The organism is Rhizobium sp. RCC_161_2, assembly GCF_041355235.1.
Classification (GTDB): domain Bacteria; phylum Pseudomonadota; class Alphaproteobacteria; order Rhizobiales; family Rhizobiaceae; genus Rhizobium.
Map to the genome: position 1 here is coordinate 1 of NZ_JBFUPL010000016.1, position 92,230 is coordinate 92,230.

The 92,230-nt window shown below is 59.2% G+C and carries 75 protein-coding genes and 10 pseudogenes; 39 read left to right on the top strand and 46 right to left on the bottom strand.

The features are described from left to right. Nucleotides 1–370: 370 nt before the first annotated feature. The 4 genes and pseudogenes from AB6803_RS28675 to AB6803_RS28690 all read right to left on the bottom strand — a co-directional run bounded on the left by AB6803_RS28675 (nucleotide 371) and on the right by AB6803_RS28690 (nucleotide 2,673). Nucleotides 371–697: a hypothetical protein gene (locus tag AB6803_RS28675; RefSeq protein ID WP_007689629.1), complete on the bottom strand. Its 327-nt coding sequence runs from the start codon at nucleotides 695–697 to the stop codon at nucleotides 371–373. Nucleotides 698–970: 273 nt separating this feature from the next. After that, the gene (locus AB6803_RS28680) at nucleotides 971–1,279 is read right to left on the bottom strand and encodes an SDR family oxidoreductase (RefSeq protein ID WP_371112139.1); all 309 of its coding nucleotides are present in this window, start codon (nucleotides 1,277–1,279) and stop codon (nucleotides 971–973) included. Between the two features lie 46 nt (nucleotides 1,280–1,325). Continuing rightward, nucleotides 1,326–1,586, bottom strand: a pseudogene (locus AB6803_RS28685) (SDR family NAD(P)-dependent oxidoreductase); the annotation flags it as partial. A 131-nt stretch (nucleotides 1,587–1,717) separates the two neighbouring features. Continuing rightward, nucleotides 1,718–2,673, bottom strand: a pseudogene (locus tag AB6803_RS28690) (Fic family protein). Nucleotides 2,674–2,931: 258 nt separating this feature from the next. Between AB6803_RS28690 and AB6803_RS28695 the strand changes: the two are divergent. From AB6803_RS28695 to AB6803_RS28710, 4 genes and pseudogenes are all read left to right on the top strand, one after another. Beyond that, nucleotides 2,932–4,113, top strand: a pseudogene (locus tag AB6803_RS28695) (hypothetical protein); the annotation flags it as partial. A gap of 173 nt (nucleotides 4,114–4,286) precedes the next feature. After that, on the top strand, nucleotides 4,287–5,798 hold the full coding sequence (istA, locus tag AB6803_RS28700; protein ID WP_371112140.1) for an IS21 family transposase: 1,512 nt from the start codon (nucleotides 4,287–4,289) through the stop codon (nucleotides 5,796–5,798). A gap of 14 nt (nucleotides 5,799–5,812) precedes the next feature. Then, a complete protein-coding gene (gene istB, locus AB6803_RS28705; RefSeq protein ID WP_371112094.1) occupies nucleotides 5,813–6,568 on the top strand; it encodes an IS21-like element helper ATPase IstB in 756 nt (251 codons plus the stop codon). Between the two features lie 146 nt (nucleotides 6,569–6,714). Further along, nucleotides 6,715–7,923 (top strand): annotated as a pseudogene (locus AB6803_RS28710) (hypothetical protein); the annotation flags it as partial. Nucleotides 7,924–8,051: 128 nt separating this feature from the next. On the opposite strand, the pseudogene dnaE2 reads toward AB6803_RS28710, so the two are convergent. After that, nucleotides 8,052–8,784, bottom strand: a pseudogene (gene dnaE2, locus AB6803_RS28715) (error-prone DNA polymerase); the annotation flags it as partial. 298 nt (nucleotides 8,785–9,082) lie between these two features. Here dnaE2 and AB6803_RS28720 point away from each other — a divergent pair. Genes AB6803_RS28720 through AB6803_RS28740 form a run of 5 tightly spaced genes read left to right on the top strand, consistent with a single transcriptional unit; the run spans nucleotide 9,083 to nucleotide 18,316 of the window. Continuing rightward, a complete protein-coding gene (locus AB6803_RS28720) occupies nucleotides 9,083–14,377 on the top strand; it encodes an SDR family NAD(P)-dependent oxidoreductase (protein WP_371112095.1) in 5,295 nt (1,764 codons plus the stop codon). Nucleotides 14,378–14,393: 16 nt separating this feature from the next. After that, nucleotides 14,394–14,960 (top strand): cupin domain-containing protein, encoded by a 567-nt coding sequence (locus AB6803_RS28725; protein ID WP_371112096.1) that lies wholly within the window; start codon nucleotides 14,394–14,396, stop codon nucleotides 14,958–14,960. 37 nt (nucleotides 14,961–14,997) lie between these two features. Then, the gene (locus tag AB6803_RS28730; protein WP_371112097.1) at nucleotides 14,998–16,686 is read left to right on the top strand and encodes an AMP-binding protein; all 1,689 of its coding nucleotides are present in this window, start codon (nucleotides 14,998–15,000) and stop codon (nucleotides 16,684–16,686) included. Continuing rightward, nucleotides 16,683–17,834: an FAD-dependent monooxygenase gene (locus tag AB6803_RS28735; protein WP_371112098.1), complete on the top strand. Its 1,152-nt coding sequence runs from the start codon at nucleotides 16,683–16,685 to the stop codon at nucleotides 17,832–17,834. The genes AB6803_RS28730 and AB6803_RS28735 overlap by 4 nt, the downstream gene beginning before the upstream one ends. Then, a complete protein-coding gene (locus AB6803_RS28740; protein WP_371112099.1) occupies nucleotides 17,831–18,316 on the top strand; it encodes a MaoC family dehydratase in 486 nt (161 codons plus the stop codon). The genes AB6803_RS28735 and AB6803_RS28740 overlap by 4 nt, the downstream gene beginning before the upstream one ends. Here AB6803_RS28740 and AB6803_RS28745 read toward each other — a convergent pair. Further along, nucleotides 18,276–19,043 carry a 4'-phosphopantetheinyl transferase superfamily protein gene (locus AB6803_RS28745; protein WP_371112100.1) on the bottom strand — a complete coding sequence of 256 codons (768 nt, stop codon included), beginning with the start codon at nucleotides 19,041–19,043 and terminating at the stop codon, nucleotides 18,276–18,278. The genes AB6803_RS28740 and AB6803_RS28745 overlap by 41 nt on opposite strands. A 1-nt stretch (nucleotide 19,044) precedes the next feature. Then, nucleotides 19,045–19,521 (bottom strand): cupin domain-containing protein, encoded by a 477-nt coding sequence (locus tag AB6803_RS28750; protein WP_371112101.1) that lies wholly within the window; start codon nucleotides 19,519–19,521, stop codon nucleotides 19,045–19,047. Between the two features lie 103 nt (nucleotides 19,522–19,624). Here AB6803_RS28750 and AB6803_RS28755 point away from each other — a divergent pair, with 103 nt between their 5' ends. Then, nucleotides 19,625–20,659 carry a LysR substrate-binding domain-containing protein gene (locus AB6803_RS28755; protein WP_371112102.1) on the top strand — a complete coding sequence of 345 codons (1,035 nt, stop codon included), beginning with the start codon at nucleotides 19,625–19,627 and terminating at the stop codon, nucleotides 20,657–20,659. A gap of 66 nt (nucleotides 20,660–20,725) precedes the next feature. On the opposite strand, the gene AB6803_RS28760 is transcribed toward AB6803_RS28755, so the two are convergent. Further along, nucleotides 20,726–21,469, bottom strand: coding sequence for a L,D-transpeptidase (locus tag AB6803_RS28760; RefSeq protein WP_371112103.1), 744 nt, complete (start codon nucleotides 21,467–21,469; stop codon nucleotides 20,726–20,728). 509 nt (nucleotides 21,470–21,978) lie between these two features. On the opposite strand from AB6803_RS28760, the gene AB6803_RS28765 reads away from it, so the two are divergent. Further along, nucleotides 21,979–22,956, top strand: coding sequence for a VOC family protein (locus AB6803_RS28765; RefSeq protein ID WP_371112104.1), 978 nt, complete (start codon nucleotides 21,979–21,981; stop codon nucleotides 22,954–22,956). Nucleotides 22,957–23,516: 560 nt separating this feature from the next. Here the strand turns inward: AB6803_RS28765 and AB6803_RS28770 are convergent. Then, on the bottom strand, nucleotides 23,517–23,747 hold the full coding sequence (locus tag AB6803_RS28770) for a multiprotein-bridging factor 1 family protein (protein ID WP_371112141.1): 231 nt from the start codon (nucleotides 23,745–23,747) through the stop codon (nucleotides 23,517–23,519). A gap of 150 nt (nucleotides 23,748–23,897) precedes the next feature. Between AB6803_RS28770 and AB6803_RS28775 the strand changes: the two genes are divergently transcribed. The 8 genes from AB6803_RS28775 to AB6803_RS28810 all read left to right on the top strand — a co-directional run bounded on the left by AB6803_RS28775 (nucleotide 23,898) and on the right by AB6803_RS28810 (nucleotide 30,598). Beyond that, on the top strand, nucleotides 23,898–25,031 hold the full coding sequence (locus tag AB6803_RS28775; RefSeq protein ID WP_371112105.1) for a hypothetical protein: 1,134 nt from the start codon (nucleotides 23,898–23,900) through the stop codon (nucleotides 25,029–25,031). 140 nt (nucleotides 25,032–25,171) lie between these two features. Next, on the top strand, nucleotides 25,172–25,633 hold the full coding sequence (locus tag AB6803_RS28780) for a mobile mystery protein A (protein WP_371112106.1): 462 nt from the start codon (nucleotides 25,172–25,174) through the stop codon (nucleotides 25,631–25,633). Then, nucleotides 25,630–26,220, top strand: coding sequence for a mobile mystery protein B (locus tag AB6803_RS28785; protein WP_371112107.1), 591 nt, complete (start codon nucleotides 25,630–25,632; stop codon nucleotides 26,218–26,220). Before AB6803_RS28780 ends, AB6803_RS28785 begins: the two co-directional genes overlap by 4 nt. Before the next feature lie 342 nt (nucleotides 26,221–26,562). Continuing rightward, nucleotides 26,563–27,534: an alpha/beta fold hydrolase gene (locus tag AB6803_RS28790; protein WP_371112108.1), complete on the top strand. Its 972-nt coding sequence runs from the start codon at nucleotides 26,563–26,565 to the stop codon at nucleotides 27,532–27,534. Nucleotides 27,535–27,598: 64 nt separating this feature from the next. Next, nucleotides 27,599–28,345, top strand: coding sequence for an alpha/beta hydrolase (locus tag AB6803_RS28795; RefSeq protein WP_371112109.1), 747 nt, complete (start codon nucleotides 27,599–27,601; stop codon nucleotides 28,343–28,345). After that, nucleotides 28,342–29,211 (top strand): alpha/beta fold hydrolase, encoded by an 870-nt coding sequence (locus AB6803_RS28800; RefSeq protein WP_371112110.1) that lies wholly within the window; start codon nucleotides 28,342–28,344, stop codon nucleotides 29,209–29,211. The genes AB6803_RS28795 and AB6803_RS28800 overlap by 4 nt, the downstream gene beginning before the upstream one ends. A gap of 26 nt (nucleotides 29,212–29,237) precedes the next feature. Further along, a complete protein-coding gene (locus tag AB6803_RS28805; protein WP_371112111.1) occupies nucleotides 29,238–29,915 on the top strand; it encodes an isochorismatase family protein in 678 nt (225 codons plus the stop codon). 53 nt (nucleotides 29,916–29,968) lie between these two features. Further along, entirely contained in the window at nucleotides 29,969–30,598 is a 630-nt protein-coding gene (locus AB6803_RS28810) for a pyridoxamine 5'-phosphate oxidase family protein (RefSeq protein WP_371112112.1), read from the top strand. Nucleotides 30,599–30,626: 28 nt separating this feature from the next. On the opposite strand, the gene AB6803_RS28815 is transcribed toward AB6803_RS28810, so the two are convergent. Beyond that, a complete protein-coding gene (locus tag AB6803_RS28815) occupies nucleotides 30,627–33,365 on the bottom strand; it encodes a winged helix-turn-helix domain-containing protein (RefSeq protein WP_371112113.1) in 2,739 nt (912 codons plus the stop codon). Between the two features lie 1,051 nt (nucleotides 33,366–34,416). Here AB6803_RS28815 and AB6803_RS28820 point away from each other — a divergent pair. The 4 genes and pseudogenes from AB6803_RS28820 (at nucleotide 34,417) to AB6803_RS28835 (ending at nucleotide 36,684) form a co-directional block, all read left to right on the top strand. Continuing rightward, a pseudogene (locus AB6803_RS28820) lies at nucleotides 34,417–34,614 on the top strand (hypothetical protein). Between the two features lie 13 nt (nucleotides 34,615–34,627). Beyond that, nucleotides 34,628–34,819 carry a hypothetical protein gene (locus tag AB6803_RS28825; RefSeq protein WP_371112114.1) on the top strand — a complete coding sequence of 64 codons (192 nt, stop codon included), beginning with the start codon at nucleotides 34,628–34,630 and terminating at the stop codon, nucleotides 34,817–34,819. A 63-nt stretch (nucleotides 34,820–34,882) separates the two neighbouring features. Continuing rightward, entirely contained in the window at nucleotides 34,883–35,758 is an 876-nt protein-coding gene (locus AB6803_RS28830) for a hypothetical protein (protein ID WP_371112115.1), read from the top strand. 83 nt (nucleotides 35,759–35,841) lie between these two features. Further along, on the top strand, nucleotides 35,842–36,684 hold the full coding sequence (locus AB6803_RS28835) for a VOC family protein (RefSeq protein ID WP_371112116.1): 843 nt from the start codon (nucleotides 35,842–35,844) through the stop codon (nucleotides 36,682–36,684). Nucleotides 36,685–36,752: 68 nt separating this feature from the next. Here the strand turns inward: AB6803_RS28835 and AB6803_RS28840 are convergent, their stop codons facing one another. Genes AB6803_RS28840 through AB6803_RS28860 form a run of 5 tightly spaced genes read right to left on the bottom strand, consistent with a single transcriptional unit; the run spans nucleotide 36,753 to nucleotide 41,256 of the window. Next, a complete protein-coding gene (locus AB6803_RS28840) occupies nucleotides 36,753–37,703 on the bottom strand; it encodes an aliphatic sulfonate ABC transporter substrate-binding protein (RefSeq protein ID WP_371112117.1) in 951 nt (316 codons plus the stop codon). Further along, nucleotides 37,700–38,446 (bottom strand): ABC transporter ATP-binding protein, encoded by a 747-nt coding sequence (locus AB6803_RS28845; RefSeq protein ID WP_371112118.1) that lies wholly within the window; start codon nucleotides 38,444–38,446, stop codon nucleotides 37,700–37,702. The genes AB6803_RS28840 and AB6803_RS28845 overlap by 4 nt, the downstream gene beginning before the upstream one ends. Continuing rightward, a complete protein-coding gene (locus AB6803_RS28850) occupies nucleotides 38,443–39,276 on the bottom strand; it encodes an ABC transporter permease (RefSeq protein ID WP_371112119.1) in 834 nt (277 codons plus the stop codon). Before AB6803_RS28850 ends, AB6803_RS28845 begins: the two co-directional genes overlap by 4 nt. After that, a complete protein-coding gene (locus AB6803_RS28855; protein ID WP_371112120.1) occupies nucleotides 39,269–40,402 on the bottom strand; it encodes an LLM class flavin-dependent oxidoreductase in 1,134 nt (377 codons plus the stop codon). Before AB6803_RS28855 ends, AB6803_RS28850 begins: the two co-directional genes overlap by 8 nt. Before the next feature lie 2 nt (nucleotides 40,403–40,404). After that, the gene (locus tag AB6803_RS28860; protein WP_371112121.1) at nucleotides 40,405–41,256 is read right to left on the bottom strand and encodes an ABC transporter substrate-binding protein; all 852 of its coding nucleotides are present in this window, start codon (nucleotides 41,254–41,256) and stop codon (nucleotides 40,405–40,407) included. Nucleotides 41,257–41,314: 58 nt separating this feature from the next. Here AB6803_RS28860 and AB6803_RS28865 point away from each other — a divergent pair, with 58 nt between their 5' ends. Both AB6803_RS28865 and AB6803_RS28870 read left to right on the top strand, forming a co-directional pair. After that, nucleotides 41,315–41,791 (top strand): metalloregulator ArsR/SmtB family transcription factor, encoded by a 477-nt coding sequence (locus AB6803_RS28865; RefSeq protein WP_371112122.1) that lies wholly within the window; start codon nucleotides 41,315–41,317, stop codon nucleotides 41,789–41,791. Nucleotides 41,792–42,077: 286 nt separating this feature from the next. Continuing rightward, the gene (locus AB6803_RS28870; protein WP_371112143.1) at nucleotides 42,078–42,350 is read left to right on the top strand and encodes a hypothetical protein; all 273 of its coding nucleotides are present in this window, start codon (nucleotides 42,078–42,080) and stop codon (nucleotides 42,348–42,350) included. Here AB6803_RS28870 and AB6803_RS28875 read toward each other — a convergent pair. The 14 genes and pseudogenes from AB6803_RS28875 to AB6803_RS28940 all read right to left on the bottom strand — a co-directional run bounded on the left by AB6803_RS28875 (nucleotide 42,296) and on the right by AB6803_RS28940 (nucleotide 58,157). Continuing rightward, nucleotides 42,296–42,983 (bottom strand): annotated as a pseudogene (locus AB6803_RS28875) (IS6 family transposase). The gene AB6803_RS28870 and the pseudogene AB6803_RS28875 overlap by 55 nt on opposite strands. Nucleotides 42,984–42,993: 10 nt before the next feature. Then, the gene (locus AB6803_RS28880; RefSeq protein ID WP_371112123.1) at nucleotides 42,994–44,328 is read right to left on the bottom strand and encodes an NtaA/DmoA family FMN-dependent monooxygenase; all 1,335 of its coding nucleotides are present in this window, start codon (nucleotides 44,326–44,328) and stop codon (nucleotides 42,994–42,996) included. 46 nt (nucleotides 44,329–44,374) lie between these two features. Further along, a complete protein-coding gene (locus tag AB6803_RS28885) occupies nucleotides 44,375–45,727 on the bottom strand; it encodes an LLM class flavin-dependent oxidoreductase (RefSeq protein WP_371112124.1) in 1,353 nt (450 codons plus the stop codon). A gap of 64 nt (nucleotides 45,728–45,791) precedes the next feature. Beyond that, on the bottom strand, nucleotides 45,792–47,474 hold the full coding sequence (locus AB6803_RS28890; protein WP_371112125.1) for a dipeptide ABC transporter ATP-binding protein: 1,683 nt from the start codon (nucleotides 47,472–47,474) through the stop codon (nucleotides 45,792–45,794). Continuing rightward, on the bottom strand, nucleotides 47,471–48,343 hold the full coding sequence (locus AB6803_RS28895; RefSeq protein ID WP_371112126.1) for an ABC transporter permease: 873 nt from the start codon (nucleotides 48,341–48,343) through the stop codon (nucleotides 47,471–47,473). Before AB6803_RS28895 ends, AB6803_RS28890 begins: the two co-directional genes overlap by 4 nt. A 10-nt stretch (nucleotides 48,344–48,353) precedes the next feature. Next, on the bottom strand, nucleotides 48,354–49,355 hold the full coding sequence (locus AB6803_RS28900) for an ABC transporter permease (protein WP_371112127.1): 1,002 nt from the start codon (nucleotides 49,353–49,355) through the stop codon (nucleotides 48,354–48,356). A gap of 56 nt (nucleotides 49,356–49,411) precedes the next feature. Next, nucleotides 49,412–51,034, bottom strand: coding sequence for an ABC transporter substrate-binding protein (locus tag AB6803_RS28905; RefSeq protein ID WP_371112142.1), 1,623 nt, complete (start codon nucleotides 51,032–51,034; stop codon nucleotides 49,412–49,414). A gap of 70 nt (nucleotides 51,035–51,104) precedes the next feature. Beyond that, nucleotides 51,105–52,739: an ABC transporter substrate-binding protein gene (locus tag AB6803_RS28910; RefSeq protein WP_047525073.1), complete on the bottom strand. Its 1,635-nt coding sequence runs from the start codon at nucleotides 52,737–52,739 to the stop codon at nucleotides 51,105–51,107. A 41-nt stretch (nucleotides 52,740–52,780) separates the two neighbouring features. Further along, nucleotides 52,781–53,338: a GNAT family N-acetyltransferase gene (locus AB6803_RS28915; protein ID WP_012649486.1), complete on the bottom strand. Its 558-nt coding sequence runs from the start codon at nucleotides 53,336–53,338 to the stop codon at nucleotides 52,781–52,783. Nucleotides 53,339–53,450: 112 nt separating this feature from the next. Continuing rightward, entirely contained in the window at nucleotides 53,451–54,455 is a 1,005-nt protein-coding gene (locus AB6803_RS28920) for an MsnO8 family LLM class oxidoreductase (protein WP_371112128.1), read from the bottom strand. A 128-nt stretch (nucleotides 54,456–54,583) separates the two neighbouring features. Next, complete coding sequence (locus AB6803_RS28925) at nucleotides 54,584–55,360, bottom strand: ABC transporter permease (protein ID WP_034522245.1); 777 nt, start codon at nucleotides 55,358–55,360, stop codon at nucleotides 54,584–54,586. A gap of 2 nt (nucleotides 55,361–55,362) precedes the next feature. Further along, the gene (locus tag AB6803_RS28930; RefSeq protein ID WP_034522247.1) at nucleotides 55,363–56,181 is read right to left on the bottom strand and encodes an ABC transporter permease; all 819 of its coding nucleotides are present in this window, start codon (nucleotides 56,179–56,181) and stop codon (nucleotides 55,363–55,365) included. A gap of 35 nt (nucleotides 56,182–56,216) precedes the next feature. Next, nucleotides 56,217–57,293, bottom strand: a complete 1,077-nt coding sequence (locus AB6803_RS28935) for an ABC transporter substrate-binding protein (protein ID WP_042471068.1) — start codon at nucleotides 57,291–57,293, stop codon at nucleotides 56,217–56,219. A gap of 21 nt (nucleotides 57,294–57,314) precedes the next feature. Then, on the bottom strand, nucleotides 57,315–58,157 hold the full coding sequence (locus AB6803_RS28940) for an ABC transporter ATP-binding protein (RefSeq protein WP_034522250.1): 843 nt from the start codon (nucleotides 58,155–58,157) through the stop codon (nucleotides 57,315–57,317). A gap of 387 nt (nucleotides 58,158–58,544) precedes the next feature. Here AB6803_RS28940 and AB6803_RS28945 point away from each other — a divergent pair, with 387 nt between their 5' ends. From AB6803_RS28945 to AB6803_RS28970, 6 genes are read left to right on the top strand one after another with little or no spacing between them, the layout of a single operon-like run. Then, on the top strand, nucleotides 58,545–59,723 hold the full coding sequence (locus AB6803_RS28945) for an acyl-CoA dehydrogenase family protein (RefSeq protein WP_371112129.1): 1,179 nt from the start codon (nucleotides 58,545–58,547) through the stop codon (nucleotides 59,721–59,723). A gap of 11 nt (nucleotides 59,724–59,734) precedes the next feature. Next, the gene (locus AB6803_RS28950) at nucleotides 59,735–61,090 is read left to right on the top strand and encodes an LLM class flavin-dependent oxidoreductase (protein WP_371112130.1); all 1,356 of its coding nucleotides are present in this window, start codon (nucleotides 59,735–59,737) and stop codon (nucleotides 61,088–61,090) included. Nucleotides 61,091–61,100: 10 nt separating this feature from the next. Next, a complete protein-coding gene (locus AB6803_RS28955) occupies nucleotides 61,101–61,442 on the top strand; it encodes a DUF3088 domain-containing protein (protein WP_371112131.1) in 342 nt (113 codons plus the stop codon). Between the two features lie 13 nt (nucleotides 61,443–61,455). Then, a complete protein-coding gene (locus AB6803_RS28960) occupies nucleotides 61,456–62,679 on the top strand; it encodes an acyl-CoA dehydrogenase family protein (RefSeq protein ID WP_371112132.1) in 1,224 nt (407 codons plus the stop codon). Then, nucleotides 62,676–64,007, top strand: coding sequence for an LLM class flavin-dependent oxidoreductase (locus AB6803_RS28965; RefSeq protein WP_034522256.1), 1,332 nt, complete (start codon nucleotides 62,676–62,678; stop codon nucleotides 64,005–64,007). Before AB6803_RS28960 ends, AB6803_RS28965 begins: the two co-directional genes overlap by 4 nt. A 13-nt stretch (nucleotides 64,008–64,020) precedes the next feature. Further along, nucleotides 64,021–64,869, top strand: a complete 849-nt coding sequence (locus AB6803_RS28970) for an NADPH-dependent oxidoreductase (protein WP_065707418.1) — start codon at nucleotides 64,021–64,023, stop codon at nucleotides 64,867–64,869. 9 nt (nucleotides 64,870–64,878) lie between these two features. Here AB6803_RS28970 and AB6803_RS28975 read toward each other — a convergent pair whose 3' ends face one another. Further along, complete coding sequence (locus AB6803_RS28975) at nucleotides 64,879–65,889, bottom strand: LysR substrate-binding domain-containing protein (protein WP_034522259.1); 1,011 nt, start codon at nucleotides 65,887–65,889, stop codon at nucleotides 64,879–64,881. Nucleotides 65,890–66,171: 282 nt separating this feature from the next. On the opposite strand from AB6803_RS28975, the gene AB6803_RS28980 reads away from it, so the two are divergent. The 3 genes and pseudogenes from AB6803_RS28980 to AB6803_RS28990 all read left to right on the top strand — a co-directional run bounded on the left by AB6803_RS28980 (nucleotide 66,172) and on the right by AB6803_RS28990 (nucleotide 69,375). Further along, the gene (locus AB6803_RS28980; RefSeq protein ID WP_371112133.1) at nucleotides 66,172–67,782 is read left to right on the top strand and encodes an ABC transporter substrate-binding protein; all 1,611 of its coding nucleotides are present in this window, start codon (nucleotides 66,172–66,174) and stop codon (nucleotides 67,780–67,782) included. 797 nt (nucleotides 67,783–68,579) lie between these two features. Then, a pseudogene (locus tag AB6803_RS28985) lies at nucleotides 68,580–68,931 on the top strand (DUF1515 family protein). 321 nt (nucleotides 68,932–69,252) lie between these two features. Next, on the top strand, nucleotides 69,253–69,375 hold the full coding sequence (locus AB6803_RS28990) for a hypothetical protein (RefSeq protein WP_267900828.1): 123 nt from the start codon (nucleotides 69,253–69,255) through the stop codon (nucleotides 69,373–69,375). 241 nt (nucleotides 69,376–69,616) lie between these two features. Here the strand turns inward: AB6803_RS28990 and AB6803_RS28995 are convergent, their stop codons facing one another. From AB6803_RS28995 to AB6803_RS29020, 6 genes are all read right to left on the bottom strand, one after another. After that, nucleotides 69,617–70,858, bottom strand: coding sequence for an acyl-CoA dehydrogenase family protein (locus AB6803_RS28995; protein ID WP_371112134.1), 1,242 nt, complete (start codon nucleotides 70,856–70,858; stop codon nucleotides 69,617–69,619). Between the two features lie 69 nt (nucleotides 70,859–70,927). Further along, complete coding sequence (locus AB6803_RS29000; RefSeq protein ID WP_371112135.1) at nucleotides 70,928–71,986, bottom strand: aldo/keto reductase; 1,059 nt, start codon at nucleotides 71,984–71,986, stop codon at nucleotides 70,928–70,930. Between the two features lie 13 nt (nucleotides 71,987–71,999). Next, entirely contained in the window at nucleotides 72,000–72,935 is a 936-nt protein-coding gene (locus tag AB6803_RS29005; protein ID WP_007690468.1) for an ABC transporter ATP-binding protein, read from the bottom strand. Further along, a complete protein-coding gene (locus tag AB6803_RS29010; protein WP_065707417.1) occupies nucleotides 72,913–73,908 on the bottom strand; it encodes an ABC transporter ATP-binding protein in 996 nt (331 codons plus the stop codon). Before AB6803_RS29010 ends, AB6803_RS29005 begins: the two co-directional genes overlap by 23 nt. A gap of 1 nt (nucleotide 73,909) precedes the next feature. After that, nucleotides 73,910–74,911, bottom strand: a complete 1,002-nt coding sequence (locus tag AB6803_RS29015) for an ABC transporter permease (protein ID WP_371112136.1) — start codon at nucleotides 74,909–74,911, stop codon at nucleotides 73,910–73,912. Continuing rightward, nucleotides 74,908–75,897, bottom strand: coding sequence for an ABC transporter permease (locus tag AB6803_RS29020; protein WP_007690471.1), 990 nt, complete (start codon nucleotides 75,895–75,897; stop codon nucleotides 74,908–74,910). Before AB6803_RS29020 ends, AB6803_RS29015 begins: the two co-directional genes overlap by 4 nt. Before the next feature lie 289 nt (nucleotides 75,898–76,186). On the opposite strand from AB6803_RS29020, the gene AB6803_RS29025 reads away from it, so the two are divergent. From AB6803_RS29025 to AB6803_RS29040, 4 genes and pseudogenes are all read left to right on the top strand, one after another. Then, nucleotides 76,187–76,336, top strand: a complete 150-nt coding sequence (locus AB6803_RS29025) for a hypothetical protein (RefSeq protein WP_007690472.1) — start codon at nucleotides 76,187–76,189, stop codon at nucleotides 76,334–76,336. Nucleotides 76,337–76,370: 34 nt separating this feature from the next. Then, nucleotides 76,371–77,549: an LLM class flavin-dependent oxidoreductase gene (locus AB6803_RS29030; protein WP_007690473.1), complete on the top strand. Its 1,179-nt coding sequence runs from the start codon at nucleotides 76,371–76,373 to the stop codon at nucleotides 77,547–77,549. A gap of 11 nt (nucleotides 77,550–77,560) precedes the next feature. After that, nucleotides 77,561–77,891 (top strand): annotated as a pseudogene (locus tag AB6803_RS29035) (ABC transporter substrate-binding protein); the annotation flags it as partial. Between the two features lie 45 nt (nucleotides 77,892–77,936). Beyond that, a complete protein-coding gene (locus tag AB6803_RS29040; protein ID WP_034522268.1) occupies nucleotides 77,937–79,160 on the top strand; it encodes a monooxygenase in 1,224 nt (407 codons plus the stop codon). A 57-nt stretch (nucleotides 79,161–79,217) separates the two neighbouring features. On the opposite strand, the gene AB6803_RS29045 is transcribed toward AB6803_RS29040, so the two are convergent. The 9 genes from AB6803_RS29045 to AB6803_RS29085 all read right to left on the bottom strand — a co-directional run bounded on the left by AB6803_RS29045 (nucleotide 79,218) and on the right by AB6803_RS29085 (nucleotide 89,966). Continuing rightward, nucleotides 79,218–80,822, bottom strand: coding sequence for an ABC transporter substrate-binding protein (locus tag AB6803_RS29045; protein ID WP_034522269.1), 1,605 nt, complete (start codon nucleotides 80,820–80,822; stop codon nucleotides 79,218–79,220). Nucleotides 80,823–81,022: 200 nt separating this feature from the next. Then, nucleotides 81,023–81,625: an alkylhydroperoxidase domain protein gene (locus AB6803_RS29050; RefSeq protein WP_007690479.1), complete on the bottom strand. Its 603-nt coding sequence runs from the start codon at nucleotides 81,623–81,625 to the stop codon at nucleotides 81,023–81,025. 22 nt (nucleotides 81,626–81,647) lie between these two features. Then, a complete protein-coding gene (locus tag AB6803_RS29055) occupies nucleotides 81,648–82,256 on the bottom strand; it encodes a CMD domain protein (RefSeq protein WP_012649462.1) in 609 nt (202 codons plus the stop codon). Nucleotides 82,257–82,286: 30 nt separating this feature from the next. Then, nucleotides 82,287–83,336 (bottom strand): putative FMN-dependent luciferase-like monooxygenase, encoded by a 1,050-nt coding sequence (locus AB6803_RS29060; protein WP_042471032.1) that lies wholly within the window; start codon nucleotides 83,334–83,336, stop codon nucleotides 82,287–82,289. 4 nt (nucleotides 83,337–83,340) lie between these two features. After that, nucleotides 83,341–85,023: an ABC transporter ATP-binding protein gene (locus AB6803_RS29065; protein ID WP_034522271.1), complete on the bottom strand. Its 1,683-nt coding sequence runs from the start codon at nucleotides 85,021–85,023 to the stop codon at nucleotides 83,341–83,343. After that, nucleotides 85,020–85,934: an ABC transporter permease gene (locus AB6803_RS29070; RefSeq protein WP_034522272.1), complete on the bottom strand. Its 915-nt coding sequence runs from the start codon at nucleotides 85,932–85,934 to the stop codon at nucleotides 85,020–85,022. Before AB6803_RS29070 ends, AB6803_RS29065 begins: the two co-directional genes overlap by 4 nt. Beyond that, complete coding sequence (locus AB6803_RS29075) at nucleotides 85,931–86,875, bottom strand: ABC transporter permease (RefSeq protein ID WP_034522609.1); 945 nt, start codon at nucleotides 86,873–86,875, stop codon at nucleotides 85,931–85,933. Before AB6803_RS29075 ends, AB6803_RS29070 begins: the two co-directional genes overlap by 4 nt. A gap of 60 nt (nucleotides 86,876–86,935) precedes the next feature. Beyond that, the gene (locus AB6803_RS29080; RefSeq protein WP_012649457.1) at nucleotides 86,936–88,570 is read right to left on the bottom strand and encodes a TIGR04028 family ABC transporter substrate-binding protein; all 1,635 of its coding nucleotides are present in this window, start codon (nucleotides 88,568–88,570) and stop codon (nucleotides 86,936–86,938) included. 196 nt (nucleotides 88,571–88,766) lie between these two features. Continuing rightward, entirely contained in the window at nucleotides 88,767–89,966 is a 1,200-nt protein-coding gene (locus AB6803_RS29085; protein WP_371112137.1) for a M20 aminoacylase family protein, read from the bottom strand. 189 nt (nucleotides 89,967–90,155) lie between these two features. On the opposite strand from AB6803_RS29085, the pseudogene AB6803_RS29090 reads away from it, so the two are divergent. Next, nucleotides 90,156–90,388 (top strand): annotated as a pseudogene (locus AB6803_RS29090) (IS110 family transposase); the annotation flags it as partial. A 356-nt stretch (nucleotides 90,389–90,744) separates the two neighbouring features. Here the strand turns inward: AB6803_RS29090 and AB6803_RS29095 are convergent. Then, nucleotides 90,745–91,329: a hypothetical protein gene (locus AB6803_RS29095; protein ID WP_371112138.1), complete on the bottom strand. Its 585-nt coding sequence runs from the start codon at nucleotides 91,327–91,329 to the stop codon at nucleotides 90,745–90,747. Between the last annotated feature and the right edge of the window lie 901 nt (nucleotides 91,330–92,230).

Consider the following 92,230-nt stretch of genomic DNA (forward strand, 5'->3'; position numbering starts at 1 on the left):
GTTCGTGAAGTGTCGTGACCCTGCGCAATATCGAGCACGCCATCTCGTTGACTGGACCCTTGCGTGCGAAAAGGTGATGAAGGCGACGCCAATCGGCGGGAAACGGTTGCGACTGGTATCCAGCGCTAATCGATCGATAGGTGGATAAAGCCTATATCTTCCAAATATTTAATCAATCGCACGTAAATCTGAATTATGGAACTTTGAAGCTGACCTACTTTGTAGTAGCGACGGAAAAATGTCATAACCTCCTCTCGTCACGAGACAGCCAAGACAGTCGTAAGGGGAGCAAACCTGTTCTGCAGTGCGTACGCCGCTTGACCCATGGGTATCTCCGACTCCGGCTATCCGGAGCGTTCCCGCCAAGCGCTCAATCAGCGAAAGCCACGAGCCCCATACCTCTGCTCACCGCCCCCTCGAAAAGGCCGCGCATCATGTCGAATGCAGCTAGCGCCTGCCGATCCCCTTGCAATTCGCGTACGTTCGCCGTGAAGGTCTCCAGCAACATCGTTACCTGCGCAGGCTTCAGCATCGAGTCTTCGAAGTATCTGAGATCGGCACCAGCCTGACGGCCCTTGTCGAACAGGGTGGCAAGCGAACGGTGCGCGCGGAGATCAATGGAACCTGCGAGTTCCAGATGACCGGGGTTCCGGGGCATGAGCGTGGTGAAGGGGCCTGCGTAGTAGATGTCCAGCATCTTCAGTCAACTCCAGAGCTTATGACGGTCAAAGCGGGAAGCATCAACCCATATGGTCGGCTGTTTCCCACGCTGCAACTGTCGTGACAAAGGGCTGCGTGGGAAGCGCGCGGTTCGCCATGAAGCGGAAGCACATGCAGAACTGAAGTCACTGCGCGCTGCGTCCGATACCTTCCAGTTCACAATCCACCGCACGTACACGTCGACCATGAAGTCCAGGTAAGCGAACAGGTGAGCGTCAGATCGGATCGAGATCTGAGCGGTCTTCCCATCTCAGCCCGCCAGAAAACCACCATCTGTTGCAAGAACATGGCCGATAACATAGCCGGCCTCGTCCGACAACAGCCAGACAACGGCTGCAGCCACCTCTTGCGGATGGCCCATCCGCCGCAACGGCAGGCCAGCGGCGACGGAACGCGTGTCGGCAATACCGGCGCCAAGCATCATGTCCGTGACGACGCGACCCGGTGCTACGGCATTGATTCGGATGCCAGAGGGAGCATATCCCATTGCCGCCGCTCGCGTAAGCGAGATGGCTGCGGCCTTCGAGGCGCCGTAGAGTTGATAGGCCCGGATTGGGATTTCTCATACCGCTGACGCTGGTGTTGTTGACGATCGCGCCGCCGCCCGAACCGAGAAGTGCCGAGATTTCGTGGCGCATGGCATGGAAGAGCGCCCGGACATTGGTATCGAACACCTGCGTATAGACAGCATCGGTCTGTTCGGCGAGAGGCGCGCGCCGTTCCTGTAAACCGGCATTGTTGAATACGGCGTCGAGCCGGCCGAACCGCGCCATCGCCTGGCGAATCGTTCCGGCAATGTCTGCTTCCCGTGTCGCGTCGCCGGTGACGACTGTTACCGCCGAGATCAAGACGGGTAGACGGCGCATTCTGGAGTACGTGTTTTCGCCTGTGGTCGAAGTGGCAGAGACCGCCATGCATGAGAGATAGATCGTCCGGGTTAGACAGCAGCATTATCGGTGGTCTTGAAGAGATTCGAACCGACGACCCGTGATTTTAGTCACGTAACAGGCAGCGGATCAGTGCCTTCGCTTAGGATTGCGAGATATTTACGGTAGCTGAAGACACGGCCACGCTTGCGACCTGTCACCTCCTCGACAATCCCCAGACGCTCCAAGTCAGCGAGCGCTGCATTGACAGTCGGCGCGGAAAGGCCTGTCATTTGAACGATCTGATTTGCCGTATGAAAGGGGTTTTGCTGAGAGAGTTCGTGAATACGAAGGCCGATCCGGCTCTGTCGCTCTCGGTTGTGATTTTCTCCCTGTCCTCCTTGAAAAGATCGACAATCCGAGTGGCAGCATTCAAATGCTTGGTTGGCGGTGTCGGCTACACCTGTCAGGAAGAAGTCTAGCCAAGCCTCCCAGTTTCCATGTTCACGGACCTCTTGCAGTAATCGATAATATTCCCTTCGATGGGCCTTGAGGTAAAGACTGAGGTAGAGCAATGGTTTGCGTAGAACGCCGTTCATGCACAGGTAAAGAGTGACAAGCAGACGACCTATACGGCCATTGCCATCGAGAAATGGATGGATCGTTTCGAACTGGACATGCAGGAGGCCGGCTTTGATCAGTGCCGGTAACCGTGATTGATCGTCATGCATAAAGCGCTCGAACGCAGCCAGGCAGCCGCCCAATTCCGTCACGGGTGGTGGCACGAAGAGTGCATTACCGGGTCGCGTGCCACCAATCCAATTCTGGGAGCGCCGAAACTCTCCTGGATCCTTGGTGCCTCCCCCACATACATGTAAAGGAATAGCTCTTGGCGCGGGAGCAGCATTGTGATGCCATCCAGGCGACCTAGCGCACGCTCTGCCAGACTGAGGCGCTCCAATAGGGAAAGGACATCGATGGATGGCTCGGGCGGCAATGGCGGAGGCACGAACGCCCGCACTGTTTCGCTTGCTGCTGTTGTTTCGACAAAACGGCCGAGGCGCAAATTAGGTTCTGAATCAGACATAGCCTAATATGAATTCCGTCCGCTATTTAAGCAAGCGCCCCTTTGTTTAAATAAGCGTCAAGCTTAGGTAAGCACGCTTAATTAACGTAGACCGTTGTCACTGCGTCAGGTGCAGGCGCCTGGCTCCAGGCTAATTCCATGAGATCACGGGGCCAATGGATTTAGCCGTCAACCGACGGACGGTCCTCCCATACATTATTTCTTAAAACTGCGCTCCTATTCCCGCTCGCCCTCGGCACTGGTGCCGAGAAAAATGGAATGAGCATGACCAAACAAGATCTTTCATCACGTCGTTTTCAGCGAAAAATCTCGGAACTCTGCGAGGAGCGTATTGCGCCGATTGTACCGAAGCGGGTGCTGCAGAGTATCCGGCTTTACCTCATCAGCCTAATTATCTACCGCAAGCCGCCGCCAATCCTAAATGGCCGCATCGACTGGATAACGATCGGACAGGCGTGCGGGCTCGAAGACGACTTGACGGCAGAATTGAAGAAGGAACTCCGCGTCGGCCTGGACGCGCTCATCCGATGGCTCAGAGCGCCGCCTGCAGCCGAAGAGGTCCGACCGAAAAAGGTTCTTGTTCGATCGAGCAAGGAAACGCAGGTTAAGCCGACAGCAGCAATATCCTCCACGCGAAAACCACAACGCGCTGCGGTCGACGGCTCCTTTACCCAATCTGCTTCCACGCCGCGCGGACCTGCACCGAAACCTATCGGCCCGCTTCCGGAGCCTTTGCTCGAAGCGACCGATGATCCGATTGGTTTTCAGGATACGCTGGTCTATCATATGCGCCGGTTCGGCGACAGCTATTGGCAGCTCTACCGCGCCGTCGTCCGGTTGAACGAGACATTCGACAGCAAGACCCTACTGTCCTGGATCCGGGGCGAACGCGTGCCGCAGTCCGTTGCGAGTTTCGATATCCTGCGCCGCATCGAGCAGCGTTATCGGTTGTCAGAAGGATATTTCAAAGCAAAGCTGCCGCACCAGGCGCGCTCCCTCTACGGTCATGATCTCGGCGATATTAGTCCGGCAGAGCGGCGGCGGATTTCTTTGCATCTGCCGGATTATTTCAGCAGCTTGCCCTTTACTAAGCGGGAGGAGATACTCGACTGGGTGCGTCGGGTGATCATCTCCGGCTCGACCGAATATCGCCGCTACCAAGCCGCGGCCAGCAAGCAACGTTATGCCATCCGTTTTCCTGGCGTCACCTATGGCGGCGGTTCGCTCTCGCCTCGGTCTCTGACGCCGGCGACCGGCACCAACCAGAATGTCACTGAGAAACTCGAAGATCCCGACCTGCTCTCCGGCGTTGTCGACGCGCCGCCGAAGCTTGCCATGGAGATGGCTGATCTTATTCGGTTCAAAACCTCGACGCTGACGGCAATCGGATTTCAGCGTAACGGTGTCTGGGGCGAAGAAACTGCGGATTCCGCTCTGAAGCCGGCCGCCATTCCAATCATTGACCGGCCACCATTCCGATTTGAAGCCGGCCACCATTCCAATCAATAACCGGCCAGTTTCCGGCACTCAAGTTCCCCTGGGTCAGCAACCTTGGCATGTGTCCCCTCGATATCCACGAGGGGAATTTAATGCCTGCAAAAAGAAAGCTGACCATGCGACACATTCGACAAATGCTACGGCTTGCGGGAAGCGGAACGAGTAGCCGCGAGATTGCGGTGATGCTTGGCATTGCTCGCAGCACCGTGCAGGACAATTTGAAGCGAGCTGCGATGGCAGGTCTCACTTGGCCCCTCGCCAGCGACCTGACAGACGATGTTCTGGAGGCCAAGCTCTTCGTCCACCCCGGCGTCAAGCAGGGCCAGCGACTGCGCCAAGAGCCCGACTGGGGACCGCTTTCGATCGAGCTGAAGAAGCCAGGCGTGACGCTGCTGATTCTTTGGGAGGAATACCGCAGCGCCTATCCTGATGGGTATGGATATAGCCGTTTTTGCGAGCTGTTCCGTGGCTTTGAGAAGCGCTTGTCACCGACGATGCGCCAGGAACACATCGCTGGCGACAAAGTCTTCGTGGATTATTCCGGCAAGAAGGTGCCGATCGTCGATCGCAAGACCGGTGAGATCCGCGAGGCGGAATTGTTCCTCGGCGTGCTCGGCGCGTCGAGCTACACCTACGCGGAAGCCACATGGACCCAGACCCTGCCGGACTGGATTGGGTCGCACGTCCGCATGTTCACCTTCCTCGACGGTGTGCCCCGGCTGATCGTGCCTGATAATCTGAAGTCCGGCGTCAACCGCGCCAGCTTCTACGATCCGGAGATCAACCGCAGCTACGGGGTCATGGCTGCTCATTATGGCGTTGGCGTCCTGCCAGCACGTCCGCGACGCCCGAAGGACAAGGCCAAGGTGGAGAATGGCGTAAAGTTCGCCCAGAGCTGCATTCTCGGCCGTCTTCGCAAACAGACATTCTTCTCGCTCACTGAAGCCAATGCCGCGATCGCCCAGATGCTGGAGCGCATCAACAATCACGTCATGCGCCGGTTGGGCGTCAGTCGTCGGAACCTCTTTGAGGCAGTCGAACGGGCAGCACTCGCTGGTCTGCCTATCGAGCACTACGAGTTCGCAGAATGGCGCTTGGCACGGGTGTCGACGGACTATCACGTCGAATTCCAGAACTTTTTCTATTCCGTCCCGCACAGCCTCATCCGGAGCCAAGTCGATGTCCGGGCGACCGCACGGATGATCGAGATCTTCCACCGAGGCAAACGCGTTGCCGTGCATCAGCGCCGCTATGGTGGTCCGCGCTATGGAACAGACCCCGCGCATATGCCGAGTTCGCACCGCCGATATGCCGAATGGACACCGGAGCGCTTCAGACGATGGGGCGCATCCATCGGGCCGCAGACCGAAGGACTAATCATCGCCATTCTCGCCAGCCGTCCGCATCCGGAACAGGGCTTTAGAACATGCCTGGGGATTCTGCGTCTCTATCGCGATATCGGTCATGACCGCGCCGAGGCCGTTTCAGCACGCGCGGTCGATATCGGCGGCTTGAACAGCAAGACCATCGCCTCGCTCATCGCCACCTACAAAGGCAAAAAACCTTCCACCGAGCCTGCCGCCGTCATGGAACACGCCAACTTGCGCGGTCCCGGCTACTTTCATTGAGGAGACAATCCATCATGCTGACCAATCCCACCATCGACATGCTGCGCGATCTCGGCCTTTCCGGCATGGCAAGCGCCTATCAAGAACTCGACACGCAACCGGAAGTCAGGCATCTCGAGCACGAAGAATGGCTTGCGCTTCTTCTCGAGCGAGAGACAACGTCACGACGCCAGAAGCGCTTCGAGACCAGGGCTCGGGCCGCAAACCTCCGCCATGATGCCCAGCTTGAGAACATTGATTTTCGCGCTACCCGTGGCCTCGATCGCAATCTCTTCCTGAAGCTTGCCGGATGCGACTGGATCCGGCAGCGCCACAGCATACTGATGATCGGACCTGCCGGCGTCGGCAAGAGCTGGCTTTCCTGCGCTCTAGGACACAAGGCATGCCGGGAGGACTTCTCTGTAGCCTATCATCGCCTGCCCAGACTGTTCGCCACCCTGGCCTTGGCGCGTGGGGACGGCCGATATCCAAAGATGCTCAAGGCTTTGGCGAGAACAGACCTGCTCATTCTCGATGATTGGGGGCCAGAGAAGCTCAATGACGAGCAGAGACGTGACCTCTTGGAGATCGTCGAGGACAGATATGAGAAGCGTTCCACCATCGTCACCAGCCAAGTGCCCGTCGAACACTGGTACGACATGATCGGCAATCCGACTATCGCCGATGCCGTCCTGGACCGCCTCGTGCACAATGCATACCGCATCGAATTGTCCGGCGAGAGCATGGGAAAACAACGTTCCGTCACCACCGCGGAAACAACCCAGGCTTGACGACACGACAATCAGGATCCATTCATTGCGAAGACCCAGAGTTCAGCTTGAGATGACCGGCTTCAGGCCGGAATCGCGGCCGGATGAATTCGGAACGGGTGGCCGGCTTCATGTCGGAATAGGTGGCCGGCTTCATCGGAATGCGCAAAGAAACCGCTTCCCAGAAGATCGAACATCTCGGCTTGATGTTTGGCGCACTCGCCGCCTCCCCGTCCGGAATCGTAAAAGGACGCGGTGTTCCGCTCAACCAGTTGAGCTTTGGTCTTCTCGTCTTCCCCGGCGTCTGGGATTGGTACCTACGGTGGCGCGAACAGCGGCGTGGCTTCTGTACCAAATGGGAAGAAGACATGCTGATGGTGGCACAGGCTCTCACTCGGGCAAAGGTGGGCTGGATCCGCCAGCATCCGGAACTTCTGAAGAACATCCGACCAATCGAAGGGCTGATCGCATCGGAGGAGATCGAATTTGCGGCGCGCGACTGGAACGGTGCCTGCGATGCGTTTCACCGGCATGCGGCCAACCGTTCAAAGGAAATCCAGCGGGTCATGCGGGTCCATCGTGATCCGTTCGAGCCGATCATGTGCATCCTCGAAGCCGACAGCCCGCTGGCGGAATATCGCAAGATCACGGATGAGATCCTGAAGCGTATGCCCGACGAGGACCGGTACCCGCGACCGGCAGCAGAGGCCGTGCGGTCGTTCCTGTTGCTACGCCTTGGGCTGCATCTCGGCCTTCGGCAGAAAAATCTGCGCCAGTTGCGCGTTTGCCCGCGCGGGCATTTCCCGACTTCGGAACGTCGGCTAGAGGACGTGAAATGCGGCGAGTTGCGCTGGAGCGACCGCGATAATGGATGGGAAGTGCTGATCCCGTCGGTCGCGTTCAAGAACTCCGGCTCATCCTTCTTCGGCCAGAAGCCGTTCAGGTTGATCCTTCCGGATCTGCTCGACCTCTACAAATATCTCGGGGCCTACATCGACAAGCATCGCGGTGTGCTGCTCGGCAGTGCCAAGGATCCGGGCACGCTGTTCATCAAGACGGTGAAAACGACCAGCCTCGACGCGGCTTACAACTCGGCCACGTTCTATGAGGCCTGGCGGACCGTGATTCAGCGATACGGAATCTATAACCCCTACACCGGCCGCGGCGCCATTAGGGGCTTATTGCCGCATGGGCCACATAACCTACGGGATATTCTCGCAACCCACATCCTGAAACAGACTGGCTCTTATGAGCAGGCCAGCTATGCCGTCCAGGACACCCCGGACGTGGTACAGCAGCACTACGGTCGCTTCCTGCCGCAGGACAAAGCGGCCTTGGCGGCAAAGATATTGAACCAAGTCTGGGAGGCTGCATAACTCGGCCTGATAAAGTAGGACCGCAAGGAACTCGATCAGATGCTGAAACAACACACTGCATCTGATCGAAGGATTTGGTCACGCCTTGAACCAATACGAACCTACGACCCGTTATTCCGTCCCGCGTATCAATGAAAATTCCGGCTCTTCACCTTCAGCGCATCGATGTGAAGGGCAGGCACGAACATGTCGCGCGGGGCTAAAACCGGCTTGGGCTTATCCCGTGTATCAGGCCCTCCGCCTCTGGCAAACTCATCACGTCAGCCGGCCGGCAGTTTGAACTCTTCGTCGCGATCTGCAAGACCAACCAGGTCGCCTGACAGGTCGAACAACTGATGGGCAACAAGATGGACGACCTCCCCTTCCCGCTGAATCCGGCCATTATCGCCCTCATCGAGGACCGAGGACGATCCGCCGGTGTTTTTCGAACAGCGCTGGCCAGACGACGAGATTGGCCGGCCCGGTCTCGTCGTCGATGGTGATGAACATGACGCCCTTGGCTGATCCCGGCTTTTGCCGAACCAGGACAAGTCCAGCGGTATAGACCCACTGCCCATACCTCGAACTCATCGCCTCGGCACATGTGATGACGTTGCGCGCTGCGAGTTCCTTGCGCAGGAAGGCGATCGGATGCTGCCGCAATGTCAGCCCGGTATGGCTGTAGTCCTCGATGACGTTATGCCCGTCCGTCATCTGCCGAAGTGCGACCTCCGGCTCCTGCTGCTCGGCGATTGCAGCCATCTCCCGTTCGGCCGCCGCCGCAAACAACGGCAAGGGTTCATCGCGCAGCGCCTTGATCGCCCAGAGCGCGTCGCGGCGTTCGAGCTCCAGCGACGGCAGAAAGGCATCGGCCGTTCCCATGGGTGTGGGCGACAGAGGATCGATAGCCGACTATGTTCGTAGCCACATCGCCCACAATTACTATTGGTTATCCTGACGATTACACACGCAGGCGTTGACAAAATTGTGCACTGCATGATTTTCTCTTCGTGCAATGCAACGAACGTTTTCTCGTTGCCTCAGTGGATTGATTTTCGCCGCGCTTATGCGTGCCGAAAGCCGCAGAATTAATAGCATCTTGCTGAACCCCTGAATCAACCGAAGGCTACTGACGGTTTCGCTTCGCCGTGCTGTCTCGCCTGCCTGTAAGGAGGTCTCCATGAATGTTCTGGCTCGGGAAGTTTCAATCGAAAACACGACCGAAGACGTTGAACCCATCGCAGTCGTCGGTATGAGTTGCCGCTTTCCAGGAGACGCCGATACACCGGAGAAATTCTGGGAACTTCTGGTCGAACGGCGAGTGACGGTGGGGGAGCTTCCTGCGAAGCGGTGGGACGCGTACAATTCGGCATCGCCGAAAATCGCGGCAGCTTTGTCTTCCGCGACACGTTTAGGCTCATTCCTCACGGACATAGAGGGATTTGATGCCGATTTCTTCGGGATGTCGGCGCGGGAAGCAGAGTTTGTGGATCCGCAACAGCGGGTCGTACTGGAGTTGAGCTGGGAAGCACTGGAACGTGCGGGCATACCACCCTCCTCCCTAAAGGGCACCGACGTCGGCGTCTATGTCGCTGCAAATTCTTTCGATTTCGGCCACCGGCTGATGTCCAATCTGGCGGAGATCCAACCATGGACGATGAATGGCTCTATGCTGTTTGGTATCGCCAACCGCGTTTCCTACGTGCTGGACTTGCGCGGTCCGAGCATGGTCGTCGACACCGCATGCGCGGGATCACTCACGGTTTTGCATCTGGCCTGCCAGGCGCTGTGGCGCAACGAAGTTCCTCTCGCAATCGTCGGCGGGGTGAACATCATGTCCAATCCCGGAATGATGCTCGCACTTGATGCAGCCGGCGCTACGGCCAAGGACGGGAGAAGCAAGGCATTCGACCGAAGTGCCAACGGCTATGGTCGCGGCGAAGGCGCGGGCCTTGTCGTTCTAAAACGCCTGTCGGATGCCACACGAAGCAAGGATCATATTCTGGCGGTCGTGCGTGGCGGTGGAATATTCCAGGACGGTCGAACCGCGGGCATGATGGCGCCCAATCCCGAAGCACAGGAAGCAATGCTGCGCAAAACATATGAGCGTTTCGGCATAACTCCGTCATCGGTATCATATGTCGAAGCACACGGCACAGGAACTCAGGCGGGCGACAAGGCCGAGATCAGCGCGCTATCGCGGGTTTTCGGCGAGAATAGAGAGGGTCCCTGCCTGATCGGCTCTGCCAAACCCAACATTGGACATCTCGAAGCTGGGGCAGGAATCGTTGGTTTGATCAAGGCAGTTCTTTCACTTCAAACCGGCACTATTCCTCCAAGCGTTCACTCCGAACTGAATGACGAGATCAACTGGGTCGAAGCAAACCTGCGCGTCGTTTCGGAACCAACGCCGTGGCCGTCGGACGTTTCACCTCGCCGCGTGGGGGTATCCTGCTTTGGCGTCGGCGGAGTCATCTCACATACGATCGTTGAAGAAGCCCCCACGGTGCCGCGGGACGCTGCAGCACCATCACTGCCCACGATAGCGGAACCTGGACTTAAGGTTTTTCCGATTTCCGGACGCTCGCATGCTTCGCTGCAATCCAACGCCAGCAAGCTCGTACGCTGGATTTCGGACAATCCGGACACTGATCTAACCTCGATCGGCTATACGCTAAGTCGACGGCGTGACCATCTCAACAAACGTGCAGTGATTATCGCTTCATCGATCGAGTCGTGGATGGAAGGATTGTCGGCGATCGCGGAAGGCGAGGAAGGCCCCGATGTAGTTCGAGGTGAGACCAGCGGCGAAACGAAAGCAGGACCGGTTTGGGTTTTTTCGGGGCACGGCGCGCAGTGGGAGGGAATGGCCAGAGAGCTTCTTTCGGAAAATCCTGTCTTCGCCGGCGCGATTGATTCCTTGGCGCCAATATTTCAACGCGAGCTCGGATATTCGGCTCGCGACGCTCTCTTGGAAAGCGATTGGAGCACTGTCGAGCGCGTGCAGGCATTGACGTTCGCGGTGCAAGTTGCGCTTTCCGAGGTCTGGAACAGTCTTGGACTCTATCCCGGCGCCGTGATCGGGCATTCAGTCGGGGAAATTGCCGCAGCAGTTGCTTCTGGAGCTCTGGAGGTCGACCACGCAGCGGTCTTTGCTTGCCGCCGCGCTGGAATTTACCAGCGCCTGGCCGGGAATGGTTCGATGGCGATGGCGCGTATTCCTTTTGAAGAGGCCGAGGCAAGACTTTCTGGAAATACCAGCGTCGTTGCCGCTATTGCCGCCAGCCCGAACGCGACGGTGATTTCTGGCGACTCTGATGAATTGGATCAAATCCTGTCCGCGTGGAAGAAAGAAAGGATTGTAGTTCGCAAGGTAGGAACAATCGACGCTGCCTTCCACAGCCCCCAAATCGACCCCCTCCTCGACGACATTCGCGCTGCTGCGGCGCATCTCAGGACAGGCCGACCGCGGATACCCCTGTACACGACGACGTTGGACGACCCACGCTCAGTGGACGACCGCGGGGAAGATTTCTGGGCCATCAATTCTCGGGGCGCTGTGCAACTGGTTAATGCAGTGAACGCCGCACTTGAGGACGGCTTCACAGCGTTCCTCGAGGTATCTTCGGCCCCGATCGTTGCCCCATCAATCCGTGAGACTGTTGACGTGGCCGGTCGTGACGAGGTGGCCGTTCTCGCGACGCTAGCGCCGAATAAGCCTGAGATGATGTCAATGCTGGCGTCTCTGTCCACCCTTTTTAGCGTTGGGCACGATATTGATTGGGCCCAGATCCACCAAATCGGCAATCTTATCGAGCTGCCTACACAGTCATGGCAGCACAGAACCTTTTGGCCGTCGACCAACGTTTCGAGCGGGGCTCGGAGTGGCGGCCACGCCCCCGGCTCGCATACATTACTTGGCCAACCTGAACATGTTCGCAGTTCACCGCCCGCAATCGTCTGGCGAACAGAGTTGGAATACTCGACCAGACCTTATCCCGGGTCTCACCCGCTGTTTGGCGTCGAAATCGTTCCCGCGGCGGCCCTCCTCTACAGCCTGATGACTGCCGCAGGCCAGAACGGCGAGCTGGGTGAGCTGTCAGATATTGCTCTGCGCACTCCTATTCCGGTTGATAGCCCACTCGAGGTGCAAATTGTTCGCCAAGGCGAAACAATCAGCATTTCGACACGTCGGAAAGACGTCGATAATGAAAGCGCCTGGTCCTGGACCACGCATACAGTGGCGCGCGTCGAAGATATCGAACGAGACGCCATTCCGACGGCAAGACTCGACATATCGAAGGAGCAGCAGGGCGAATTTTGGTCATGGGAGAAGGTAGAGGAGCTCTATAAACGACGAGGTATTGGCGGATATGGATTTCCATGGAAGATGTTGGAACTCCATCGCCGCGAGCACGAGATATGGGCATCATTTGCTCCAGAAGCCGACGAGCGAACAAGGACCGCTCATGATTGGGCAGAAGTGTTGGACGCTGCGCTGACAATTTGCCCGCTTCTTCTCCCCGACGATGCGCTGTTGCGAATGCCCTCGCGCATTAGCAAGGTAATCGCAATTGGGATGCCGCCAGCGAATTACTCGGTGCGTGTAACACGTCATGCCGACACACCGAGCAGCGAGGATTGCCTCCTGTGTGTCGAAATCATTGGTGAGAGTGGCCATATCGTCGGTTCGATGGAAGGAGTTCTGTTCGGGGTACTCGACGGTGTCCGCGACTTCACGAGCAGAACCACCGACATTGTCTTTGCGGAGACCTGGCTGCAGTTACCAGTTGGCGATCTAAATGCGCCTACGCCCCGGAAAATCGTGTTTGTTGGATCTGATGATCAGTGCCCCCAATCGTTGGTTGAAGCACTGCAACAGGCCGATGTTGATTTCCAATTCGTCGACAGCGCGTCCGCCATTCCGAGCGGTGCCGAGCTTTATGTTGTCGTCCACGGCTCTCCGCCGCGCCCCGGCGAAGCCTTAGAGGTTGCCGCCGAACGCAATGCCTGGATTCTCATCGACACCGCCCAGCGTCTCCTCTTGGACGCCTCTGAATTCGAGCACGCCCGCTTGCTTTGTGTCACATCTGGAGTTCGATCCGGCGACACCGAGGGCGCCTTGGCTCAAGCTCCAATGTGGGGGATCGCCCGCATCGTGGCTGGCGAGAGACCCGATCTCTGGGCCGGAACATTTGATCTTCAGCCTGAAGCGCTGGATGTTGAAAGCGCTCATCGGCTCCTGCGTGCGTTCGGGTCCGGCGCGAACGAGGATGTTATCAATATTGATGATGGAAGTTTATGGGCCTTGCGGCTCGTCCCAGCCTCATCTGAGCAAGGCAATGGCCGAACAAGGCGCCCCGGGTGGATGGAGTGCCGGTCAAACGCCACGTATCTGATCACGGGGGGATTGGGTGCTCTCGGACTCGAAGCGGCTCGATACCTCGTGAGCAGAGGAGCGCGGCGGATTGTTCTTGCAAGCCGACGACAGCTACCTCCCCGTTCCGATTGGGACAGCGTGAACGATCTAGCGGAACGTACCATTGTCGACAACATCCTCGAAATCGAAGAGAGCGGAGCAACGGTGCTGCCAATAAGCATGGACGTCGCCGATCCGTCCAGTGTCGAATCAAATCTCGCAACGCTGGCGAACTCGCTTCCACCGATCAAGGGCATTGTTCACGCGGCCGGCATATTTGACGGCGGAACCATCGGCGAAGTGGAGAAGGCCTCTCTTAGCGAGGCTTTCGGAGCAAAAGTCGGGGGCGCGGCCAACTTACATCGCCTGTTTCCGCCTGGGTCACTCGATTTCTTCGTGCAGTTTTCCTCGTCGGGGCAGATCGCCCGGTTGACCGGACAAGCATGCTATGCCGCTGCTAATTCGTTTCTCGATTCTCTGGCCAAGTTTCGGAACAGCTCGTCCTGCGCGGACTCGATCAGCCTCGGATGGATGGCATGGCGCGGCTTGGGTATGTCCAAGTCGATTGATGCGACAATGGTCGAGGCACGCGGAAGGGGTCTGGAGGCGATCGAGCGTGAGGCAGCGCTAAAGGCATGGCGTTACTGCGAGGACTTGAACCTGTCCTACGCCGCAATCTTTACCCCGACGGCAGACATATATTCAGCCGATCTTCCCGTTCTTAGCGAACTCACAGCAGGGCAAGATGACGAACCGACGACCGGAGAGGCCCCCCTCGATATTCCCGCAGACAACCGCTTCGAGTGGCTGATCGGAGACATTCGGCGCCTCGTTTCAATTGAGCTAAAGGCCGACGAGAATAATCTCGAGGTGAAGAGGCCGCTGGTGGACATGGGCGTCGATTCTCTGATGACAGTTTCCCTAAGGGTGAAGTTGCGTAAGCGATATGGTTTTGAGTTCCCCCCAACCCTTCTTTGGAACAGCCCTTCCGTATATGCGATCGCGCAATTCGTAGACAAAGCCCTGCAGAGCGACATGGTGTTCGAAAGCGCTTGAACCCGGAGGAAATATTATGATCAAGAAAATTCTTTTTCTCTCGCTTTTCAGCGGACTGACGATCGTTTCGACCTCGAACGCGCATGATCAAAAGGGAATGGTGGTGTCACCTCACGAAGGTGAGCGGTTGGTGCGAAACTGGGGCTACTCCTTCTTGATGAAGATCGACGAGAAAAACGGAGGCGCGAAACAATTTGTCGTTGGCTCCGAGAAGCTTCCGCCGGGCAAGTCTGTCCATGTCCACAAACATGACTACGCAGAGGAAATGCTGATCATCAATTCCGGTACGGGAACTGCCATTCTCGGCGATACGCGAGAGAAGGTCGGTCCTGGCGATATCGTCTTTATTCCGCAATATTCCTGGGCAGGCCTCGACAATACGGGCACCGAGGACATTGATTTCTTGTGGCTGTTTCCCAAGCCCGGAATCGAGAAATATTTCCGGGACACATCCGTCCCAGAAGGCCAAGAGCCGAGGGTGCTGAGTGACGCAGAGCTCGATCGAATCCGCGCGCTTCACAGCAAGTTTGTTACCTACCGGGATGATGTTTTGAAGGACTACACCAAGCCTGTTGCCGATTAGACGGTGACGGATAAAGCGATCCGCCGGAGTGCTCCCCATGTACGCTCGATACCCGATCAAGGGGGTGACCTACCCCACCGAGGCAGAAATCGCAGTCTCATTCAATGAAGGTTGCGCGCTCGAGAAGAGCGCCGGAAACCTAATCCGTGATCGGGCGCGGACACTTCGCGATAAAATATTGTTGATTTCGGACAAGGGCACGACGACTTACGGGGAATTCGACCGGCAGACGGAGGTGCTCGCCGCCGCCTTGCTGACATCTGGATTGCGTCCGGGGGACCGTGCGATTTTCCAGATGGGGACGGTCGAAGACACCTTGCTTGCCCTCTTTGGCTGCTACAAATCGGGCTTGATCCCGGTATGCACCCTGCCCCAACATCGAGAGCACGAAATAGCGGCCATGATCGAACGCACAAGGCCGCGTGCATATTTTGTCCAGAGGGATTTTTCACCAAACTTCGATCTGGTGGCCTTCGCCAACCACATGGCTGAACGGCATGGGCACGTGTCCCGGGTCATTTCGACAGGGGATTGCCAAGGCTCGCTATCCTGTCTTGCAACCTCGATGACGTATGACCTCGCGAGAAGCCAGTTAACCGGAATAGAGCCAGACGCACGCGATGTTTTGACTTTACAGCTCTCAGGGGGATCAACCGGCGTCCCAAAGATCATTCCACGGTTCCACGGAGAGTATCTCGGTCAGGCAAGCAGCGTGGTTCGACGCCACCGGCTAACTTCGTCGGACATAGCGCTGTGGCCCTTGCCACTCATTCACAACGCGGCGATGGTCGTGATGGTTTTCCCCATCATCCTCACGGGTGGGACACTGGTTTTGCAAAGCAAGTTCGACCGACGCGAATTTTTGGACGCGATTGAAACCAACAAAGTCACCTATGCTGGCAGCATCGGCCCGATAGCACAAAGCCTGCTTGACGATGAAGACATATCGACGCGTGATTTACGCTCAATGAGAATGCTCTTTGTGCTTGATCGCGCCGATGCGATCGAACGCCATGTCGGGGTTCCCACCGTGAACCTTTACGGTATCACCGAGGGCCTGTTGATGACGTGCGATCCAGCGGATCCTCGAGACTTGAGATTCGCCACTACTGGATATCCGACCGGTCTCAGGGATGAGATTCAGGTCCTTCAGATCGACGGAGAGGCTCCCGCAAACGAAGGTCAGGAGGGCGAACTATGTTTTCGCGGGCCACATATGATCCGCGGATACTACGATGCACCGGAACTGAATTCGACGGCATTCACAAAGGATGGCTTCTATCGAACTGGCGATATCGTGAAAGCCGCGAACGTAAGCGGCAAAACAAGCTTCACATTTCTTGGCAGGCTAAAGGACAATATCTCCAGAGGAGGCGAAAAGTTCGCCGCCGAAGAAGTCGAGCACATAATCGTCCGCCATCCCGCCGTTGTCGACGCAAAAATCGTCGCCATGCCTGATCGGCTTCTCGGTGAAAAAGCATGTGTTTTTCTCGTGCTCAGACGCGGGCAACCTTCGCCAAGTGTGGCTGAGCTCGGGCGCTTTCTGACTGAATCTGGACTGGCTCGTTACAAGCATCCAGAACGTATTGAGGTGGTTTCGGAGTTTCCCGTTACACGGGTTGGCAAGGTCGACAAGGCGGCCATGCGCAGCATGGTAGCCGAGCGCATGAGGCTGGAGGATCAGCCAGCGCAGTCCCTCGATGTCAATATCTCGGAGGGCGTATGAAGATCGCGGTCATTGGGGGCGGACCTGCGGGTCTGTATTTCGCCTCAACGCTCAAGCGTCTCGATGCGTCGCATGCCGTGACGGTTTTTGAGAAATCCCCAAGGGGATCGACCTACGGGTTCGGTGTGGCGTTCTCCGCCGGGGGGCTGAAATCGATCGAGACAGTTGGTCCGGAGCTGGGGCGTTCTATTCGGGCAGCATCCCAATACCTTCCTCACCTGACAATTGTCCATCAGGGTGAACGGGTTGTCGTCCGCGGAAACGATTTTTTCGGGGTGGCCCGTCTACGTCTGCTCGAATTGTTAACGGAGCGGGCTCTGTCGAGCGGGGTAGACGTCACTCACGGTAGCAATATCAGCAACAACGCAGACCTGGCAGGCTTCGATATGATCGTCGGAGCGGATGGCTTAAACAGCTTTGTGAGGCGCCATGAGTCATTTGAATCGAAAACAGTACCCTGCCGGAATTTCATGATCTGGTACGGCTCAGAGTGCCCCACCGATGGCATAGAACTGATATTTCAAAAGACGCCTTTTGGGCTCATGATCGGGCATACTTACCGATATCGACCTGACCGCAACACGTTCGTCGTCGAATGCACACCAACGACATATCGTACAGCCGGCCTGGATCAAATGTCTGAGCGGGAAAGTCTTGACTTCTGCTCATCCGTTTTTTCAGAGCATCTGAAAGGATCGGGACTTCGTTCAAATCGTTCGGTTTGGTTCAGACCGAAACTTGTCTGGACGCCACGGTGGGCCTGCGGGAATGTTGCCCTGATTGGCGATGCTCTAAAGTCCCTGCACCCCAGCATCGGCTCCGGGACGAGAGCCGCGATGAAGGACGCATTTGCTCTCGCACAAGCGATTCACATGCACCAAAGCGATTTTGTCGCGGCACTATCGACGTACGAGCGTCAACATAAGCCAATTGCCGAGGAACTTCAGCAGACCGCTCTGCAAAGCATCCAGTGGTATGAGACGATCGAGGACAAATTGAACCTCTCACCGATCGAGTTCGCGTTTCAATACATGACTAGGACTGGAAAAGTTACATTGGAGCAACTGGAACAGATGGATCCGTCGTTCACCGCGAGTTGCCTGGCCGAGGGTCTCGTTGCGGTCCCGCAGGCGAAGGTCTTGCCATGAACGTGTTTTCAGCGAAAGAAGTAGAGACCGATATCAGCCTGCCTCTCTATGTCGGCCAAAGTTTCTGTCGCGAAGTGTCGTTCAGTGCCGAAAGCATAAAGCAATTCGCGCGTCTCGCAGGCGATACCAACCCTCTACATCATGATTCAGAAGCTGCTCGCGTATCCCGTTTCGGAAAGCTCATCGCCGCTGGAACACAGAGTTCCACCCTGCTTGCCGGCGCAGTAGCGGCCAATCTGTGCAACTTGAGGCCGAGCCTCGGTCTGCAGTTTTCTTTCAAATTTCGGCGGGCGGTCCTGGCAGACGAACCGCTCGTTGCCACTTGGGAAATTACGGAGATCAAGCATGATAATCGCCTTGGTGGCGATATCATTACTATTAGCTGCGCTCTCCGCAACGAGGATGGCGCGTTGCTCGTACACGGCGAGATCGTAAGTCTGGTCAGCGACGCCGATGAGCACGCTCGGGGTGGTGTTCGATGAATTGGCGCAACTGGCCCCGCCAAAAAATCAGATTTGAGGTGCGAACCTGACTTGCGACTGCGGTCGAATACCCGACAATTGCTGGCGGTTGATGCAAATAGTATCTAGCAGCGTTCTCACTTGGCGGGAATTCCACATACTCGCTCTGCGGCCAGACATCAGCGGCCGGGCACGAGTTAATCTCGATTTGGCGAGGGTCTATGAAGAATCCCGCACCATATGCCTTTAGTGCGGCTTCCTTCTTCGTCCAATAGTCGAAAAACTCGGCCTCAGGCGCATCGGTTGAGAGGCATTTTTGCCGCTCGGTTTCAGTTAAGACGAGGTACCCGATATCGTCAACATGAATGGTGCGGCGTTGCTGGATGTCGACTCCGATGGAGCCGGCTCCCGAGATCCCTATCATGACGCATGACCCACTATGGGAAAGATTGAAATCGAAAGCGGGCAAATTCGCTACAAACGGCCTGCCGAGCTCGGTCTCGCGAATATCGATTTCTCGGGGTGGCAACCCAATTTTCCAGGAGAGTACTTTTCGCAGGCAGGTTCTTCCGGCTTGAAAAAGATGTGCAGGTTGCCCGTTGAGGCGGGATAATCGCTCGCGTTCATGGATGCTGAGGATGTCGGAGAAACCGTTCTCGACGTCCTCGCAAAGGAAGATGTCGAGACGGCCATCTACTGCGCCGTGGAACTCCGCAACAGGGCGCCAATCACATGCGAGGTTACCCATACTAATATGGGATTCCCTGCTTGTTGCAAAACCTGTAACTGCCATCCGCCCGCTGGTCGATCATGAGGTCATGCAATGGGTATTCGACGACATCGCAAGCAGTCCTATCCCCAACCTCAAGAAGCAAGGCCACCTGATTTTCGCGGTTCTCGAGATGATGTGCGGCGCCGCCCGCCTTGAAGCCGGCGCACATTCCTGGTCGAAGCTCCGCCTCGCCGCCGTCCGAGACTAACGTGAGGGTTCCCTTAAGGACAAAGATGAATTCGTCCTGATGGCTGTGGCGATGGTGAAGTGAACTATGCGAACCGGGCGCGATGGACGTCAAGTTGACCCCAAACTGGCTCAGCCCGAAGGGATCGCCGAGTGATCTCTTCTCGCGGCCTTTTAGATGCTCCGAGAGCATCTCTGGATATGGCGGCAGTGGCTGGATAGCTTCGTTCTCAGCCACGATTGTCAAAAGCAACGGTTGATGAGGCATGGATTTCACATCTTATTTAATGGGCGGCCAATGTAGGAAACAGGATTGTTTAGCGATCGTCGATCCGTTATGTTGATATCGTCGCCATAACGGAGAGTTATGAATGGATATCAACTCCGCTTTGAAGGCTTTTGTTCGTACAGTGGAACGAGGCTCAATCACTGGCGCAGCGCGCGATCTTGCAATTTCGCAACCAGCCGTCACCAAGCATCTGCTGAACCTGGAGCGGCATGTCAAAGCTCGGCTTCTGGAACGGTCGCCCAAAAATGTCAGACCGACCGACCAGGGCTTGGCGCTCTACGAGTCCTGCCGTCATGCATTGGCGTCGATCGACGCCGCGCTTGAAGGCGTGCGGCTCAATGTGGGAGAAATCGACGGACCCATTCGGGTTCACTCACCTTCCTGTATAGGGGAAAAGCATCTCTATGGCATGTTGGTCGAGTTTCAGGACGCGCATCCAGGTGTCAATGTCGAACTGGTTCTGGACAACCGCAACGTCGACCTGATCTATGAGAACTTTGATATCGCTATCCGCTATGGGAAAATCGAAGGGCAGAACATTATCGCCCGACGGATTGGCTGGATACAACGAATTCTTGTAGCATCGCCGGAGTTTCTTAATCGGGTCGGCGAAATCGGCAGTATCGAAGCCTTGTCCGAATTGGATATGGTGGCCACGACGTCAACGATCTCTTCCCGAAATACGATCTTCCTTTCTTGCGACGGTGATCAGGCAGTCGAACTGGCGGTCAGACCTGTCCTGAAGACGAATAACGCGCAGGTTCTGGTGAAAAGTCTTCTCTCCGGTCGAGGTGTCGGACCTGTGCAGGTGAACCTCATTCTTGATGAACTCCGGGAAGGCAAACTGCAGCGCGTTCTTCCCCAATATGATGTTCGGCCGACGGAGATAGCGCTTACTTATCCGTCGACGAAGTTCATGCGTCCGGTCGTACGCGCGTTTACCGATTTCGTCGTCCCCAGATTACGGACTGTGGAAGGTATCGTTGTGGCTGGCCAAGCGGCAACCAAGACTACAACAAAACGCGACCTGAACCCGCACGCAATGGTGCCTGACGTCGAACCAGTCGGTGGTGGCACCTCCTCGCCCGAGGCGCACGAGTTTGCGGCAAGCGATTAAACCTGGGTCGGGAGATTCTGAGCAACTGCATTCAGCACCATCTCTATGACCTAGATGTCTGCGTCTTCACGCGGGCAGCCCCTGATCTCGCAGCGGAGATTGATATACGACGATGCGGGCGTGATAGGGTACGCGCTCATAGAGGTCGATCACATCCTGGTTGACGAGACGGACACATCCGGAGGACATCGCCTTGCCGATCGAGTGCCACTCCGGGGAGCCGTGAAGGCGGTAAAGCGTATCCTCTCCGTTCTTAAAAATGTAAAGCGCACGGGCACCCAAGGGATTATCGACACCCGGGTCCATCCCACCATTCGCCACAGAATATTTCTCAAGCTCTGGACGGCGAATGATCATCTCACTCGGCGGCTTCCAACGAGGCCAATGCTGTCTCCAGTGAATTATCCCTTCGCCTTCCCATGCAAAACCCATTCGACCAATTCCGACGCCGTACCGCATCGCTGTGCCGCCGGCCTCGACGAGGTAGAGGAAGCGCGACGGCGTATCGACCACCACTGTCCCTGGCGCCTCGCCTGTCGGGTCGGTGACACGTTGCCGGTAATATTTGGGGTCCATTTTTTGATAGGGAACAGCAGGAATCGCATGGCCATCGTCCATAAGCGATGCGTAGCGTGCTTCCAGCTCGCCATTATCTGGAGCCTCCTCGATCGGACGGTAGGCAGCTGGTGCGACGAGCTGCGTCCGTGTTGGAGCTGTCGCAGCACATCCTCCAAGCGAAGCGCTCGCAGAAGCGGCTCCAAGGAGGAAAACTCTGCGCGACAGGGCTGGTTTGGTGTCGGTAATGTTCATCGGATCCGGGCAGCTTTCCCATTCGAATTCAGCCGATAGTCGCCAGATAGGCCGATATGTCCAGACGTTATGCAGTGATAGCGGTCATAGCCAATGGTTATGCACTATGTAGATGACTGCTGGGCAGCACGCGGCATTGGAGTGAAACTAAAGGCACATCAATGAACGGATACAATCCGTCCCCTTGCCATAACTATCAGATATGCTTGCAATTCCGTGCTGTGGGATAGACGCTGGTCCCGCTATCTGTTCCTTCTCAAGGAAATCGCGGCGCGAGATTTGGACTTGTGATGGCCCACACCCTTTCGTTATCACGTCGGCCACGACACCTATTTGCCACTTGCATGGGACGATTAACCCTGGGAGCTGGCATCATCTGGGGAGACCCGGAGGTCCGCGGGCGTCAACGAGGAATGAAGCGGCCGTGTCCGCCCATCGGGCGTCGGCAAGCTCGCCACATGGCATCTCGCGCCATTGCAATCGGCGCTAGACGGGAAGATCGGTGTCTAATGAAGCTTCTATCAACACCCAATCGAAGAACATTCCTAGCTTCCTTAGCCGGCGCGCTCAGCGCGATGATCGCGGATGGAAACATCGACAACGCGCGAGCGAATGCCCAACAAAATGACGAGATTATCGCTCATCGTCGCCCGATGTTCATCAAGGCGGCGGGCTTACTGGTTCACAACCTTGAAGGAATGATCCTATTCTACCAACAGGTCATTGGCCTTAAGATCATGAACCGCTATCAAGGAGGAGCTCTGCTCGGGATCGGCGGAGCGGGACTGATCGAATTGGTCCGAACCACTCGGGCGGCATCGTCTCCGCCAACGGCCACCGCTGGACTCTACCATCTTGCATTTGTAATGCCGACTCGTCGAGATTTGGCTCGCTGGATCGTTCATGCAGCCAGAAACCATTTTCAGGTGTCAGGGCTCGCAGATCACCGTGTGACGGAATCGGTCTATCTGAACGATCCAGAAGGCAACGGAATAGAAGTTTATGCCGAGCGCCCTGTTGACCAGTGGCACTGGAGCGGCGACCAGGTTGATATGGGAGTCTTCGATCTCGACGTGGGCGATCTTCTCAAGCTCACCGATCGGGAAAAGGACGACTACTCAAATGCGCCAGATGCGATGCGCATTGGTCATATCCATCTTAAGGTAGGTGAACTCACTGCAGCCGAGACGTTTTACGCAGGGCTGGTCGGGCTTGATGTGACGCGTCGTGCGCCGGGTGTTGTGTTCATGTCTTCCGGTAAATATCATCACCACGTCGCTGCGAACGTCTGGGAAAGCCAGGGAGCGGGCAAACGCGACGAAGGCGAGCTCGGCTTGGCGTGGTTTGAGATTGCAGTCACCGATCCATCCCTTCTGAAAGAGCAGAAGCGGCGTCTACGGACGGCGGATATTGCGTTGAAGACTTTCTCGAATGGGCTGGAGGTGGCCGATCCATGGGGCAATCTGGTTCGCCTGATCCAGATCTGATCATCAATCGGCACTGACTATTTCGAGGGCGGCTACTTCAATTTTAATGAAGTCAGCTAACGGGGGGCAGAACAAGATTAACGCGAAATCGTACGTTCTTGCATATTTTCCTGGTTTGCCGCCTTTCCGGAATATGAAGTTTTAGGGTAAAATGCTATTCGGGACCCAGTTTTGGGAACGAATATCGATCCCGAGCATCACTTTCTCGGCTAAACGTACGATTTCGCACTAATCTTGTTCTGACCTCATTGTGGCCTGCTTCGAGCGGTCGGACGCCTACAGAGCAGCCAACGACATTGCTTGCGTCGGCTGGACACTCATGGCTCTTCAGGAGCGGGTGAACGAACGAAACCGTCGTGACCGGCGAAAGATACGCAAGGTCATAATCCAGACCGTGAATCTGCTGCCTTTGCCTAAGCCAACGGTGCACTGAAACACCGGAAAGCGGTCCCGGCGATGCCCGCCGGGCAATGTTAATGGCGACCCTCCGGCTCTCTACATCCCAATCGAAAGAGCGTTCGCCTCCGGGCCGGAGCGACTGCGTCGCTAAGCTGTCGATCTCACGAAACAGGTTTCTTCAAGCGTATGCCAGGACCATCCCCGTTTTCAGGGATGAAGATTATACCGGCGTTTTCCAACACAAGGCGGAGATCGTCGATTGTGGACTGCTTGAGTTCCTTGCCTGTTTCAAAGCGGACAATCGTGTTGGTAGACATTTTTGCCAGTTCCGCGAGTTCCGCGATTTTGAGGCCAAGAGCTGCGCGCGCCATCCGGCACTGAACTGGTAACATTGTAAAATCGCCTACCGCAGGCGAATTTAGTTGATCCGCCATGTTTTCGTACTAGAGTATTCAGGTCTTGCATCATTGGAGACGACCGAGCACGGCGTTGCAACCGCCCTGCTCGGTCTAACCACAACCTAGCTATCTGGAGCTTGGATCATGGCTGATTCTGAGAATAGCAGAACTTTGCCCGTAATTACCCGTAGAAAAGAAAACCCGGAACGCGGCACGGCAGAGAACCTGCCACACATCATCGACCGCCGAAACCTTCTGCCTGTCGCGGCACGCCTGCTGAGGACGCTTGTTGTGGAACCCGGCGATTACCGGAAAGCTGGCGGCCCGACGCCCGTCAGAGAAATCTGGCCTCGCTGGTATGCCTGCCACCAGCAGCGCGTCAGGGCCACCCGTCTTAGAGAAAAGCTTGAAAAACAATTGCTCGAAGAGGCCGGTGGTCCTCCGGTCGCGACGCTACGGAATGTTGGAAAGGATGGCGTCATCGAGGTTCACTCTTTTGCCGACATCAATCGAATGGCCACTCAGTTCGATGCCGAACACCTGTCTCAGGCGCGAGCGGAGCTTCGAAGAGATCGGAGAAGATGGAAGGAAGCCGATCGGCGTTTGGGATACAGTGAGGCGGTCGCGCTCGAACAGGAGCTCACGGAACGGGCCGGGATATCCGGACGTGTCATGTTGATCACACGGCCCTCCTCCCTGACCGAAGTCACCGCAAAGCTCCATTGCCTGATCGTCATGCACGATCCCAGCCTGAAGCTCGAAGATACACCTTGGCCCGAGCTGCGGACGATGCTGAAGGATCTTCTCCGCATTGCCGACAAGCGCCGGCCGAAATCATGCGATGGGCCTGCATATCCTGGCAAAGCAGCGGGCGTACGAGGCATTCTAAATTTGGCGAAGCAGTACCAAGACGCAGCCAGCAAGCTTGGCGAGGGCTCGTCCACGCCCAACCAGGCACCACGGCGTCTTCTGGCGCTCCATGCGATGGAGCTCTATCTGGATGCATTCCTGCTTGCCAAAGGCGTGAACACCGCCACGATCGGCGGTTTTCGGCACGACCTCCGCGAGCCGACGCGTGTAGCCTCTGAAGCTGGCCTTGTGCTGCGCAAGCGTGCGATGGCGCACCTGGCAACGCTCTCGGCAAACAACGAGTATCACGTCATCAGGTATGCCCCTGAACTCATGTCCACGCTGTCACCGGTGAACCGAGTTATGGCGACGGTCGATGAGCTCTCGCGGAAGGTGCGAAAGGCGTTGCGGGTATCCACTACAGAATGATTTTTCTGTCTAAAGAACAGATTAGGGACTGATATAATAATTTATCTGATCAGCTCATGGGCTGATTTTAATATATTGATAATCAGCCTATAAACTGATATACATTGGCTCGTGATCAGGTTGTAATCTGAGGGCCATAGATGAAGAGCGACAATCGAAAGAGGGGGCGCCTGCGACTCGATGAAAGACTTCGAGCGCTCCAACCAATTGACCGGTTCAGGGCGCCGCCAAAGGGATGGGTGCGCGCACTACGCGACGCGCTCGGGATGACGGGTGCGCAGCTCGGCAAACGCATTGGCGTGCGCCCTCAAACTGTTGAAGCCATCGAGAAGTCTGAAGCCGCGGGCACGATCCAACTCAATACCTTACGTCGCGCTGCTGAGGCGCTGGATTGCACACTCGTCTACGCCCTCGTTCCAAACAGTTCACTTGAGACTGTCATCGAGTCGCGCGCGAGGAAAATCGCAACTAGCGAGCTTCAGCGCATCGCACATACAATGCGGCTCGAAGCTCAAGGCACAGACGAAGTGAACTTCGAATCCCGCGTCCAGGCGTACATTCGCGACAAGCTCTCCGAGCGTGACCTATGGAACGAGGCATGACGGATCTTTTTCAGGAGCCAGAGGACGCCACACCCCTTGAACCGCATGAGCGAGAGGGATTGCTTCAGACATGGATAACCCACCGTCGTGACCTCAACGAGGCGGAGCAGGAAAACATTGTGGAAGGTGCGGCTTGGGCGCGCCGGCGCGCGTCGCTTAAGCGGATGCTCAGCGAAGACTTCATGCAAACACTGCACAAGCGGATGTTCGGAGACGTCTGGGAAAGGGCCGGCACATTCCGAACGACGGAGCGCAACATCGGCGTTGAGGCTTATCGTATCGGCGTAGAGCTTGCGAGCTTATTGAGCGACATCCGCTATTGGATCGAGCACGAGACATTTCCGCCCGATGAGATTGCGATCAGATTCCACCATCGCATGGTCGCCGTTCACCCGTTTCCGAACGGAAATGGCCGTCACGCTCGCCTGACGGCCGACCTTCTGATCGAACGCCTTGGCGGCGAGCGATTCAGTTGGGGCGGCGGCAGCCTGGCCGATGTTGGCGAACTGCGCGCTCGATACGTCACAGCCCTGCGCGCGGCAGACAATCATGATATTGCACCGCTGTTGGAATTCGCGCGCACCTGACAGCCGTCGACTGCGCATCGCTCGCCTTGATAGGAATCGAACCCAGAGCCGGCAAACCGAAGAACCTATCACGCTGATTTTACCGCAAAAACACTCTCTCTGATCGCCATAGCTATCGGTCGTTCAATGAACCGCAGACGCGGAGAACTTCCCATGAGGCTGCTTCAATGGATCGGCTTTCGTTTGCATCGAGCCGTTCACGCTGCTCATTGTGAGTCCTTCGACGGCCAACTGTTCAACTTTTTACCCTTATTTATCCCAGGTCCGAAAACCGGCGATGCTAGTCCTTTTTCCAGAGGCGCTGATGTGTTTCGGCACCCAATTTGGAAAAAGGAAAGCATCATGAAAAAGCATCTGCTCGCCACTGTCGCACTTCTCATGGCCATCTCTCCCGTTGCGGCTGAAGCCCGCTGCGTGCCGAACACCCCAGTCATAGCCGCGAAAGCCGTTCCCGTCATTCAGTACAAAAACACGGTGATCGATGGCGTAAACATCTTCTATCGTGAAGCCGGCCCCAAGGACGCACCGGTGCTCCTTCTCCTGCACGGATTTCCGACCTCGTCCCATATGTTCCGCAACCTCATTCCGCTGCTGGCCGACCGCTACCGCGTGATCGCGCCTGACTATCCCGGCTATGGCCAGAGTGACGCACCCGACCACACCCAGTTTTCCTACACGTTTGAGAACCTGACCAACATCGTCGAAAAACTGACCGAAAAGGTCGGAGCCGATCGCTACAGCATGTATGTGATGGATTATGGCGCACCGATCGGATACCGGCTCGCGCTCAAACATCCCGAGCGGGTTGAAACCCTGATCGTGCAGAATGGCAACGCCTATACCGAAGGCCTCGCCGCGTTCTGGGATCCGATCAAGGCCTATTGGGCCGAGAAAACGCCGGAACGCCGGGAAGCGCTCGCCGGTCTGGTCACGCTCGAAACCACGAAATTCCAGTATACCGACGGAATGGGCGATGTCTCACATATCAGCCCCGACAACTGGGTCGTCGATCAGGCCTTGCTCGATCGGCCGGGCAACAAGGACATCCAGCTCGATCTCCTGGGCGACTACGGCAGCAATGTACCGCTTTACCCGCAATTCCAGGCCTTCTTCCGCGACAACCAACCGCCAACGCTGATCGTCTGGGGCAAGAACGACAAGATCTTTCCGGAAGCTGGCGCGCACCCCTATCTTCGCGATCTCCCGAACGCCGAGATGCACATTCTCGACAGCGGTCATTTCGCCCTCGAAGACAAGCTCGATGTGATGGCGCCGCTCATCCGGGATTTCCTCGACCGCAGGGTTTGCAACTGATCGATAGCCAAACCGTTCTGCGGGGCCAGCGGCCCCGCAACTCCCCCAACCAAAGGAAAAGATCATGACCAATCCCGTTTCGGGCACCCAGACAGCTGGTACCCCGTCCCTCTCGATCGTCCTCGTGCACGGCGCATTTGTCGATGGCTCCGGATGGCAACAGGTCCATGGCGAACTTGTCGACCGCGGCTTTGAAGTTCTCGTCGCCCAACACCCGACGACCTCGCTTGAAGGCGACGTTGCCGTGACCGAGAGCCTGACTGCCGCGGCTCGCCACCCGGTTCTCCTGGTGGGCCACAGCTACGGTGGAGCCGTCATCACCGAGGCTGGCGTCAACCCAAAAGTCCAGGCTTTGGCCTACATCGCGGCTTTTGTGCCGGATGCCGGCGAATCCGTCGCGGCCCTGAACGAAGCTCCTGAAGAGCCCGGCGAAACGAAGGCACCGTTGCTGCCGCCGCAGGACGGCTACCTCGTTGTCGACCCGGCCCGCTTTCCGGAAGCATTTGCCGCCGATGTCGACCTTGCGACCACACGCTTCATGGCGGCGGCGCAACTGCCCTGGGGCCTTGCAGCGGTCATAGCACCCCTCACCCATGCAGCCTGGAAGACCAAACCCAGCTCCTATCTCGTGGCGTCCGTCGACAGGATGGTTCCGCCCAGCGCGCAGCGCCGGATAGCCAAGCGTGCGAGTGCTGCGATCACCGAGATCGACAGTAGCCACGCCGCGATGCTGTCGCACCCGCAGGACGTCGCGGCGTTCATCGCAGCCGCCGCCTCGGCCGCAACGCCGACCGAAGGTGCCGGACAATGACCCGGCCCGTCACCCATCACCGAACCACCAGCGTTGAAGGCGTGGAAATTTTCTACCGCGAGGCTGGAGAGAAAGGCGCCCCTGTCGTGGTGTTGCTGCACGGTTTTCCAAGCTCCTCGCACATGTACCGCAACCTCATCCCAGCGCTGGCCGACCACTATCATGTGATCGCGCCCGACCTTCCGGGGTTCGGTGTGTCGGCAATGCCGTCTTCCAGCGAATTCGAATACAGCTTTGCCATTTTCTCGGATGTCATCGCCGGTCTCCTCGAACAGCTGGGCGCCGAACGCTACGCGCTCTATGTCATGGATTATGGCGCGCCAACCGGGTTTCGTCTGGCGGTCGCGCAACCGGATCGGGTGACCGCCCTGATCGTCCAGAACGGCAATGCCTATGAAGACGGCATGGGGGATTTCTGGGGGTCGACGCGGGCCTATTGGGCCGACAACGGCCCGGTAAACCGCGACGCGCTGCGGCCTTTTCTATCGCTTGACGGGACACGTTTTCAATATCTCGCCGGCACGAAAGATGAGACGCGGATCGATCCGGCAGCATGGTTATACGATCAGCTCTTCCTCGACCGCCCAGGCAGCACGGACCAGCTGGGCATCATCTACGACTATAGGACCAACGTCGCGCTCTACCCCGGCTTCCACGCCTATTTCCGCGCGCATCGGCCGCCGGCCCTGATCCTGTGGGGCGAGAATGATCCCATCTTCCTACCCGACGGCGCGCGCGCCTTCCTCCGCGACCTTCCCGACGCCGAACTTCATTTTTTCGACACCGGACATTTTGCCCTCGAGGACAAGGCGGACGAGATGATCCCGGTCATGCGCGACTTCCTCGCGCGAAATCTCACTCAGTAACTGAAACCCAAAAGAGGATAATGACCATGTACAACAGCAAATCCAAGCCGAGCGTCCTTCCGACCGGTGGCGGCGCAGCCCTCATCGATCCCTCCGACGCGCTGATCCTGCTTCTCGATCATCAGTCGGGATTGTTCCAGACGGTCAAGGACATATCCGTGTCTGATCTGCGCCGGAATGTGGAGATGATTGCCAGACTCGCCACTCTCTTAAACATCCCGGTGATCACCACCGCTTCGGAACCTGCCGGCACCAATGGTCCGCTGATGCCCGAAATCCATGAATTGGCTCCGCACGCCGTCTATGCGCCACGCAAGGGGGAAGTAAACGCGTGGGACAATGACGATTTCGTCGCAACGGTTCGGGCAACCGGCCGCAAAACTCTCATCATGGCAGGCGTCTGGACCAGTGTCTGCGTGATGTTTCCTGCACTCGACGCCCGCGCTGCCGGCTACGACGTCTATGCGGTGCTCGATGCCTCGGGGGATCCGAGCGAAATGGCCTCGCGGATTTCACTCGCCCGCTTCGTGCAGGGCGGCGTCAAGCCGACATCGACCAATGCATTGCTGTCTGAGCTTCACCGCACCTGGGCGCGTCCCGAGGCTGCCGAGCTTGGCAAGCTCTACGGGCTTGCCGCACCAAACTATGCCGCCGTGGCCGAGAGCTATGCCCGCGCGCAGAAGGCCGCAAGTGAGGCAATCTAGTACCTTGTGCATCCGACGCCCTGCGAACTGACCACACTTTAGGGAGATACGATATGAGTTACGGTTTTATGGATATCGCGATCACGCCTTCAGTTCGCAGGGCGCAAGCGGAAATGGGAGCGGAACATTTCTGGTCCGACTTCAAGGGACACCGCGAATTCGACCGGTTCACGGCACAGGAGACCGCCTTCATCGCACAGCGCGACAGCTTCTACATGGCCTCCGTTTCGGAAACCGGCTGGCCTTATGTTCAGCATCGCGGCGGGCCTGCCGGCTTTCTCAAGGTCCTCGACGATCGCACCCTCGCCCTCGTCGATTACCGCGGCAATCGTCAATATATCACCACCGGCAATCTGGCAGGGAACGACCGGACATGCCTGTTTCTGATCGACTACCCCGCGCGCACCCGCCTGAAGATCTATGCCCGTGCCGAGAAGCTGGCCCTTGACGCCGATCCGGTACTTACCGAGGCCATCACCGATGGTGCTTATGGAGCCAAGGCTGAACGCATTTTCAGGTTGAAGCTCGAGGCGTTCGACTGGAACTGTCCGCAGCATATCATGCCGCGTTACACCGAAGCCGAGTTTTTGGCAGCCTCGCGACATCTTTTAGACAAGGTCGCTCAGCTTGAGCAGGAAAATGCGTCACTGCGGGAGCGCCTCGATTTGCGACAAAACGATTGAGCACGAACCCAGGATGAATGCAGCAAGGTCAACCAAAGTCCGTTGCATCGATGGCAAGCTGGGTCCGTTTGGTAGCGGCACCTGCACCCATTGCGCGGGCGCAATCCAATGACGTCTGGAAATAGCGCATCGCCTTGTCGGGCCGCCTGTTTCCGGCTGCAATCATTCCCGCAACGCGCCAAAGATCCGGATGCCACCAACGCTCTTCTCGTATGCCAGTTTCTGCCAGCACGGCGCGCAGACTATCCTCAGCAAGGTGCAGTTCGCCTGCGGCAAGATATGCCTCCGCCAACAGGCTCCGGTAGAAGGGCACGCGAGCACGCCAGTTTCCCCGAAGCAATCCGCTGATACTGTCTTGCATCAGGGTAAAACCTGCCTGCTCACCTCGAGAGGACTGGATAGCACCCGCGAAAAACTTGGCTGTCCCCTCGTAAATGCCGACGCTTTCTCGCCGGCTGACGTCGGCCAGTTGGTGCTGAAGCCGCGAAGCAGTTTCGAGATCACCCTCCACGAAAGCGATCGGAAGGGCCGCAAGCGAGATCGCATTGCCCAAGGAGATCATGTGATCGAGATCGGCTGCACGATCGATCGCCTGACCGGCCAGCCGGGAGGCGCGATCAGAATCACCCTGCAGCCAAGACAGAAATGCCTGAGAGAAACGAATACCGGCAGGCAAATCGACCTGGAACCTGGACAAGCCATGCCCCTCCTCCAGGTGACCCCAATCATCCATCAGCGCCTCCAAGTGGGCCGATGCCGAATTGAACTCGCCTGCATAGATCTTGATATGCGCTAAAAGTCGCTTGCCGTCGGGCGCCGTCGTCCAGTCCAGAGCCTTTGCTGCCGCAAACTCGTTCATGCTGCGCAATGCCGTGCGGGGCCGGCCGGAATAGGCCAGAAAAACGGCCTGTCCGCACACCGATCGTATTTGAAATTCCGCGTCGCGCGACCCGTTCGCATGAAAGATGCTTTCGCGCCAAGCATCATCGGTTTGCGGGTGCATGTGGCGCGCCAGTGTCATGGCCCAGGCCCGCGCCGTGGAGAGCTTGGCTCGGCCCAGTGGCGCGAGCCCCATGAGGGCAGCGCTGTTTGACCCGGCAAGGTCGATGGCCTCCAGCATTTCCCTAAACGCCGATAGTTCTTGCCACAGCGGCAAGGCAGCGACCACCAGTTCGACCCCCAAAGCCGCATCGCCTGCGGGATCAAACGCCCAGCCGATGGCCGCGCGAACGTCGTCGATCTGCCTCCGATATCTGCCGAGCCATTCGCGAGACGTCTGCGACGACCATTCCCGTTCGGCGATCTGCAACTTGTCCTTTGTTCGAACGGCAAAATGCCGTCTTGCCTTCTCTCTGTAGAGGGAACCTGAAAGACGCCGCGCGGCATAGGCACCCGTGCTTTCGGCAAGTCTGTAATGCACAGTCCCGCCGTCGTATTCCGCTGATACCAGCGACTTTGCCACGAGCTGCGCCAGCGCGTCTCGCCCGGTCACCGGCTCCAGGGCGCCCGCGAAATACATCGCCTCCACGTCGTCGGCGTTGAAACGGCCGGAAAATACCGAAAGCAGACCGAGCAAGACCGCCTCACGGTCAGGAAGAAGTAGATAGCTCCAGTCGAGCGTCGCTTCTAAGGATTGGTGGCGCAAGGGTGCATCCCTTGCTCCCCGGTTCATCGTATCAAAGCCATCCCTGAAGAGGTCATCGAGCGCCGAGGGTGCAAGAACACTGGCCGTACCGGCGGCCAGTTCGATGGCGAGTGCCAAGCCGTCCAGCCGTGAGCAGATCGAAACAACACTGCGGACATATTCATCAGTAGGCTTTGTATCGCCTGAACCGTACACCTTTGAAATGAACAGCTGGATTGCCGGAAACTGTAGCGCGTCGCTGATGGACAGTGTCGTCGCCGGGTGCGGATAAGCCAATCCTGAGAGAAAATGAATCTGCTCGTGCCGCGTCCGTAACGGCTCGCGGCTGGTCGCAATGATCCGCGCCGAAGGAACGTCCGCTGATATCCGCTCAACGATCGTCGCGGCCATCGCGATAACGTGCTCGCAATTGTCGATGATGAGAAGCAGCGGGATGCTGCGAAGGACGTCGATCACGCCTGCGATGGGATCGTCAAACCCCAGCGACACGCCGAGGGCGGACGCGATCGCTGGCACCACAAATCGCGGGTCGCTCAGCGTCGAGAGATCCGCAAAGGCGATGGCTTCGTTTGCCCCGCAGGATTGCTCAGCAACCGTGACCGCAAGAGAGGTTTTTCCCGCGCCGCCTGGCCCGACGATGGTGACGTAACCCGCTTGATCGAGCATTTCCGAGATCTGCCGGGTCGCGTCGTCGCGGCCGAGGAGCGGCCGAACCTGGGGTGCCGCGATATGATGGCTTGTGCTGGCAACCACTTGCCGGGCTGGCGCCGGGCGATCGCTTTCCAAGGCGGCGACGAACTTGTAACCTCGCCCAGCAATGGTTACGATGTACTCCATGGAAGGATCAAGTTCGGCCAGCGAGCGTCGAAGGTTGCCGACATTGACCTTCAGGTTATGGTCGTGGACGATATAATCTGGCCATACATGCGCAAACAGATCGGCTTTGCTGACAACCTCGCCCGCTCGCGCCACGAGCAGGGTCAGAATGTCGAAACCTCGCCCACCGAGGCCGACGGGTTGCCCCTTGTACAGGAGGGATTGAGCTTCTGGCAGAAAACGGAAATCTCCGAACTGGAAAGTGGTCCGTTTCGACAATGTCTGGAACCCGAGATCGTGTGACACCTTGCTCTCACAATTCATAAAACATCGACGCTACACCGCCCTGACCAGTTTTCAAGGCGCATGGCGACATAGTCGCACTGCACACTGCCTGAAATGATCGATACCACGTCTCTTCGGAGCCTTTGAGGTATTGGAAGATCGACTGGCTCACTGAAAATCCCCAAACGCCAAAGTCTGCCCAAATCCTCGTCGCCGGCATTCCCCGTTCGGACAGATGTGCAGGAATTCGCCGATGCTATTGTTCTATTTTTAGCCCAACAATTCCTTTATCTGCCGCCAGCGACGTTTTTTTCCCTGGAGTGTTTTCTTGAAATCTTGCTCATCTAATCAGCCCTGCCCTACGCAAGAGGACGCCATAGAGGCCAAGGCTTTCATTGATCTGCACGAGGCCGCCCGCAGCCGATTGACGGATGAAGAACGGTTCGAATGCATTTCCATGAATGGCGGATGCGCGATCTCACTTCCGAGCGCGCCTGCGATCGGCCTCAACCGCATCCTCGGTCTCACTGACAATGAAGATCTCGACAAAGCCTACAACTGGATGGGAGATCGGCAGGGAAACCGATTTTTGCAGGTCAACACTGACGCAGCATCCGATGAGGTGAGACATTGGACCCAGTCAAAGGGATTGGTTGCTTATGGTCCCGGGTGGGCGAAGCTTCGGCGATCCACGGACGCGGTCTCTCTTCCATCGCCAGGCGCCGTTAAGACCCGAATAGTTCGGCCCGATGAGGCCGAAATATTCGGCGCCCTGATGTGTGCCGGGTTTGGTTTTCCGAAAAGCCTTGCCGGTCTATGGGCCGCAATCGTTGGACGAGACAGATGGTCTTGTTTCTACGCGTTGGACACCGACTGCTTTAGACAAGGCGGAAAATAGCCTCCACCATTATTAGAATTATTTTCTATGATTACATAGGAATTTTGGCATCAATCAGAATGGTCATCCAGATGCTCGCGCCATATAGTCTATTAAATTAGTAGATTATAAACGCTGTCCCGCCGAATGCACTCGGTAATCCAGTCGGCAGGGCAGATTTGGCGGGTGATCGCAATGGCAAAACAAGTGATCGAATATGCCGGAGTGCCGGTGGGAATCGTCGTTTAGGACCGGGACCTGCTGAAGTTCATCGCCGTCAAGTTTCATGTGCATGATCTCGATGGCCAGCACTTTGCCTCCGCGTCCGACGTGCAGCGGGCAATCCACAAGCTGATGTCGGCCTCTGTCAACCGCGTCGATCGCGCCGCCTGATCGGAGGGATGTCATGGGCAGGCTGCGCCACTTTTTCCGTCTCTCCACCCAGCGCGACGATCTTGAAACGAGGCTGCTTGCTCAGGAGTATCGTTTCCTACTCCTGGACGATCATTTCGACGACGGCATCGACAGGAAACTGCAATCGAGATGCGACGAACTCTCCGCCGAAATCTCGTCACGCCGCTACCGGCATCACCATTGACAGACGATCTTCAATCTCATCATCGGCACCAAAGCACTATGCCCTCAACCAGGAATATAACGAATGTTAGATAGATTTTTCGCCGAAAGAGCCTTTGTGTTGCGAACCACATTGGGAGCAGCAATTCTCACTGCTGTCATCCCGTTTGCCTTCCAGAATGTGGCCCTCGCGGACCAGAAGGTACTTCTGTCCTATGAGGCCACGCCTTCCGCAGGGTTTCATCTGCCGCGGCTCGCCCAGGCCGGCTATGACGACCGCGCGGCCTTCTCGGCCGAAGTGCTGAAAGACATCGTACCGAAGATCATAGCGGCCAATGGTGTCGACCCCGCGACCCTGGAGACGGAGGTAACGCCCGGCGGGTATCTCCTGAAAACCAACGCGTCGCTTCAGACCGAGGGAACGCTTGATGATGCCGTGGCTGACCGCCTTGCGGGCTCTCTTGGTTATACCTTTCGCCAGTATAGCGTCCTCGTCTCTCGCCTGGCCGACACAGCCGGCAGCACCGGTTTCGTTGTCGTGCAGTTCCCCAAGGACAGCCTCAACGCCACCGTCGCGCAGAAATTCTTCGAGACGGCCGAGGCAACCAGAAAAGGTTTGGGCGGTGGCTACACGGCTTTCGGGGACGAGCAAATCTTCCTCAACGTCACGAATTCCGAAGGAAAGCCCTATACCGGTCTCGACGACACGACCTTCCTTGACGGCTTAAAGCAAGCTGCCGCATCGTTTGGCGCACCAGCACCGGAAGTATCGGCGTCCGGCAAGGCTACGGCACGTTTTGTCGGGAATGATTGGGACAAGTCCAAAGAAGGCGAGGATTATGTCAGCCGGCTCGGCGGGTCGGATTCCGAACTTGTGAAAAAGCTGGACGAGATCGGCAAGGAGTACGCATCCCTCGTCGCCAAGACAGCCGAAAGCAAAGGCTGGAACAAGGGTGAATGAGGGCTCGCACCCGGCACGAAAGCACGAGCCGGGTTCAGCGAGAACATGCGATCCCATAATATAGTATATTCGAAGGCCCACCCATGTCCGTTACGGCTCAACCACTTGCTCTCGATCACGCTGTCATTGGCGTTCTCGACCAGCTCGATTCCGCGGCGGCGGTTTACCGCAAGCTTGGCTTCAAACTAACCCCTCGGGGCTATCACACGCTCGGCTCCATCAACCATCTTGCCGTCTTCGGCGAGAACTATCTGGAGCTTCTGGGCTTTCCGCCGGGGGACGACAAGAAACGGAGCGACCTCTGGTCGTATCCGACCGGCCTCAATGGCCTTGCCTTTCGCACCACAGACGCTGCCACCTTGCGAGACGAAATGGCCGCCGCCGGCAAAGCGGTGACCGACTGGAAAGACTTCTCCCGTCCCGTTGAGGTGAATGGTGTACAGAAGCCGGCCAGTTTCCGGACCTTCCAACTCGGCCCGGACGCGATTTCCAATGGCCGCTTTTTCTTTTGCCAGCACGATACGCCGGAGCTGGTGTGGCGCCGGGCCGATCAGGACCATCCGAACAGCATTTTGGATATCAGCGACGTCTTCATCGTCAGCCATAAGCCCCAAACGATTACCGAACTCTTCGACGGGTTCCCGGTGGCGGCGCCCCGGATCGACAAGGATGGTGTCGTCATTCAAGCCGGCGGTGTCACGATCCACATTCTTTCCAAGGACAAGGCAGTCGCCCGTTTCGGATCAGCCATTCCGCAGAGCTTTGAGGGCAACGAGCGAAAGATCGCTCTCGGACTGAAAGTACGCTCACTCAAGGCCGCGGCGGATGCCCTCGCGCTCGGCGGTTTTACGCCTCTTGCCTTCGAAGGAGGCTTGCTCGTCGATGCTGATTCCGCCAAGGGCGTCGCGCTTTGGTTCAAGGAATAGCAACACTATGGAACTGTCTCGACAGGAGCGTACTTAATGCTCCCGTCGAGACGATTTGAAAGTGCTGCCTACTTCAACGTAATCACGCCGGCTGCGATATCAGGCGTTGCCGGGATGATGCCGCTCTTCACATACCATACAGCTATATTGCCGATCTGCTTGACGTCGGCATCGGTGACGGCGGTCGTCTGCACGGCGTTATTCTCGCCGATCTTTGCACCAAGTTCTGCCGGAATATTCATTTCTTTCGCCCAGATCGCGCCCGCCTCTGCCTTGTTTGCCAGCGACCAGGCGTTCTCGCTCTTCACGACGTCGAATATGGCTTGCAACTGATCCAGCTTCTTGGATGCAAACTCGCGGCTTGCGACGAGCACGACGGCATTGTCGGACCCGATCGCCGCGCCGTCGGCAAGGACTTTGCCGTCATAGGTTTTCTCGGCAATCGTCAGGAAGGGATCCCAGGTCGCCCAGGCATCGACGTGGCCTTGAACGAAGCTCGGTCCACTGTCGCTGGGGCTGAGATAAACGCGCGTGACGGTCGATGGATCGACGCCGTTCTTTTCGAGGCCGCGCATCAGCAGATATTCGCCGGTCCCGCCCCGGTTCACGGCGACCTTCTTGCCGGCAAGGTCCTTCAGCGACGAGATGCCGGCGCCATTCTTCACCACCACACCTTCGGAGCCGGCCGCCATCTTCTGGTAGGCGAAGACGACAAGCGGAATCTTGGCGGCAAGTGCAGCGATAGACGATGTCGAACTCCCCGCGGTGATATCGATGCTTCCGGCATTCAATGCTTCAAATGCCGGAGCGGCGGCCGGAAAGGGACCGGCCCATTCGACCTTGATACCTTTTTCGGCGAGCGCCTTTTCCAGCGTGCCGCGCGACTTGGCGAGAGTCAGATCGTTCGGGCCGCGCAGCCAGCCGATCCTGACGACCTGATCAGCGGCCTGTGCCATCGGCGCAACTAGAGACAGGAAAGCAGCGGCAGCAAATACCTTAAAAAGAGAGCGTTTTTTCATGGATATGTCTTCCTTTCCGCCCGAGCGGCCTGAAGGTTTTCAAGATTATTTTGTTCGACGCCGAGCTGCGACAGCAGGTCGGATTCGATCTGGGTGGCCCGCGGGTCGCTTCGCTGTCGGGGATGTGGGATATCGACGTTGATTTCCAGACTGAAGCGTCCCTGATCGATGACGAGAATCCGATCGGCCAGCGCCACGGCTTCCCAGACGTCATGCGTGACCAGGAACACGGCCGGCCTGTGCTTGCGCCATAGCTCGTCGACAAGTGCATGCATCCTGATCCTGGTCAGCGCGTCGAGCGCTGCGAAAGGTTCGTCGAGCAGCAGCAATTGCGGTGTCCTGACCAGTGCGCGTGCAAGGGCTGCCCGTTGCGCCTCGCCACCCGACAAAGTCAATGGCCAGGCGTCGCGACGATGCAACAGTCCAACATCGGCAAGCGCCTGTTCGGCCGCCTCTCGAGCGTTCGGGGAATTCACGCCGAGAACGACATTGTCGATGACGCGCTTCCACGGCATCAGCCTCGGCTCCTGGAAGACGACAGCGCGCCGGGTGGGGATATCGGCTTTTGCCGCAGGTGCCTGATCGAGCCCGGCTAGGACGCGCAGAAGCGTGGATTTGCCGGAGCCGCTACGCCCAAGCAGCGCAACGAACTCGCCTGGTTTTATCTGAAGATCGATGCCATCGAGCACCGCCGGGCCATCGAACGATCGGCTCAGGCCCTGGATATCGACAAGCGCGCTCATGCGATCACCGCCGGTCGCCAGCGTAGCGCATAGGCCTCGATGATCCGCACCAGGCCATCTGTCAGCAGCCCCATCGCAGCATAGACCAGAAGGCAGACGACAATCACATCGGTTTGCAGGAAGTCGCGCGCATAGGTCATAATGTAACCGATCCCGCTCGACCCGTTGATCTGCTCGCCGACCACGAGGCTGAGCCAGGCAACGCTGAGACCGTAGCGGATACCGACTAGCAACGATGGCAGCGCGCCGGGGATCACGATATGGCGCACGATCCCGAGCGTGCCGAGGCCAAGTGTCTTTCCAGCCTCGATCAGCTTGCGGTCAATACCGCGAATGCCGCCGTGCAGGGTGAGATAAATTGGGAACACACAACCAAAGGCTACCATACCGACCTTCGGCACCTCACCAATTCCAAACCACAGGATGAACAGCGGCAGAAGCCCGAGAAACGGCATCGCCTTCAGCATCTGGATTGACGGATCGATGATCGTTTCCCCGAAACGGGAAAGTCCGGAGATGAGGGCAAGCAATACACCGACCACGAGAGCGATGGAGAAGCCAGCGACCACGCGCAGAAACGACACGCCAAGGCCGATGATCAGTTCACCCGATGCTATCAGTTTCGTCCCGGCGGCAACGATTTGAATGGGCGATGCCAGCACGCGTGGGGATAACAGTCCGGAGACGCTCAAAAGCTGCCAGAGAACCAGGATGGCCAAGGGCGACACGAGACGGCTGAGAGAGCCGAAGCGAGGCTTGGGCCTTTGGCTCCGAAGCTCCGACGCGGCGGGCCGGTCCAGCGCCTGTCCGATAGAGCGGGTATCAACCATTCGCCTTCTTTCCCGAGAGATCGCGGTCGAACAGCGTCGACCAGGTAAACTGCTTCTTCTCCGGGATCAATCTTTCGACAGGCAACCTCGGCAGCACCATCTCGCCGAAACGATAGGCTTCCTCGAGAAGCGGCATGCCGGACAGAATGAAAGTATCGACGCCGACGGCCTGGTAGGCCTCGAGCGTGCGGATGACGGTGTCGGGCGATCCGACGATCGCAGTTCCAGGACCCGGTCGGACGAGGCCGATACCGGCCCAGAGGTTCGGCGATATCTCCAGATCGCGGAGATTATCCGGCTTGATGCCCCCATGCATGCGGCTCATGCGCTGTTGACCGACAGAATCGGTGTTCGACACGAAACGCTGATTGGCGGCGATGGCGGCAGCATCCATCTGTTCGTAGAGATCGGCGGCGGCCTCCCAGGCCTTCGCGTCGGTCGACCGCACGATGACATAGAGCCGGATACCGTAATTCAACTCACGCCCATGCGCGGCGGCCCGAGCCTTCACCTGCAGGACCTTTTCGCCCATCTGCTCGGGTGTTTCGCCCCAGGAAAGGTAGGTGTCGACATGTTTGGCCGCCACCTCGATGGCGCTGTCGGACGAACCGCCGAACCAGAGCGGCGGCGCCGGAATGGAGGTGCCCGCCGGAAGCGCGAGCTTGGCGCCTTGCGTCTGGAAGTATTTGCCATGATGGGTCACGCTTTCGCCGGCCATCAGACGGTGCCAGATGGTCAGATATTCATCCGCCATGTCATAACGTTCGTCGTGCGGCAGCGTCATGCCGTAAGCGCCCAGCATCTTGGCGTCGCCGGATACAACGTTCAGAAGCAGCCGCCCGTTGGAAAACTCCTGGAACGTTGCGGCCATCTTGGCCAGCAAGGTCGGGGCCACCAGGCCGGGGTGGAATGCCAGAAGAAATTTCATCCGCTCCGTGTATGGCAGCAGCGCACCCGCCAGTGGCCAGACATCGTGGGCGCCCGTTGCAAACAATGCTCCGGTGAAACCAAGGTGATCGTAGGCTTGCGCCAATTGCTTGTAGTAGCCGTAGTCGATCGTGCGTGACCCCTCGGGCTTCCACGGATAAGCGCCGTCCGGCGCGCACATGTACCAAAGGACGTTCATGGCTATGGATTCCCTGCGATAGTATTGGTTGCGATCTCAAGCCTGGTCGCTAGATCCTTGTGGCGGAACAAGGTATCAGCTTCCGCCTGCTGCTCGCGAAGGATCAGATCGCCGGCCGGAACAACACGCCAATCCCGTTCATTGACGACGCGCGTCCATGCCCGCCGCTCTGTCTCGGTTCCGTTCTCGGATAGAAGCGCTGCCGCCTTTTCCTGATCGGATGTGATTTCGTTGCCGATCCGCGCCAATTCGCTTGCAAAGCCATCGATGACATCGGCACACAGCCCACGCTCGCGGATCGTCCAGAAGGTCGACCGGTTCGGGATGGTCGCGCCACAATGAGCAAGCACCCGAAACTCGCCTGATGACAGTGACTGCTCAAGATGTGGAGCCATCGCCACCCAGGCGTCGATCGCACTGGATCTCAATGCATCGCGAGATGGTACCGGCAATAGGTCGTGGCGATGCACGTCCTGCAATCCGAAACCGGCTTCCTCCAGGCTCCTGGCAAGGAAATAGGTCAGGAACGAGCCATCGACGAGCGCGACCGCAAGACCTTTCAAATCCGCCAAGTTTTCAATTGCGGATTGGCGATTGACCAAAATCGCCCCATTGGCGGGCCGTGGCGACGAACCGGCAACATAGGTCACCGACAGGCCGGAGGCGGCCGCCAGGATCGGCGGTGTCGATCCGGTGCCACCGATATCGAAAATTCCGGCGGCAAGCTTGGCGGCAGTCTCCCGCCCCTCCTGGTAGGGCACGAATTCTGGATCGAAATCCGCAAAGGCGCCGGGCCAGCGGGACGCGAGACTGAGATGCAGATTATTCGGGTGAAACCCGATCCTCAAGGCCATGAATATTTCCGCGATCGTTGAAATTCTCAATATATAAAATTATATAATGGAGGACCGATTGCAATCGAAGAATGTTTCGATCAAACTTTTTCGGGTCGAGAGAAAACTATTTCACGGCAAGCACTGGATGATGAAGAACGTCACGATGAATGTCATGAATGCCGAAAGGCATGAAGCCAGCGACCGGCAAAAGGTCAAATGCCGCGCCATCGGCGCCGCTTCGGATTTTTTGAAGGCGATGGCGAACCCGGTCCGCCTTTCGATACTTTGCGCCCTCGTAGAAGGGGCTCGTTCGGTAACCGAGCTCGAAGCCATGCTCGATGTGCATCAGCCGACCTTATCCCAGCAATTGGGCGAATTGCGGGAAGCGGGCATCATCGTGGGCAAGCGCTCCGCGCGCGCCGTCGTCTATCGCCTCGCCGATCCCAGAGCCGGACAACTCGTAGGCCACCTCAGGCTATTGTTTGCCGATCCCGATGCGTCTGCGATTTGGCGGGGAACACCGGTTGAAGCCGTGTTCAATCTCCAAATGTGACGGTGTAGAGTTTTACGTCACTTTCACCCTGATGTTCATTTTGCGGTGAGCCATCAAAGCCGTCAAAAACCCTACGGCACTTTGCTTTTTCAAATCGGCCCTGGTTCGCTGTAAACGGAAAATGGGCCAAACAACCCTAAACCTGACAGCAAAACGACACGGTATTTCCCGGTGGGCGTGTCGATCAAAATCCGGTTTGCGGCGGGTCCAGAGGTTTTGGCCGTCAGCGCGGCAGATAAGATTCCAGAGCATGGCAAGATTGTCGGGTTCCGCCACAAACTGACCCATGGTGCGCGAGCTCAAGGAACGCCTCGACTGCCCGCTCTTCGAGCGCCACCATCGCAGCGTCGTCCTCACGGCGGTTGGCGAAATGCTACAGGCCGTTTTGATGCGGACATTCGATGAGATCGACATGGCGTTGGACGAAGTTCACGCCCACTGTGATCCAGCGGGCGATGTCACTTTGTTTCATCGATACCCGGACAATGGGATTTGTCTGCGAACTCAGGCAGTTGCGCCGATCACAACTTTCCACTGCGCCATTGCGCGGATGCGATGAATGTAGGTGGCGAGGGCTGAGCGTTTCGGAAGTGGTGCGACGGGACGAAAGCCCTGCATCATCCGTTCTCGTTTTCGAAGTTGTAGGTGAGAATTTTCCGCGCGATTATTCAGGCCCTTATGCGATCGGTGTTCGACAGTGGGCATCACCTCCTGTTTTGCCGCTCCGTATGAGCGCAGTTTGTCGCTGATGATGCGTCGGCATCAGACCCTGCCTCTTCAGCAGTCTGACGCGCAATCGCTTGGCAGCGTTGGTATCACGGCGGGCTTGGGCGATCTTGTTGAGAACGTAACCGTCTTGGTCAACGGCGCGCCAAAGCCAATGTTTTCGGCCACCGATGGAAATCAGGACCTCGCCCCAGTGCCAGATGTCCTGTCGTACCGGCTTCTTTGCGCGCAACTGCTTCAAGAAAGCATTTGCAGCCCCATCGCCGAATCGTTTCGTAAGACACGACAATGCCCCGCTCCAACAACATTTCCTCGACCAGCAGTAGGCTTAAAGGGAACCGGAAATACAGCCAGACAGCACGGGCGATGATCTCAGCTTGAAAGCGGTGGTGCTTGTCGTTGATAGTCGGTGAATTCATCTCAGCTGAATTATCCCTCAACCGTTAAGTAGCAGACAACGTGACATCGCAGGCTTATCACCCGTTCGCCTGGCGCGCGACCGTCTCCGCCGCATGACTGGCCCACGGTTTCGGCAGTTCGAGATTGGCGCGGAAGTCACCATCAAGATAGTCAGTGTCCAGGAGCGAGCGTTTGCGCAGTTCGGGAAGGAGCCCGTTCACCAGCAGATCCTCCTGATCCGGATTGCCGAGCCCGTGCAGCGAAATGACGTCGAGAACGCCGGCCCGGAAACGCTCCTCCAGGGCATCGGCAAGCTGTTCTGGGGTCCCGGTGACCGACCAGTGGCCCGTTTCCTGCGCCTGGATGATCAGTTCGCGAAGACTGAGCCCCTGTTGCGCATAGCGACGGAAAATCTCAACCCGGCCGCGCCGGCGGTTGACGCTGTCGATCTCCGGCAGCAGGTTTTGGGGCAACGACTGATCGAGCGGCAGGTCCGACAGGTCGATCTCCCCCCCCAGCATGTCGGCCAGCTTCAGGCGACCTTTCTGATAGTCGATCTTTTCGTGCTTCTCCCGAAGCCGGCGCGCGACGTCAGCGTCGCTGTCGCCGATGACGGAGTGGAACGAGTTCATCACCAACGGCAGACCGCCGCCGCGACCAAAGCCCCGCGCCTGTCGTCTTAGTTCCGCGACGAAAGCGGTGGCGGCCTCAAGCGTCGGCTGCGAGGTGTAGACCACCTCGGCATAGCGGGCGCCCAGCGTCACGCCTTCGGCGGACTGGCCCGCTTGAAACAGTACGGGCCGGCCTTGCGGCGGAGGCGGAACGTTCAGCGGACCCTGCACCTGAAAATGCTCGCCGCGATAGTCGATGCGATGCAGCTTGCCAGGGTCGACGTTAATGGAACCGCTGACGCCGCGCCGCGTTGCGTCGGGATCGTTGGCATCGAAAAGCGCATTGACGACTTCGATGAATTCGGTGGCGCGCGCGTAGCGCTTTGCCGGATCCGGCAAAGTATCGCCTCCGAAGTTCTCCTCGCCGACGGAAGATGTCACCGCGTTCCATGCCGCCCGGCCGCCGCTTGCGTGATCCAGCGTTCCGATCAGGCGGGCGAGATTATAGGGGTGATGATAGGTGGTCGACACCGTTGCGATCAGGCCGATATGCGATGTCACCTGACTGAGCGCGGCCAGCGCAACAATGGGCTCCTGCGTTCCCGTCGTGCCCGAAAGACCATCCGGGTCGGCATGGAGGAGATCGGCCGTGAACAGACCAGTTATCTTTTCCGCTTCGGCCTTGCGCGCAAGCTCGACAGACCGGCGCGCGCCGATCACCGGGGTCTCGTCATTGGAGGCAAAGGCGAAATTGCCGGCGCCAACCAGCGTCTTCAGGCGGCGGGGACGGGCGATAGTCATGTGGGCACTCCTGGATTCTCAATAACAGTGCGGGTCTCGCCGGCGCCTAGCTGGCTCGCGCGAGCTCTTCTTTCGAGGTCACGGCGTAACGATTGACCGGGAATGGCAAGCCGAGATGGTCGCGCAGGGTTTCCCCTTCGTAATCATGACGGAACAAGCCGCGAGCCTGCAGGATCGGGATCACCCGGTCGACGAAATCGTCGAAGGCGGTCGGCGTTCCTCCCCTGACGATAAAGCCATCGGTAGCGCCCGCCTCGAACCATTGCTGCAATCCGTCGGCGACGGTCTCAGCGGTACCAATGAAGCTCGGAAGCGGCGTTGCTGCAAGTAGTGCAACCTGCCGCAAGGTGAGACCGCGTTCGCGCGCATTGCTCTTGATCGTGTCGGTCGTGCTGCGGAAACTGTTCTGACCGAGATCGCCGATATCCGGGAACGGCGCGTCCAGCGGATATTGCGAGAAATCGTGATGCTCGAAATAGCGCCCGAGATAATCGAGGGCACTTTCAATCGTCACCAGTTCAGCCGTTTCCCAATATTTGCGCTCGGCATCCTCGGCACTGTCGCCGACGATGATGCTGATGCCCTGGAAAAGCAGCAGATCGTCCTCGCCGCGGCCGTTTTCGACGAGCTGCCGCTTGACGTCCAGATAGAACTCGCGCGCCAGCTCGATCGTCTCCTGCCGCGTATAGATCGCGTCGGCCTCACCGGCAGCTAGCTTCTTGCCGTCCTCCGAAGCGCCGGCCTGGAACAGGATCGGACGGCCCTGCCGCGATCGACCTACGTTCAAAGGGCCTTCGACCGAGAAATATTCGCCCTTGTGATGAAGGGTATGGAGCTTGTCGGGATCGAAAAAGACGCCGGTTTCCTTGTCGCGCACGAAGGCATCGTCCTCCCACGAATCCCACAGACCCTTGGTCACCTGCAGGAATTCCGTCGCTATATGATAGCGCTTGCCGTGCTCGGGATGTTCCGCCCGGGAGAAATTCTTGGCCGAGCCTTCAAGCGGCGACGTCACCACATTCCACCCGGCGCGGCCGGCGCTCAGATGATCCAGGCTGGAGAATTGACGCGCGACCGTAAAGGGATCGCTGTAGGAGGTCGAAAGCGTGCCGACGAGGCCGATATGCGAGGTGGTCGAGGCGAGGCTTGACAAGAGAGTAATCGGCTCGAAACGATTGAGGAAATGCGGAATGGACTTGTGATTGATGTAAAGCCCGTCGGCGATGAACAGGAAATCGACCTTGCCTTCTTCGGCCTTTTTGGCGAGCGCCTTGCAATAATCGAAATTGATGCTGGCGTCGGCAATCGCATCCTTGTGGCGCCAGGCGGACATATTGCCGGACGCCCCCTGGATGATAGCGCCGAGCCTGATCTGCCGCTTGTTCGTCTTGTCACTCATCGTCACGTTCCTTAATCGTCGTCAATGTCGCAAGCTGCACGCCGCACTGTTGCGGCCGGGCAGTTCACGCCAGGGTGGGAATGGCCTCCAAGAGGGCCTGGGTGTAGCTATGCCGCGGCGCGGAAAAGACCGTGCCAACATCGCCTGTCTCGACAATCCGCCCTTCCTTCATCACGACCACACGGTCGGTGAGATGATGGACGACACCGAGATCGTGCGAGATGAACAGCAACGAGGTGCCGGAGGCGGCCTGAAGCTCGGCGAGCAGATCGAGGATCTGCGCCTGGATGGAAACATCAAGCGCGCTGACCGGCTCATCGGCGACTAGCAATTTCGGGCGCGGAGCGAAGGCGCGGGCAATCGCTACCCTCTGCCTTTGCCCGCCGGAAAGCTCGCGCGGGTAGCGACTAAGAAAGCTGGTTCCCAGCCGTACCGCGTCGAGAATCTCGATGACCCTCTCCTTGCGCGCGACACCGAAAACGCCGACGGAATCCAGGCTTTCGCCGACGATCTTCTCGACCGTATATCGCGGATCAAAAGAACTTAGGGCGTCCTGCGCGATCAGTTGAATACCAGCGCGCTGAGCCCGGCGCTGTGCCTCGGTCAGTCCGCTCCAGGGGCGCCCGTCGATCAGCACCCTTCCGGCATCGGCGGCAACGAGGCCGAGGATGATCCGCGCGACGGTCGTCTTTCCCGAGCCGGATTCGCCGACGATGCCGAGGGCTTCGCCAGCCGCTAGTCGGAAGGAAACATCGTTGACGACGTGGGATGCCGAAGCACCGCTGCCATAGCGTTTCGACAGGTGTTCGGCGACCAGCATGCTTCGCCGGGCATCAATCTGTTTCACCGGCAGAGGGATTCTCAGCCGCTCGGCACTCTTTGCCTGTGCTGGCACTTTTGGCTGCCCCTCTGCTTGCGGCTTGCTGGTATCGTCGCTCACTGGCGCCAGCCGGTAGCCACGAGAGTGCGCCGAAGGGATCGCATCGAGCAACTGGCGCGTATAGGGGTGGCGCGGGGCAGAGAGGATCTCCTGAGTGCGTCCTTCCTCCACGACCTCGCCATTGCGCATGACCAGCACCCGATCCGCCAACCGCGAGACTACGGCCAGGTCATGGCTGATCAGCAGCAGTGTGTTGCCGACACGCCGGCGCTCCGCCAGGAGGTCGAGGATCTGCTTCTGTACCGTCGCGTCGAGTGCCGTCGTTGGTTCGTCGGCAATGACGAGGGCCGGCTGCCGGGCAATCGCGGTCGCGATCAAGGCGCGCTGGCGCAGCCCGCCGGACAGCTGATGCGGATATTGCGGCAGGCGCCGCTCCGGGTCCGCAATGCCGACGGAGCGCAACAGCGCCAGGCTGTCGTCCCGCAGTTCGCGACGCCGCAGCAGGCTGCGGCTTCCAATCGCATCCGATAATTGCTGCGAGATACGGCGCAGCGGATCGAGCGACACCAGTGCATCCTGCAGCACGAAGCCGACCTTGTGACCTCTCAGCCGCCGCCAGTCTCGTTCGCGAAACTCAAGCACGCTCTTGCCATCTACATCGAAGACATCGGCGCTCACCGTCGCCCCGGGACCGCTCAATCCGACCAGCGAGCGGGCGGTCACGGACTTACCGGAACCGGATTCACCCACCAGGGCCACAGATTCCCCTCGACGGATGGTCAGGTCGAGACCTCGGACGACGACATTCGCATCCCCTGCCCCTGGGAAAGCGATACTCAGGTTGCGGACGTGAACGAGCGGGGTCATGCGCGCCTCCTGCCTTCGAAGGCCGCCTGCCATTGACGTCCGAGGACGCTGACGGAGATCACCGTGAGGGTGATGACGACGCCCGGCCAGACACCGATCCACCAAGCGACGCGCAGATAGTTGCGTCCTTCCGCCAGCATCGCACCCCATTCAGGCGTTGGCGGTTGCGGCCCCATGCCGAGGAAGCTCAGTCCGGCGGCGCTGATGATCGCGGTGCCGAGGCCAATCGTTGCGAGGATAGGCACCTGGGCGATCGCATGCGGCAGGACATGCCGCAGGACGAGCACAGCCGGGGCAAGGCCGAATGTCCGCGCCTGCTCGACATAGCCGGATTCAGCAATGACGAAGGTTTGGGCGCGTACCACTCTGGCAAAGCGTGGGATAGAGGCGACGCCGAGGGCTAAGATGAGGTTGTAGGTACCGGGTCCGGTAAAGGAAATCAGGACCAGCGCCAGCAGCAGATCGGGAAAGGCGGAGACGACGTCGAGAAAGCGGGTGATTGCCTCGTCGATGAGCCCCCGCGCCAGCCCGGCAGCCAGCCCAAGGATCGATCCGACGGTCGCCGCGATGACCACGGCGCTAACGCCGATCAGGATGGAATAGCGTGCACCGTGGACGACGCGGGAGAAGACGTCGCGGCCAAGCTGATCCGTGCCGAACCAGTGGGCGCCGTCCGGCGGCAATTGCGCCTGCAGCGGATCGGCGGCAATCGGATTATAGGAGCTCAGGAGATGCGGCCAGGTCGCTCCGAGAGCGACCAGAAGGAGGAAGGCTGCCGCGATCAGAAGGCCGGGTCGGGCAACAGCGGCCACAAGGATGCGCCGGAGATTGAGACCCGCAGCGGGCGAAACTGTTATCGAGAGGCTCATGTCGGATACCTCACGCACGCGACCGCAGACGCGGATCGAGAAACAGATAGAGCACATCGACCAGCGTGCTGAGAACGACGTAGATAAAGGCGGACAGGATCGCGACCGCCAGCACCACCGGCAGGTCCTTGCCGAGCACGGCGTCGACAGTGACTTTGCCGAGACCGGGGCGTCCAAAAACCTGCTCGGTGATGACGGCGCCGGACAGGAGGCCGCTGACGAGCCAGCCCGTCAGCGTCACCGCCGGCAGGGCGGCATGGCGTAACCCATGACGCAGCCGCAGAGTCACGCTGCTCGCTCCCCAACTGCGCACCGTGAGCGCAAAGGGCTCCTCGAGCGCCCGCTCCAGCCCTTCGCGCAACACCTGGCCGATCACCGCACCGAGCGACAGGCCCAAAGCAAGAGCCGGGAGCACGAGTGCCGAGAACGTCCGGTCGCCGGCGACCGGAAAGAGCTTGAGCGTAAAGGAAAAGACGAAGAGCAGAACAATGCCGAGCCAGAAGGACGGCGTCGAGATCAGCACGAGTTCCAAGCCGCCGGCGATACGCCGGGACCAGCGCCGACCGGCGGTGGCGACCGCACTCACCACCGCAAAGACGACGGCAACAACGAGAGCGGCAGCCGTCAATTTCAATGTCGGCAACAGCTGCGAAAGGACCAGGGCTGAGACGTTGGTCTGGAGAATATAGGAGCGGCCGAAATCACCATGCAGGATACGCCAGAGATAGGACAGATATTGCGAGTAGAGCGGCTGATCGAGCCCCCATTCGGCACGGATCGCCGCCTCCACCGCCGGTGTGCGAAGCTGCTCGCCGATCAGGAGATCGACGATATCGCCGGGCGCGATATGCAGGCTGACGAAACTGAGCGTCACGGCCGCCCACAGCACGACGATGCCGGAGCCGACGCGCCCGAGAACCTGCGACAGCAACGTGCCGCGCGCCGGGAAAAGCCGCCGAGATACCGGGGAAGCCGGCGCCTGGCGAAGTGCTGTCGCATTCTCAACGTCCATATCACTTGCTCCTTGGCCTTCCGCTAGGATGCGGAAGGCGGCGCGGGTTCAGATCGTCACTCGCTGCGCCAAACGTCGTAGGCACTCTCGGGCAATTGCTTGAATGGGCGGAAGCTGATGCCCTTCACATAGGAAGCGGCGGCGACCTGATCTTCCGGTTCGTAAAGCGGAAGCGCATAGGCATGATCGACGATCGCGAAGCGCTGCAGCTTGGCGTAGAGAGCGAAGCGCTCCTTATCGTCGAGCGTCGAGGCGGCGGCTTTCAGCCAGCTGAGCAGTTCCGGCGCCGACGCGCGGCTGTAGTTGATCGAACCGCCCTTATCGAGCGGCAGATAGTGATATTCGATATCGATCGCGTTCGTCGGCGTGTTGGAATTGGCGATCGAACCGAAGATGCCGGTCTTGCGCCTGTCGGTGTAAGTGCCGGCATCGACATAGTTGATCAGCAGGTCGATCCCCGCATTCTGCCGTGCCTGGGCCTGAAGGGCCTGCAGCAGCACATCGCGCTGATCACGCACTGTCGCCTGCGCCTGGACCACTTCGATCGTCAGGCGCTTGCCGTCCTTGGTGCGGAAGCCGTCGGCGTCGCGGGCCGTCCATCCGGCTTCATCGAGTAGGCTATTGGCAAGCTTCGGATCGCTGCCATAAGCACCTTCGATGGTCTTGTCATAGAACTGCGTATCGATCGGCGAGGTAATGCCCCAAGCCCGGGTGCGCTCGCCGCGGTAGACGGATTTGAGCACGGCATCGACATCGATCGCCGCCGCAAGCGCCTTGCGCACCTTGATATCCTGCGTCGGGCCATAGGTGACGTTCAGGAACAGTGAATAGGGCGTGCCGGTATTCAAGGCCGTCTGATAACTGAAGTCCGGATTGTCCTTGAACAACCCGGCATCATTGCCGGAGATACCCTCGATGACGTCGACCTGCCCGGAGGTCAACGCGCCTGTCCGCACGGAGGATTCCGGCAGGAAGCGATAGGTGACCTCATCGAGATAGGCCGGCCCCTGATGGAACGCGATCTTCGGCGGCCAGTTATAGGCCTTGTTCTTGACGAAGTGGATGTCCTGGCCCTTGACATAGTGCTCCAGGATGAACGGACCTGTGCCGGCAATCTCCGTCCCGCCGGACTTCAATTGCGAAGACGTGAAGGCCTTGGGCGATAGGATTTCGAGGCTGGCGGCAAAATCAAGGAACGGCGCATAGACATCACCCAGCGTCAGCACGACAGTGTGAGCGTTTACGGCCTTGGCATCGACCACCCTGGAAACCGGTCCGGCGCTGACGCTGCCGGAATAGGCAGCATCCTTAAGCCTGGTGAAATTGGTAACGACGGCGGCGGCGTCGAGCTTCTCGCCATCGCTGAAGGTGACACCGTCGCGCAGTGTGAACGTATAGGTTTTGCCGTCATCGGAGATCTTGTAACCGGTAGCAAGCCAGGAGACGTATCCGCCGTCCGCCGTGCGGGCAAGCAAGGACTCGTAGACGTTTCGCAGCAGGAGCTTGGTCTTGTCCTGCCCGTTGAGCTGCGGATTGAGCGTTGCCGGATCCGTCTCCACGCCCCAGACGAGCTTGCCGCCGCTGACAGGGTTGCCGTCCTGCGCATACGCGGTGATGGGCAGCAGAACTGATGCAAGCGTGGCCGCCGTGGCGTTCAGAAAAGATCGTCGGGAAAACATATTGGGCATTATCTCCGTGATGAAGGAGGAAGCTGATCGGTGACGAAGGCCGGGCGGCGCTAGTCTCCCACTAGGTCCCCAGCCAGATGTCGTAGGCATTTTCGGGCAGTTGCTTGAACGGGCGGAACCCGACCCCGCGCACCCTTGTCGATGCGGCGATCTGGTCTTCCGGGACGTAGAGCGGCAGGCCAAAGGCCTGCTCGACGATGGCGAAGCGCTGGAGGTCGGCGTAGGTGGCGAAGCGTTCCTTGGCATCCAGCGTGGAGGCTGCCTTGTTCAGCCAGGCAAGAACCTCAGGCGCCTCGGTTCGGCTGTAGTTGATCGAGCCGCCCTGGTCCGGCGGCAGGTAGTGGAAATAGATGGTGACCGCGTTCCCCTGGTTGGTCGTCGAATTGGGAATGGCGCCGTATTTTCCGCTCTTCTGCCGCTCGCTATAGGTGCCGGAATCGACATTGTTCAGGATGAGTTCGATGCCCGCGCTTTGCCGGGCCTGGGCCTGCAATGCCTGCAACAGCACATCGCGCTGATCGCGCAGCGTCACCTGCGCCTGCACGATCTCGATCGACAGGCGCGCGCCGTCCTTGGTGCGAAAGCCGTCGGCATCGCGCGCAGTCCAGCCCGCCTCGTCCAGCAACTGATTGGCAAGCTTCGGATCGAAGCCATAGCTGCCCTCGATGCTCGCGTCGTAAAAATCCTTGTCCGCCGGCGTCAGGACGCCCCAGGCGCGTGTGCGCTCGCGGCGATAGACGGAGTCGACAATCTGGCCGACATCGGTCGCAGCGATTACCGCCTTGCGCACCCTGACGTCCTTGGTCGGGCCGTAGGTGGTGTTGAGATAGAGTGTATAGGGCGTGCCGGGATTGAGCGCGCTCTGGTAGGTGAAATCGGAATTGTCCTTGAAGAGAGCGGCATCGTTGCCGGAAATCCCCTCGATGACATCGACCTGTCCGGAGATGAGCGCGCCGGTGCGGACCGAGGATTCCGACAGGAAACGATAGGTCACCTCATCGAGATAGGCCGGCCCCTGATGCCCGGCACTTGCCGGCGCCCATTTGTAATCCGGATTTCGAACGAAATGGATCTCCTGGCCCCTGACATAACGGTCGAGGATGAAAGGTCCGGTGCCGGCGATCTCCGGACCGCCAGACTTGATCTGCGTGGAGGCAAAGGCGCGCGGCGACAGGATATCGATGCTGGCCACGCCGTCGAGAAACGGCGCGTAGACCCGATCGAGCTTCAAGACGACAGTGTGCTGATCTGCCGCCTTGGCTTCCATGACATAGGAGAGATAGCCGGCGCTGATGCTGCCCGAATAGAGCGGCTCCTTCAGCTTGGTGAAATTCAGCACCACGGCCGCGGCATCGAGCTTCTCGCCGTCGCTGAAGGTGACGTCCTCGCGCAGCTTGAACGTATAGGTCTTGCCGTCGTCGGAAATCTCGTAGCCGGCCGCGAGCCAGGGAACATATCCGCCGTCGGCGGTCCGTGCCAGCAGGGATTCATAGGCGTTGCGCAGCACGAGCTTGGCCTTGGCCTGACCGTTGAGATGCGGGTTCAGCGTATTTGGCTCGGTTTCGACGCCATAAACGAGCGAACCGCCCTTGACCGGCACTGCATTGCTTCCAGCCCACGCCGCTCGGTGACCGATAGCCACCGTCAAGGCGACGACGCCCGCCGTTCCTATAAAACCTCTTCTCGTTACCGCCATGCCCCAGCCCCTCAATGCCCTTGAATGTCGATCGGCCGCTACTACGCCTGCGCCAGCAGCTGCGGCTCGAAGCGCTTGTATTCGGCGACTTCCAGCGTCTCGTAGATGTCCGGATTGAGGATCTTGCGCAGGAGGACGATCTCTTCGTCGTTCTTGGTGTGCTTGTAGAAGCCCTCGTAGCCCCGGCGCTCATAGATGCCGGCGAGCCATGGATGCCGGGTGGCGGTCGCGAGATAGACGGCCGGCGCCTTGATCTGGTCGCGCAAGAAGGTCAGCTCCACATGATCGAGCAGAGCGCTGCCGATCGATTGCCGCTTGAAGTCCGGCGAAACGGCAAACCAGTGGATGAACGGGTAGCTCGTCAGATGCGTTTCGCCCATCGGCCAGGGAAAGCGGACGGAGACCGTGGCGATGATCGCCGCGTCGCGCTCGACAACGAAAGTCGTATGACGGCGAACCTTCTCTCGAACCAGATCGACGTCGGCCGTGGTCGCGGTGAACTGGATGTTCATCTCGCGCAATGGCTGATAGGCGGCCTGCAACAGGCGATGCAGGACCGGCGCGTCGTCGACCGTGGCGATGCGAATGCTGTCACTCATCGTTGGACGGCCTCCCGTGCCGCGTGGATTGTGCTGTCACCGACGCTGGTGCGGCCGCGAATGAAGCGGATGCGGCCATCCCAAAAGTCGGCTTGCTGTTGGAGGAGATGCGTCATGCGGCAACAGCGAGATGGGTCGCCGCCAGAAGGTCGATCGAGATGAGGCGCGCTTGCGCCTCGGCGACGGGACAATCGAGAATAAATTCGCTGATCCCATAGCGTCGGTGAAGCCGATCGAGTTCGCCATGGATATGCGTGGCGGTGCCGCGAATGACACCAGGCATCTTCTCCTCGATCCGGTAGTCGGTCACGCCGGCCTGCCGGATATATTCTTCCGCCTGGCCAAGGCTGCCGACCGTGACGCTCTGACCGTTCGTCACCTCCACCTTGAAGCGTCTGAGGTCGCCGGCAAGACGCTCTGCCGCCGCATCGGTTTCGGCGGCGATCACGCCAATGGCAAGCCGCGGGATCTTTCCGCCGCTCGCGTCGCGATAGGTCGCGAGCACCTTGTCGAGCAAGGCTTCGTCGCCGTTGAGATGCCCCGCATAAACGAACTCCCAGCCGTGAGTAGCCGCCAGCTCCGCGCTCTCGATGCTGGCACCGAGCAGAAAGCGCTTCGCCGGAGTGACCGGCACCGGGTAGGCTCGAAGGCCAGCCTTCGGATCGTCCTCGGCCGCCTCATCGCCAAGGAAGGCACCGAGTTCGGCCAATTGCTCGGCGAATGTCGGCTTGCGCGCCGGATCATAGGCGCCCTGCAGCGCCCGGGTCGATAAAGGAAGGCCGCCGGGTGCTTTTCCGACGCCAAGGTCGACGCGGCCAGGAGCCAGCGTTGCCAAGAGATTGAAGTTTTCGGCAACCTTATAAGCGCTGTAGTGCTGTAGCATCACGCCGCCGGAGCCTATCCTGATGCGGGATGTATGTGCGAGCAGGAATGCGATCAGCACTTCCGGGGAAGAGCTCGCAAGTCGCGCATTGTTATGATGTTCGGCGACCCAGAAACGATGGAAGCCCCAGCGCTCGGCCTGCTGCGCCAGGATAAGCGTCCGGGCCAATGCCGTACTCGCTTCCTCCGGTCCATCAATCGGACTTTTGTCGAGCAAACTCAACGCGTAACTCATCTAATCCGCCATCAAACTTTTCAATTATCTATTTAATCTATATGTTTAATGGTCTAAATTGCCGAGGAACGAAATTCCAATATAAGCGGGTGGCGAAGAATGTCTTTCGGCCTATCTGACACTGCCCTTCAAGGCGTCTGTTTCGGCCGCCAGCGAAGCAGATAGGATTCCAGGACATGCGCCAGACGATTTAACGAGAACCCGACAAGGCCTAGAACGAGAACGCCGACCATCACGAGGGCCATGTCGAACCGTTCTCGGCCGGCGATGACCAGACCGCCGACGCCGCGTCCGACGGCAAGGAAATATTCAGCCCCGACCGTCGCAAGCCAAGCATAGATCAGCCCGAGATGTACGCCCGTCGCGGTCGATGGCATGGCGGACGGAAGATAGATGCGCAGCACCCGCTGCCGTGCGTTGAATTTCAAAGCGCGGCCGACCTCGATCAGGTCCTCGGGCGCATCCCGCATGCCGTCATAGGTATTGAGGGCGATGGGAATGAAAGATGCCAGCGCCACGAAGACGATCTTTGCCTGCTCGCCGAAGCCGAACCAGACGGAGATCAGCGGGATCCAGGCGAGAAGCGAGATCTGTTTCAAGCCGTTGAAGGTTGGCGTCAGCAGCCTGTCGGCAATGCGCGAGAGCGCCAGGAACGTGCCGAACACGATCCCGATAACGCAGCCGATTAGAAATCCGGCAATATTGCGCATCAGGCTGAAGCCGAGTTCGCCGATCAGATCATTGTCGAACAACTCGCGCTTGGCGGTGCGGGCAACCTCTTCCAGTGATGGCAGAAAGCGTGGGTCGGCAAGACCGGTGCGACTCGACACTTCCCAGGCAACGAACATCAGGATCGGCAAGGTGATGCCACGGCGAAACCGGACTGCCCTGCTTGCGGTGGCCATGGTCAGATCTCCTGCCGCTTCCAGCGCTGGAGCAGCACCTCGGTGCGATCCAGGCTCTTGTCCATGATGAAACCAACGAGGCCGATGGCGATCATCGCAACGATGACGGTATCCAGCCAGAACATCTGCCGTCCCCAGACCAGCAGGTAGCCAAGCCCTTCGGAAGAAGCCAGAAGTTCCACCCCGACAAGCGAGGTCCAGGAATGGGTGAGGCCGTAGCGGATGCCGGTGAATATCGAAGGCACGGCACCCGGCAGTACGATCAGCCGCAAGGTCTGCCAACGGCTGAAACGCAAGGCACGGCCGACCTCAAGATACCTAGGGGAAACGCCGCGAATGCCCGTCAGCGTGTTCAACGTCATCGGCACGATCGCGCCCTTGGCGATGATGATGATCTTCAGGGTCTCGTCAATGCCGACGAACAGCATGAGGAGCGGGATCCAGCCGAGTGTCGGAATCTGCGCGAAGGCTAAGAACAGCGGCTTGACATAATCCTCGACCCGTTCCGAAAGGCCCATCGATATGCCGAGAACCAGGCCGGCGCTGGCGCCGATGGCAAAGCCGATAATAACGCGGCGCAGGCTGACCCCCGTATGGTAGAGAAGCTCGCCGCTGACGATCAGGTCCCGTGCCGCCTGATAGACATAGTCGGGCGGCGGCAGGATCTGTTGTGGCAGCCAGCCCCTGGCGGAGGCGACCCACCAGAGGACCAACAGTGCAAGCGGAACAACTAGAGCCGTAGTCCCGATCGCAAGACGCCTGCGCCATGGAGCGGGAAGCCGGATGCCGGCATGCGCGGCAGTCTCGAAAAACGCGGCCATGCCCGCTCCCTTTACTCTGTTTTCAAGGCCCGCGATCAGGACGCGACCGGCTTTCCGTCAGCGCCATAGGGCTGCCAGAATGTCTTCAGGCCGAGCTTTTCCAGCGCATTATTGAGGTATTTGGGCTCGAACCAGCCATTGAGATCGACATCACGACGAATAAGGCCGTATTCCTTGCTCTTCACCGCCTGCTCCTTGTACTGCGAGACCAGCAGGTCATCGATCAGCGGCGAATTGCGGTAGACGAGCGTATCGTTGCGGAAATACTCCTCAAGGATCGGGATTTCCGTGCCGGATTTGTGCCAGAGCTCAAAAAGGGCTGCTCGGTTGGGCTCCTCCGAGGACCATTGCGCCGCCTTGACGAAAGCATCGACGACCCGCTGTGTGATTTCGGGGTGAGCGTCGATAAACGCTTCGCGCGCGACGATGCCGGCATTGCGGCCGAAGCGGGGATCGTCGCCCTTCGTCGTATAGATGAGGTCGGCGCTGCCCTTGGCGGCGAGATTGATGAGCTGGGTGTCGCCGAAGGCGGCATCGATATCCTTGCTGACAAGCGCTGCCACCGTTCCGGCACTATCGAGATTGATCACCTGGAGGTCACGCTCCTTCAGTCCATGCGCCTCCAGAATCTTAATCGCGGCCAGGTGGCCGTTGGTGCCGCGCTGCAGGGCGATCTTGCGGCCCTTCAGATCTTCGATCTTCTTGATGCCGGAATCCTTGGCAACGGCCAGATAGAGCGGCTTGCGCGCCCCGCTGGCGAGAAGATATTTGGTCTTGAGACCGGTGGCCCGTCCAATCAGCGCTGGTAGATCGCCCTGATAGGCAAAGTCGAGCTGGTTGTTAGCAAACCCCTCGTTCACCGCCGGGCCGGCGCCCTTGAAGAAAGTCCATTCGATCTTGACGTTGGGATCGTTGGCGAATTCCTTTTCCAGATATTCGCCGGCACGCGCCGTCGCCGCCGAGGTCCCTTCCGAATAGGGACGGTTGTCGACGCCGATTGCGGCGTAGCCGATATGGATGACCAGCGGCTCTTCCGCCTGGGCGGATGCGGCAAACATGCCCAATGCAAGGGCCACGCCAGCGGCAAGGCGGGAAATAGATACCAGTTTCATAAAGCTACTCCGTTTCCTGATTTATCTGACGGCGGCGATGGCCGGTCTGGCATCTGCCGGGCGTTGCCCTCCCCCCGGCGAAACCGCACGGAGACTTGGCGAGGAATGCGTCGTCGCATTGAGGCTTTCCAGAACGCGGTTGCGCACCTCGGTCAGTGCTGGCGAGGTCCTCGCGCGCAGTCGCGGCAAATCCACCGGAACGATCTCGCGGATGCGGCCGGGTCGCGGCGACATGACGACGACGCGATCACCGAGATAGGCCGCCTCGTCGACATCATGTGTCACCAGCACCATGGTGATGCGCTCCTTCGCCCAGATCTCCTGCAACTCGTCCTGGAGCCGCGCCTTGGTGATGGCATCGAGCGCGCCGAAGGGTTCGTCGAGGAACAGCACATCAGGACGATTGACCAAACCGCGGGCAATGCCGGCACGCTGCGCCATGCCGCCCGAAAGTTGGTGCGGATAGGCCTTGGCGAAACCGGAAAGCCCGACCAGCTCCAGATGCTCTTCGACGAGCCTCTTCTTGTCCGCCTTGCTGTGTCCGGAATTTTCCAGACCGAGCGCCACATTGCGGGCAACCGTCAGCCACGGGAACAATCGGGGCTCCTGGAAGACGATGCCACGATCGAGGCTCGGTTCGGTGACGGGCTTTCCCGCATGGGTGATCGAGCCGGAGGTGGCGGTATCCAGCCCGGCACCGAGACGCAGCAACGTCGATTTTCCGCAGCCGCTGGCGCCAACAATGGTGACGAACTCGCCCTCGGCAATGTCGAGACTGACATCGTCGAGCGCCGTCAGGCTTTCGCCATTGACCTGGAACCGCCGCGTCACATGGCTGATCTTCAGATGCAAAGGATCGCTCATTCTTCCCTGTCCCCCATTCGGCGGCGATGGCCGGTCGGCTAAAGGGAGGCTCTGCGCCTGAGCTGGCGTTTCTTGCCAGTCATCGTTCTCTCCCCAGTAGAGTCAGGAGAGGCTAGCAGTAAATATTATAATCTATAGAAATTATATTCTATTTAAGCGAGCCGCTTCGGATTTTGTCATCGCTGGCGACGCCCACAGCACGGACAATGTTCCATGAGGATTGATCAGGAGCCGGATGCGTGCACGCGTCTTGAGCTCAACATGGCGATCAGGAAAGAATTTCTTCTCACGAGATCAAATAGATATTGCTGGACTTGCGGCATCAGTCGCCGAACCCTCACACATGATGCAAAGCAGGGCCGCCAGGGCCAGATGCGTGAGGCAACCATGTCCTTCGAACCGGATACAACAGATCCCCTGGTCGCCAGGGCCGTCGAGTTGCGGCGAATATTTGATCGCGACGCCGTTCAGCGCGACAAGCAAGGCGGCAGGCCCGTCGAACAGATCCGCCTATTGAAGGAAAGCGGGCTGCCATCGGAGCAAATTCCGCGGCACTATGGCGGACAGGGAGCGTCCTGGCTCTCCATCCTGCGGGTCGTGCGGGAATTCGCCCGCACCGACGGCTCGCTGGCCCATCTTTTCGGATATCACCATCTTCCGCTCAATCTCGTTCTTTTTCGTGGCTCGAGCGCGCAGAAGGATCATTGGCTGCGCGCCGCGGCCGCAGGGAACCTGATCTGGGGCAATTCCGGCAATGCCATGTCGAAGACATCGTCGGGAAGGCGCATCGACAATGGCTGGATCGTCAGCGGCAAGCGCCCCTTTTCTTCCGGTTCCCATATCGCCGACTATATTCAGATCTCATGGGAGAACCCGGAGGGCGAGCGCATCACCGCCGCCGTTCCGACCGGCCGTGATGGCATCGTCATCGAGGACGATTGGGACGGGATCGGCCAGCGCCAGACTGGCAGCGGCACGGTCAGCTTCCACAATGTCGAAGTCCTCGACGACGAGGTGATTAGTGCGCCGAATGTACCGCTGACGCCCTATACGTCGCTGATCTCCCTGTTGCAGCAGAGCGTACTGCTCAACGTCTTCGTCGGTAGCGCCCAGGGCGCGCTTGACGAGGGGCAGAACTATACGACGACATCGTCACGCCCCTGGATCTATTCCGGCGTCGAGAAGCACAGCGACGATCCCTGGATCAAGCGGCAGTATGGCGATCTCTACATCAAGACGCTGGCGGCAACCGAACTTGCCGACAAGGCGGCCCGGAGCCTGGATGAAGCCTTCAATCAGGGGCCAAGCCTATCGCACGAGGATCGCGGTATCGCGGCCATCGACGTCGCCACGGCAAATGTCTATGCGGGCGAAATCGGGCTCGCCGTCTCCAGCGAAATCTTCGAGGTCATGGGCGCGCGCTCGGCCACCAACGCCAATGGCTACGACCGTTTCTGGCGCAACGTCCGCACCCACACCCTGCACAATCCCGCCGAATACAAGAAACGCACCGTCGGCACCTGGTTGCTGACCGGCGAGTTTCCCATACCGGCAATGTACCGCTGAAAGGACCCTCCATGGCAAGACGCAAGGACAAGATCAAGCTCGGCGCCTTCCTGTTGTTCACCGGCCATCATGTAGCCGCCTGGCGGCATCCGCAGGCATCGGTCGGCACCGAATTCGAGAACTATATCGAGCTCGCCAAGCTGGCGGAGGCTGCGAAGTTCGATGCGATCTTCTTTGCCGACGGCGTGGCCGCGCGGCTGAAGGATGTTGATGCGGCGAGCCGCAAGGCGCATAGCGGCGTCTATCCGTTCGAGCCGATCACGCTGCTTTCGGCGCTTTCCAGCGTCACCAAGAATATCGGGCTGATCGCAACTGCCTCCACCAGCTACTCCGATCCCTATAATCTGGCGCGGCAGTTCGGATCGCTCGACCGGTTGAGCGGCGGGCGTGCGGGCTGGAATCTGGTGACGTCGTCCGATCCCGACGCCGCCTATAATTTCGGCCACGATACGCAAATCCTGCATGGTGACCGCTACGACCGCGCGGAGGAATTCGCCGACGTCGTGCTTGGCCTCTGGGATAGCTGGGACGACGACGCCTTCGTCCGCGATCGTGAGAGCGGCCGCTATTTCGACCCCGAGAAATTGCATCGGCTCGAACACAAGGGCCTGCATTTCAAGGTTCGCGGGCCGCTGAACATTCCGCGCTCGCCGCAAGGTCGGCCGGTCGTGGTGCAGGCCGGCGCCTCCGAACCAGGCAAGGAGCTCGCCGCCCGAACGGCGGAAGCGATCTTTGCCGCACAGATCACCCTTGAGGAAGCCACCGCCTTTTACGCGGACGTCAAAGGACGGCTCGCCAAATTCGGCCGCTCGCACGACGACCTCAAGATCCTGCCGGGTATCTTCCCGGTGATCGGACGAAGCGAAGCGGAGGCGCAAGAGAAATTCGAGGCGCTGCAGGAATTGATCCAGCCGGAGGTCGGCCTCAATCTCCTGTCGCAGTTGAGTGGTGTCGATTTGAGATCTTATCCGCTCGACGGCCCTGTGCCGCTTGACCCGCCGGTCACCAATGCCGGCAAGAGCCGGCAGGAACTACTGCTTGATCTTGCCCGACGCGAAAACCTGACCATTCGCCAGCTCTATCTGCGCATCGCCGGGGCGCGCGGCCATTGGCAGGTCGCCGGCACGCCGACGCAGATCGCCGACGTGCTGGAAGAGCGCTTCGAAAACTATGGCGCCGACGGCTTCAACATCATGGCGCCGATCATGCCGGGCGGTCTGGCCGATTTCATCAATCTCGTCGTGCCGGACCTGCGCCGCCGTGGCCTGTTCCGCCAGGAATACGAGGGGTCGACGCTACGCGAAAATCTCGGGCTGAAGCGCCCGCCCAATCGCTTTTCCGCTGGCAATGCGGTCGCAGCAGAATAGGAGAAGACCAATGGCGCGTGACAAGCTGTTCCTGATTTCACCGGGGTTTTCCGATCCCAAACACCCCGGCACCACCTTCGCCTGCCCCCATTGCAACGCGATCGAGGGTCTGCTCGCCAGCTTTCCCGTTCTCGCAGCCAGAATCGATGTTGAGCGCGTTCCCTTCGCCCGGCCACGCCAAAAGGTGATCGATGCCATCGGCGAGGAAAACCAGTCCCTGCCGGTTCTCATTCTTGCGGGCGAAGCACCTGCCGACGCCGGAGATCGGAATGGAACCCGCTTCGTCAGCGCGACGGATCGCATTCTAGAGTTGTTGTCCGAGCGGCACGGTTTTCCGCGTCTCCATAAGTGAAGGGGAATGAAGCATGACCGTGAAACCCGCCGGCTTCGAACTGCCCCTCCTTTCGCCAACTCTCTTCGCACCGGATACGACGAACCCGTACCTCGCCAAGGCGGTGGAACTACGCGACATCTTCGCCCGCGATGCGATCGAGCGGGACCAACAGGGTGGCAGGCCGGAAGAGCAGGTCAGGCTCCTGAAGGAAAGCGGGCTCGTCAATCTGTTGATCCCCAGGGAATTCGGTGGGATCGGCGAGCGCTATTCAACGGCCATGCGGATCGTCCGCGAATTCGCCAAGGTGGATGGGTCGATCGGACACCTCTACGGCTATCATTTCAGCCCATTGCAGAACACCGTTACCGCCAGTTCTGATAGCTATTCAGCGGGCATTCTGCGCCGCTCTGCGGCGGGACGATGGTTCTGGGGCAATACGACCAACAGCTTCTCCAAGAGCCTTTTCGGCCGGCGGGAATCGGATGGCGGGGCCGTCCTCAACGGCTTCCGACCCTTTGCTTCCGGATCACATGTCGCCGATTACCTGACGGTCGCCTGGGAGGATGAGGAGACGAACCAGCGCAGCACCGCCTATATCCCGCCAAGCCGCGAAGGGATCACCATTGCCGACGATTGGGACGGCATCGGCCAACGGCAGACGGGCAGCGGCAAGGTCTTCTACAAGGACGTGAAGATCGGGGCCGACGAGATTTTGCCGGAGCGGCCGCGTGACGCAATCGCCTTGTTGACGCCGATGCAACAGCAGAGCGTATTGCTCAACGTCTTCATCGGCAGCGCCCAGGGTGCCTTGATTGCGGCGCGCGACTATACCATCACCAAATCGCGGCCCTGGATCCATTCCGGCGTCGAACGCCATCAGGACGACCCCTGGATCAAGCGGCAATATGGCGAACTCTGGATCAAGGTACAGGCGGCAACGGCGCTTGCCGACCGGGCACTGACGGCACTGGACGACGCCTATGCCAAGGGGACGAATCTAACGGCCGAGGATCGCGGCAAGACGACGATCGCCGTTGCTTCAGCCAATGTCCTGGCAGGCCGTGTCGCTCTGGAGGTGACCAGCGAGATCTTCGAGGTGATGGGCGCACGCTCGGCCGTCAGGCCCTATGGCTTCGACCGCTTCTGGCGCAACGTCCGCATCCACACACTTCACAACCCCGCTGAATACAAGACGCGTAACGTCGGAAACTGGTTTCTGACCGGCGAGTTTCCTGAGCCGGGGATCTTCCAATGAACGCGAAACGGCAGTTGCACCTGAACATCAACATCCTGCATTCCGGCTTTTCGCCGGCGGCCTGGCGAATGGAGGGAAGCGATCCCCGCGCCTCCTTCGATATCAACCATTATGTCAACGTTGCCCGCGTCGCCGAGCGCGGCACCTTCGATGCGATCTTCCTTGCCGACCAGGCGGCCATTTCCGATCGCGTCGATTTCCGTCCGTTGACATCGCTGGAACCGACGATCGTGCTGGCGACCGTCGCGGCCCATACCGACCGCATCGGCCTCATCGCCACGGCGTCGACCACCTATAACGAGCCCTACAACATCGCCCGCCGCTTCGCGACGCTGGATCATGCGAGCGGCGGTCGCGTGGGCTGGAACATCGTCACCAGCGCCGATCTCTCGCAAAGCCGGAACTTCGGCCTCGAGAAGCCGGTGGCACATGGCAGCCGGTACGAGCGGGCATCCGAATTCACGACGGTCGTGAAAGCATTGTGGGACAGTTGGGAGGAAGAGGCATTTCTCGGCGATGTCGCCACCGGGCGCTTCGTCGATCCCACGCGGGTGCATGCGATCGCTCATCGCGGCAAGCATTTTTCCGTGCATGGCCCGCACAACATCCCGCGCCCACCACAGGGTCACCCCGTTCTCGTTCAGGCCGGTGGCTCCGACGACGGGCGGCAACTCGCGGCCGAGCATGCCGAAGCTGTGTTCTCGGCGTCCCAGTCTTTCGAGGAAGCGCTGGACTATGCCGGTGATCTCAGGGCCCGAGCAGCACGCTTCGGCCGTGCGCCAGACAGCCTGCTGGTGCTCGCCGGTCTCGCCACCATCATCGGCAGCACGGAGGCGGAAGCCAAACGGCGACAGGAAGAGCTGCGCGAACTCATTCCGCTGGAATATAGTCTTGCGCGGCTGTCCGGCGTACTGCAGATCGACCCGAAACGGCTGACGCTCGACGAGCCCTTGCCGGACGATATTCCACTGCCACCTGATGGCGGGCACACCTTCTTTCAGGCAACCCTCGCGCTTGCCCGGCGCGACCAGCTGACCGTGCGTGGCCTCATCCGGGCGCTCAACGGCGGGACAGGACATCGCACCATCATCGGCACGCCGCAGGCGGTCGCCGACGACATCGAGACATGGTTCCGCTCAGGCGCCGCAGACGGCTTCAATCTGATGCCGGATGTTCTGCCGCATGGACTGGAGGTCTTCGTCGACGAAGTCGTGCCGATCCTGCGCCGCCGAGGACTTTTCCGGCAGGACTATGCCGGCCGGACGCTCCGCGATCATCTTGGCCTCCCACGTCCCGCCAATCCCTATGCCATAGCTGCCGCCGAATGAAGGAGAAGACCCTATGACATCCTTAGCTCCCGTCAGGACCGAAGAGGATGATCGCCTGACCGTCCTTGCCACCGAGCGCTATCGCAACGGCCAGCGCCTTTCGGGCGATTGGAACGAGACGCTCGACACGCTGTTGTCACATCGCAGCGTGCGCAATTATCTGCCCAAGGCGGTTCCGGACAGCGTGCTTCATCTGGCGATCGCCGCCGCCCAGTCGGCACCTAGCTCTTCCAATCTGCAAGCCTGGAGCGTGGTCGCCGTTAAGGACGAAGCGCGCAAGAGCAGGCTGAACACGGTTGCCGGCACGCAGCGGCAGATCACGCAGGCACCGCTCCTGTTGATCTGGCTAGCGGATCTTAACCGGCCGCGCAACATAGCTGCCGAGGGCGGCTCATCGGCGGCGGGTCTCGACTATGTCGAAAGTTTCCTGCTCGGGGTCATCGACGCCGCACTCGCCGCGCAGAATGCGGTCTCGGCACTGGAGTCACAGGGACTCGGCACCTGCTATATCGGCGCGATCCGCAACGATCCGGAAGTGGTCGCCCGCGAGCTGGAATTGCCGGAAGGCGTGTTCCCGGTCTTCGGCCTGACTGTCGGCTACCCCGATCCGGCCGTTCCTGCCGGGGTCAAGCCGAGATTGCCGCAGACGACTGTCCTGCATCGTGAACATTACGATACGACACCTCGTCCAGAGGATCTCAGGGATTATAACGCCGCGCTCGGCAGCTTTCAGGCGGAACAGTCCTTGCCGCTCGCGGACTGGACGGAGCTGGTGAAGAACAGGATCGGCACTGTCGAGGCCCTGAAAGGGCGTCATCTCCTCGGCGCTGCCGTGCGCAAACTCGGTTTCAAGCTGAAGTAGAGATTGTCCCTATTCAGCGGCGATAATGCTGAGGTCCGGGCGTGTATTCCATGTCAGGACCTCATCGACCGCCTGCAGCGTCTTCGCCTCCGCCTGCAGCCAGTTGCGGAAGAGATCGACGCGCATTAGGCGCGCCTTGGTGGCCGTTGTCGCGAAGAAATAGGAAAAGCTGACGGGCTGGGGACTGCCGAAGGGGCTAACGAGCCGCCCCGCCCTAAGCTCGGCTTCCGCCAACCGGACCTTGCCGAGACCAAGCCCCTGCCCCGCCAGCGCCGCATCAATGACCAAGGACGATTGGCTGAGACGGAAGCCGCCCTGTGACAGCCGATAGGAAAGTCCTTCCGCCCTCAGCCAGGCATTCCAGTCCGGGCAGGAATGATCGTGCTCCGCGCCATCTTCATGCAGCAGCGGCACCCCTTCGATTGCCTTCGGACCGTTGCGAAGCCAATGCCGCTCGGCGAATTCCGGGCTGCAAATCGGGATGACCGCCTCGGAGAACAGATGATCCACCACGAGACCGGGATAGGCGCCGCTGCCATATCGGATAACACAATCGGCATCGCCGCTGTCGAGATCAGTCAGTTGCGCGGAGGCATCGACCAGAACCTGCAGTCCCGGTGCGGCGCGGCGCAGACCGTCCAGCCGTGGGATCAGCCACTTGCTGGCAAAAGACGGCGCCACGGAAACCCGGATCGGCTGTTCGTGATCACTGGCGGCAAATTGCGTCATTGCGCCGAGCACCGCATCGAAGGCGTCCGTCAGACCGGGCACCAACGCCTGTCCGGCTGATGTCAGCTGCAATTGCCCCCGCGTACGGTGGAAGAGCGGCTGGCCGAGATAGTCCTCGAGCAGGCGAATCTGTTGCCCGACCGCGGCAGACGTCACATGCAGCTCTTCGGCTGCGCGCAGGAAATTCAGGTGCCGCGCTGTGGCGACGAAAGCACGAAGCGACGTCAGCGGAGGCAGACGCGCCAGGGTCGGCTGAATGGATTTTTTCCGGGGGTTCGCGATCGTCATCATAGGGCGATTGCAACACAATCATGCCGGCTTAGACGAGAACGTGCTTTGCGTTTGCCCGCCGCGATGGAAACATTTTCTTTCCCTGAAGCCCCGCTTTGCGGAAGCAAAAACTAAAACTTCGGAATAGTCTATATTTTTACTAGATTACCATCTCTGCCTCAGCGCGTAGCGCGAAGCTTTTCTTTCAAAGACGGTGAGAAAAACATTCTTCCGAATTTCCGGCCTCCGATCTGAAGATAGCACCGGCAGGTCACTGCCGAGAGATCAAGCCTGGGGAAATTCATGAACATCAGAAGACGGCAGTTCAATCAAGTCCTCGCCTTTGCCACCATCTGCACTGTAGCGCCGCTGGGCCGCTTTGCACGAGCCGCCGAGCCGGCAGCCGGGGGAACGCTGACCCTGCTCGTTCAGCCGGAACCGCCAACCCTCGTCACGCTCGCCCACACGGCCGGCCCGACGACGCGCGTCAGCGGCAAGGTGACCGAGGGGCTGCTGGCCTATGGGCTGGAGGACTTCAAGCCCATTCCGCAACTCGCAACGGAATGGCAGGTCAGCGACGACGGCCTCCAATATACGTTCAAACTGCGCCGGGGCGTCAAATGGCATGACGGCAAGGATTTCACCTCGGCTGATGTCGCCTTCTCGATCCTGGCCCTGAAAGAAGTCCATCCGCGCGGCCGCGCCACTTTCTCCAGCGTGACCGAGGTGGCGACGCCGGATGATCATACCGCCATCATCAAGCTCTCCAAGCCCGCGCCCTATCTGCTCGGCGCGCTGCAGGCGAGCGAGTCGCCCATCGTGCCAAAACATGTCTACGAGGGCAGCACGGATCTTCCGGGCAATGCCAATGGTCGCGCGCCAGTTGGCACCGGCCCCTTCATCTTTCGCGAATGGGTGGTTGGAAGCCATGTCATCCTCGACCGCAATCCCGATTACTGGGACAAGGGGCTGCCCTATCTCGACCGGATCGTCATCAAGTTCATTCCCGATGCCAGCGCACGTCTCGCGGCATTGGAGACCGGCGAGGTTGACATCGCCCCGGATACGCCGGTGTCGCTGAGCGAGATCGATCGCATCAAGACGCTGCCGACGCTTTCAGTCGAAGATCGCGGCAACGACTATTCGCCGACCGTCTATCGCATCGAGTTCAACCTCGCGAACAAGTATTTCCAGCACGACAAGGTCCGCCAGGCCATCGCCCATGCGATCGACCGGCAGAAGATCGCCGATATCGCCTTTTACGGCTACGCCATCCCGGCCCCGAGCCCGATCAGCCCTTACCTCAAGACTTTCTATAACCCCGACGTCCCGATCTATGCCTTCGATCAGGCCAAGGCAGAGACGCTTCTGGACGAGGCCGGCTTTCCGCGCGGCGCCGACGGTATCCGCTTCGAGGTGCCGCATGACGTCATGCCCTATGGCGATACCTATAGCCGGATCGGCGACTATCTCCGTGACACGCTCTCAAAAATCGGCATCAAGGTCGATCTTCGTGGCCAGGACGTGCCGACCTGGCTGAAGCGCGTTTATACCGACCGCGATTTCGCCTTCGTGACCGGCGGCATGGGCAATACGTTCGATCCGACCATTGGCGTCCAGCGCCTCTATTGGTCGAAGAACTTCAAGAAGGGCGTGCCCTTCTCGAACGGCTCCGGCTACAACAACCCCGAGATCGACAGCATCTTCGAACAGGCTGCGGTCGAAAACGACCATGCCAAGCGCGTCGAACTCTTCAACCGGATGCAAGTCATCATCGCCACCGACTTGCCCGACATCACCCTGGTGTCGTTCCGGCAGCTGACGATCTTGAATAAGAAAGTCCAGGACCACACTGTCGTCGCCGACGGTCTCTCCGGCAGCCTCTCCAACGCCTACCTCCTCAAGAACGCCTAAGGGCCTGACTTGGGAAGACGATCCGCAGGATCATCAAGCGTCTGCCATATCGCGAGGCCAACTCCAAAAAGCACGAACAGCGGTAGGGGAAGCAAGGTCCGGAGTGCAAACCATGTGTCGGTACTCGTGGTCAAAGCGGCAATGCAGCTGATTGCGACAATGCTAAACGCGCATGCCGCTAATCCAACATATGTCTGTCGCCATTTTGCGCTCGATATTACCGATCGTTGTTCGAGCAGGAGATTACGAAGGCCAACAGTCCGCATGGCCAATATTGCGAACATGAAGGCGGCTGGGAGAAACGTCAGCGAAAGCCGAAACTTGATGGAAAACTCAGACTGGACGAATAGCGAATGCAGCAGTTCGGACAGCCCCCAGGTGATGCCGGCGCTTAGCATGATAATGACGAGAGAACGCCAGACTATGCTCCAAAAGACCAGGACAAATCTGATCATCTTCTTTCACACCCTCCACCGCAAAACTCCCTGTTTAAGGCGGAATTTTGCGACGTAACAAAAGCACGCGGTCCCGCGACAGCCGAGCTTGCAGAGTGCCTCACGAAGATATCTTCGGCAAGTCGACCGCTCGCAGTGTTTTGTGAACCATCGCAATGGATCGAACTGGCTTCCGCAGCAGCCGCGAGCAAGGGGTCGTCAGCGCCGGCTAGAACAACTCCAGGAAAAGTGCGTAGCGGTTTTCCGTCCGGAATTGCGTAGAAACAATAAGCTAGAGCGCTTCAGGGATTCCGTGAAGCACTGAAGCGCTCTAGTGTCTATTCCCCCATCGAAAGAGCGGTAATGTCGCCAGCCGAGAACGATCCACGCCTTCACCAGAAGACGGGGAAGGTTTAGCCGAAGTCCGCAATCTGCGGGATGCACTCCGACGATCAGAGATCAAATCGGACAGTAGCCGGGCCTCAATGCACCAACACATATGGATCATGCTTGTTGAGCGTGTCAGCAGGGTCGAAGGCAATAGCGCCGCGGTTCAAGAGGACGTGTCGGAGATGCGGCCCGTCACGGATGACGTGAAGAGCTGGAAGCTCATAGCTTGGATGCTCTCAGCGTCATTGGATTTGGCGGCATGGCGCTGGGCGTCACATTTGCTGATGCGTTCAGGCGGTTAGCACTGTTGGTCTTGGGGAAATAATCCACCACGAAAGTGCTATTATTTGGCCAACAAGCGACGGCATTATCCCATTTTGGCGTATTTCCAATACCAAAGCGGATTCTACAGGATTTTAATAGGGAATTTCCTTGAAGGCAGAACTAAAAGCACGCGTGCGCTGCAAGATCGATTTTATTGGTTTGTTTCTAACGCATGCAGTAAGTATTAAACTAATTTATTTTCCTTATATCTACGAGGTACGCTTAACAGATCATGGAGACTGCGGATTAGCCAATAGATAGAGCTGTCTGGTACATTTTTATTGCTATAATTACCTGCGCTTTCTTTGGAGCCGGCGGTCTTATGATCAAGAATATTAAGCCGAAAACCCTTATCGAAGAGGACCAGCCGGACATAGGCGAGGATCATGTCAATGATTTGCATCTTCGTGCCACCGAAGACGAATCCGGTCCAGAAGATGCATAGCGTCCAGCTTCAAGGATGCGCCAAGGGATCACAGGCCGTACAAGACGCTCTATAATCGCTTCATCCGCTGGAGCCGTCTCGGCGTCTTCGATCGCATCTTCGCGGCCTTGGCAGGCTCGAGTATAAAACCGGACCGCATTATGATCGGCGCCACGCACCTGAAGATGCGGACACACATTCTTCTCCGCCATCTGTATCGCTGCTAAGCGTATCTTTTGGCTCTAAACAATGCGTCCCGCCCCTAGAAGACCTTGCCTTCCTCGAGATGTGTGGTCGTGCCGTTGATGTAATAGTCGCCGACCACCCTCGCCTTGTGCAGCAATGGGTTGTGATTGAGGAGCGTGCGGATGTTGCGCCAGTGACGGTCAAGATTGAGATACCGAGAGGTTGCCGACCCGCCGCCCAGCTCGAAGACATTGGTCGCAGCGGCGAGCGCGAGCTGCGAGGTAACGACCTGTGTTCGTGCCGTCGTCAAAGCACTTTCGACCAGGGCCGCTTCCAGTTGTTGCGGATCGCCCTCCCCGAAGGCGGCCACAGTCCGGTCGAGTGCTCTCGCGCTTTCGCGGATCAAGGTGTCGACGGCAAAGGAACCGGCTGCGATCTCGCCCAGGATCTTCTGCACGAAGGGATCGGCATTTGCAGTTTCGGCGGCGCTATGGGCGGTCGATCGCGCCTGCCTGCGCACATAGTCCATGCCCTCGGCAAGAACGCCGCGCACGGCGCCCGCCATCGAGGCGGCAAGATGCAATTGCCGCAGCGTCGAGACATGGCGGCCGACGAGCGTGTTCAGCCCTCGGGTGGAAATCTCATGCGGCAGGACCTCAACGTCCTCCAGCAGCACGCCGCCGCTTGCCGTCAGCCGCTGGCCCATGCCATCCCAGTCGTCGAGAATGGTGATGCCCTTGCGATCAACGGGCAGGAGAACGCCAACAAGCTGGTCGTCGTCGTTCCTGGCGCTGAAGAAGGCAAAGTCGGAAAAGGCCGTTCCCGTCGCATACCATTTGCCGCCATTCAACCGATAGCTGTCGCCGAATTTCGTCAACCGCGTCGTGACTTCGCCGGGACGTTTGGTGCCCTGCTCCGTATGCGCCCCTCCAAAGAGCTTGCCGGAGAGGACGCGGCTAAGCTGGGTCCGGTCGAGGGCCGTATTGGGATTGAGCAGCAGCCCTTCCGTGAAATTGAAATGGCTTCTGAGCGCATGGGCGACATTGGAGTCAGCCGCGCCGATCGTCATGATCATCTCGATGTAATCGACCACAGAACCGCCCGGCCCGCCGAGATCGACGGGAATGCGCAGCGTGCCGAGCCCGGCTTCCCTGAAGAGCCGGAACGCCTCAAATGGCAGCTCCCGCTCCAGGTCCCGCCTTGCCGCCTCCTTGGCAATTTCCCCCGCAAGCTCCGGCACCTTGGCAAGCAGCGCCGTCAGTTCGGCAGAACGAGACGCAGCCTGTGCGGGCCGGATGGCTGGAGCGATAGTCGGCATGAAGGAACTTTCTCGGCAGCAGAGTGATGAATGTCAGGGCTCGCGACCGGCGAGCCCTGAACGAGATCGTCAGGCGACGGCGCGTGCGAGCGGCACGACATTCTCGGACACCGATAGATTGCTGCGCGGCACCCGGCCTTCGAGGGGGTGGCTCGGATCGTTGAAACCGGGCGTCGACGGATGGCCCGTCGTCACCAGACGATCGACCAGCGCCTCATCCTCGGCATCAAGCTTCACGTCGATGGCGCGAATGTAGCTATCCCAATGCTCTTCCGTGCGCGGACCGGTGATGGCGGCGGAGATGAGCTTGTTGTTCAGCACCCAGGCGAGTGCGAATTCGGTCGGGGCGATGCCCTTGCGGGTCGCGTGCGCCGCAATCTCCTTGGCGATGGTGATCGATTCCGGGCGCCATTCGGTTTCCAGGATGCGCTTGTCGCCCCGACCGGCCCGCGTATCGCTCCCCGGCGCCTGACCCGGCTCGTATTTGCCGGTCAGCACGCCACGCGCCAGCGGCGAATAGGAGACGACGCCGAGACCGTAGTGGTGAGCGGCCGGCAGTTGCTCGGCTTCGGCTGTGCGGTTGACGATATTGTAAAGCGGCTGGCTGGCGACCGGGCGGTCGATACCAAGTTGGTCCGCCAGTTGCGCGACCTCGGCGATACGCCAGCCACGAAAGTTCGAGACACCGAAATAGCGCAGCTTGCCGGCGCGGATGAGATCGGCAATGGCGCGCACCGGCTCCTCGAGCGGCGCATCGAAGACCGCTCGGTGGAAATAGAGGATATCGATATAATCGGTCTTGAGCCGGCGAAGCGAATTCTCGACCGTCTCGATCACCCATTTGCGGGAATGGCCGCCGAGGTTCGGACCCTTCTTGTGCGAATTGACAAACTTGGTGGCGAGAACCCAATGATCGCGGTGGTTCTTGATACCGCGGCCAACCACTTCCTCGGACTTGCCGTCGTGATAGACGTCGGCCGTGTCGATGAAGTTGATCCCCTGCTCGCGCGCCTTGTCGATGATCCGGAAGGCGACATCATCCGGCGTCGGGCCGCCAAACATCATCGTGCCGAGGCTCAGCGGCGATACCTTGAGGGCGCTGCGCCCCAGATAGCGATAGTCAACCATTTCATTCTCCATTCTATTGAGCGTGATGACAGGCGACGGCATGGTCGCCGTGGAATTGACGTAAGGCGGGGTCCTCGGCCCGACAGAGGTCGGTCGCCAGCGGACAGCGTGTGTGGAAGCGACAGCCCGACGGCGGATTGTGCGGGCTCGGCAGGTCGCCGGTGATCGGAGCCGCCTGCCTGCGCCGGGAAGGATCGGGCACGGCGGCAAGCAGCGCCTGCGTGTAGGGATGCTTGGCGCCGGTCCAAAGCGCGCTGGTCGATGCGCTCTCGACGATGCGGCCGAGATACATGACGAGAACCCTGTCGGCGAAATACCGGACGACGGAAAGGTCGTGCGAGATGAAGAGGTAGGAAAGCGACAGCTCCGTCTTCATCTCGACGAGGAGATTGAGGATCTGCGCCTGGATCGAAAGATCAAGCGCCGATACCGGCTCGTCGCAGATTACCAGCTCCGGCTGCAGGATCAAGGCTCGGGCGATACCGATACGCTGGCGCTGGCCGCCGGAAAATTCATGCGGATAGCGATCCAGCGCATCCGGTGGCAGGCCGACATGCTCGACCATGGACGCAGCGATCTGATCGCGGCGCTTGCGATCGCCGATCCCGTGGACGGCAAGCGGCGCCGTCAGGATCGCGCGGATCGTCTGGCGCGGGTTGAGCGAGGCGAACGGATCCTGGAAGATCATCTGGATGTTACGGCGGATGGATCGCAACTCTTTCGCGGACATGGCCGAGACATCACGTCCCTTGAAGGTGACGCGGCCGGCCGACGGATTGACGAGCCGCATCAGCGACTTGCCGAGCGTCGACTTGCCGCAGCCGGATTCGCCGACGAGCGCCACCGTTTCGCCCTCGCCGATCTCCAGCGAGACGTCGTCGACTGCCCGAACCGTGCCGGCGTTGGCTGAATAATGGGTCGAAAGCCTATCGACCGATAGCAACGGCATGTGCGGCCTCCGTCAACGAGGAACCAAAGGGACAGGCAACCTGCCGACCGGCCGGAAGATGGAGCAGCGGCGGGACGGAAGAGGAGCATGAAGCTCGCGCCACCGGACAGCGCGGCCGGAACGAACAGCCCGTTTCGCCCGCCGCGGAGACGACCGAACCCGGAATTTCGGACAGCCGCCCGTCGCGATAATGGTAATTGGCATTCAGCCTCGGCGAGGCGGCAAGCAAGCCCTGCGTATAGGGATGGTAGGGCGTCTCGAAGACCACATCCGGCAAGCCTTCCTCGACCTTGCGGCCCGCATACATGACGACGACGCGGTCGGCCCACTGGGCGACAATACCGAGGTCATGCGTAATGAGGATGACCGCCATCTTCAATTTGCTGCGCAGATCGTCGAGCAATTGCAGCACCTGCGCCTGGATGGTCACGTCGAGCGCGGTCGTCGCCTCGTCGGCAATCAGAAGCTTCGGATCGCAGGCAACGGCGATGGCGATCATCACGCGCTGGCGCATGCCGCCGGAAAGTTGATGTGGATAATCGTCAACGCGACGGGCGGCATCGGGAATGCTGACGAGATCAAGCAGCTCGATGGCGCGCGCCCGCGCCTGCTTGCGGCTCAGATTCTCGTGGATGCGCAAGACTTCGACAATCTGGTCGCCGATCGTCAGCACCGGATTGAGTGATGTCATTGGTTCCTGGAAGATCATGGCGATGTCCCGGCCGCGAATACGGCGCAGTTCCTTTTCCGGCAGCGTCAGGAGATCCTGACCATCAAAAAGGATCTGGCCACCGGCTTTCGCCTGGCGCGGCAGCAGGCCCATCAGCCCGAGCGCCGTCAAAGACTTGCCCGAACCGGATTCGCCGACGATCGCCAGCATCTCTCCCGGCGTCACGGAAACGCTGACGCCTTTTACCGGCTCTGCGGCGGCAAAGCAGACGGAGAAATCGCGAACATCGAGAAGCGCCGGCATCTTAGCGTTCCTCCGCAAAACGGGGATTGAGCGCATCGTTCAAGCCGTCGCCGATCAGATTGAGCGCAAGAACCGTGAAGACGATGGCAAGGCCTGGCAGAGCGGTCAGATACCAAGCGGTGCGGATGACATCGCGGCCTGAACCGATCATCGAGCCCCAGGAGACCTGGTTCGGATCGCCGAGCCCCATGAAGGATAGCGCCGATTCCATCAGGATTGCGCTTGCGACCATCACCGAGGAGGTAACGATCAGCGGCGGCAGCGCGTTCGGCAAGATTTCGCGGAAGATAATGCGAGCGTGCCCGAAGCCGAGGCTGCGGGCGGCAAGCACATAGTCCTTCTCGTGGATGGCACGGAATTCCGCGCGCGTCAGACGTGCGACCGTCGGCCAACTGACGAGAGCGATCGCGATCGTAACAGTCGTCGTGGTCGGCTGCGCGATCGCGACCAGCACCACAAGCAGGACAAAGCTTGGTATGGTCTGGAAGATCTCAACGAGTTTGACAAGCAGGTCGTCGACCAGCCCGCCGAAATAGCCGGCAAGCGCGCCGATCGTGATGCCGGCGCCAAGTCCGAGCAAGGTCGCCGCTATGCCAACCAGCAGCGATACGCGCGCGCCGTGCAGAATGCCGGCAAGCACATCGCGGCCCATGGAATCGGTGCCGAGTGGATAGGCGCCATTCTGGCCCGGCCAAAGGAAGGGACGCGAGACCATCTCCATCGGGTCGCCGGGATAAAAAACCGGTGCCAGCAGAGCCGCAAGCGCCACTGCCGCCAGGAAGGCAAGGCCGAATAGTGCGTTGGGATTGGCGAGGAAGACCTTCACCTCCCGCCGTGCCCCACGCCATCGCTGCTTGCCAACCGAGGCTATACGCGCATCGGGCGCATGGATATGAGCCCAGCGCGCCACTGGACGCGGCTCGGCGACAGGTTCGGGCTCAGTCGTCGCTGCGACGAGTTCGATCGGCTCTCCGGTATAGGGTCTGAGCTTGTACGTATTCATCGGCTTGCTCCGATCCTGGGGTCGAGCCAGGCTTGCAGAAGATCGACGGCCGCATTTGCGACGATCACGAGGAACGAGGAGAGAAGCAGTATCCCGAGCAGCACGCTGAAATCGCGCGCCATGACGGCCTCGAAGGCAAGGCGCCCAAGGCCCGGCCAGCTATAGACCGTCTCCACAACCACGGCGCCGCCAAGCATGCCGCCGAAATGCATGCCGGCCATGGTCGTGATCGGGATCAGCGCATTGCGCAGCACATGCCGCGTCGTCACGAAAAATGGCGAAACGCCCTTGGCACGAGCCGTGCGGACGAAATCCTGCGACTTGACTTCAAGCATGGAGGCACGCGTCAGCCGCGCGTAGATCGCCAGGTAAAATAGCGAGAGTGATGTCGCCGGCAGGATCATGTAGCGGGCACGATCAAGCAGCGCCGGCAGGCCAGTCAGCCGCGAGCCGATGGTGCTGTCGCCGCCGCTTGGCAGCCAGCCGAGCTTGACGGAGAAAAACAGGATCAGCATCAGGCCGATCCAAAATCCGGGAATGGAATAGAACAGCAGCGACACGATCGATATCAGCCGGTCCGGAATCCGCCCCGCGAAGGTCGCCATCAGCGATCCCAGGATCAAGCCGACGGTGATCGCAATCGCCAGCGCCGCCAGCATCAGCATCAACGTGCCGGGCAGGCGCTGCCCGATCAGGTCAGCGACCGGCATGCCATAGCGCGGCGAGAAGCCGAGGCTGAAATGGGCGAGATTGTTGAGGTAGTCCACGAGTTGCACGAGGATAGGATTGTCGAGACCGAAACGCGACCGGAGAGCCGCCATGGATTCGACCGTCGCCGAGCCTGCTTCCGCTGCCATGACATCGGCGGCGTCGCCCGGCGCAAGCTTCAGCAGGAAGAAATTGAGAATGACAATCCCGAGCATCGTGGGCACGGCCTGGATCACCGTCCGCCGGATTGTTCGTGCGATACGTCTATAGGCTGACACCGCGCTTCACCTCGCAACTGCTATCGCCACCACTTCGCGGCATTGCAATAATAGTTGACTAAATCTGTGGATTTTGTCAAATTTACTTTAGCAAATAATTCCTTCGACTATCCTGAAACCGCGACATCATCGCATCATAAATCCAAAATATACGCATTTACTAGCACAAAATATCAACACGTATGTCTGTCGAGGTAAAAAGCTCTACCGCAAGAAACTTCCGCAGAAAGTGAAATCAGCAGGGGCTGGCCCGAGGGTCACAAGCCCGCAATGTGAAGGCTTGACGCTTATGACCCCACTCCCTCCCCCCACCCGCCGCAGCGTCCTCCTGGCTACGGCAACCCTTGGCGCGACTATGGCAGCACGGCTGCCCGCTTCCACCGCCGACGGCGAAGGCATCGCCGGCAGCCTGGCCTATGCCTATGTCGCGACGGCCTGACCGACACTGAAACGCGAGAAAACAGGAAGACGCCATGTCCATCCAACATCAACCGGGCTCCTTCGTCGGGCTACCGAAATTTGCCGCGCCGACCGATTTTCCCGAAAGCCCGCTGTCGCAGGCACTCAAGCAGCCCGTATTGCTCGGGCTCTTCTTACCGATCCAGGCAGGTGGCTGGACGCAATCGACGCTGGAACGCTCGACCGATTGGCGCTTCGACTACAACAAGGCGCTGACGCTGCGGGCGGAAGAGCTGGGCTTTGATCTTGTCTTTGCCCTATCGCAATGGCTGCCGAAGGGCGGGTATGGCGGTGTGTTCGATGGGCAAGCGCTCGACAGCTTCGTTTCGATCGCGGCGCTCGCAGGCCTCACGAAGAAGATCATGCTGATCTCCACCATGCATGTGCTCTACGGCCCCTGGCATCCTCTGCATCTCGCCAAGTTCGGTGCGACGCTCGACCACATCACCGGCGGGCGCTGGGGTATCAACGTCGTCACCGGTCATCGCGCCGTCGAGCATGAGATGTTCGGATGGCCGCGGATCGAGCACGACAAGCGCTATGACCTCGCGGCTGAATTTCTCGAAGTCCTGCAGCGGCTCTGGAGCGATACCGAGAATTTCTCCTATGAGGGAGAAAGCAGCTGGAAGCTCGGCGGCGGCTTCGTGACGCCGAAGCCGAATTACGGCCGGCCGATCCTGGTGAACGCGACCGGCTCCGATGCCGGGATCGCCTTTGCAGGCCGCTATTCGGATATCGTCTTCATCACCAGCCCGACGGGCGCCGATATCGACAGCGCATTGCAATCCCTGCCCGCTCATACCAAGCGGGTCAAGGATACGGCAATCAGCGTTGGGCGCAGCATCCGCACCCTCCTCAACCCTATGGTCATCTGTAGGCCGACCGAGAAGGAAGCCTGGGCGCTGGCCGACAAGATCGTTGCACATGCCGACCAACGTTCACCACAGGGTTTCCAATCGCTGAATTCCGACGCCCACGCCTGGAAAGGCCGTGACGCACAGGATCCCTACCGCTCCGTCGGCGGCAATATCCGCGTCATCGGCTCGCCGGAGCAGGTGGTCGATCAATTCCTCAAGTTGAAGGCGGCCGGTGTCGACGGCCTTCAACTCAGCTTCTTCGATTTCCGCGACGACCTCGACTTCTTTGGCAGCGATGTCCTGCCGCTGATGAAGCAAGCGGGCCTGCGCAACTGAAAGGCACGACCATGACAAGCAATGCCATTTCCGAAATCTGGTACACACGCTGCCCCGTCCCGACACCCGTCGGCCTCGCAGCCCAACTCGGCTATCTCGAAGAAACCTTCCGCAAGGACGGCGTGACGCTGAATTCCATCATCGATTCACCGGATCGAGACGTCTGCCAGAGTTATTTCGATCACACGCTCGGCTGGTCTTTTCGCCACGGCGCCAACCTGCCGCCGATCCGCGTACGATCCGAAGGCATTGTCGATTTCATGCGCAACCGCGTTGAAAGGGCTGGTTTCAGCGCTTTCGTTGAATGAGCTCGCCCATACCGATGTCGACATCATCGAGATCGGGCATTTCGATACAACGACCATATCAACAGGTGGGTGAATACCGATGACGCAGATCGATTTGGCGTGGGGTGCAGGCCCAACGCTGCGCTATGATGAATTGGCAGAGCGGTTCAGGCCCGTTTTCGCTCGCATTCGATCCTCGGCCATAGAACGCGACCTCGTTCGCGAGCTTCCGCATGAGCAGATCGGTTGGCTGAAGGAGAGCGGTTTCACCACGCTGCGGCTCTCCGCTGACGACGGCGGCTTTGCTGCGACGCTGCCGGAGCTTTTCAATCTCCTGATCGAACTGTCGGCGGCCGACTCGAATGTGACGAATGCCCTTCGCTCGCATTTCGGCTTCACCGAAGATGTTCTGAATTCGTCTGTCGTCGCCTGGCGTTCCGAATGGCTCCGGCGGATAGCCGCTCGGGAACTGATCGGCAGCGGCTTCTCTGAAGTCGGAGAGGCGAAAGTCGGTTCATTTTCGACCAAGCTGACCCGCAACGGCGATCATTGGCTGTTAAACGGTGCGAAATACTACACCACCGGTTCGCTATTTGCCGACTGGATCAATCTCGGCGGCAACGATGAAAACGGCGAGCCGATCGGCGCGCTGGTGCCCCGCCAGGCGCAAGGCGTCGACGTCGTCGATGATTGGGATGGCTTCGGGCAATCACTGACCGCAAGCGGCACCGCGCTGTTTTCCGATGTGGTCATCAAGGCTGAACTGGTGACGCCTCCCGGCGGCCGGTTCAAATACTCCGCCGCCTTCTTCCAGCTTGTGCATCTCGCCACGCTCGCCGGTATCGGTCGCGCCGCCGCCACCGATGTTGCCCGGCTGGTCAGCGAGCGCAAGCGCATCTACAGCCACGGCAATGCCTCAAGCGTCAGCGAAGACCCGCAGATCCTGCAGGTCGTCGGCCGGGTGCGCGGCGCGGCCTATTCGGCGGGCACGATCGTCCAAAAGGCGGCCGAAGCGCTCCAGCGGGCATATGAATTGCGCTCCCATGTCGACCCAACGATCAGCGAACGCGCCAACGCCATTGCCGAGATCGAGGTCAACCAATCGGTTCACGCCGTCACCAGCCTGATCCTCGAGGCCACCACGCTTCTCTTCGATGCGCTCGGCGCTTCGGCAACCAAGCGTGGCCTTGGCCTCGACCGTTACTGGCGCAACGCAAGAACGATCTCCTCCCACAATCCGCGCATTTACCGCGACCGCATCGTCGGCGATTTCGCCGTGAACGGGACGCCGCCGCCAGCGCAGTACAAGATCGGCCAGATCTGACGCTTCGGGCCGCGGGATTGGAATCCCCGCGGCCCGAACATCTGGATCAATGATGCTTCATGCAGTTGGACTGAGCCATATCTGCCCGAAGCTGTTGTTGATACCCTGGGCGCCAGGCGCAAAGTTTCGCACTTTCTTGTTGGCGACGATCTGCGCGCCGGCCGCGACCAGATCGACGGAAACGACATCCTCGTGGATGATGTGCTGGAACTGATACCAGAGCGCCCGGCGCTTGCCCTCGTCCGGCTCGGTTGCCGCCGCTTCGAGCAGGCGATCCACTTCTGGATTGGAATAGTGGCTCGCATTGGAAAAGACGAGGCCGATCTTGAAATTCTTCGACCAATAGGCGCGCTGGACGCCCAATGACGGATCGAAGGTGTTGGAGAGGGATTCGATGGCGATATCCCAGGCACGGTCGGTATAGACCGTCTTCAGGAACGTCGCGAGGTCGAGCTTCAGGATTTCGGCGTCGATGCCGATCACGGCCAGCGATTGCTTGATGAAATCGGCATAGGCCGGCGTCAGGAAGGAATTATAGGCGAGGCGCAGCTTGAAGCGTTTGCCCGCAGCGCCACGCGGATAGCCCGCCTCATCCAGCAGCTTTTCCGCAAGCTTCGGATCGGGTTCTCTAGCCTTGATGCTCGGATCGTACCATTTGGGCAATGCCGTGCTGATTGGGCTGGGCGACACCTGGCCATATCCATAAAGGGCGATATCGACGAGCTTCTGCAGGTCGATGGCATGCGCGATTGCCAGCCTTACCTCGCGCTTGTTCAGGATTTCGTTCTCATAGTTGAAGAACAACTGCTGTTGCGGACCGGAATAGGCATAGGTGGTCGTGTCCACCACGAGATTCGGATTCGTCTTCAACCGCTCAATATCCGAGAGCGGCACCGGATTGGCGCCGATGTCGATCTCGCCGGTTTCGAGTGCCGCAGCACGGGCCGCAGGATCGAGGATGACGCGCAGCACGACACGGTCGAGATAGGGCTTCGGCGCATCCCAATAATCGGGATTGCGGTCGAAGATCAGATAGCTGCCCGGCACCCATTCCTTCAGGATGAACGGCCCCGTGCCGATCGTCTGTGCGAGGTTTGGCTGTTGCTCCGGCTTGAATTTTTCATAGACATGCTTTGGAACGATAGGCGATTCCGAGCTGCTCAGTGCGGAGATCAGGTAAGGCGCCGGTTTCGACAGAACGATGATCGCGGTGTATGGATCGGGTGTCTCGACGGCTGTCACATTCTGATAGGTGATGCGCCCGCGTGGATGTGCCTCCCGCAAGCGGAAAATCGTGAAGTTGACGTCCTCGGAGGTGAAATCCTGCCCGTCATGCCACTTCACACCCTTGCGAAGCTTGAAGGTGTAACGCAGGCCATCCTCGCTCACCGACCATTCGGTCGCCAATAGAGGTATTGGGTTGAGATCATAGTCGAAATCGAACAGACCTTCGTTGATCTTCGGCCCGATCGCCTGCCCGGTGCCGGACGACGTGTTGATGGCAATCAGCGATGTCGGGTCGGGATAATAGGCCCAATTGAGCGTACCGCCCCTGACAGGCGGCTCCCCAGCCGCCTCGCCGATATCCGGAATGCCGGTGAATGCCAGACTTGCGCCACTGAGCAGCAAGAGTTGATTGAACTGACGACGATTGATGGTCATGCCTTCTGCTCCGAAAAAGTCAGAGCGGCCAAAGCCGCGAACGGGGCCCCACCCCGCATGGAGATGATCCCGTTCGCGCGTCATAATTGGAAGGCAGAATTTCTACTGACGATGGAAAGCCATGCTTCTTCGAAGAGCCACAGCCCTTTGGCAGGTACCTATCACACCCGACGTTTGAGATAGGCAAACCTGGCGAGCCGTTACTTTGCGGGCGTCGGCTCTCCAAGCGACAACATTAGCCGGTTTGCCCAATTGAAGAAGGCCGACGCGTGGATGAGATCGGCGATTTCGAGATCGCTCAAGCCTTCGTCACGCAGCTTGCCAATGTCCGCCGTGCCGAACTCCGCAGGCGTTTCGCTCAAGGTCGACGAGGCCGAGACAAGCGCATTCCACCGGCTGCCGAGATCGGTTTCCGTTCCCTCATCCAGCAGGCGTTGGACGTCCTCCGTTCGCTTCGAATGATGGGAAGCAAAGCGGGAATGCACGGAGGCGCAGAAGATGCAGCCATTGGTGCGCGAGGCCGCCGTCGCGGCGAGCTCGCGGTCGGCGCGCGGCAGGCCTGCCGCGACATTGTAGAAAATATCCTTGTCCGTTTTCGTGCGCGCCTGCAGGATCTCGGGATCCCGCGCGAGCAGCATGAAATAGGGCGATTTTGAACGAGATGCATCGACAAGCCCCGCCCAATGGCGCTCGGTCAGATCGCCTTCGACAAGCGGCTCCAGCCAGGGCGTCCAGCCGATTTCGGCTTGGGTAAAGACATTCGGACGGTTTTCGATCTCGGGATGAATGACGGTATCTGTCATAACGGATTTACCTTCTGTTCGGCTAAGCTGACAGGGACTGCGCGGTGGCGGTCGCCAAAGCCTTTAGTCCGGTGACAACCCTGATTTGGAACGCCAGAAAGGCGACGATCTGCGATAGCGTGACGACACCCGTCGTCGTCCAGCCCGCATCCAGCAGTTTCTGCAAGGCTCCGGCATTGGACTCACGCGGGCGGAAAACGAGAAGATGGCTGTGTTCCAGCGCCGCGGCGAGTTTCGGCCCAAGAGCATTGCGACTATCGCCGGACACCTCATAGACAAGACCGGCGCGATCCTCGCTGGAAAGCGGGCCGGCCGGATAGCGACCATATGGCCCGTGGGTGCGGCCTTTTTCCACCTCGGCTCCAACGGCTGTGGCTAGCGCCTTATCCGTCAGGCCGGAGGCATAGAAGCCGCTGATATCGGTCGCCGCGTGCAGGTCCGCAACGAAGACGGCAATAGCAAGCCGCTCGTCTTGCGTAACATCGCCTTGATGGGCCGGTTCAAACAGTGCCTGATAGCTCTTCTGCGCGTTAAGGCGGGTTTCCGGCCTTTCGGCACGGAGGCGATCCAGCGGGGATCCGGCGGTAATTCCCACCAGAAGATCGATGACGTCAGTGATCGGCGAAGTCATGGTCGTAGCCTTCTCTTCAAATGTCGGTTTTCAGGCTTTGGTCGCGAAACGGCGTTCACTTAAGGCCGGCGCCCGCGGCGTCCAGCCAAGGGCGGGCGCCACCTGGGCGGCGATAAGCTCCAAGGATCGGAGAATATGCTCATGCGGCGGATCGACGGAATGAACCTGGAAGACGAGGTCGGTTACCCGCGCAAGCGCGGTATCGACCTGAAGCGATGCGATGACATCCTCCGGCGTGCCGACATGGACATCGAAGGCCTTGATCAGATCGGTCGTGGTCTCGCCCCGGATCGTGAAACCGCTCGCGGTAAAGCGCTCGACGCTGCGCCTCAAGCCGATTTCGGCAAAATGCAGGGCCTGCTTCCGGCTATCGGCCACGAAGAGGCTGCGGGAGCCGAGAATGCGTGGGCTGCGCCCGTCCGGCAGTGCGGCGAGATAGGCGTCGATGATCGGATTCTGCAAATCCCAGAGTTCGGCATCCGGCGTCTCCGGCGGCCGTGGTTGCGTGCGCGACAGCATCAATCCGTCACCGGCAAGGCCGGCGCGTTCGCCACCGCCGACGGAGAAGGTCGCCTGCCAGACCCGGTCGCGCAGATGCGGCGCTGTGGGATAGAGGCGATTGCCACCGGCAAGTTCCCCGCCGGCCCATGCGTCGCGAACCAATGTCAGATGCTGACCGTAGATCAGCCCGCGATCGGCACTCTCAAGACCGAATGGCAGGAAGGCTTGCGGCGTGCCGCCGGTGCCGACACCGACCTCCAGCCGTCCATCGAGTAGAATATCGAGCACGGCAGTATCCTCGGCGACACGCACCGCGTCTTCCATCGGCAAGGTGATGACGCCCGTTCCAAGACGGATGCGCGACGTTCGCGAGGCCAGTCCCGCCAGAAAAACCAGAGGAGACGGCAAACCGCCCTCCTCGCCATTGAAATGGTGTTGCGCCACCCAGGCGCTATCGAAGCCCTGCGCCTCGGCATGGATGATCTGCTCGCTGACAAGCCTATAGCGGGTCGCCACATCCACCTGGTCGAGGACACGGCTGAAGAAACCCAATCTTTTCGGTGACGCTGGCGTGCTCATGGGATCATCCTGCATTGCTGTGGGTGGGCTCGAGAAGCCGTGGAAATTTCTTACCCGGAACGGCATCGATCAGCTCGCGCGTATAGGCGTTCTGTGGATTACCGAAGACGTCGTCAATCGGGCCGCCCTCAACCAGCTTGCCATCGTTGAGGACGGAGACCGTGTCGGAGATCTGCCGGACCACGGCAAGATCATGCGAGACGAACAGGTAGGTCAGGCCGAGCTCGCGCTGAAGCTCGTCGAGAAGCGACAGGATCTGTGCCTGAACGGTCACATCGAGCGCGGAGACCGCCTCGTCCAGAACGAGAATTTCCGGGTCGAGCACCAGCGCGCGGGCAATCGCGACACGTTGGCGCTGTCCGCCCGAAAGCGCATGCGGCCGCCGTTGCAGGACATCGGCGGGAAGGCCGACCTTTTCGATCGTCGCAGTCACCCTTGCCAGTCGATCAGCCTGCGGCAGCCGCTCGAAATTCAGCAATGGCTCCTCGACGATCTTCGCAATCGTCTGGCGCGGATCAAGCGAGCTGAAGGGATTCTGGTAGACTAGCTGGATCTTCTTGCGGAAAAGCCGCAGCGTCTCGCCGCGCAGCGACGACAGGTCGAGCCCGTTGATGAAGACCTTGCCGGCTGTCGGCCTCTGAAAGGCGGAGACGATGCGTATGGCGGTCGTCTTGCCGGAGCCGGATTCGCCGACGATCGCATGCGTGGTGCCGCGTCTGACGCGGAAGGACAGACCGTCGACGGCCCTAAAACTGCCCCCTTTGCCGCCGGGACCAAAATCCTGAACCAGCCCGTCGACGACAATGATGTCGTCAGCCGGCTTGGACGCCGTCGTGTCCGGGCGCGCGGCGCGGGGCACACGCGCGTTCAGGGACGGCGCATCGGCAAGCAGGCGACGCGTATAGGCGCTCTGCGGATTTCGGACGATATCGGCAGTACGCCCTTGCTCCTGAATGCGGCCATGCTGCAAGACGACGAGCCGGTCTGATCGGTCGGCGGCAACGCCAAGATCGTGCGTCACCAGCAGGATGGCCGTGCCATATTCCCGGCGCAGGTCATCGATCAGATCGAGGATGTGTTTCTGCACGGTGACGTCGAGCGCGCTTGTCGGCTCGTCGGCGATGATCAGCGAAGGCTTCAGCGCGATAGCGATAGCGATCAGCACCCGCTGCCGCATGCCGCCAGACAGCTCGTGCGGATATTGTTTCGCGCGAAGTCGCGGCTGGTTGAGGCCAACGCGCTCCAGCAACTCAATCGCTTGAAGATAGGCGGCAGCCCCGGACGCCCTGCCATGAATGATAAGGATCTCGGCAACCTGATCGCCAATCGTCCGCACCGGATTGAGGGAATTACCCGGATCCTGCGGAACGAGGCTGATGACCGACCCGCGAATGCCGTCCAGCCGCTTTTGCGGCCAGCCAGCAATATCCTGGCCATTCAACCGGATGCTACCCTGCTGCAGAAGGCCGCCCTCGGGTAGCAGGCCGATCAGCGCCTGGGCTGTCGAGCTCTTGCCGGAGCCGGATTCGCCCACCAGCGCCACGACTTCCCCGGCATTCACCTTGAAATCGATGCCGTGAACGGCCGGACGTGACCCGCTCCGGTCACGATAGGCGATCGTTAGGCCGGAGACGTCCAGAACGGGTACGGCCGCTTCACCTAATGTGCTCCCTGCGGAAATCATCATCGATTGACACTCCCGATTGCCCGGCTGATGCGGTTGATGGAGATCACGACCAGGACGACGACGATGCCGGGGGCAGCTGTCAGCCACCAGGCGGTCGCGATGTAATTGCGTCCCTCCGCAATCAGCAGACCCCATTCCGGCGTCGGCGGCGGCGCGCCATAGCCGAGAAAGCCGAGTGTCGAGAGCTGAAGAATAGCCCAGCCGGCCTGAAGTGCGGCAAAAGCGATGACCGAGGTCAGCGAGTTCGGCAGGATATGGCGCCACAGCACCTTGAAGAAAGTGCCGCCGCTGCCGAACGCGGCTTCGACATAGTCGCTTCGCCGCACGGTGACGACTTCCGAGCGCACCAGCCGCGCGAACTTCGCAATCAGGGTGATGCCGACTGCGATTGCCGCATTGACCGTGCCGAAGCCGAGCAGGACGATGATGCTGAGCGACAGCAGCAGGTCCGGAATCGACAGCATGACATCCACCAGCCGCATGATGGCCGTCTCCAGCCTTCCGCCAAGCGAGCCGGCGAGAACACCCAGCGCCGTTCCGACGACAAGAGCGATGCAGACGGCGGCAAGCGCCCCTGACAGCGAATGCACCGATCCATAGACGATACGGGCATAGAGGTCGCGGCCCAGTGAATCTGTGCCGAGGAGATGCGTAGCGCTCGGCGGCCGCAGATGCTGCCCGGGCAGTCCCTGCACCGGATCATAGACCGTGAAAACGCCAGGCAAGATCGCCCATAGCACGACCAGCGCAAACACCAGGCAAGCGAGAACGAGGCCGGGTTGAATGCGCAGCGAGAAGCGGCGCGCCTCGGCCTGCCCTTCACCGCCGTCCAGCGGCGTGACCTGCGCGCTGTCAATCGGATCAGCAGCGTCGGTATTATGATGACGTTCAGCGGTTTCGAAGATCGTCATCGCGTCGTTCCCAGCTTCGCCTTGAGGCGTGGGTCGAGGATCGGATAGAGCAGATCGACGACGAGATTGATGGTGACGAAGGCTGTCGCCGCGATGACGACGATCGCTTGCAGCACGGCAACGTCCTGGCTATCCACCGCCTGTTTCGTCAGCCCGCCGATACCGTTCAGGCCGAAGACCGTTTCGGTGACGACTGCGCTTGCGATCAACTGTCCTAACAACAATCCCGCAACCGTCAGAACCGGCAGGAGCGTGTTTTTGGCGACATGCCGCCAGAGAACCTGCATATGCGAAAGACCCTTGGCGCGCGCCACCGGCACGAAGGGGCGCGTCAGGACCTCGTCGATATTCTTCAACAGGATCTGCGCAAGCGGCGCGGAAATCGGCACGGCCACCGTGAGGATCGGCAGGACCAGTCCTTCCCAGGGTCCCGGATTGATCACCGGGACCAGCCGGAACCGAAACGAGAATATCTGAATGAACATAATGCCGAGCCAGAAGGTCGGCACGGAAATGAAAAGCGAAGGCAGCGACTGGATGGCACCGCGTAGCCAGGCAAGCCCTGGGAGATTGGACAATACGGCGATGAGGACGGCCAGAATGGCGGCGACCAGGAAGCCGAAGCCTGCAAGCAACAGCGTCGACGGCAGATTGGTGGCGACCAGAGTGCTGACGGCAACGCCTGCTTGTAATGAATAGCCGAAATGACCGGTGAGGAAATTCCAGATCGTATGGAGATATTGCTGCAGGATCGATCCATCGGCGCCATAGGCAGCCCTGATATCGGCAAGCTGTTCTGGGCTGAGCCCATAGTCCGGGCTCTGGAATTTGATGAGCACCGCATCGCCCGGCATCGACTGGAGCAGCACGAAGGATACGGTGAACGCCGCCCAGAGAACGAGCAGGGACTGTCCAATCCTCGATAGTATGTATCTTGTCATGCCGATTACCATGCCTTCAACAGACGTCGGCCCGGCGAAATGCCGGGCCTAACGCCATCATCAATGCTCGGCGAGCCAGGTGCTGTAGAATGCCGGCCGGCCGACGGCCTCAAAAGCGATCCCCTTCACATAGGGGGCGCCGGCAAACACCTGCGGTTCCTCGAAGAAGGGAATGACATAGGCCTGATCCAGCAGATATTCCTGTGCTGCCTTGGCGGCTGCCAGCCGCTTGCTGCTGTCCGTCTCAGAGGCGACGGTCTCGAGGATGCCGTTCAGCTCTTCGTCAAAGAAGGTAGCCTTCGAATTGAGCCCGCCCTTCTGCAACAGCGCGTCGCGGTTTTTCGGATAGAACTGGCTCTTGATGACATCCGGATCGGCGCGACCGACTTCGGCGACGACGAGCGGCGTCTTTGTCGGATCGACAGTGTCGGTCACCACATTGCCGGAGGTGCCGGCAAGCACCTGCAGCTTGACGCCGATCTTGGCCCATTGCTGCGCGACGAGCTGGAGCACCGCCTTGTTCTGCGGCTGCGGCAGGGATTCATAGACGGCGAGTGCCAGCGGCTTGCCATCCTTCTGCCGCACGCCACCCGACCCCTTGGTCCAGCCGGCTTCGTCGAGGAGCTTTTCGGCAAGCGCCGGATTATAGGTGAGCTTCGAGGACAGATCCTCATAGCCGGCGGCGGCCGACGAAATGATCGACTTTGCCTGCGGATAATTCGCCGAAAACAGCGTTTCGACGATCTCCTTGTTATCCGTGGCATGCAGCAACGCTTGGCGGACCTTGATGTCGGCGACGAACGGATTGTCCGGTCGGAAGGCGACACTGTCGTTCACGCCGCGCGTCGGCGCGGCATAGATCGCGAAACTCTGGTCGCTCACCTGCTTTTCGTCATAGGCCTGGAGCTGGCGGATGAAGTCGGCCTGGCCGGACAGCAGCGCGCCGATGCGAACACTATCCTCGCCAGTGATGATGTATTTAATGCCGTCGAGATAGGCCCTGCCCTGATGTTCGAGCTTGGCTGGCCCCCAATTGTAATCCGTACGAGCCTTCAGCGCGAGCTGCTTGCCGAGCGTCTCGCTTTCGACGACGAAGGGGCCGGAACCGATGATCTTCGTCGCGTCGCCGAGCTGATCGAAAGGCAGCGCCAGCGTCTTCAACGAAACAAGGCCGGAGCCGATCACGGACGTGCCCTGCAGGAAGCCGGGTGACGACTTCTTGAAATAGAACTTCACGGTGTAGGGGTCGACGACTTCGCTGTGATCGTAGTTGTTGATGACTTCGGAAGCCGGTTGCTTCAGCTCCTTGTTGCCGAGGCCGAAGGTATCGTAATTCTTGGCGACGGCGCTGGCGTCAAGCGGCGTGCCATCGGAAAAGGTGACGCCCTTGCGGATCTTGAAGGTATATTCCGTCGCGCTGTCATTGACGACCCAGGACTCGGCGATCCACGGCTCGACCTGCAGCGTCTTGGGGTTTTGATAGGTCAGCTTGTCGGTGATCTGGTTCAGGATACCACCGTTCGGATAGAAGCCTCCGGCCGGCGGATAAAGATTCGTGTGGGCTTGCTGCTCCAGATAGATCAGCGTCCCACCCTGGACCGGCTTATTGTCCTCGGCCGAGAAGGCGGCTTGGGGAAGCGCCAATGAGACGAACCCCAAGAGCGTCAATGTCTTCAAATTACGTGCGATTGTCATCTGATGCCTCGAACTGGAATGTATCGAGAGGGTATCGCACCGGCCGGCTCAATCAATATTGTTTATGGAATTACTATGCTATATTTGGGTTGCTGTGGAGAATGAACCTTCAGCCTGTCCCGGCCTCGGGCAATTCCCGTTCAGGGCAATTGGAGGCTGCATTACGCAGCACGCATCGTTGGTCCGCTCGGAGCTTTCACGCAGCCTTGAGCCTGCTCTCCACGAGGCGGGCGAACAATGTCGCGCCGACCGGCAGGATGGCGTCGTCGACGATGAAGCCGGGATTGTGGGCCGGAACAGTGCCGGAATGGCCGAGCGTGAAGAAGGCTCCGGGCGCGTGCAACAAAAAGTCCGCGAAATCCTCGCTGCCCATCGCCCGCTTCGGCGCTGTCGAAACCCGTGTCGGCCCCAGAACCTCGCGCCCGATGTCGGCGACGATATCGACATGTTCGGCATGGTTGGTCAGGACAGAGAAAATATCGCGGATATCGATTTCGGCCGTGAGATCATGGGCGGCCGCAACATTCCGGGCGATGGTCGTGAGCCGGGAGCGGATCAGCTCTCTGACCCCATCGGAAAAGGCGCGGATCGTCCCGCCGACGCTCGCCGTCTCCGGGATCACGTTATAGGCCGAGCCAGCCCCTATCTTGGTGACCGACAAAACCGCGGGCTCGGTCGGCGGGACGTTGCGGCTGACGATGGTCTGAAGCGCCTGGACAAGCTCAGTGATCGCCGCGATCGGATCACGCCCGGCATCCGGATGAGCACCATGCGCGCCCTTGCCCTTGAACGTCGCGTCGAAGAAGTCGGCACCGGCGAGTACCGTTCCAGCCGTCACATGCAGATGATCCGGCGCCAGAAAGGTTGCATTGTGGAGCCCATAGATCTCGTCAACGGGAAAACGATCGAACAGCCCGTCGGCTATCATCGCACGGGCACCGCCCAGGCCCTCCTCCGGCTGAAAGATGAAGATGACGGTGCCGGCGAAATCGCGGGTCTCGGCAAGATAACGCGCGGTGCCGAGAAGAATGGCGGTATGGGCGTCGTGACCGCAGCCGTGAAAGCGGTTCGGATAGATGGAAGCATAGGGCAGACCTGTTTCTTCCGGCATCGGCAGCGCATCCATGTCGGCTCTGAGCCCCACCGACCGATTGACCGGATGCCGTCCGACCAGACGCCCGACGACACCGGTCTTGCCGATACCGCGATGAACTTCGATGCCCCAGAACGCCAGCTTGTCGCCGACGATGCCGGAGGTCCTGACCTCCTCGAACCCGATCTCCGGATGCGTATGAATGTCTTGACGGATCGCAACGAGTTCAGGGACATAGCTCGCAATACGGTCTATGATCTTTGGAACAGGAGCATCGTTGGCTGCAATATTCGATTGGGTCATGGAAGCATCTCAGAACGGGAGTTCGGCTCCAGATCGGAACGACCGGCGATCGCTACTAAAACATCGCATATGTAAGTAGTATATATAATAGTAGATTAATTGATCGCGAACGCGACGGGGCTCTAGCAATCGTGATATAAGGGGAGCATGAGGTAAGCCGGTGGAGATCGGTGTCTCGCGCCGAGCGAAAGTCGCGGCGATTGCGCGCGCCTGCGAGCGACAATGGTCGAGCTCACCTGGCTATGGCTCCGCCATCAACCGAGCTCGGCGCTGACCGGCTGGTTGAAGGAGCGCATCGCACGCAAAAGCGGCCGCCTTAAAACCCCTATGATCGTAGCTCTAGCTCGCAAATTGCTGGTTGCTCTCTGGCAGTATGTGACTTCCGGCGTCGTAATCGAGGGGCGATCATGAAAACTGCCTGAATCAAGCAACCATCGAACACGGAATACTGCTCATCCTCAGGGCGTGATCAGCCCTGACGGATCCAGGTGAACGGACCGGGAATCCCGTTGGCTTTAGACGCCGATCTTCAGTTTGGCCCCGTTCTCCTGAGCCTACGCCAGTCGAAAGCGGGAAATGGTGCAGCCGCTATGCACGGCGACCGAATGTGAGGTTGTACAGGCCCGCGAACGGGCCCGTAATTGCTATGGGCTCAGACCGTGGATCCGCCGACAAAGGAGAAATTCGATGCCACTAGGATGAACAATTGACAAAAGACCTGATGTGATGGGATTCGAACCATCAATATGTAAGTCGGACGACTAATTTGGAAGAGATCTCAAATGCCGCCAAACCGCTCAAGCATCTTTCGAAGCTGAACGTTCTGTTGACGCAGATGTTCTGCCAGCAAGCCCTGCAACCGTCGATTCTCTTCCTCGAGTGCGACTAACTCATCGGAAGGTATTTCGACATGAGTGGCGGCTGATCGCACGAGGGCGGCACTTTTCACACCGCTGGCACGATCAACGACACGCGCTTCGCGACGGCGCCGCGATGTTCTCGGATGTCCCAGCTCGGGAAGGTTCTCTTTCGATTCCGAAACCGGACTGAACGCTGCAACATCGTTTTGCTGCGGCGGATAAGTTTGTTCCGTCTCGGCCAATGAAGCCGAAATCCTTTTGTCGTCGACGGTCTCAAACCTGTCGTCGCGATGAGTTGTCGGTTCTGAATCCGATGACATCACGCGATCTTGGCCCTCAGTCGGTGAAACCATGTTGGGCTCGAACAGATGCGGCGCTTCCGCTTGCGCCTCACGCGCAAGGGCCTTGAGATCAGTGCTGCCCCAAATCGCATCTTGCTTCATAGTTGACCGCCGGCGCGTCGATTTGAATTCGACGACGAAGGTTCGCTGCTGTGTTTTCATATGTGTCCGATCTTTGCAATTGTCAGGCAAGCTTACGATACGTCGAAGCGCTGAAGCAGCGTCCTAAGCTGAGCATTCTGCAAATGCAGCTTTTGGGCCAATTGCCGTCTCAATCGCCTGATTTCCTCGTCAAGGCTAATGGCCTCATTCAATAAGGTTACCGTCAGCGATATGCTGAAGTGAGCTGCGAAGAAATCTGCTCGATTGTCATCTGTAGGCGCTCTACAACTTCAACTGTGTTCGAACCGTCACGGAAACGATGCACACGGCATCGCTCCAATCCTGGGGAACACCTAGTATCTCCCCCGGCTTAGGCAGAATTTGAGTCTCTATCACCCAAGGGACGTCTGGAGGTCTAATATCTCCTACCAGCTGCCCCGGCGTACCGTAGATCATCACATAGCCAGTCATGGCGTTGGAGACCTTTATGGATGCCGGTACTGCACCCTCCAGATGTGATTGGAGCACAATTTCATCCAAGCTATTGTCTGCGGCGGCAGTAGCCGCCGATGGATGCGACGGCAATTCGGTTGCACCGCACTGAGACGAAGCCTACCACGGACCGTATGTCTTAGCGGATGGGACAGCTTCAAATTTATGCTGCGCTGACACTTCCTTCAGCACCACATAGGCGGGTGGCCGTTGCGTCAGCGTTCGCCTGCAAGCGTGCCCACCACATGCGGATCACATTTCAGCCTTACATGCGAACCTTGAGATGGATTGCCACCGTTCGGGCGGTAGGACAATCAGAGTAGCTATGTCGAGGCGTTGGGAAAAGCGGGCCTTCCGATATAGGCGATTGCGGTCTCAGGAATTAGTCAATTTTCTAGGCCGTGTCCCCATAACGGGGTTCATGTTGGTGCTGGTGTGTGATTCAATCTCCAGAAAAGGAGATTGCCAT

Bases quoted from the DNA above. Each gene is read 5' to 3' on its own strand.
- AB6803_RS29000 (WP_371112135.1), bottom strand. From the start codon at position 71,986: ATGGTTGACTATCGCTATCTGGGGCGCAGCGCCCTCAAGGTATCGCCG.
- AB6803_RS29070 (WP_034522272.1), bottom strand. From the start codon at position 85,934: ATGACGATCTTCGAAACCGCTGAACGTCATCATAATACCGACGCTGCT.
- AB6803_RS28900 (WP_371112127.1), bottom strand. From the start codon at position 49,355: ATGGACGTTGAGAATGCGACAGCACTTCGCCAGGCGCCGGCTTCCCCG.
- AB6803_RS28860 (WP_371112121.1), bottom strand. From the start codon at position 41,256: ATGGCCTTGAGGATCGGGTTTCACCCGAATAATCTGCATCTCAGTCTC.
- AB6803_RS28840 (WP_371112117.1), bottom strand. From the start codon at position 37,703: ATGAAAAAACGCTCTCTTTTTAAGGTATTTGCTGCCGCTGCTTTCCTG.
- AB6803_RS28730 (WP_371112097.1), top strand. From the start codon at position 14,998: ATGTACGCTCGATACCCGATCAAGGGGGTGACCTACCCCACCGAGGCA.
- AB6803_RS28765 (WP_371112104.1), top strand. From the start codon at position 21,979: ATGAAGCTTCTATCAACACCCAATCGAAGAACATTCCTAGCTTCCTTA.
- AB6803_RS28735 (WP_371112098.1), top strand. From the start codon at position 16,683: ATGAAGATCGCGGTCATTGGGGGCGGACCTGCGGGTCTGTATTTCGCC.
- AB6803_RS28725 (WP_371112096.1), top strand. From the start codon at position 14,394: ATGATCAAGAAAATTCTTTTTCTCTCGCTTTTCAGCGGACTGACGATC.
- AB6803_RS28980 (WP_371112133.1), top strand. From the start codon at position 66,172: ATGAACATCAGAAGACGGCAGTTCAATCAAGTCCTCGCCTTTGCCACC.
- AB6803_RS28950 (WP_371112130.1), top strand. From the start codon at position 59,735: ATGGCAAGACGCAAGGACAAGATCAAGCTCGGCGCCTTCCTGTTGTTC.
- AB6803_RS28965 (WP_034522256.1), top strand. From the start codon at position 62,676: ATGAACGCGAAACGGCAGTTGCACCTGAACATCAACATCCTGCATTCC.
- AB6803_RS28675 (WP_007689629.1), bottom strand. From the start codon at position 697: ATGCTGGACATCTACTACGCAGGCCCCTTCACCACGCTCATGCCCCGG.
- AB6803_RS28830 (WP_371112115.1), top strand. From the start codon at position 34,883: ATGTTAGATAGATTTTTCGCCGAAAGAGCCTTTGTGTTGCGAACCACA.
- istA (WP_371112140.1), top strand. From the start codon at position 4,287: ATGCGACACATTCGACAAATGCTACGGCTTGCGGGAAGCGGAACGAGT.
- AB6803_RS28935 (WP_042471068.1), bottom strand. From the start codon at position 57,293: ATGAAACTGGTATCTATTTCCCGCCTTGCCGCTGGCGTGGCCCTTGCA.
- AB6803_RS28960 (WP_371112132.1), top strand. From the start codon at position 61,456: ATGACCGTGAAACCCGCCGGCTTCGAACTGCCCCTCCTTTCGCCAACT.
- AB6803_RS28930 (WP_034522247.1), bottom strand. From the start codon at position 56,181: ATGGCCGCGTTTTTCGAGACTGCCGCGCATGCCGGCATCCGGCTTCCC.
- AB6803_RS28855 (WP_371112120.1), bottom strand. From the start codon at position 40,402: ATGAACGTCCTTTGGTACATGTGCGCGCCGGACGGCGCTTATCCGTGG.
- istB (WP_371112094.1), top strand. From the start codon at position 5,813: ATGCTGACCAATCCCACCATCGACATGCTGCGCGATCTCGGCCTTTCC.
- AB6803_RS28990 (WP_267900828.1), top strand. From the start codon at position 69,253: ATGATCAAGAATATTAAGCCGAAAACCCTTATCGAAGAGGACCAGCCG.
- AB6803_RS28920 (WP_371112128.1), bottom strand. From the start codon at position 54,455: ATGAGTTACGCGTTGAGTTTGCTCGACAAAAGTCCGATTGATGGACCG.
- AB6803_RS29095 (WP_371112138.1), bottom strand. From the start codon at position 91,329: ATGAAAACACAGCAGCGAACCTTCGTCGTCGAATTCAAATCGACGCGC.
- AB6803_RS29065 (WP_034522271.1), bottom strand. From the start codon at position 85,023: ATGATGATTTCCGCAGGGAGCACATTAGGTGAAGCGGCCGTACCCGTT.
- AB6803_RS29025 (WP_007690472.1), top strand. From the start codon at position 76,187: ATGACCCCACTCCCTCCCCCCACCCGCCGCAGCGTCCTCCTGGCTACG.
- AB6803_RS28835 (WP_371112116.1), top strand. From the start codon at position 35,842: ATGTCCGTTACGGCTCAACCACTTGCTCTCGATCACGCTGTCATTGGC.
- AB6803_RS29010 (WP_065707417.1), bottom strand. From the start codon at position 73,908: ATGCCGGCGCTTCTCGATGTTCGCGATTTCTCCGTCTGCTTTGCCGCC.
- AB6803_RS28785 (WP_371112107.1), top strand. From the start codon at position 25,630: ATGACGGATCTTTTTCAGGAGCCAGAGGACGCCACACCCCTTGAACCG.
- AB6803_RS28925 (WP_034522245.1), bottom strand. From the start codon at position 55,360: ATGGCCACCGCAAGCAGGGCAGTCCGGTTTCGCCGTGGCATCACCTTG.
- AB6803_RS28745 (WP_371112100.1), bottom strand. From the start codon at position 19,043: ATGGGTAACCTCGCATGTGATTGGCGCCCTGTTGCGGAGTTCCACGGC.
- AB6803_RS28750 (WP_371112101.1), bottom strand. From the start codon at position 19,521: ATGCCTCATCAACCGTTGCTTTTGACAATCGTGGCTGAGAACGAAGCT.
- AB6803_RS29080 (WP_012649457.1), bottom strand. From the start codon at position 88,570: ATGACAATCGCACGTAATTTGAAGACATTGACGCTCTTGGGGTTCGTC.
- AB6803_RS29085 (WP_371112137.1), bottom strand. From the start codon at position 89,966: ATGACCCAATCGAATATTGCAGCCAACGATGCTCCTGTTCCAAAGATC.
- AB6803_RS28720 (WP_371112095.1), top strand. From the start codon at position 9,083: ATGAATGTTCTGGCTCGGGAAGTTTCAATCGAAAACACGACCGAAGAC.
- AB6803_RS28870 (WP_371112143.1), top strand. From the start codon at position 42,078: ATGGTGCGCGAGCTCAAGGAACGCCTCGACTGCCCGCTCTTCGAGCGC.
- AB6803_RS28940 (WP_034522250.1), bottom strand. From the start codon at position 58,157: ATGAGCGATCCTTTGCATCTGAAGATCAGCCATGTGACGCGGCGGTTC.
- AB6803_RS28760 (WP_371112103.1), bottom strand. From the start codon at position 21,469: ATGAACATTACCGACACCAAACCAGCCCTGTCGCGCAGAGTTTTCCTC.
- AB6803_RS28905 (WP_371112142.1), bottom strand. From the start codon at position 51,034: ATGTTTTCCCGACGATCTTTTCTGAACGCCACGGCGGCCACGCTTGCA.
- AB6803_RS29050 (WP_007690479.1), bottom strand. From the start codon at position 81,625: ATGACAGATACCGTCATTCATCCCGAGATCGAAAACCGTCCGAATGTC.
- AB6803_RS28970 (WP_065707418.1), top strand. From the start codon at position 64,021: ATGACATCCTTAGCTCCCGTCAGGACCGAAGAGGATGATCGCCTGACC.
- AB6803_RS29055 (WP_012649462.1), bottom strand. From the start codon at position 82,256: ATGACTTCGCCGATCACTGACGTCATCGATCTTCTGGTGGGAATTACC.
- AB6803_RS28805 (WP_371112111.1), top strand. From the start codon at position 29,238: ATGTACAACAGCAAATCCAAGCCGAGCGTCCTTCCGACCGGTGGCGGC.
- AB6803_RS28915 (WP_012649486.1), bottom strand. From the start codon at position 53,338: ATGAGTGACAGCATTCGCATCGCCACGGTCGACGACGCGCCGGTCCTG.
- AB6803_RS28800 (WP_371112110.1), top strand. From the start codon at position 28,342: ATGACCCGGCCCGTCACCCATCACCGAACCACCAGCGTTGAAGGCGTG.
- AB6803_RS28895 (WP_371112126.1), bottom strand. From the start codon at position 48,343: ATGAGCCTCTCGATAACAGTTTCGCCCGCTGCGGGTCTCAATCTCCGG.
- AB6803_RS28880 (WP_371112123.1), bottom strand. From the start codon at position 44,328: ATGACTATCGCCCGTCCCCGCCGCCTGAAGACGCTGGTTGGCGCCGGC.
- AB6803_RS28995 (WP_371112134.1), bottom strand. From the start codon at position 70,858: ATGCCGACTATCGCTCCAGCCATCCGGCCCGCACAGGCTGCGTCTCGT.
- AB6803_RS28770 (WP_371112141.1), bottom strand. From the start codon at position 23,747: ATGTTACCAGTTCAGTGCCGGATGGCGCGCGCAGCTCTTGGCCTCAAA.
- AB6803_RS28790 (WP_371112108.1), top strand. From the start codon at position 26,563: ATGAAAAAGCATCTGCTCGCCACTGTCGCACTTCTCATGGCCATCTCT.
- AB6803_RS29075 (WP_034522609.1), bottom strand. From the start codon at position 86,875: ATGACAAGATACATACTATCGAGGATTGGACAGTCCCTGCTCGTTCTC.
- AB6803_RS28845 (WP_371112118.1), bottom strand. From the start codon at position 38,446: ATGAGCGCGCTTGTCGATATCCAGGGCCTGAGCCGATCGTTCGATGGC.
- AB6803_RS28755 (WP_371112102.1), top strand. From the start codon at position 19,625: ATGGATATCAACTCCGCTTTGAAGGCTTTTGTTCGTACAGTGGAACGA.
- AB6803_RS28825 (WP_371112114.1), top strand. From the start codon at position 34,628: ATGGGCAGGCTGCGCCACTTTTTCCGTCTCTCCACCCAGCGCGACGAT.
- AB6803_RS28945 (WP_371112129.1), top strand. From the start codon at position 58,545: ATGTCCTTCGAACCGGATACAACAGATCCCCTGGTCGCCAGGGCCGTC.
- AB6803_RS29005 (WP_007690468.1), bottom strand. From the start codon at position 72,935: ATGCCGTTGCTATCGGTCGATAGGCTTTCGACCCATTATTCAGCCAAC.
- AB6803_RS28910 (WP_047525073.1), bottom strand. From the start codon at position 52,739: ATGGCGGTAACGAGAAGAGGTTTTATAGGAACGGCGGGCGTCGTCGCC.
- AB6803_RS28775 (WP_371112105.1), top strand. From the start codon at position 23,898: ATGGCTGATTCTGAGAATAGCAGAACTTTGCCCGTAATTACCCGTAGA.
- AB6803_RS29015 (WP_371112136.1), bottom strand. From the start codon at position 74,911: ATGAATACGTACAAGCTCAGACCCTATACCGGAGAGCCGATCGAACTC.
- AB6803_RS28795 (WP_371112109.1), top strand. From the start codon at position 27,599: ATGACCAATCCCGTTTCGGGCACCCAGACAGCTGGTACCCCGTCCCTC.
- AB6803_RS29060 (WP_042471032.1), bottom strand. From the start codon at position 83,336: ATGAGCACGCCAGCGTCACCGAAAAGATTGGGTTTCTTCAGCCGTGTC.
- AB6803_RS28780 (WP_371112106.1), top strand. From the start codon at position 25,172: ATGAAGAGCGACAATCGAAAGAGGGGGCGCCTGCGACTCGATGAAAGA.
- AB6803_RS28975 (WP_034522259.1), bottom strand. From the start codon at position 65,889: ATGATGACGATCGCGAACCCCCGGAAAAAATCCATTCAGCCGACCCTG.
- AB6803_RS29040 (WP_034522268.1), top strand. From the start codon at position 77,937: ATGACGCAGATCGATTTGGCGTGGGGTGCAGGCCCAACGCTGCGCTAT.
- AB6803_RS29030 (WP_007690473.1), top strand. From the start codon at position 76,371: ATGTCCATCCAACATCAACCGGGCTCCTTCGTCGGGCTACCGAAATTT.
- AB6803_RS28740 (WP_371112099.1), top strand. From the start codon at position 17,831: ATGAACGTGTTTTCAGCGAAAGAAGTAGAGACCGATATCAGCCTGCCT.
- AB6803_RS28850 (WP_371112119.1), bottom strand. From the start codon at position 39,276: ATGGTTGATACCCGCTCTATCGGACAGGCGCTGGACCGGCCCGCCGCG.
- AB6803_RS28885 (WP_371112124.1), bottom strand. From the start codon at position 45,727: ATGAGTGACAAGACGAACAAGCGGCAGATCAGGCTCGGCGCTATCATC.
- AB6803_RS28810 (WP_371112112.1), top strand. From the start codon at position 29,969: ATGAGTTACGGTTTTATGGATATCGCGATCACGCCTTCAGTTCGCAGG.
- AB6803_RS29045 (WP_034522269.1), bottom strand. From the start codon at position 80,822: ATGACCATCAATCGTCGTCAGTTCAATCAACTCTTGCTGCTCAGTGGC.
- AB6803_RS28890 (WP_371112125.1), bottom strand. From the start codon at position 47,474: ATGACCCCGCTCGTTCACGTCCGCAACCTGAGTATCGCTTTCCCAGGG.
- AB6803_RS28955 (WP_371112131.1), top strand. From the start codon at position 61,101: ATGGCGCGTGACAAGCTGTTCCTGATTTCACCGGGGTTTTCCGATCCC.